Source organism: Allobaculum fili, from assembly GCF_020969955.1.
Taxonomy (GTDB): domain Bacteria; phylum Bacillota_I; class Bacilli_A; order Erysipelotrichales; family Erysipelotrichaceae; genus Allobaculum; species Allobaculum fili.
This window is the reverse complement of the sequence record NZ_JAHDSX010000004.1, coordinates 1-92,704: the sequence shown is the minus strand read 5'-3', so window position 1 is coordinate 92,704 and position 92,704 is coordinate 1. Positions and strand designations below refer to the sequence as shown.

Genomic DNA, 92,704 nt, shown 5'->3' with positions numbered 1-92,704 from the left:
CTTTGGAGAAATCGATACCGAGATCGATTGCAGGGATGATTGATTCCATGAAAAAGCCTCCTTGAATAAAGGAATTATCCCAAGGAGGCGGTCGAGAAAATACCCGTCTTTTATTTGACGCTTACAGATGAGCGAATTTGAATTATGCACCGTAAATCGAATCGAGCAGCGCTTCGAGCTGATCGAGTTCCACTTCGGATTTTTCTCCGGTTTTGCGGATGACGTATTCGGCTTTGCCGTCCTTAACGCCTTTACCGAACGTGATACGGTGCGGAATGCCGATCAGTTCCATATCCTTGAACTTAACGCCGGCACGCTCACTGCGGTCATCGAGGAGAACATCGTAGCCTTTGGAACGAGCATAGTCGTAGAGCTTGAGCGCCTGCGCTTTCTGTTCTTCGTCTTTCATGGAAACGATAACGAGCGCTACCCGGAACGGAGCAAGTTCATCCGGCCAGATCAGGCCGTATTCGTCATTGTGCTGATCCGCAACCGCTGCCATGCAGCGTTCCAGACCGATACCGTACGATCCCATCCATACTGGTCTGAGCTGGTTGTTCTGGTCGGAATAGTACAGATCCATCGCCTTGGAATACTTCTCACCCAGTTTGAACAGGTTGCCGACTTCGATACCGTGCTCAAATGTCAGTTTATGACCGCATTTCGGGCAGAGGTCGCCTTCACGAACCTGTGTCAGATCCGCTACCGCCGTCGGTGTGAACTGGGAAAGGTTGACGTTTTTGAAGTGGTAGTCGTCTTCGTTGGCGCCGACGATGAAGTTTTTGTAATGGGCAACCTGACGATCCATGTAAATCGGCAGGTTCAGGCCGACAGGACCTGCAAAGCCGATGCGTGCCCCGGTAGCTGCCTTAACTTCTTCCGGAGTAGCCAGATTCAGTTCGATCGCGCCAAGAAGCTTGCCGGCTTTGGTCTCATTCAGTTCGCGGTCGCCCGGGAGAACGAAAGCAACCAGATTGCCGTCTGCGTTGTAAATGAGCGTTTTAATGAAGTCTTCCGGTCTCTTGCCCAGGAATGTGCTGACTTCTTCGATCGTACCCGCATTCGGGGTATAGATCTTTTCCATTTCGAGCTCTTCAGCCGGATCGTCTTCCATCGTATCGATGACTTCGGTAATTTCTTCGTTGCTGGAGAAATCGCAGCTTTCGCATCCGACAACAATATCTTCGCCGATGCTGGAAATCGCCTGATATTCTTCCGAAAGCAGACCGCCCATCAGACCGGTATCGGCCTTAACGATTTTGTAGTTCAGATCCAGACGGTCGAAAATTTTGCAGTAGGCGTCGTACATATTGGCATAAGAAACGTCCAGACCTTCGAGATCCTTATCGAACGAATAGGCGTCCTTCATGATAAACTCACGCACACGGATCAGACCGTAGCGCGGTCTGGTTTCATCGCGGTATTTGGTCTGGATCTGGTACAGGTTGTACGGGAAATCTTTCCAGGACTTGCCGTCCATCGCTGCGCACATCGCAAACAGTTCTTCATGCGTAGGACCAAGCACGTATTTTTTGTCATAACGGTCTTTCAGGGCAAACATGTTCGCGCCAAATGCCTCGCGGCGTCCGCTGGAAACATAAACGTCCTCCGGGATCAGCGCCGGCATGAGCAGTTCCTGCGCGCCATGGCTGTCCATCTCTTCACGGACTACATTTTCAATTTTGGCAAGAACGCGTTTTCCCATCGGCAGAATAATATAGATACCATTGGAAAGTTTCTTGATCATCCCTGCGCGGGCGAGAAGATTGGACGATACGGAATCTTCATCTTTCACGTTTTCACGCAGAGTAAAGAAATAGCTGTTGGATAATTTCATATTTGTTCAGGATCTTTTCAGGCAGACTTTCCTTTCTTCTAATGCGATCCTGAAATCGTCTGCCTGTTCAGTCTATCGAAATTTGCTCGTCCTGTGCGGGTGCGGGCTGCATTTTTTCATAAACCGGTTTAAAATCGAATCTTTCTTAGCCTCTGACTCTTCAAAAAAGAAAAGAGAAAGAGCCAAAAAACCGAAAGCGGCCTGATCTTTTCCTTTATGAAAAGACGAACAAAGGATTTATCAAATTATAAAAAGAATCGAGCACATTACCCCCGCAGGGGATTTGGCTTGGCGCAGCTGCCGTCTTTGGCTTCCGTTTCCGGTTTGTCCGGCATCGATAAGCGCTGCTTGCGAATCATGCTTCCCGGTCTGGCGGGCTGATTCCAGCGAATTCGTACGATTTCCATCGGGTGGGAACATACGGACTTGGGCAGACCGTCGAGCGTCTGGATTTCGTCAATCGTCTGCGGATACGGAGCGATTCCCGGTCCAAACAGTTCGACCGGCGTTCCGGCTTCGAAATGGTTTTTGACCTGAATTTTCATCCAGCCATCTCTTGGCTCTTCCAGAACGTAGCCAATGTATTCCTGGGTGACCGATTCATCGTGTCTTCGATACAGCTGTACGTTCTGATCGGGCAGTCCATTATAAAAGCCTGGACCCGCCGGACGATTTTCCGCCCGGGCCAGTTCCGCGGAAATCTCGGCTAAAAATTCCTGCGTAATCGTCTGTCCGCTTTCGATGGCATCGATCAGGCGGCGATACGCCCCGACCACCACGGCTAGGTAGTAATCCGACTTCATGCGTCCTTCGATTTTGAGCGAAGCGACGCCCGCATGAATCAGGCGTTCAATATATTTTGCTGCCTGCAAATCCCGGCTCGACATCGAATACGGGGTTTCGTCGCGGCTGATTTTTTCATTCTGTTCGTCAAAGAGTTCGTATTTCCACCGACAGCTCTGCGCGCAGCCGCCGCGGTTGGCATCGCGGTCCGTCATATGATTGGATAGCACGCAGCGCCCGGAATAGGAAATGCACATGCCGCCGTGAATGAAAACTTCAATCGGCATAATGTCCTGCGCACAAATCGCCTCGATACTGTCCAGATTCGTTTCGCGTCCTAAGACAACACGTTCAACGCCCTGTCTTTTCCAGAAGCGAACGGCAGCCGAATTGAGAATGGAGCGCTGCGTGGAAATGTGCACTTCAAACTGGCGGCCGTCCATGTGGAGCGCGTGCGTAATGATCGTAGGCGAAGCGCTGATGATCGCGTCAATTCCCGCGTCGTTTAACGCACGCAAATAGTCGTCCAGTCCCTGCAGATCGTCCGGATGCGGAATGATATTGACCGTGACATGCACTTTCGAATGGTGATCGTGGGCAAACGTACAGAGCTCGGCGATCTGGTCCAGAGAAAAGTTCGAAGCCCTGGAGCGCAGAGAAAACGACTGGCCGCCGATATAGACCGCGTTGGCTCCATAAAGGATTGCGGTTTTTGCTTTCGAAAGATTGCCGGCCGGAGCAAGCAGTTCAACGTGTTCCATGGCTTTTCTCCTTTCGAATTAATGACGAGCTTTTCCAAATCGTACTGGAAATCGCCTCTTTCTGCTTGGGACTCAGAGCATCCGTTCCTTCAGTCAGCAGCGTTCGATACGCCTTAAGCATGTCGAGTCCCCAGGTGTTGCCCATGAGCAGACAGTCAATGCGATAGCGCTGCAGTCCGGCTTCCCGCAAAGGAAGCAGATATTCGCCCGCCTGGAACACTTCATCGGAAAGAACATGAGTTCCCAGATGATCCTGCCAAACCGGCATGCGTCCGTGACGGTTCATTTCCCGAAGGGTATACAGACGGCCCTCCTGAAAGTCTTCAGGCTTTTCGATCTGATGGAGATAATTGGAGAGCAGTCCTCTTCGGCTTTCCATCCAGGAATAATGGCCGGCACAAAGCAGTTCGCAGCTTGGACACGTTTTTACGCAGGCAATCAGTTCCGCTTCACTTAGTTCATGCGAAAGCGACTGCGCTTGTGTTCCCTGTCTGGCAAAGAAACTGGCGTCTTCCCCGCTGCAAAGCAGCGTTTCCGGCTGAACAATCAGAAGAGAAAGCGTTTCTGGATTGTACGCGTACGCAATTTCCAGCCAGCCGTCATCCGCGACATACAGGCCGTCGACACCCATCTTCGCCAGCTGTCCAAACGCCTCTGTGCAGGCTTGCAGTCTGGGCTGCTCGATCATGGCTAAGAGGTTGATATACACCTGAATTCCCGCTTCATGCATGCGCCTGACCAGCGCGGGGAGCTGATTCCAATCCGTTACGGCTCGCGTACGGGCGCAAAAGGGTTCTATGCCAAGAACGATCGCATCGGGTCTGGCTTCGATTATGGTCTCCAGATCTTCCAGACTGTCCAGAGCAAGAATGAACATACGGACTCCTCCATTTCCTTTCCATTATAATTACTGACTTCAGCCTGTCCAATTTCACAGACCGGCCGCTTTTCCATCCCTGTACCCCGACCCGTCCGAGTCTGGTCGTACTGGCACATTCCAATATTTATTCATCTGGGATTGTCTTGTCTTTGCCTCAGTCGCCTGACGGATCGGGCAGCGACAGTCTGACTGCGAACCCGTTTTTCGAAAGCCTTTTCAACCTTTTGTACTTTTCCTGAACAGATCTGGCTACAATGATAGACGGATAGAAAAAGGAAGGAGCTGCATGCTCATGATTAAACTGCTTGAAAAACGTCCGGACGGAATCTGTCTGTACGAAATGGAAAACGATCAGCTGCGCGTTCTCGTTACCAGCTATGGCGTAACGCTGATTGAGATCGACATGAAAGACGAAAACCAGAAGAAGACGAATGTCATTCTGGGTTACGAAACGATCGATGACTATATGGCAAAATCCGGCACCTATTTTGGTGCGCTGGTCGGCCGTGTCTGCAATCGTCTGGCCAACGGCGAATACACGCTCAACGGCAAGCACTACCATGCTGCCGTTAATAACGGTCCCAACTCCCTGCATGGCGGTCTGGAAGGATTTTCCTACAAAAACTTCGATTCAAAAATCGAAGGCGACAAGCTGATCTTCACCTACGTTTCCAAAGACGGCGAAGAAGGCTATCCCGGAACGCTCACGCTCCACTGCACGCTCGAACTTGTCGACAATACTCTGCGTATTTCCTACGATGCCAAGTCCGATGCCGATACGCTGCTCAACCTCACCCAGCACACCTACTTCAACCTCAACGGCATGGAGGAAGATGCGGGCGATCATTTGATGAAAATTTCGGCCATTCGTCATGGTCTCGTCGATCCGGATGGCCTTTGCATGGGCAAGTTCCGGGAAGTGGAAGGCACACCGCTCGATTTCCGCGACTTTGCACCCGTGAAACAGGGCTTTGATCAGAGCGACTGGAACGTGAAAAACGCCAACGGCATCGACCACCATTTTGTTCTCGAAACCGGATCCCCGGCTCTGATCCTCACCGATCCGAAATCCGGACGAACCGTAGAAGTCGAAACGACTCTGCCGGGCGTTCAGGTCTACTCCGCCAACTACGTGGAAAATCACCCGGGCCGCGACGGCAAAACTTATAACCAGCACTGGGGCGTAGCGGTCGAACCGCAGATGCTCCCCGACTCCATTCACAATCAGGAACATCCCGATGTCATCCTCAAAAAGGATGAACCGTTCCACGAAGAAATTTTGTATCGTTTCTATACGAAATAATGATTTCCTGCCAAAAAGACAGCCGGCTTCCCGCAAGGGAAACCGGCTGTCTTCATTTGGGGCTGAATCGTCGCTTAATTCTTGTTTCTAAGCAGGATTTTAATCGGCTCCGGCTTACTTTTTCTTTCGGCGGGCCTTGAACAGACGACGGCGCTTTGCCTTCTCCTTGGCAATCGAAGGCTCATGTTTCACCGGTCCTTCTTCTGCTTTTGTTTCCGGCTGGGAAGGCTCTTTCACCGAATCGACATCTTTTGCGGAATCGGCTTTCTCATCTGCTGCGGCAGGAACCGCATCTTCTTCGGACTCGACTTTACCAGAAGTCTCATCTGCTGAAGCTTCGTCGGACTTCTCTTCTTTCGCATCCATTTTCTCTGTCGATTGAGCGGACGTGTCTTCGTCCGTTTTCGATTCGTTCGGATTGGATGCAGGCGTTGCTGCCGTCTCTTCAGCATTCTGTTCCTCGCTGGGTTCTTCGAGGATTTTCTGGGCGATCTGCAGCACGTCAAACGTCAGTTCCTCTTGCGGATCGGCTTCGAGCGGGGAGGGCTGATCTTCATCATTCGTCTTTTCCAGAGTCAGATCGACCAGAACGGATTCGGTTTCCGTCTTTTTGGAACTGCTTGTATCCATCTCAGCCGTTTCGACCTTTGTCTCATCGGTTTCTTTCACTTCTTCTTTGCTCAAGATCTGCGTACTGATCTGCTCTTCAGGCGTCGTCGTATCGTCCAGTGTTCCTTCTTCTTCGATTTCAGACGAATCCGAAGACGCACTCGGTGTTTCTTCTTCGATTTTCTGAAGATCGCTTTGACGATCCGGGAGGTCGCCAAACGTAATCATGAAGTTGACCATACGATACTTCGAGGCGCTCAGGCGATCGCGCGGATCGGTCGGCGTCATCCAGGAATCGATGCCGCCCACGCCCATATGTTCGGAAGCAATCCGGACATACGTACCGGTGGAGAATCCAAGTTCTTCCTGGTGATCGGCTTCTTCGAGCTGTTCAAACGAATACGGCAATACCGAAACTTCCAGCGGCTGTGCGATCCGGCTGAAGCGGATCTTTTCGTCGTGGTCGAACAGAGTCAGATCCCGCACGCCGGTACGGTTTCCAGTTTCCTGCGGACGAAGATAGGGCTGTACGTTGTTGGACGCCGTATCTTCAAAAACATCCAGACGGGCACCGACCGAACGGTCACAGTAGTTTTCCATCGACCCGTAGCCGTAATACTGGAAATGATCCGCAGCTTTCGGCAGTTTGAATTCCATGCCAAAGACCGGCAGATCCGGCAAATAGCGGCTTGGCGACATTTCCAGTTTCACGCCAAGAATGCCTGGCGCGCTGACCAGATACGTCAGGGTGCACTTGTTATTGTTGAGCGGATACGGCAGGCCGATTTCATACGTGATCTGCGCATAGCCCAGTTCTTCGTCAATCTGGATTTCCCGGCTGATGGCTCTCGAAAAGAGCGATGCACTGTACCAGATCGCCGATCCCTGATCGAAGTCGCTGCCGCGGTCATTATCGGTCCAGGCGTGAGCGAATACGGGTCGAGGCATGGCCTGCAGCCATTCCTGATCGCCGCTTTTCATGGATACAAGTCCCTTCTGGCTGAACAGGAAGCGGACGTTTTCGAATTCCGCACCGAAGTATTCTTTGCCCTGCACAAACTTCATGCCTTTGCCAAGCAGCGTGGAATGGCGGAGTCCAGACAGAACGTGCTGTCCAAACGAGACTTCATGACCGGCTTTGGCCCAGGGCTGATCGTTCTTCAAAATGGCGGAAACGGTCAGTACGCTTTCTCCCTGATACTGTTCCCAGTTCAGCGGGATATGGCGATGTCGGCCCGGTTCGATCCGGACTTCAAATTCGGTCTGTCCGACAATCTGATCGCGGACTTTCTGGGTCGCGATAAAGCGGTAGCCGTTTGTGTTTTCAAAGAGATTGTTATTGAGAATATCGACGCCGGTTTCGTTAGGAACAATGCGAATCGGGGCGTACAGCGCTTTGACTTCCTGCATTTTGGCAGAAGGGGTATGGTCCGCAAACAAAATGCCGTTGCCGCTGAAGCTGCCGTTGTTGGGAAAATCGCCAAAGTCGCCGCCATACCCAATCATCGAAACCCCGTTCTTTTCGGTCGGCATAGCCTGATCGGCAAAGTCCCAGATAAAACCGCCCTGATACTGGCGGTACGTCTCGAGCTGGGCATAGCGGAACATGCCGCCCAGAGAGTTGCCCATCGCGTGCACGTATTCGCAAAGAATGACCGGTTTCTCCGGCTTGGAAAGCAGGATCGATTCAATTTCTGCCGGTGACGCGTACATGCGGCTGATGATATCGGTGCAACCGCTGTAATCCTCATTGCGGAAGCAGCTCTCATAATGAACCGGACGATCCGGATCGGCCAGACGCAGCCAGGCGGCTTCTTCAAGCAGATTGTCGCCGTACCAGCTTTCGTTGCCTAAAGACCAGATCAGGATGGACGGATGGTTTTTGTCCCGCTCGTACATCGCCTGCGCGCGTTCGAGAACCGGCTTGCGCCATTCGGGCGAATCGCCGGGCAGCGGATTGGTCGGCTCTTCCGTAAAGCCAGCCTGCCACGTCCCGTGCGTTTCCAGATTGGCTTCATCCATCACGTACAGACCGTACTGATCCGCCAGATCGTACAGAGCGTCCTGATTCGGATAGTGCGAAGTCCGGATGGCATTGATGTTGTTCTGCTTCATCAAAATCAGATCCGCTTCGATTTCTTCGGGAGTCTGAACGCGGCCTTTGCCATAGGAAAACTCATGCCGGTTTACGCCATGAAGCATCAGACGCTTTCCGTTTAAAAGCATGATGCCGTCCTTAATTTCGATGGAGCGGATGCCGACGTTCTGATGAATCGTTTCGGCGATCTGACCATCGGCATCGAGTACATCGATTTCAAGGGTATACAGATCCGGCCGTTCTGCGGACCAGGGATGGAAATCATCGAGCGTCAGCTTAATGGAACGCGATTCAACGGTCTGCGAAAACATGAGCGATCCAGCGGGATCGAAAAGACGCAGAGCGAAGCTTTGCGCGTCGTGATCCGCAATCTGTACAAGAATGGAGGCCGTGCTGTCGGTATCGGAAATGCGGGTGCGTACGGAAAGATCTTCCACATACGCCGACCCATGTCCCTGAAGTTCTACATTGCGGAAAATGCCTCCAAAGCGGAAAAAGTCCTGATCTTCCAGCCACGATCCGCTCGAAAACTGGAAGACGAGAACCGCCAGACGGTTCCCCTTCTCTTTTAAAAGCGAGGTAACGTCAAAAGCGGACGGTGTAAACGAATCCGTCGAATAGCCGACAAATTCCCCGTTCAGCCACACGTAAAAGGCGCTTTCCACGCCATGAAAAACGAGATCCACCTGCTCTCTGGCCAGCGTTTCATCCAGATCAAAGTCCAGAACATAGCGCATGTGCGGATTGCGGGACCAGACTTTTCCATACGGTACCTCTTCCTGTCCATCCCATGGGTAGGCAGTATTGGTGTACTGATTTTTTCCATAGCCCTGCGTCTGAAAATGGGCCGGCACGAGGACATCGTCAAAATCCGAAACATCCGTCGAATTCAAAACGAAACTTTCCGAAAGCGTGGGCGAAACATCCTGTTCTTCACTGTAGGCGCCTTTCCAGACACCGTTTAAAGACTGAATGGCCGTATGTTCAGGAATGGAACGCTTGAGCGAAGCGTGCGGCGGTTTTCGGTTGACCTGGGTCACATTTGGGGTTTCCAGCCATTTTATGGAAACGTTCATAACTAAGCTTTTCTCCTTATCCAAAGCGGCTCTGCCCTTGCATTGTGCATCGGAAGACGAAGTATTTCATAAATCCGGAACGATAATGAATTCAAGGAATCCTTTTAAGTCCAGTCTTTCCGCATAAAACCGATCCAGACAGAGCAGTTTATATCACATGTAAGCTTCGGGCATCGTTCGACCGTTCTGATTTTTCTCGTTGGGTCCGTTCGAAACGATCGTAAGAACTCCAAGAACAGAAGCAGCTGTCAGGCTGATCGCGATTTGCACAAAGCTTTCATGATTTTTGCCTGTGTATGTTTATTTTATTACATACAGAGACAATGTCGATGTCCAGCCCTGTGGGGCAGCCGGCTTTTCCCGTTTCCCTGATTCCGGATGTACGGTCTTTGTCGTTCCATTCAAAAAAGCGGCAGTCCCGTCTGGGGCTGCCGCCATTTATAAAGCCTGAATTGGATTTTCGAAGCGCTTCGATGAAATCCGGTTAGTTCAGTTAGGCAAGTTTTTCTGCACTTGGTTTGATGCGGGCATTGAGCAGAGCCTGGTTGAGCTTGAGAGCAATGCTGTTGACTACAGCCTGGCTTCTCGGGCTTTCAATCATTTCTTCGGCCTCGGCAATGGCATCCTCCAGTGCAGTCCATGCTGCGTTCTGGACGTAATCTTCGGCATTGAGAGCCTTAGCGGTATCGACAGCCAGTTTCAGCTGTGTGGTATCCACATCGTCCGCCTTGAAGGCTTCTGCTGCATAGAAGTTGATTTCTGCCATGGATGCATAGGAATCGAGCTGGTCACCGCCGGACTTGAGGACTTTCACTTCAACATAGCGTGCATTTATGCTCGAGAAGGTCATTGTCTTCCATCCGCGGTCGGTCAGCTGTTTTGCACCGTGTTCAAATGTCCAGGTACCGACCGAAGTCAGGTTGTCTTTGTCATTTCCAGCAAGGAGTTCCACTTCGAACATGTCGCCGTTGTAGCGTCCTACGCGCGGCAGGAACGATACGTCCGTCAGATCATAGGACTTGCCCAGATCGTAGAGTACGTACTGCGGCATGCCGCTTGCGGTCGACCAGTTGGAATGCCAGTAGGTCGACTCATCCTTATCGAGGGAAGCGTCGAATGTACCTAAGCCGTCACCTTCCATTTCATCGTTGCACTGGGAAGAACCGCTGTCTACGACTACGCCTTCATCGCCGGTGTAGTTGATCAGATGGGACTTCATCGGTGCACGATACTGCAGAGAACTCAGAACGTTAAGCAGTTCAACGGTCGCATAGTCGACTGTATCCTGCGAATTGGAAGCGAGAGCGTCTTTTGCTTTTTTAATAGCCGCTTCCAGATCCGGTTTGGAAGAATCCAGAACGATGCCGTCTGCCAGTGTCTTTTCGGCACGGGCGATGGCTGCGTTCAGCTCAGTAAGATCAATGAAGTTTCCAACTTCTACTTCGTACGACGCTGTCTTAGCTGGGTCGGTTGCGGAAGCCACAGTAATGGTCGCTTTACCCGCTTTCTTACCGATAACATACCAGGTAACGTCGCCGCCATCCTGTACGCAGTCAACTGCAGCTACATCTTCGTCAGAAGAGGAAACGGTGAATACGCCGGAAGCCTGCGACGGAGTAACCGTTGCGTTCACTTCACTGATGGAACCGAGGTTCAGCTGTTTTTTGTTCGTGGAATCGGCTGTAATCGATTCAACCGCGATTGCACCCGGCTGGGTGATGTAGAACTCGCAGAGCGTAAGGGTTCCGTTGGTCGGATCCGCATCACTCGCCGTTGCACTGCCGCTTTCTTCAACGGTGAAATCGATGTTTGTAACGTTTACGTTTTTCTTAGCATCCGGGATAGTGAAGGTGTATTCCGTCGATGGCTGATCGTAATTGCCGCCGGAATAGGTTTCCTTCGATCCGTCCGCAAAGGTGATTTTTGCACTGACTTTACGTACTTTACCATTTGAGGTAAGCGCGCCAGCCGTCACGCGGAAGCTCTTGAGCGGAGCCGGTTCTTTTAAGCCCATATGGATGGTCACTGGAACTTTATGGGTATTTACATCCCATGCAGATCCATCCGTTTTCCATGTGAACTCAAAGTCGCGGCCGTCCGAGCCGTTAAAGAGTCCGTCGAAGTTTTCCTGCTGGATAAGAGTCTGTACGTTTGTACCGTCATCCGTTGGCAGGGCTTCGTTGGTGATCGTCATGTTCAGATCCGAACGTGCGAGCACTTTATCCTGCGGAGCAGGAACGGAATCTGGATCAAATCCATGCTCGTAGGTGCGATCGATGCAGGAACCGGTCGGGCCGATCACCATTGTGTTCTGCGCCAGGTTGATATCCGCACTGGTGCCGGCTTTCTTCGCCTTCAGCTGGAAGGCAGCCACTACACGGGTACCGGAATAGAGGGCTTTATCTCCTCGGTTAGCGAAGGCCACGTTGACTGTACCGTGCTTGTCAGTATACGTTCTTACACGGCTGAGGTCTTCCATATCGCCAAGGAACGGTGAACCGGTTACACCGGATGTTCCGCCTGGAACGAGGGCTTCAAACGTGTCCGTGCTGTAATTGAAGAGAGCACCCAGAGCATTGGCATTCTGGATATTGTTGCCGTAAAGCGAAACGGTAACGATATCTCCTGCATTGAAGGTCGTCTTGTCGGCCATGAAGAACAGGTTGCCGGACGGTTCGCCTGCCTTGGTCGTTCCGCCATCGAGTGCCTTCATGGTGAAAGAGTAATCGTATACGTCGTAAATGTTGTTGTTGTTCAGGTCCGCATGATGCGCTGCGATCTGACTGTCGAATGTCGAAGTGTCTGGTTCGGATTTCTGGAGACCCAGATAGTTCTTCATGTTCGAGTAGTCTGCATCGCTGACTTCTGCACGCTGCAGGTTGCTTCCTAATGCCCAGCCGTTGGTTCCGTCTTTCTTATTGATGCGGATTTCGCTGGCAGAGAAGAAATTGCCTACCGAAGCTCTTGGAATCAGACGGACATAACGTGCTGCGGAATTGCTGGCCGTTTTCAGGTCAACAACTTTTGTCTCGGCACTGCGTTCCCAGTTCTGGCGCTCCAGATCGGTCCAGTGTACGCCATCCAGAGAGAGGGCGATATCCATGGACGTTACGGTACCGTTGCCGCGGTCGTCACGCGGATAGTATTCGATCGAATCGAGATCATAGATCAGACCAAGATCTACGGTCATGCTTTCGCCGATGGCTTTTCCGCCGGAGTGGAAGCCGCCGTCGCCGGACTGATAAATGTGGTCAAAGGCAAGTTCTGGATCGTGGTTGCCGTAAATATCGCCAGTCCAGGTAATGCTTTCTGGTGTCGGGGTATTTCTCCACGGGTCATCCAGAGTAGAAACGGTGAGTTCACTGGACCAGTTGGAATAGCCGTCTGCCGTTCTGGTTCTGGCCTTGAACGTAAACGCGGTATTGAATGGCTGATCGCTGAGTTTCAGTTTTGGTTTTTCTGTGTGGTAGATCTGGCTGCCGACCATTACGTCATAACCAGTTGCGCCGTCTACTGCCGGCCAGGAAAGTTCGATCGAAGAAGAAGTAATTTTATCTTCTGCCGGAGCACTCAGAACTGGAGCCGGGATCGACTCAACGAGAACATCCTTGCCGGATGCCTGCGTATTTTCGAAACCGTTGATGGTTGCGGTCTGCGCGTTTTTGTTTACATCCGTTTTCGCAAACTTCACGTAAACTTTCGGTGCATTGATGATATGCATATTCGCAAAGTCTTCATCACCAGCGTATTTGTTCATTTCTGGCTCTGCATCGTAGAACCAGCCGGATTCGTTTTCGCCAAGCTTTTCAAACGCATCAAGCGAAGCGACTTCATTTCCTGCCGCACCGTTGATCTGAACGGATGTCGGCTTCTTGGATACGTTCACAACAAACTTGGTCTGGCGGTTGGAATCGTAGCCTTCGTATGTACCCTTGCTGGCTTCAGCGGTTAATACTGCCTTATCGCCGTTTACAGCGGAAGTAAAGTGCGTTTCGACATGATCGCCGTAGTTGATGGAGTTGATCGTGCCGTAGTCATCATCTTCTGTAATGGTCGAGTTGGCGGTCATGCCGTCATCTTCGTACAAGGTGTAGTCTGTTGTTCCCTGCGGATAGAATTCAACAATACGTTTTGTCTTGTCGAGACCATCCGGGTTGTCTTCGGAAATGGCTACCGGGTTGTTGTTTTCTTCGTACATTGGAATAATGCTTCCGCCGCGAACGAAGAGCGGGAGTTTCCAGAGCGGTGCGTCAAAGTTGGAAATGATCTGGCCGCCTTTGTACTGTTCGCCGGTGAAGTAGTCGATCCAGGTATCGTTTTCGTCGCCTGGCAGGAAGATGTCGTTACGAACGTCATTTCCGGTTTCTTCATCCATCTCGGTATCCTGATAAACTGGAGCAACGAGGAACGCGTCGCCAAACAGATACTGATACTGTGTTGCTTTGGAAGCGGCATAGTCGGAATCATCCGCGAGCATCATGGCACGGATCATTGGCAGACCCTGGTCATTGTTGCCGGTGCCGTCCTTGCCAAATTCAATGTTGGCAGCCGAAGCGGCAGATGTATAAATGTATGGCATCAGCTGAGCTTTCAGCTTGAGGTACATTCTGGAGATGCCGGTATACGGATCGCCATGGGTGTATGGAGATTTAACATAGGAGCCCCAGCCGTCCATGTCCAGCATAGTCGTGGTGAACGTCTTCCACTGGTAGTCACGAGTAGCGATAATTGGTGCACCGCCGAAAATACCGTCCATATCGGATCCAATGTTCGGGTTTCCGGAGAGGGACTGACCAATATATGTCGGAATGTGGAAACGGATGTATTCCCAGTTTCCGCCGTACTGGTCGCCGGTCCAGATTGCACCGTAACGCTGTGTTCCGGCCCAGCCGTCTAGGGTAACAATGTTTGGACGAGTGGAAACGTCGCCCGTTACGATATCGTAAGCGGTTTTGATGCCGTTCAGACCGAAGGTATAGCCCGAACCTACCCAGGCTACGTCGGTTTTAAGCGTAGTAATACCGCCTGTGTTTACCTCGCCCCTGAAGTCACGAACGAGCTGCTGTTTTTCGGAAGCGATTGGAGACAGGTTGGACTGTGTCCAGAGACCGGTCGATACGCCATGTGCATTGGCATATTCGGTGAAATCGTGCAGGTTCTGCAGGTTGGCATCCAGAGAAGCCTGTCGTTCGGCTTCTGTTCCGCCTGACTGATCGTAACCATTCTGGCCATAGCCGCATCCATAACCATCGTTTGGCAGGAACCAGCCAAATGGCATATCGTTAGCTTGATAACGGTCGATAACCGCACGAGCTGAATACTCACGCGGCGCATCCGCTGCTTTGAATTTGTCTGCATTGACGGTCGGTTTTACGCCGTTCAGAGATTCCGCATGAGTTCCTTCTGGCAAAATGTATCCGGATGCCATACCGTTTTCATAAAGCGTAGTTCCCGCAGAAGTTGAAGGTTCGCTGCCTTTGATTGTCCATCCTTTACTGCCGGTTGTATCCCAGGAGTCACGGTTGTAACAGTTCAGATGGCCCAGATAGAACGCATATTCTGGAAGCAGAACCGGATTGCCGGTAACTTTGAAGTAATCCTGCAGCAGGTCTTTGGACACCTGTGCCTTTTCATCGGCGCCAGATACGAAATAGTAGGCGTCGAATTCCCGCTCTTCATGCTGAGCGGAAACGGTGCCGTCGGTAGTTTTACCAAAATCATACGTACCTGGTTTGAAGGTGTTGCGCAGCACACCGTAACCGTTTGTGGACCAGTAGAACGGGTTTGGCGAAGCGACGCCCCCATCGGTCCAGTTGTTCGTATTGGAAATGGAGATCGATTCGCCGGTATGAACGAAACGTCCGTTCTGGGTACCGCCGCCATAGAAATCTTCGCCTTCATTGGAGACGAGTTTCTGCGCGGTTCCGCTTGGCGAAAGGATAAGCGGTTCCTTTTCCTGCATAACCGTCTTATCGCCGGATTTGACGGTCATTTTGCCGTCGGTTTTTGAAAATTCAATTTTCGTAGTGCCGCAGGAAATGGTGAATTTAGCATCATCTTCTGCAATCGAAGCGGCTGGATGCGTATACGTACCCGATTCATCCGGCTGTGCCTGGATTTTGGCAGTGCCGCTATCCGTTGCATACTTCGAGAACTGCTTGGTTGGGTCGATGTTGTAACGGAAGATGCTTTCTTCGAGAAATGTAATCCGCCCTTGATTGCCATCCGCGAAGGTAACGTTAATCACGTTGTCTTTCGAACCCTTTTCAACTTTGGAAATTGCGTTGGAATTCACTTCTTCAGCCTGAATCGTCACCGGCATAGCGGTAACAACCGTTCCTAAAGAAGTCGCAGCAGAAAGTGCAGCCAGCGCAAATCTTTTATGGAATTTCACAGAATCCTTCCTTTCTTAGGTTTGTTTTCCGTCATAATTTGCCCGAATCCGGAAAACTGAAAGCGGTCTGAGACCTACGACTATTTTAAACAATAGTTAAAACGGAAAAAAGCGCTTTCACAAAAAGTGTAAAATGTATTGAATCGGTAAGGATTTTTATTAATTTTTACAAATAGTGCAAATGTTCGTGTCTATTTATCCTGCACATACGTTCAGCGACTGGTATACAAATTCATCTTTTTACAGTCTTTTCCATTTTTTATCACGCGTATGCAGTTTTATTTCACAGTTTTTCAAAATTGCACTGGACTTGTCGCTGTCGATTTTGATTAGAACGGCTTACCAGTTCCCGCCTTCTTGCGCTCAAATAAAAAGAACGGCTAGTTCAGCCGTTCCAGATCGTATTTTTCTACAAACTGTCTGAGTCCGTCGAGAGAATAATTATCTGCGGTATGGTCGAGAAGATTGACCTTATCCTGAGACTCAATGTAATAGAGCGCAGGTGTTCGACCGACGCCGGCGGTCAGATACTCGAGCATCGTTTCCCGATCTTCCGGAATGTACATTTCTTCTGCCTGGGTCAGAGATACTTCATAAACCGTCAGCGGGTGGTCTTTCAGAAATTCATTGAGGACGGTATCGAACTCGGCACAGTACGAACAGTCGTCCTTGACATAGAGCAGAACAAACTGCTCATCCTTATTTTTCTTTGTCAGAGCCTGATCGAGTGTAAGGCGAACCCGTTTGCCGGTCTTCCCTTTCTCTGTACCCGAATCCTCGCTCGAGCCCAATTTTGGAGTTTGGGTCTGTGCGCTGGAGACACTGCTCGAAGAACTGGCCGTGTTCGTACTGGACGATGCATTCGAACAGCCGCTCATAAGAATGAGCGCACCGCACAGACACAGCGAAAGTGCCCTCAGCCGCTGTGTCGACGATGTTCTGTATTTCTTTTTATCTCGTTTTAAAACGTCTCTGTTTCGTTTCATATCTCAGATTCCTCTTTGTATCGGATATGGATTTCAAATCTATCCGCATACGGAATTTATACCACAGACTTACACATCAGCCTACCCGCTTTTCCGATCCGCGAATGGACTGATTTTTCAGAAAACGACAAAAGGACCGTTTCTTACGAAAAGAATCGGTCCAGTTGTTTATTCAGTAGGATTCAGCGAAACGTTCGACTTAGAGTCCTTCTTTTTCGATGGCTTTCAGACGATCTCTGCGACGTTTTGCATCAGCAGCAGCTTTTGCGAACATTGCATCGGATTCTTCTTTGCCTTTCAGTTTAGCCAGCTGTGCATAGCGAGCTTCCTTGAGCATGAAGGCTTCCATCTTGGAGTAGTCAGGTTCTTTCTTGGAGTCAATTGTGAGCGGGTGTTCCTTGTTTTCCGGGTTGTAACGGTACAGGTCAACATATCCGCATTCAACAGCTTCTCTCTGAACCTGCTGATGGTTGCCGAGGCCGCCCTTGATACCGTGCTCAGCGCAAGGTGCGTAAGCGATGATCAGGGATGGTCCATCGTAAGCTTCAGCTTCCTGGAAGGCTTTCAGAGTCTGGTTCTTGTCAGCACCCATGCAGACGGAAGCAACATATACGTGTCCGTAAGTCATGGCAATCTGGCCAAGGTCTTTCTTCGCAGTGGTCTTACCGCCAGCAGCGAATTTAGCAACAGAGGATCTCGGAGTAGACTTGGAAGCCTGTCCGCCTGTGTTGGAGTAAACTTCGGTATCCAGAACGAGGACGTTTACGTTTACGTTGTTCGCCAGAACGTGGTCAAGTCCGCCGTATCCGATATCGTAAGCCCATCCGTCGCCGCCGACGATCCAGTTGGACTTGTCAACCAGGTCATATCCAGCGAGGGACTTAACGTCTTCATCGTAGTCAGCTTCTGCGACGAGTTTCTTGATTTCTGGTTCAAGAGCTCTCTGTTTGTCGCGATCGTTGCCTGCAGCGATGTACGCTTCCATTTTTTCCTTCAGTTCCGGAGCAACCTTATCCAGGTTGTCTTCCATGATCTTCAGGATCTTCGCCTTGTTCAGGTTGTTGGCAAGAGCCATACCGTAACCGAATTCAGCGTTGTCTTCGAACAGGGAGTTTGCCCATGCAGTTCCGTTGCCGTCTTTGTCTTTTACGAACGGAGTAGACGGGTTGGCACCGCAGTAGATGGACGAGCATCCTGTAGCGTTGGCAATCTGCATGTCTTTACCGAAGAGCTGGGAAGCCAGACGGTAGTAAGGCGTTTCACCGCATCCTGGGCAGGATCCAGGTACTTCGAAGTAAGGCATCTGGAACTGGGAACCCTTGATTGTGGATTTCGGGAACAGATCGGATTTGTATTCGGTGTGCTTGAAGAGGTAGTCAGCCAGCGGATCGTACTCGAGCTGGGAGTTGACATCAACCATCTTGAGGGCTTTGTTGCCTTTTTTGCCCGGGCACTCAGAAACGCACAGACCGCAGCCTACGCAGTTGCTTGGAGATACCTGAACGCGGAAACGCAGGTCGGTATCTTTCTTGCCCATCAGAGGCAGCGTAGCGAATTCCATCGGAGCGTCTTTTACTTCTTCCGGTGTCAGCGCGAAGATACGGATTGTAGCATGCGGGCAGACGAAGGAGCAGAATCCGCACTGAATGCAGTTTTCAGGATCCCATTCCGGAACTTTAACGGCGATGGCACGTTTTTCGTTGAATGCAGCGTTGTTCTGCATGGTTCCGTCAAGAACACCGTGTTTGGTGAAGGAGGAAACAGGCATGTTGTAGCCTTCGAGGCCGTTGATGCGAGCTGCATATTCATCCCAGTAAGCGTTGCCGGTCGGCTGACGGAGTTCGCTTACAGGCAGGTCAGACCAGGCTTTGTCTACTGCAACTTCAACAAGTCCGTCTTTACCCATGTCGATGGCTTTGTAGTTGAGCTGAACGATATCGTCGCCCTTCTTGCCATAGGATTTCTTCGCTGCTTTCTTCATCAGATCAACAGCTGTGTCGTATGGCAGAATCTGAGGGTTCAGCGCGAAGAATGCAGACTGCAGAATGGTGTTGGTACGACGACCCATTCCGATTTCGCCGGCAATCTTGTTGGCATCGATGATGTAGAACTTAGCATCCTTGTCAGCGAGTTCCTTTTTCAGACGGTTAGGCATGTGCTTAACGATTTCGTCCTTGTCAAAGGAAGTGTTGAGCAGGAAGGTTCCGCCTTTCTTCAGGTTGTTGGCCAGATCGTATTTGAACATGTAGGAGTCCAGAGATACGGAAATGAAGTCGGCGTTGTTGATGTAGTACGTTTTATGGATTGGTTCGCTTCCGAAACGCAGGTGGGAACGCGTTACGCCGCCGGCCTTCTTGGAGTCGTAAGCGTAGTAGCCCTGAGCGTACATGTCGGTGTTGTCACCGATGATTTTGATGGAAGACTTGTTGGCGGATACAGTACCGTCAGATCCAAGACCCCAGAAGAGGCACTCGGTTGTCTTGCCGTCATCAATTACGAAGGAATCATCGAACGGGAGGGATGTGTTGGTAACATCGTCCACGATACCGAGGGTGAATCCGTTTTTGAGTTCGTCGCCTTTGAGGTGATCGAATACAGCCTTGATGTGTTTTGGAGCTGTATCGTGGCTTCCAAGACCATAGCGTCCGCCGATGATCTGGATGTCTTTGTCCTTGAGAGCAGCTACAACATCGAGGTACAGAGGTTCGCCGAGGGCGCCGCCTTCTTTGGAACGGTCAAGAACAGCAATTTTCTTAACGGTGGAAGGAAGAACGTCAACCAGGTATTCTGTGGAGAACGGACGGAACAGATGAACTTTGATCATGCCGACTTTTTCACCGGCTTTGTTCAGTTCATCGATGGTTTCCTTAGCGGTCTCGGTTACAGAACCCATAGCGATGATGATGTTTTCTGCTTCTGGATCACCATAGTAAGTGAAAGGAGCATATTCACGGCCTGTGATCTCGCTGATTTTCTTCATGTAGTCAGCTACGATTGCAGGTACGTTTGCATAGTGTGCGTTGCGAGCTTCTACGCCCTGGAAGAAGATGTCATCGTTTTCGTTGGCACCGCGTGTAACAGGGTTCGTATGCGGCTGCATAGCGTTTTTCTTGAATTCAGCAAGAGCTTCGTAGTCGATCAGATCTTTGTATTTGTCTGTATCGAAAACTTCGATCTTGTCTACTTCGTGAGAAGTTCTGAAACCGTCGAAGAAGTGAAGGAACGGTGTATGGGCCTTGATGGCGGCAAGGTGAGCAACACCGGCAAGGTCCATGACTTCCTGTACGGAATGGCTGGCCAGCATTGGGATACCGGTCTGACGAACAGCATATACGTCAGAGTGGTCACCGAAAATGTTCAGAGAACGGCTTGCAAGGGAACGAGCCGCAACGTGAAGTACAACTGGAAGGTTTTCACCAACCCATTTGTAAATATTCGGGATCATCAGAAGAAGACCCTGAGATGCGGTAAATGTTGTTGGGAGAACACCGGCCTGTGCAGCACCGTGAACGGCACCGGATGCACCGGCTTCAGACTGCAGTTCCGCAATTTTAACGACTTCACCGAAAGTGTTCTTGCGGCCCTGGCTAGCCCAGGCATCCATGGATTCAGCCATCGGGGAAGATGGTGTGATCGGGTAAATGCAGCTCATGTCCGTCAGCGCATAGGCGTTATGGGCAGCAGCTGTGTTACCATCCATGGACTGGAAAATTTTTTCTACTTTTTCTGCCATGTAGAGTATTTCCTCCTTTTGAATGTATCTACATACGTGTTTATTATGACGCAACGCAATTCTTTTTGAAAGTGAATTCAATTGGCCGGCCCGTTCACGCGGTTAGTCCAACTTAACACAGGGTGTCTTTATGCGCTTTCTTCGGACTGCACAAAAGTGTAAATATCTGTAAGCCTTTACATACAGTTGTTTTTACATTTACTGTAATCTTTTCGAACAATGGTAAATCTTTATACGTTCCGGCCATTCTTCTTTACAGGATTCGAAATTCTCACGCCAGACATTGAAAAAATTGAAAGCCCATGCCCTTTTTGCCCCTTCCTCAGCCGGGCTATCCATTGTACGAATCGGATGATTTACGTGCTCGATTCGGCTTAGAACCTGTCCGCAAAAATCGTCTTCCAGACCATAAAAAATAAAACTCAGAAAGAAGAACGCATGCCCACTTCTGCGGAAGCAGTTTGATAAGCTCCCCGGCGAACAGACACGTGAATTATACAAACGTGTTCTTCTAGAAAGGGAGCTTTTCTTATGGGACGAAAATCCAAATTTTCTCCTGAAACCAAGCTGGAATGTGTTCAACAATATATCTCCGGTGTGGGGTCTGGTGAACTCTGCAAACAGTACGGCATTCTTGATCCGCACACGATCACCAAATGGGTTGGGATCTATATGCGTGATGCTGCCACGGGATTGATCACACCTAGCGTAAATAAAGAATATTCTTCTGAGCTGAAACAGAAAGTGATTGCGGAATATCGTTCAGGGCAAGCATCTTTGAGTCAACTCTGTCTGAAATATCATATTTCTGCTGTCTCAGTAATCCGAGACTGGATGAAAGCCGATACTATTTCTCCAAATAAAGGAGGAACTAAAGTGGCAAATCGTAAGAAGAAGCAATCCGCAAAATCATTCACCAAAGAGCAGAAAATCGAAGCGGTAAAGTGGTGTCTTGAAAATGATAAGGATTATCAGAAAACCGCTCATCATTTTGGCTGCACGTATACACAGATTTATAACTGGGTCCGGAAGGCTGCCAGCCAGGGCAACGAAGCGCTGGAAGACCATCGAGGAAAGCGAAAGCAGGAAGCGGATCTGACAAATGAGGAAATGGCTTCACGACGAATCAAACAGCTGGAGTCAGAAAATGAACTTCTGCGAAGGGAGAATCTTCTGTTAAAAAAACTCGAACAAGCAGAAAGGAAGTGGTATGAGAAGTGGTATGAAGGGTACCCCAAGTCAAGGACAATTTAAAAGAGAGTAAAACTATCTGTATCTTTACCTCTGGTCAATGACTGGTCTTTTGGTTAAGCGAACTGCACTGGGTCTTCCGGGAGGGGCACCGCCGATTTTTCCCCTCAGAACTCCTTAGGAATCCAGGTGTTCTGAGGGAACGGTAACTCCGGAAATCGGATATACACCTGTTACCTGGTACTGGTAAAACTCGTTGGGAGCCAGCCTGGCCAGCTGCCACTGATAACGTCTGTTGTTGTAGTAATCGAGCCATTCTGTGATTGCGGCCTTTACCTCATCGAATGAAGACATCGCCTTGATTCTGATTTTAAGGTCATCCTTCATGTGGCCGTGAAAACTCTCGATTGGTGCGTTATCCCAGCAGTTTCCACGGCGGCTCATCGATTGGCGCAGCTTGTGGCTCCTTACCAGATCAATAAAGCTGTAGCTGGTATAGTGGCAGCCTTGATCGGAGTGAATGATGGAGTCTGTATTAAGTTCAGATCCGTGGTTCTTCATCAGATCTTTGACCGTTTCCATGACGAAATCCACTTCCAGTGAAGGGCTGAGACGCCATGCCAGAATCTGCTTGGTATACGCATCCAGAATTGTTGAGAGATAGCAGGCGGATCCGGAATACTGGATATAAGTAATGTCTGTCAGAAGGATTGAGTGGGGACCATGCAGCTCAAATTCCCGCTTTACCAGGTCAGGTGCGACATTACTGGTTTTCAGTGCTTTGGCCATACGGCGGTACGGATTTGCCTTACGTATCGGGCAGACAAGATGGAATTTCTTCATAAGACGTCTGATTTTCTTGAGGTTCATCGTAATCCCCTGGTGCTGCAAACCCATGTAAATGCCCTGTGCTCCTCTTGGATATCGGTTTGAGGTAAACACTCCAAGAATTAGCTCAAAGTCTTTGCGATCCTGCTCTTCACGGGCTCTCCGGGCTTCTTCCTGTTTCAGCCAGTTGTAATAACCAGAGCGGCTGACATTGTTCAGGGCGCAGAGCTCAGAGACAGACATATGGTTATCCGGATCACTGCAGATTGACTGAATCAGCCGAAATCTACTGCTGGGTACATTCATGACAAGTGCCTCTACTTCCTGGAATTGGCCAGTAAGATAATTTTTTTTAGAGCATTCAGCTCTGCTTTTAGACTTCTGATCTCAGCAGAAAGGCTTTCAACATCCTTTGACTGGTCTGGAGAAACGGTCTGCTTAGCTTTCTTACGGGCTAACCTGTCTGCAGCGTTATAGATTCTGGAATCTCCAAGAATTTTGGGATCATACCCCTTATTCCTGAAGAAGGCTTTAGGGCTGGATCCATTTTGAAGAGCCTGCCAGAGTTCGTCTTTGAATTCCTGGGTGAAACGGATCATGGAATCGGAAACGAACTGAGTATTGGGATTGGCTTCGAGGAGTCTGATCTCCTCATCAGTAAAACGGCGACTTGTCATGTTGATTACCTCCTGCAGCGGATAGTTGATACAGGTAGTGTCTCATTTACACGGATCAGACACGAGAGCGTTTTAGAAAAAGAAGAACTGTACTGTAATCGGGAACACTCTGTTTTGTCTGTCCATAGGACAGGGTTACTCTCTATTTTGTGTCCAGATTACGAGGTACAGTTTAATTGGAATTGTGCCCGAGGATAATGACGTTTTTCTGCTCAATCCAGTAATCGGGATTGAGTTTAGCCGTGACATGGCATTTCCGGGCCGGTTCGGTGACTTTCATGTACTTCTCATCCGAAGCCGAATAGAAGAAATAATGACGGCCGCCGGAGTCCATCGAACTGAGCGGAATCGCGCAGGGATGGGACGGCAGATATTCGCTGATATAGGCTGGATCATCAAACACCGTTCGCTCCTCGACCTGAAACGTAGTTCCCTGGTTGGAGAACAGTTCGGTATAGACCTTATTGAGTTCAGGCATCAGGCAGAACTGGGAGAGAATGCGGCCGAGCACTTCGTGGACGCGAATCGGTACGATATTGCATTTGCCCCGCACCTGTTTGTAATGAATGATTTTTTCTACGAGCTTTTCCGTCCAGGGATCGGAAATTTCGACAATAATTTTCTGATCGTCATCCGATTCCTGACTGGATGTGATGTCCGCTACCTGCATAAGCGTCTTGATGATCTGCGGATTGCCTTTCTGCTTTTCCTGTTCCAGATCTCTCTGTTCAAACTTGCATACGCGCCCTGCTGTGTCATTGACGAGAATGACGACCGCACGGGAGTGCTTTAAGGCAATATCGTTGAGCTGCTTGGAAGAAAAGACATCGCCCTGCCGAACGATCACCGTCAGATTGTCATAAATCCGGTTGCGCCGGTAATACATATTCCCTTCCAGCCATCCCATTTTCTGGCATTTTCTGTGCAGCCTGGTATTTTCCCGGTGAATCGTATCCTGTATGCGTTCGCTGATTTCCTTTTTGATCTCTTCCACCTGACCGTCGGTCAGAACGACAACTTTTTGCGGAGTCGGGCAGAACAGCAGGTCGTTGATAATTTCCGAAGCCCGGTTATTCCAGTTCAGAATGACGAGATGACCGGAAATGTTCAGTGCATGATTTCCCGTACACGAGTTGTCCACAAAGTCGGAAATGTAGTTGGTAATGTAACCGATCACGGCGCCGGTAAAAATCACCATGCCGATGATGACAATCACAATGCATACGACCGCCAGAACTTTCTTGGATCCGGTCGCCATATCCACAACGGTATCCGCGTTGCCCGCATCGAGTACCATCATGACGGAATAGTAGAGCGACTCCCAGAAGCCAAGCGTTTCCGTTCCCGGCAGCGCCAGGTTGTCGATGATCAGAGCGGCGACCAGAAAGAAAATCACGTTGAACAGCAAAATGATCGCCAGTACGACCTGCGACGGATTTTTCGCCACTTTAATCGACAGCCATTCGGCAAGCGGCATTTTCCTTTTCTTCATCCTTTCTTCTCCTTTTCCTCTCTGTATTCCCGGACTGTCATTCGTGATCCTGCAGTTCACAAAAAGGGCATATTCTTCGAAGTCCTCGAAGACGCCTGTTCTGCCTTACCCAAAGGAAAAATCTGCACATTTTCCGGATTGTCAAATCCATAGCCGGGCAATACGTATCCAACATATACCCGGTAAAGGAGGAAAATGGGCAGATTGTTTATTTTTTCATGTCACGTTGTATTTTATGTCAAACGTATTCCATACTTTTGACGTTTTCCATTCGCTGAACCCGCGCTTAGGCCGGCTTTTTGAAAGCAGCCCTGCCGGATTTCCATTTTGCGCTTTTCTGCGTCCGGATCGAACGCATCCTTCCTGGATCCGGCTGTCTTTTTAAGAAAGCGCAAAAAAAATGAGCGAACTGAAGACAGTCTGCTCATCTCTGGGGAATCAAAACGGGTTTTCGAAATGGAAACGCGCTTGCCTGAACTCTCGACTATTCTTTGCCGAGCAGTTTGAACATGTTCTTCTTGTAGACTTCAACGCCTGGCTGGTTGAACGGGTTGGATCCGTTGAGCAGCGTAGTCATAGCGATGGCCTTGAAGAAGAAGGCGCACATGTTGCCGAAATCGTAAGCGGTCATGCCTGGCATAGTCATGAGAATGTTTGGAACATTTCCGGTCACTTCATGGGCCTGCAGGGTGCCTTTGGCAGCCATCTTGTTGACCCAGTCAATGCTCTTGCCGGCGAGATAGTTCATGTTGTCCAGGTTTTCGTCATCGTGCGGGAAGGTGATGTCGAGGGCTGGCTGATCGACGTACAGGTTCGTTTCAAACAGAACTTTCTTGCCGTCCTGAACGAACTGGCCAAGGGAGTGCAGATCGGTCGAGAAGACAGCGGAATCCGGGAGAATACCCAGACCGTCCTTGCCTTCGGATTCGCCGAAGAGCTGTTTCCACCATTCAGCGACTTTCTGCATCTGCGGTTCGTATTCTACGAAAAGTTCTACATCGTAGCCCATGTTCTGCAGAATGCGGCGGGCAACGGCATACTGGTAAGCCGGGTTCTTGTCGACATCGGCGTCGCCGTATTCTTTCATGCCGTCAGCGAGACCTTTCATCAGATCATCGATGCTGATGCCAGCAACGGCGATTGGAAGCAGACCGACTGGAGTAATTACAGAGAAGCGTCCGCCGATATTATCTGGGATGACAAAGGTTTCGTAGCCTTTTTTGTCGGCAAGCGTTTTGAGGGTGCCGCGGGCACGGTCGGTCGTTGCGACAATGCGGTTTTTCGCTTCATCTCCGTATTTTTCGTGCATGAACTGTTCAAGAATACGGAACGCGATGGATGTTTCGGTCGTAGTTCCGGACTTGGAAATAACGTTTACCGTTACGCGTTTGTCCTTGATGTAGTTCATCACCTGAGCAATGTAGGTAGAAGAGAAAGTGTTTCCGGTGTAGATGACTTCTACTTTCTGGTCTTCGGGGTAAAGACCGTTGATCATTTCAATTGCAGCACGCGGGCCGAGATAGCTTCCGCCGATGCCGCAGACAACGAGAACGTCGCTGTTTTTCTGAATGCGCTTTGCGCAGTCTTTGATGCGGGCGAATTCATCGCGGTCATAGTCTTCGAACCAGGTCATCCAGCCGATGAAGTCGTTGCCTTTGCAGGTGCCTTCGACGAGCTGTTTGTCGTACATGGCAACCTGGTCTTTCCAGGCTGAGCAGGCCTCGTTCAGTTTTGCGTGAGACAGATCAAGTTTAATCAAAATTTTTTCCTCCTGACTGACACGGGTAGTATACCATTTTCAAAACAAAGGAAAGCGCCCTCAGCCTGTCGAAGAGCACCTGCGCAAAAAACGTCCGCATTTTTTCAGAGCGGGTACAATAAAAGCGGTTCATGATGAGCCGTGAGGAGAAATTATGCTTCCTTCATCTCTTTTCCCGCTGCTGACCGCGCTGTTTTCCGCCTTTCTCGCGCAGATTCTCAAAATTCCGGTACATTATTTCCGTACTGGTCAATGGGACTGGAGTCAGGCGATTGCGTCCGGCGGATTTCCCTCCTCGCATTCTTCAACCGTGACCGCTCTGTCGATTGCGATTGGCATGCAGGAAGGCTTCAACTCCGCGCTCTTTGCGGTTACCGCAGTATTTTCCCTGATCGTCATGTACGACGCGTGCCATGTTCGCTATTACACGGGCAAGAATATTGAACTGACTCAGGAGCTGATCAAGGATCTTCGCTCTTCAGGCACGCTCTCTTTAAACAGCCCGCTCTATACGCAGAAACTCAAGACGGTTCTTGGTCACAAAATTGTCGAAGTCGTCGGCGGCTTTATTCTCGGTCTGCTCATTCCCTTTCTTATGGCCCCAGTCTTTCTCTGGTCCATGTAGACCCGGCAATTCAGTCACACCGCCCCTTTCGCCCAAATCCATTCAAAGAGTTTTTTGAACCGGAATCCAGTTTGGGATTAAAATCTTTTTTATGATCCAATGATTCAGTCTTTTAAGGAAAGGAAGGAACTGTCATGTCCGAAACAAAAGATCTTCAATCCGATGAAAAAGAAGTAAAAACGGAAGCTGCTCCCAAAGCAGCCGAATCCGTTGAAGAAAATACAGAAAACGCGAAGGCAGAAGCCAGTGAAAACGCCAGCGCAGAAGACGCTGCCGCATCGGCTGAGCATAAAGTCGTCAGCGAAGACGACGGCACCTATACAATTCATCCGCTTGCGGAAGGCGAAAAGCTGACCCGCAAACAGCGCAACGTCTGGGAAGAACGCGCCGAAGGCATTGTCGAAAAGATTCGTCCGTACATTCAGATGGACGGCGGCGACGTGCAGCTGCTGGGCATTGACGAAGACGGCATCGCCTACGTCACCTTCCTGGGTGCGTGCGCCGGATGCATGATGGCCGGTGAAGATTTCTCGACGGGAATCCGTCTGCTTCTGCTGGATGAATTCCCGGAACTTAAGGAAGTCGTACTCGTCGGCGCTTAATCGATAAACCCTTTTTCCTTGTGTTCTGCTCGATTTCCCAGTCCCTTTAAAAGTCTGGCCGGTCCATGTGACCGGCTTTTCTTTATCCTTTCCTGCTTCCCGGTTTCAAATTCAAGCGTCCTCCTCGCCAGGATCTGCTCATCGAAACTTGGCAAAACAAAAACCAGACGGTCAGTCTTCCGTCTGGTCTTGTAGTTTCGTATCCCATTGGGCAATGGTTTCGAGCAGGACGTTTGAAGCCAGCGAAGCATCCAGCAGGGCCAGCTGTTCCATCCTCTGCAGAGCACTCGATTCAGGAAAGAAGGCAGCGCGTTTATCGAGCATCTGCCCGGCCAGAACGGAATCCAGAACGATCCATTTCGAAGAAGCGGAAGGATATTCTTCCCCTTCATTTTCGGGATCCTTTCCCGTTTGGATTTCTTCGACTTTTTGCGCGGCATCGATCCAGCCTCTGGGCAGGCGATTTCCGGGATAGCCCTTGACGATCCGCTCAATTTTCGCTGCACTCATATTCGAATGCAGATTCTCGTTCATCCACTTTCCAGAAAGTCCGCCGTGGACCAGCGAAATGATTTCCTGCCTTGCAGAAGGCTTCAGCGATTTGGAAAGGAAGATCTGTGCGATTTCCGGGTTACGAATTTCTTCAACCCATTTTCGTTTTGGATACGGCAGGAGCACACGATCGGCCAGACGAAGCAGACTTCCTTGCTGCTGCAGCGTATCCTGCATTTCCAAAAAGGAAACGCCCGCAAGCAGAAGTCTGGCGGTCAGTCGAAGTTCATCGAGTTCAAGCGGCAGATCGAGCAGCCGCTTTTTCTCTTTCCGACTCAGGCGATCAAAGGTTTCCGGATCCAGAAACGACACAGCAGGCCCTTCGGTCTGCATGCCTTTATCCGATAAGAACAGAAGGTTTTGCGGATCAGCTGTCCCGGCGGCGCGATCGCTGTCGTTTCCATCTTTGGTAATTGTCTGGATCTGACGAAGCTGTTTTTCCTGTTCATCCGTCAGGACCGAAAGCGGAAGGTAGGCATTTTCCAGAAGAAGATGACGGCGAATGCCTTTTAATACGGAAGGACAGGCGTAAATCCGACAGAGCGGACGTATTTTACTGATCTTTGAAATCCAGTCGCCAAGCTGATCGTATTCCATATGGATCGAACGCTCGTTTTCGATCTCTCTGAAAACATCTGGATCGCCCAGACGCATAGAAAAATTCAATGCGTCATAAAGCCAGTACCCGTACAGACCGTTTTCTTCTTCAATCAGAAGCAGACTTTTCCGCGGCGGGTTTGAAAGCGAAGCCGCGCTCCATTCGGTTAGGACCGTTCGGACACGGGTTTTCAGATCGTTTTGAAACGCGTCCTGTTCAAAATAGGAAGCCAGACATTCAGCCCGTTTGGGAAGAGCACCATCGAGAATCGTTTTCTCCAGTTTTTGAATACCTGTCAGTACCCGGCTTTCGGTTTTTTTCAGAGCCTGTTCATCCAGAGACTGATTTTTCCGGTCCTGCTCTTCCATCAGCTTTCCGTACTGGGCTTCGATTTTGGCGGGATTCAGCGTCGACAGACTTTCATAGGGCATCTGCTTGCCGGCAAGTTCAACGAGCGCTTCAAGTGTTCCAGGCTGCAGGCCCTTTTTCATCCAGCGCTCGAGAAGTGACCCTTTTTTCCATTGCGGCTGCAACGCAAAAAGCACCGCGAATTGAGCCCGAAGCGTTTTTTCGTCAGCGGAATCGCTCGAAAGCGTACCTGCAGCAAGGGATTCTCCCGATCTGTCGCTTTCCTTTTTGGGAGTCGCTTTCTTTTTCCCCGCCTTTTTGACGGGGCGGGCTTTGGATGACTTATCCTGTGCCATATGGGAGCCGTTATTTTGTGCGAGCAGCTTCGCATACACATCTTCAACATCCAGAAGATGCCAGGACGGATCGATCTGTACGTGCAGGCGAAGCTTTTCGTTTTGCGCCTGCAAGGACTTCAGGCTCTCCTCACTCCAGCGCGAAGCAGGCTCATTCGATTCAAGTAAAGCGTCTGGATCCTCTTTCTGGACATTCGGTCTGGTTTCGAGAAAAAGGACAGAGCCGAGCAGCGCAGCCGTTTTGAGCGCTCTCGAATTTTCCTCATCCATCGAGACGGCCTGGCCATCGAGCTGGTATTTGCGCATCCACGACTGAACGTGGCTAGAGCGAATCTGCTTTTCGTCGCTGAACACTTCAAACTGCGCCTGCGGCCAGTGCGTTTTCAGTGCCTGCGCGGCTTCTTTTAACGCCTCATCCATGGCCAGCGCACCTTTTCGTCCGCACTTCGCTGCGAAGACAAACAGGGAGGGAAGGTTTCGAACCGCCTGCACATATTCCATTAAATACGGAATAGAGGCATCGTCTGCTTCCTGCAAGGAAAGCGAGTCCAGACGCTGACCGCGCACTTTTTTCGCCGCAGCAGTCTGCAGACGGGCATACAGATCCTTTTTTCTTCCTGCCGGCCAGGCCATCAGACAGATCGTCTGCATCTGCTCGTCTTTAACGGCGGACATCCAGACCAGAATCTTCTCTTTTGTCAGTGCCATTTTGCTCTCCCCTTTCGGCAGTCGAAAAATATACGGACTGCACGTTTTTCATTGTAAGATTTTCCTGCGCGTACAAACAAGGCCAATTGTCCGGTCGACAGTCTGATCTGTATGCATTTTTCATCCTCTATCGGGCATCGTCTTTGGCAAATCTTCCGAAATTCGCCTTTAAAAAAGGGCTATACTTATGTTGTCCGGGTAACTGGACTACCTCCTTTCTTTTTAATATTTATCCGCTCCTTTTATCATATCTGGCGGAGGAAAATCATCAGATTTTCCAAGTAAAAAGGCACTGAGACGTCCAGTGCCTTTTTTTCGTATCGATGTTCAGACAAGCTGCGGCAGATATTCGAGAATCTGCTTTTCCCAGCTTGGCCAGTCGTGCGGCGTATCCGTACCCCAGAAATAGCAGGACGTGCAGATGCCTTTCTGATACAGAACATCTGCCAGACGGCGCAGATCGTTGGCGGTCTGGCTTTCCCAGTCGCCCTGTCCCACGACCAGGAAGCCTTTGTTCTGGTTGTACAGATCAATATACGGATGCGAAGCTTCCATATTGGGCATATAGGCTAACGGGCTGTTCTGATAAAAGTTGCCGTCAAAGTTATTATCGTGAATATAGCAGGAAAGATCGTAGACACCGCTCATGGCGAGAAGCTTATTGAACTTCTGCGGGAAGCGGAAGAAGAGGTTGGCTGCATGCGTTCCGCCCAGCGAGCAGCCCATGACCATCATCGGCTCATCCGGATCCTTGCCGGCTTTTTCATGAACGGAAGGCAGCAGTTCGTTCACGATGTAGTTGATCCAGCTTTCCTGCATATACATGCGGTGATCGCTGGGACCGTAGTCCGACCAGGTTTCTTTATCGATCGTATCGATCGTCACAAACTGGACTCTTCCCTCGTCCATGAACGGTTTCATCAGCTCAAACATCTTGCGGTCTTCCCATTCATAGAAGCGGCCGTCCTGACACGGAATGATCAGGCAGAGAATGCCCGAATCTCCGTACATCTTAAATTCCATATCCCGATCGAGATAACGGGAGTAATCCTTAAAGTATCTTATCTCCATAAAACACCATCCTGTTTCCAGAAGCCGTCCTTCTTCCCTTTCTATCGACATTTCTCTTTTCTGTCGATATCTCTTTTTTATCGACCTGCCTGTCATTTTTTTATTGGCGTATCCGACTTTTCCATCGACTGGTAAATCGCCCGAACCGAGCGAAAAAAGACGAAGAGGCAAAATAAGCGTTATACAGACGGCTAAAATGTTATTGAACTTTTTCATTATCTCATTTTTGGCTAAGACTGCACCCTTCCCTTTTAAAAAAGTGGATCCCCTTACAAAATGGAGTGAAAAAGGCTTCCGGGAGTGCGAATTGAAATCCTCTATGGCCCGGACTATAATTCTTTTGATTTTTACGGCCAATCTGACTGATCGCCGCATGAAATCATACGTTTATCCTGAAAATGGAAAGAGGACCGAATGTCAGATCAAGAAAAAATTATTAATATTGCGGTCATTGCCCACGTCGACGCCGGCAAGAGCACCCTGGTGGATGCCTTCCTTCGTCAGAGCGATGTCTTCCGCGATAATGAAGAAGTTGTAGATTGTGTCATGGATTCCAACGCTCTGGAACGGGAGCGCGGAATCACCATTTATTCAAAAAACTGTTCCGTTATTCACAACGGCGTCAAAATCAATATTGTCGATACACCGGGTCACGCGGATTTCTCCAGTGAAGTGGAGCGCATCATGGGAACGGTCGATACCGTTATTCTGCTGGTTGACGCTTCGGAAGGCCCGATGCCACAGACACGGTTTGTCCTTTCCAAAGCGCTTGAAGTCGGCCTGAAGCCGATTCTTCTGATCAATAAAATTGATAAGAAAGACCAGCGCGCCGAAGAAGTTGTGGATGAAGTGTACGACCTGTTTATCGATCTCAACGCGACTGACGAACAGCTTGACTTCCCGATTCTTTACGGCGTCGCCCGTGAAGGACGCGTTTCCCGCTCTTTAACGGAGCCTTCGGAAAATATCGAACCGCTGTTTGAAACCATTCTCGAACATACGCCGGTTTATCCGGACCGCGACGAGGAACCGGCTCAGATGCAGATTTCCGCTCTGGCCTATGATGACTATATCGGCCGTCTGGGCATCGGACGCATTACCCGCGGTACCCTCAAAAAAGGCGGCAGCTATATTCGCACCAACCAGAACGGTCTGGAAGAAAAGGAAACGATTTCCAATCTCTTTGTTTACAAGGGACTTTCCCGTACTCCGGTCAACGAAGCCCATTCCGGCGATATCGTCGTTGTTTCCGGCATGCCGGACGTTTCCATCGGCGATACGCTCTGCGATCCCGAATGCATCGAAGCTCTCCCCCACATTCCAATCGAAGAACCGACGCTTTCGATGAACTTCCACGTTAACAAGTCCCCGTTTGCGGGCCGTTCCGGAAAATACGTAACCAGCCGTAACATTAAGGAACGTCTGGAAAAGGAACTCGAAGTCAACGTCGGTCTGGAAGTAGAACCGACCGAAAGTGCCGACTGCTTCAAAGTCAGCGGACGAGGCGAACTTCACATTTCCATCCTGATTGAAAACATGCGCCGTGAAGGCTATGAACTTGCGGTTTCCAAGCCGGAAGTCATTCTCCACCGCGATGAAAACGGCCAGAAGGTGGAACCGGTCGAAGAAGTTGTCTGCATCGCGCCGTCGGAATATTCCGGCACCATCATCTCCAAGCTCAACCTGCGCAAGGGCACGATGGTAAACATGGACGAAGAAAACGGCTATGTGCGCCTGACGTACAATGCGCCGACCCGCGGTCTGCTTGGTTTCCGCACCGAGTTCATCAACGATACGCATGGCGAAGGTACCCTGCTTCGCCGCATTTCGGGCTATATCCCGTATGCGGGCGAAATTCCGCAGCGCATGCTTGGCGCCATGATTTCTACCGATACCGGTACAGCCATGACGTATGCCCTCTGGAACCTGCAGGAACGCGGTTCCCTGTTCATCTCCCCGCAGACCGAAGTATACGAAGGCATGATCATCGGTGAATCGTCCAGAAACATCGATATGGACGTCAACCCGCTCAAAAACAAGAAGCTGACCGCCATCCGTTCTTCCGGACGCGATGAAGCCATGCTTCTGACTCCGCCCAGAGTGTTCTCCCTTGAAGAAGCGCTCGAGTGGATCAACGATGACGAGCTCGTCGAAGTGACTCCAGATGCGATCCGTCTGCGCAAAAAAGGACTGACCGCACAGGATCGCCGGAACCTGTATCGCGAAAAGATGTCCGCACAGGCCAAAGAAAACGACTGATCGCAAACCGTTTTTCAATTTTGAATGATTCGCACAATCTTCACGCAGAATCCAGATTCGTCTGAATTCTGCGTTTTTCTTTGGGCGAAAGTTCCGGTATTCGATTTGGATCGAGCAGACAGGCCAAAAAGAAAACGCACAGTTTCGAGACTGTGCGCTTTATTCTTTCGTATTGGGCTTACGTATTGGACTGTGCTTATTCGGGGCTGGCTTATTCAGGAACTTTGCATTCCGCAGTCATCTTGGAAAAATCCGCCGTCTTTGGGTCTGCAGGTTCGGTCAGTTCAGCTTTGGAATCTTCTTCTTCTCTGGTAAGAAGATAGTCTCTGGCATTGATCGTCTCCGGTCCCCAGATCACGTAAAAATCTGGGGAGTGCTGCTGAATGGATTCCAGAACGAGACTGATTTCCTTCCAGGCCGGATGATCGACGGGCCAGTTGAAGACTTCTGTAATCATTGTCTCTTCCATCTCAAACAGCGTGCGCTTGATCGAGGCGATCGTTTCGTCTTTCAAATGATAAAACTGCTGAAAAAACTGAACGGCGTTCAGGCCGGGTTCGATTTTGGCGGCATCAAGAACAAAAGATTTCATATCGATATTTTAACATTGCCTGGGCCGACAAAGGCGGACGATGATATTTCCTTTTGAGAGCCTGACGTTCAAATGGATCCAGCTGGATGTTCGATTGGTGAAGATCTGTCGATTTTCTCTTTCCCAGTCCGCAGAAAAAACCTCCCCTTTGCAGCATGAAGCAAGCGAAGAGGAGGTTTGCGTTCGTTAAACCGAACATCCAATTCACGTATGTCTCGATTTCCCCTTTTTACTCAGGAAAACAGATCGAGAGAGCGTTCTGGTTTGTCGGATCAGGAAATTTTTACGAAGTCCGATTTGGCCGCGCCGCAGTACGGGCAGGACCAGTCTTCTGGAATATCTTCAAAGGCTGTGCCAGGGGCAATCCCGCTTTCCGGATCGCCGACGGTCGGATCGTAAACGTATCCGCAAAGGGTGCACTGGTAAACGTCGAGCTTCTTTTCCGGCTTTTCTTCTTCGCCCAGCTCTTTTTCGAGCAGCGGAAGAATGACGTTCATATCGCCTACGATGCCGTAATCCGCGTTTTTGAAAATCGGCGCGTTTGGATCGGTGTTGATCGCGACAACCATACCGGCTTTTTCGATGCCTTTCAAATGCTGCTTGGCACCGGAGATGCCCGCTGCGATATACAGTTTTGCCTGATTGGCCTTCTGACCGGACAGTCCAACAAAGCGATCCATGCTGGTGAAGTGATGGACTTCAGCTGCCGGGCGGCTGGAGGCAATCGCCAGGCCGAGATTTCTGGCCACATCGATGGCCGCATCCGCGTGTTCTTTCGTTTTCGCGCCCTGACCGATGGCGAGAATTTTCTGTGCATGATCGATCGGCGTATTGAGATCTTCCCGGTTTTTGAAATCGAAGGAAGATTTCAGAATGGTCGCCAGTTTGCGGGCGTTGGCGGCATCGCTCAGTTCATCGATGATGACGCCTTTACGGCCTTCCGGCTGTTTTGGCGCATCCGCTTTCGGTTTTCCAGCGTCTTTTTTCTTCAGACGGCCGAGAATGCCGGAGGCAATAACAACACGCTGAATTTCGTTGGTACCTTCGTAAATCTGAGTGATCTTGGCGTCGCGATAGCGGCGTTCGACACCCATGCCTTTCATGTAGCCGCTGCCGCCGAAAATCTGCAGCGCATCATCGCACACTTTAACCGCCATATCCGAGGCGAAAAGTTTCGCCATGGCAGCTGCTGTGGAATACGGTTCGTGTTTCTGTTTCAGTTCAGCGGCCCTATAGACGAGCAGGCGGGCGGCTTCGATCTGGGTCGCCATATCCGCAAGTTTGAAGGAAATGCCCTGGTTTACCGCGATTGGCGCGCCAAACTGTTCGCGCTCTTTGGCATACGTGAGCGCGTCTTCATAGGCGCCCTGCGCAATGCCGAGAGCCTGCGCGGCGATGCCGATGCGGCCGCCATCGAGGGTAGCCATCGCAATTTTGAAGCCCTGGCCTTCAAGACCAAGCAGGTTTTCTTCCGGCACTTTGACATCCCTGAAGTTCAGTTCCGCAGTGCAGGAAGAGCGGATGCCCATCTTGTTATAGTGCGGGGAGCAGGTGAAGCCTTCCATTCCCTTTTCGACGATAAAGGCGCTGATGCCGCGCGTTCCTTTGGACGGATCGGTCGAGGCGAATACGACGTACGTATCGGCTTCCGGAGCGTTCGTGATGAAAATCTTATGTCCGTTTAACAAATAATATCCGTCTTTTTTGACAGCGGTCGTTTCGGTTCCGCCGGCATCCGATCCGGCGTTTTCTTCGGTCAGACCAAACGCGCCGAGCTTCTCGCCCGAAGCCAGCGGCTTGAGGTATTTTTCTTTCTGTTCAGGCGTACCGAATTCCGCGATCGGCCAGGTGCCCAGAGACGTATGAGCGGACAGAATAACGCCGATTCCGCCATCGAGGCGGGAGAGTTCTTCCACCGCGATCGCATAGGACAGCGCGTCCAGTCCGGCGCCGCCCATTTCCTTTTCGTATGGAATGCCCATCAGGCCGGCGTCTTTCATCTGGCCGACAAAGGCTTTTGGAAATTCATTATTTTCGTCGAGCTGCATGGCGATCGACGGAATGGATTTTTCGCCAAGCGCACGAACTTTCTGGCGCATCGCTTCATGTTCTGCATCAAGCGTGTACATAGCAGTTTCCTCCTTATAGATGTGGGGACTTTCCCCAATTCGAAAGTCCCATTAAAAATGCTGAATACGCTTTCAGTATAAATTGAAAACGGCGCAGAGGAACACCCACTTTTTTGGACAGGACAAGAATATATACGATTTGCGCACTTTATCATCTTCTTCAATAGATTCAGCGAAAAAAAGATCTTCCCGTTCGGCCGCACCTGGGCTGGGGAAGATCTTTGATTTTTTTGATTTTATTTTGCGGTGCTGAAAATGAGAACCGGCAGACTACGCCGCTTTTTTGGCCTGCAGATCAGCAAGTGTTTTGCGGGCCTGTTCGAGGGAGGAGCGGTTCTTTTCGAGTTTTTCCTTTTCCTGGTCAATCTTGGCCTGCGGTGCCTTGTTGACAAATCCTGGATTGGAAAGCATCTTTTCGCCGCGCGCTACTTCTTTTTCAAGACGGGCGACTTCTTTTTCCGCTTTGGCCATTTCGGCTTCGACATCGATCAGACCGGCCATCGGCGTACGGAGCAGAGCGCCGTCCACTTCGCGGACGAGCGTATCGTCGCCGGCTTCTACCGGGGTGAGGGTGACTTTCGCCATGCCTTCGAGCAGAGCCGTTCCTTCGTTGCTGAGCGGATAGCGGTCTCCATCGCTCGTTACGACATCGATAGCAATGACTTCGCGCGGTTTCATTCCGTACTGCGTCTTGATTTCACGAACGGCTTCAATCGACGACAGGATCAGATTCATGTCGCGAACCGTTTTCTCATCGGAGTAGAATTCGACTTTTTTGGGCCAGGATTCTTCGTTGATGCTGTCCTTGCCAAGTTCGAGTGCCTGATAAATGTGATCGGTCACAAACGGCATCATCGGAGAAAGCAGAATCAGAATGGCGCGCAGAACGTAAACGAGAATGGCGACGGTGTTTTCACGCGTCTGCGGATTTTCGGAGTTGAGCGCTGCCTTGGAGAGTTCGATGTACCAGGAGCAGAAATCGTTCCAGACAAAGTTATAGAGCGCATTGCCGGCCAGACCCATTTCGTAGCGGTCGAGATTGCGTTCGACATTGTCGATCGTTTCGTTCAGGCGGGCCAGAATCCACTGATCGGCTTCGGAAAGCTTTTTGAAATCCGGATCGGCTGCCGGTTTTCCGTCCATCTGCATCTGTACGTAGCGGGACGCGTTCCAGATTTTGTTAATGAAGTTCCAGGCCTTGTCGATCTTGGCTTCATCGAAACGGGTATCGAGACCGGGAGCGGAGTTGGTGGACAAAAAGAAGCGAAGGGCGTCGGCGCCTTTGGCGTCGATGACATCGATCGGGTCGATGCCGTTGCCTAAGGACTTGGACATCTTGCGGCCCTGCGCATCGCGGATCAGACCGTGAATGAGAACGTCCTTGAACGGACGGTTGTTCGTCATATGACGCGCCTGGAAGGCCATGCGTGCGACCCAGAAGAAGATGATGTCATAGCCGGTAACGAGCAGATCGGTCGGATAGTAGCGCTTGAAATCTTCGGTAATATCCGGCCAGCCCAGCGTGGAGAACGGCCAGAGGGCGGAAGAGAACCAGGTATCGAGAACGTCTTCGTCCTGCGTCCAGTTTTCCGGATCCGCCGGCGCTTCTTCGCCGACATAAATTTCACCGGTTTCCTTATTAAACCAGGCCGGGATGCGGTGACCCCACCAGAGCTGACGGGAAATGCACCAGTCTTCAATGTTTTCAAGCCACTGCGTAAAGGTGTGTTCAAAACGCGATGGGATGAAGCTGATTTTTTCATCCGTTTTCTGTGCGTCAAGAACCGCCTGCGCCAGCGGCTTCATCTTTACGAACCACTGTTTTGACAGATACGGTTCGGCGATGACGCCAGTACGTTCGGAATGGCCGACCTGATGCGGATGGTCTTCGATATGATCGACAACACCGGCGGCTTCGAAATCCCTGAGCAGCGCTTCGCGGCATTCGAAACGGTCCATGCCTTCGTATTTATGCGCCAGTTCGTTCATCGTGCCGTCCGGATTCATGCAGATCGGCATTTTCAGACCGTATTTCTTCGCAAGAGCAAAGTCGTTGGGGTCGTGAGCCGGCGTACATTTCATGACGGCTGTACCGAAATCCATATCGATATAGTCGTCGGCCATGATCGGCAGCGCTTCGCCGTTGGCCGGGTTGATCGCGTGCAGACCTACGAGATCGGAATAGCGCTTGTCATCCGGGTGAACGAAAATCGCCTGGTCGGCAAACATCGTTTCCGGACGGGTCGTCGCGATAATGAGTTCTTTTCCGGTTTCCTGCACGGTGTACTTGAAGTAGTACATCTTGCCTGGAATTTCCTTATGGATAACTTCAATATTGGAGAGCGCGGTCATCGCCTGCGGGTCCCAGTTGATGATGCGTTCGCCCTGATAAATCAGGCCTTCGTTGTACAGCTGTACAAACACTTTGTTTACGGCTTTGTTCAGACCTTCATCGAGGGTAAAGCGTTCGCGGCTGTAGTCGAGGGAAAGACCCATCTGCGCCCACTGCTGACGAATAAAGGAAGCGTATTCTTCTTTCCACTCCCATGCGCGCTCTAAAAAGCCTTCCCGACCGAGATCATAGCGGCTGATGCCTTCGCTCTGCAGGCGGGCGTCGATTTTCGCCTGCGTGGCGATACCGGCATGGTCCATACCCGGCAGATACAGTACATCGTAGCCTTTCAGACGTTTATAGCGCGCCGCGGTATCCTGCAGCGTGTTGTCCCACGCGTGACCGAGATGCAGCTTGCCGGTTACGTTTGGGGGCGGAATCACAATCGTATACGGGATTTTGGATGCGTCACCCGCTGTGAAATACCCTTTTTCGATCCATTTCGAATAGGTTTCGGGCGTTTCTACCAGCTTGTGATCGTATTTCTTGGAAAGTTCTTTCATCGCTCAAGCTCCTTTTCTATTCCTTGCTGAATTTTTTATTTTACGGATCTCTCCAGGCGGATCACACGATCCGGCCGCGGGTTTGCGGCACTGTCTCCTGCACCGCAAATGAATCCGGAGTAAAACCGAATGCAAAAACAAAAAAACGCGGGGCTTTCTTCCTGTTCAGGACGAGAAAACCCCGCGGTACCACCTTCATTGTCTTTTCGTATCGAAAGACCGCTCAGCCTAACGCGGCGAAAACGTCAGCTCCTACTGTACAGTTCAGAGCCGCTGCTCCCAGACTACCTTCCCTGCTGCTTCTGGCTTTCTTTCACCAACCGAAAGCTCTCTGCATGTCCCGCGAGCAGGTACTCCTTCTGTTCTTTGCATTTAATAAGTAGTGTAAACATTTCAATCGGAAACACAAGCCGAAATCCCCAGAGCTATACAAATCTTCTTTCAATTTTCGTCGGGTTTCGAATGCTTTCGATCCGCAGTCATTTAAAACGGACAGCCATCCAGAAAGGAGAGGCTGTCCGTTTAAGAACAAATATACTGCAGATCGTACCCGTACAAGATGGAAAAATGAACCCAGGCGAAGCCTTAAATATCGTAAAGGTGAATCAGATCTTCGAGGGTCAGGCGCGCCTTTTCTTCTCCGGAAAAGTCATGCTTAATTTTGCCGTCCTGGAAAATCAGCAGACGGTTTCCGTTTTCAAGCGCGTCGCGCAGGTTATGGGTGATCATCAGCGCGGTAATGTGATCGCGTTCGATAATGTCGTTGGTAATCTTGAGAATCTTTTTGGCGCTGACGGGGTCCAGCGCGGCGGTGTGTTCGTCGAGCAGAAGCAGCTTTGGCGGATGGGCAACGGCCATCATCAGAGAAACCGCCTGGCGCTGACCGCCGGAAAGCAGGCCGATCGGTGTTTTCAGACGATCTTCAAGACCCATGTCGAGCTGGCCGAGAAGAGACTTGAACTCGGCTTCCTGCTTTTTGCCGACCGCGATCGCAAACGGATTACGGCCTGAGGAAATGGCCAGACCCATGTTTTCTTCCACCGTCAGATGCGGTGCCGTTCCCTGCTTCGGATCCTGAAAGAGACGGCCGATGCTGCGGGAGCGAACGTATTCCGGTTCGTTCGTCAGATCTTTTCCGTCGAGCAGAATTTTTCCGGTTTTCGCCGGCGCATTGCCGCTGATCACATTGAAGAATGTCGACTTTCCGGCCCCGTTGCTGCCCAGAATCGTGACGAATTCGCCGGGATGAATGGTGACGCTCACGTGATCGAGCGCTTTCTTTTCCAGTGTAGTTCCTTCGTTAAACAGAACCGAAACGTCCTGAAGTTCAAGCATTTTTCTTCCGTCCTTTCATGTATTTCTGGATCGCTGGAATCGAGATCGTCAGAGCAACCAGAATCGAGGAAACGAGGTTCATGTCGCTGGCCGCAAAGCCAAGACGCAGCGCAATCGTGTAAAGAATTCGGTACAGAATGGCGCCGATCGCCGAAGCGATCAGACCCATAGTGACGTTTTTCGGACGGAAAATGGCTTCGCCGATGATGATGCCGGCCAGACCGAGAACGAGCATGCCGGTACCGCCGGAAATGTCTGCGAAGTTCTGGAACTGCGCGAGCACGGCGCCGGAAAGACCGACGAGTGCGTTGGACAGCCCGAGACCGAGAAATTTCATACGGGAGGTGTTGATCGAGGACGAGCGGACCATCTGTTCGTTGTCGCCGCTGGCGCGAAGCATAAGACCCAGGTTGGTTTTAAAGAAAAAAGCCAGAAGGACGATGATCAGAACGACAACCGCAAGCAGAACATAAAGTCTTGTCGACGGGTTGGAAAAGAGCGTCTGCGCCGGTTTGCCGCCGGAAAACAGGTTGACGGTCGGCGAGCCGTTCATAATGCGCAGGTTGATCGAATACAGCCCGGTCATTGTCAGAATGCCGGCCAGAAGGGGCTGGATTTTCATTTTGGTCATCAGAAATGCGGTGACGCATCCGCAGAGGGCGCCGGCGATCAGGGCGCCAAATAGACCGAGGACTGGATGGCCCGCGAGCGTCATCATGGCGCAGACGGCAGCTCCGGTTACAAACGAACCGTCTACCGTAAGGTCCGGGTTGTCCATGATGTTGACGGTGATGTATTCACCAAGCGAGAGAATGGCGAAGATCAGACCGAGCTGGACGGCATTGAGAATAAGATCTGCAGTCATAGGTTCCTTTCTTTACAGACTGAACCGCCCGGATTCGGGCGGTCAGCAGATTTCCTGAATTTCTATGTATTTCTATTTCTGTGTACTTCTATTAGACGTGCCTTTTGAGACAAATGATTTTCCTGTTCGAGACAGCTTACGAGCGTGTCGTCTGGAATGTTAAGACGCTTTGCCGCGAGTATGACTTCTTTTTTATTCGAAGGAAGTGACCATTTTCAGATTTTCCTTGCCGGAAAGATCTTCGGGGAGGGCTACTTTGGTTTTTCCGTTTTCGGAAAGCTTATTGAGGAGTTCTTCGTTAACGTAAATGTTCAGATTGTCCTTGAACACTTTGACCGGCATGTCGGCTGGAGATTTTCCGTTGAGAACATCGATCGTCATACGCGCGGTTTCTCTTCCAAGTTCTTCATAGTCGATCCCGACCGTCGCAAAGCCGCCGGTCTGTACCATGGAATCCGCGCCGACATAGTAAGGAATGCCGGCATCGGCAGCAACCTGTCCAAGAGACGCCATTCCGGTTGCAACCGTGTTGTCGTTGGGCGAGAACATGGCGTCGACAGAAGAAGCGAGTTCGACGGCTGCCTGCTGCATCGTCGTATTGTCGGTTCCAGTACGTTCAACCACTTCGAGTCCTTTTTCCCTGGCGTAATCCTTGAAGCGCTTCACATTGGATACGGAGTTGGCTTCGCCGGTATTGTAGAGAACGCCGACTTTATGAATCTCCGGGGAAAGCTCAAGTATCAGATCGACGATCTGTTCAACCTGTACTTCGTCGCTTGTACCAGTAATGTTTCCGCCTGGTTTTTCGAGGGATTCGACAAGGCCTGCGCCGACGGGATCGGAGACCGCGGAGAAGACGACTGGAATTTCGGTGGAGTAGTTCTGGGCACTCATGGCCGTCGGTGTAGCGATGGCTACGATGACTTCGGAACCGTCGGCTTTGTAGCTCGACATGATGGAATCCAGACTGGATGTCTTTCCGGCCGCGTTCTGGTAGTTGATGGAGACATTTTCGCCATCGGTGTAGCCTTCGTCTTCAAGCTCATCGAGGAAGGCCTCCCGAATCGTATTGAGAGAGGGGTGATCGACCAGCTGCGCCAGTCCGATCTGATAGCTTTCGTTTGAAGCAGCGGCTGTACTGGAGCCTTTGGCACTGCTGGACGCGCTGTTTGGGGAAGAGGAGCAGCCTGCAAAAAGCAGGGACGCCGCGAGGGCAGCACTCGCAAATTTCGCTGTTGTTGTTCGTTTCATCTGTATTTCCTCCTGATTGACTGGATTCGACAATCGGACTTCCCGTATTAAACAAAAAGTCCTGTTCCAAAAGAGTTTTCCTCTTTCGAACCAGGACAGAATAATTTTCTGCGGTACCACCTGTATTGGCTGACGCCCTCTCATCGAATGCGAACACATTCTACTTTCTGTAACGGGAAAGGCCCGGCTTTGCTACTGAATTCACATCGCCCTTGGAAGTCCATTTGCAGAACGGTAATTCTCCGGCTTGCACCCTCCCGGATTCGCTTTAATCCCTTTTTCTGTTTGATCTCTTCCGCATCGGTTTGCTGGTTTCTTTATGGTTTGCATGGTACTCCGCCATCTTTCGCTTGTAAAGAAGATTGAGCACTTTTTATGGGAATCGCTCATTTTCGGATGCTTCGTTACATTTTTGTTACAGGATTTACATTCGTTTACATAGACCATCTTGCCTGGATTTGAAATTCCCTTTTCCTTCGCTTTTTCTTCGGCTGTTCATTGCGGTTTCATTTTTGAACATGCATGAATCCGGCGAGTATTTACTTTATATAAAGCCGATGATTATCACTGGCGCGATTCAGCGCTGTTCAGATTCCGGCTTGTAAAAAGCCAGACGCCTTCCCTTTCGGCTGACGTCTGGCTTTCGATGGTCTTTAAAACGTTTTCGCAGATTCAAAACGAAATGCAGAAACTTCTCTGTCTTCGGTTTTGACCGCGTCTGTTCTTATTCCGGAAGTTTTGGCAGGGACTGGATTTTCGGATCGGTTTCGAGACCTTCGCGATACGATTTCGCGGTTTCAATGCGGTCCATGCGTCTTGCGCCTTCGTCGGCGAGTTCACGGAAGGCATCGATCTGCGTTTTGAGCTGCGGGAGTGCCTTTTCACGATAGCTTTCCACCGCATCGAGCGCTTCGTACGTATTGCGGAACGCTTCCTTGAGCGTTTCTACGGATACGTTGGCTTCCATCGCCTGCTGCTGGATATCAGCGCCCTGCTGCTTGAGCATGACAGAAGTCGAGCGGATCAGATCGTTGGTGGTCTGGTTGATCAGTTTGACTTTATCGAGAACAATTTTCTGGTTGTACAGAGCGGAAGCTACGGTTACGGCGGTACGCAGCGCGGATACCGTTACGTGCTTGGCGCGGTCGACTGCACGGATGAGTTCCTTGTTGTTGCGGCGAACGATTTCCATGGCGAAATAACCCTGCTGGTTTACCGCCTGCATCTGCTGCAGATCCATGACTTTCTGGCGCAGCGGGAACAGCACTTCGTCCTGAATGTATTTGATTTTTTCCGGATCTTCGTTGTTGACCTGGGCCTGTTCAAGTTCGCGGGTAATCGCTTCATCCATCTGCATGCCCAGTTCGATCTGCTTGCCGAGTTTGACGGTCAGATCGCGCAGGGAAACCTGCTCGATTTCCAGAGTCGTATTATCGGCGACGAGCGCTTTGCGGCCTTCATCGAGCGACTTCAGGATTTCTTCGATCTGCGCGTCCGCTTTTTCATAGCGCTGGAAATAGTTGCGGACCGGGTTGAACATGCGGCCGAAAATGCCGTTGTTATTGAAATTGATGCCGGACGGATCGAGTTCCTTCATTTCCCGGTTGAGCATGGCCAGCGATTCCATGACCTTGCTGCCTTCGCTGCCGGTTTTGGCCAGATCGCCGAGCGTCGTTTCCAGAATCTTGTTTTTCTGGGCGGATTTTTCGACGACGTCTTCGCCAAACGATTCGATCGTCTGCGCGATGCTGCGGCGTTCGTCCAGAGAATCGAGGTTAATCTGCATTACTTCGCTCGCATTGGCCGCAGCCATGCTGCCAAGTGCGGTTTTCTGCTCGGGAGTCGGATCCAGCTGTTCGGTGACTTTTTCCTTATCCAGCTCATCTACATTCATGCTGAAAGCCATTCTTCATATCTCCTTTGTCCCATACGGGTGTGTCTCATCAATTATTGTGACATAAATCCAAACGGATCGGTATTGCCTGCCGATCCATACCGCCTGCGGATGCCGATTTTGACAACCGCCTGACCTGTGCATACAGCCGCTCAGTTCTGCTGGCGGTAAAGCGGCGTCTGCGCAATCAGATCGCTGAGCTCTTCCATTTCCGGAAGGGTCTTTAAGGAAGCGTCGCTGCCGGAGAGCTTATTGAGCTCGGCGAGGAGCCGGTCGATGCGCGAAAGGATTTCTTCGTTTTCGGCAATTTCCTTACGAACGGCGTCCATCTGTTCGGCATACGGTTTAATGGCGTCCGTATACTGCTCATGATTGCGATGCAGCTGTTCATAGCCGTCTTCATCAAAAATTTCCACGCGATGGATGATGTCGTTTACGTTTTGTGCATAAAGCGTATAGACGCCGTTGATGATTGAGGCAAAACGGGCTTTGGTCGTTACGGAAGAGCCAAACTGTTCGTTGAGCGTTTTGTCGAGAAGCTCCGCTTTCTGCAGCATGCGCTCGCACTGCGTCGTCAAGTCGCGCATTTCCTTTTTCATCGATTTTGGAGACGTCTTACGAACTTTTTTCGCCGCTTCTTCGATGACTTTTCGATCGACCAGCTTCGTCTCTTCCGGCTTGCCGCCTCTGGATGCGCTTTTTAACAGGAAGGAAGCCAGCAGGCCGCTGGCTACCAGACCGGCGCCGGCAACGATCAGACCGGTCGATAAAGAGAGGGTCAGCCAGAGAACGATTCCGGCGATGACCGATGCGATGCATCCGCCGATCAGGACATTCCGGGCTGCTTTTTCTTTTTTGTTCATACAGTTAACTCCTGCGCAGAATTCTGCGCATTTTTCATTTTATGGACAGGGTCACGTCCCATCGGTTCAAAAACCGCTGGCGAACTGTCCCTGCTTACCAGTATACGAAAAGGCCCGTCCGGACGAATCTTACAAAATCGCCGAACGGGCTTAAAACATTCCATTTGGGTTCAGTACAATCGGCGCATTGAAGCACGCGGACCGTACAGCTTATTTGGAAACTTCTTTTTTCACGTAGTCGAGAACTTCGTTGGCGGTATCGAGATTCAGGCAGTTCTGCGCCATCGTCTGCATTTCCTTATAGGAAAGGCCGTTGACGATTTTGCGGGCTTTCAGAATCTGGGTAGCCGACATGGAGAATTCATCGAGTCCGAGACCGAGCAGGATTGGAACGGCGTTGGGTTCGCCGGCCATGGCACCGCACATGCCGACCCATTTGCCGTTTTTGTGCGCACCCTGAATTGTCATGTTGACCAGACGAAGGATGGCGGGGTTGAACGGCTGATACAGGTAGGAAACCTTTTCGGACATACGGTCTGCAGCCATGGAGTACTGGATCAGGTCGTTGGTACCGATCGAGAAGAAGTCTGCGTATTTGGAGAATTCATCCGCGAGTACAGCAGCTGCCGGGATTTCGACCATCATGCCGACCTGGATGTCATCCGATACGGCTACGCCTTCCGCGAGCAGTTCGGCTTTGCATTCTTCAAAGATGGCTTTGGCATCGCGGAATTCACCGATCGTAGCGATCATCGGGAACATGATGCAGAGCTTGCCGTAAACGGAAGCACGGCAGAGCGCACGCAGCTGGGTTTTGAAGATGTCGGTGCGATCGAGGCACAGACGGATGGCACGGTAGCCCAGGAACGGGTTCATTTCTTCCGGGAATTCGAAGTAGGACAGACGCTTGTCGCCGCCGATATCGAGCGTGCGGACTACGACTTTCTTGCCCTTCATCGTTTCGAGTACCTGTTTGTATACCTGGAACTGCTCTTCTTCCGTTGGGAAGTGATCGTTGTCCATGTACAGGAACTCGGTACGGAACAGACCTACGCCTTCGCCGCCGTTGGTAATAACCTGTTCAGCGTCCTTTGCGTTTCCGATGTTTCCAGCCAGTTCAACTTCATGACCGTCGGTCGTGATCGATTTGGCGTTGATCAGAATCTGGAGTTCTTTTTTCTCTTCGAGATATTCGGTTTCTTTTTTCTTCAGTGCAGCGGTCGTTTCTTCATCCGGATTGACGAAGACTTCTCCATCGATGGCGTCGAGGCCAATGATGTCGCCGTTGTTAATCGCATCGAGAGCACCGGCAGTTCCGACAACAGCTGGGATTTCAAGCGAGTTGGCCATGATGGCGGAGTGGCTGGTTTTGCCGCCGATTTCGGTAACAAAGCCTTTTACGTATTCATTGAGCTGTGCAGTGTCCGACGGGGTCAGATCGTGTGCAACGATGATCGTCGGTTCGCTGATGCTGCTCAGATCCGGGATTTCCAGGCCGAGCAGGTTGCAGAGCATACGGAACGTAACGTCCTTAATGTCTGCCGCTCTTTCACGGAAGTAATCGTTATCCATGCTTTCGAACATGGCGATCATATTTTTGGAAACGACATCCGCCGCGTATTCCGCATTGACTTTGTCGTTCTGGATCATCGTTTTCATCTGTCCGGAGAGTTCCGGGTCGTTTGCCATCATCAGATGGGCATCAAATACGGCCAGTTCCTCATCGGAAAGGCGTTTGGCTGCCCTTGCCTTTACGCCTTCAATATCGGATACGGTTTTGCGAAGAGCCGCATCCAGCTTTTCAATTTCAGCTGCCGGATCAGCGTCTGTGCGTTTTTCAATGACCACAACAGGCTGAACGAGTTTGTACGCTTTTGCGCAAGATACGCCTGCTGAGGCGGCGATTCCTTTTAACATGCAGAAAATCCTCCTCTGTCTACATATTTCTCATCAGAGAAATTTTATCACAAAACAAATGCAGAATTCTGACTCCTTTTGCATTATCAACAACTGCAGGCGATTCGAAGAATGCGTTTTCGTCCGTCGGCTTACGCAAAGAGACTTTTTGAGCAAGGAAGCTTGCAGGCAGATTCGCCAGAAAAAGGATCTTTTTCTTTCGGAACGGCCGCCTATTCTGTTTTCTGGCTTTCCCGGTCCGCTAATCGGTGTGCGTAAATCGACAGTCCCATGGTTACGAGCAGACTTCCGCCGATCAGAAGGGCGAACATGAGAACTTCATTGTAAGTGAACGCCGCAAAAATCGTCAGCACGCCAAGCAGCGTCAGAGCATATCCGGCTGCACGGTTCGTTTTCTGCCATACGGATTTGGAAGAAAGCGTACTTTGCGTTCGAAAGCCAAAATAGCTGTTCTGTCTGGCTTTTGGCATCAGGTTTCCCAAAATCACGAGAAGAAGGCCGATCAGACCGCTGATCCAGGTTGTGATCCGAAAGGCGTCTGTGTTCATAAAGAGCAGGATGCCGATATATACGATCAGTTCAATAAACGGAATGGTCAGCAGAAGCAGGTTTTCGATGGACGGAGACTGGGCGCTGCCTTTTTTGGAGAAGAACGTAGTTCCAAGACAGAAGGCGTCCGCTGCGACAAACATCCAGGGAAATCCGAAAAAGAAAAGCGAGGAAGAAATCCAGTTATCCGGCGTTCCCTGAAAGTTAAAGTGGATGGGGATCTGAGCGGGCATGGAAGAGAGACAGAAGATGCCAGCAAGCTGAGGAAGAAGACAGAGGCCGATGGAAAAGGCGATCTTGCCTCGGGTAAGCGAAGCCGGTGCATGGGGTTCAGTGGAATTTGCATTTTTCATAAAAGAAGCTCCTTTTGTTTCGTTTTGGGAATTTTGGCCTTTTCCATTTTCTCTTTCCGATTCAGATTTTCGCAGCGGAACTTTCGGAGGGAACCGAATTCGAATCCATCTGTTCTGCCGGTGCGGTATTCAGCAGCGACTGGATCCAGATCGCCGCTTCTTCCAGTACGGAGGCGTTCAGTTCATACACCAGGAACTTGCCGCTGCGCTCACAGCGGACAAGACCAGCCGTCTTTAAAGCGCTCAGATGCTGGGAAACGGCTGCTGCGGAAATGGAAAAATGACGGGCAATTTCTCCGGCGTTCATGGACTGCTCACGAAGCAGATCCAGAATCTGTCGATTAATCGGATCGGAACACGTTTTAAGCACGTTCTGTAAAGCCATAGCACTGTCTCCTTTCTGTGTTTCTTTTCTTTCTCTTCCCTTTTATGAAGCAAATCACACAGGCCCTGACTGGGGATCATCTGCCTCTGGAATTTGAATCCACTAAGAAAAGAAAGATGGATTAAACGCTTTATCTTTCTGTTATTTCATCATTTAAGCAAATGCTTATATGTTTAAAATCATCTTAAAATCCCGGTCTGGTTTCGTCAATGAAAATCAATTCACTCCCTTTCTGACCTGGCTGCCGGGAAGGAAGCGAAAAAAAGACGCCCTGTTTCAGGCGTCTTGAATGGGTAAATTGAATGGGTATATACGAGTGTAAATACTGGATTTGGCAAAGAGATCAGTAACAATCCAGAATCGTTTTTTCTTTCCCTGTGTTCAGGAAATCTTTTTCCGCTTTGGACAGAACGCTGCGAAAGGTCCAGCTTTCGCTTTTTTACGGATTTCGTTTCTGATGAACTCTTTGCTCTATTTAAATTTCAGCCGGTTTTCTATTGGTCTTTTCAGGCGTGCGAAGAAGCCGGCGAAGACATTCTCGAAGGAGAAATCGCCTTAGCCAGAGCCATGGAAACAATTCCGGCAGTGGCCATTTCCATCAGAGAATTGCTGACGATGACCATGCCCAGATACGCCAGCAGCGCCGAAGGCGCGATGCCGATCGCAGCGGAATACTGATTGCCCCAGAGCAGAGCGATCAGACCGAGAACCATCAGAGTATGACAGAAGGTGGCGATGACCGCCGCAAGAAGCGCGGACAGCGGACGGTTGATCTTCTTTGCGAAGAGTTCATACAGCCAGCCGGAGATGGCGCCAAGCAGGATACGCGGAACCAGAGCGATGATCAGGGATGTCCAGTTTCCGCTGATGCCGCCTACCGTAACAAACGGCGAGAAGACAAAGGAAGTAATCGAGGGCTGCATGGTCGCGTTCCAGATGGATGTCAGACCAAAGACAAGACCGAGCGCTGCGCCCCAGCCGGGACCCATGAGAATTCCGCAGACCACAACGGGGATATGCAGCAGGGTGATGGCCAGTCCGGGAATGCGGATATAGCCAAGCGGTGTGAGCGTCAGAATGAGCTCAATGGCCAGAAACATGGCGAAGAAAGCCATATTCCGGGTTTTCTGTTTGTTTTTCATGTAACAAATTTCCTCAACTTTCGTTTCAATGCTGAATACGATGTAAATTTGCGGCAGAATTTCTGCCTGAACCGGCTGTCGGCAAAGTGGACTCGCTGGCCGTCCGGATGATCGGCTGCGCATTTGCCTGTTCAACAATAGTCAATCCATTTTTAAATTGCAATATGCCGGGAAACACAGATTTCTTCAGAAAAGACATTTTTTCGAAAAGGCTTTCATTCATTTTTGAACGCATGATATTTGACCGCTTTTTTCAGTCTAATGCCCCCTGTCTGCAATAGAGCTTTCCGAGTTTTCCAGTGATCCAAACCGGCTTTCTCATAGAAAACACTGTGAGATTTTCCGATTTCTCTGACGAACGCTGATTCTGAACTGCCTTCTCTACCATCTGGTGCATTTTCTGATCCTTATACTGTTTTCTATACTGTTTTCTGTTTTCTTAAATCCTTTTCGAGCGTGACTTCAGGGGCTTTTTTGCCCAGTCTGAAGAAGCCCCTGCCATACTATACAGATATATGAAAGTTCGTCTGGACCGTCTGAAAGGCCGAAAACCGGCTCCCCTTTCAGATCAGATTCTCGCAGCCGGTCTGAATCTCGAATTCGATCACAGCCAGGAAGCCAACTGGAATTTTATTTCGCTTCTTCAAAGAGCCGTGGATGAACAGACGCTGCTGTATGTGCCGATTCTTACCTCGCAGACCAGCGAGCTCGATGAAGTGGATCCGCTGGATCTGGAAATGTATCTTTTGCCGGAAAAGGAACTGTTTCGAAAAGTCGATCTGGAACATGGCGGACAGGCGTACTGCGCCTTTCTGACGGTTCCAGAAGATCAGGAAGGGCCCGCCGCGGAATATCGACCCGTCAAGGCGGAAGAAATTTTCCGTGCCGCTCTGGAAGATCCGGATTGCGAAGGGCTGATCCTTAACCCATGGGATCTTTCCGCCATGCTGACGCATGAACTGCTGGCGCTCGTACTCAATGAGGATGGCCGTTCTGCTTCGTGTTCGTTGTACATCAACTATGGCGAAGTGTGCGATCAGGACTGCGATGTCATCGCCAATATTGCTGAGCATCCGTTTGAAGAAACGGAGCACGATCCAAAACTCATTTTTGACCGCGGGGGCGAAGCGCTGCGCAGCGTCTGTGCCAAACTGACGCCGCCCAAACCCGGTCAGATCGTGGTCACCTCTTCCGGAATCGGCCGCTCGGCATCCATTTTTCACGCCGCTCTGCCGGAGGTGATCCGGGAAGAATCGCTTCACCAGCTCATTGATGCCATTCTCGAGCGGGCGCTTCATATGGGCTATACGTCGGTTTCCCTACCCTCGATCGGCAATGAAATTGCGCCTTACCTGCCCGAAGGCCCCTTTGCGGTTCTGGCGGTCAGCGGATGGTTTTGCCGGCATCCCGACAGCGGGATGAGCGTGACGATTTCCACGCGCTCCAAAAAAACGTACGACCTGTTCTGCGCCTATCTGTTCGATGATCTCGAAGACAGTGAAGATCTCGACGAAGAAAAATTTGGAAGCGATCTGGAGGAAATCGATCTGCCCATCGAAAGCGGCAAGACCAAAGACACGCCGGCTCTGCCAAAAGAAACCGGAACCGCCCCGTCTTCCGATAAATAACCGCCGTCTCTCCCCCGTCTTTAAAGCCTGTACGAAACGAGCCTGATCGGCCTGCGAAGCCGAAACGATCGGCATGCTTTCGGATACTCAGGAAATCGGTTTGCCGCTTTGTTTAGAAAAGGAATTGGATCATGAAGAAAATCCTGTATTATCTCGCGCAGATCCTGCTGGTGATCAGTACGCTGTTTGTCGGCTTTGTCACCAGCACAGAAATGATGATTTTGTGCGTATCGTGTCTGATTACCGGCTGTCTGCTCATGCTGGTGTATGCGCTCTCTTCGGAAAAGAATTTCTGCGCGTTTTTCCTGTATGGAATGGCCGCCAGCGCCCACTTCTTCTATCTCTTCGCGCTGCAGTCCTTTGCACCCATCCTGCTCTGCGTTCTCGCGCTGATGATGCTTTGTACCGCAGCCTGTCTGATCTGGAAGGCGACGACATCCGGGCTGCCGCCCATTTCCACGCTCATCGATGTTCTCTTTACCAAGACGGCTCTGCTTCCGGAAATCGTGCTGAATATTTTAATGAAACGGGCGACGAGCGACTTTATGTTTGAAGCCTTTTCCTGGATTTTGTTAGGCATCACTTCCGCCTATGTCTTCGTGCTTCTTGTTCAGCTCGTCAAGGCGAAAAAGCTCGACCGTTCCAAAGCCATTGCCGCCGGCGTCGTTCAGCTCTGCTTTTTCACAGACATTCTTTCCACGGTGTGGCTGCTGATTTATCTTAAGCGTCAGAAAAACCAGGAAAAGAAAGCCGAAAAGGAGCAGGAAGCCCTTCTCGAAAAGAAGAAGGAATCGTCCATGCTCAAGCGCTCCTCTATGAAAGCTTCCGGACACGGTACCCGCCGATCGGCCCAGTCCCCTTTTGCTCCCAAAAAGAAAGAACAGTAAGACGCATTCGCTGTGCAACCGATCCTGTATTTGCAGGAGAGGCGCACAGCCTTTTTTCTCCGTTTTCCAAAGGACCCTGGCATGATTTTCGAGCATTCAAAAACGCCGCATCCCTGTTCTGCGAGGATACGGCGTTTCGTCGTTTCAAAATGATTTTGCGCTTAATGCGTTTCGTGCTGGCCGAACTGGCGGAAGACGTAAGACGCATACAGACCGTTTTGCGCGATCAGTTCTTCATGGGTTCCGCTTTCGCTGATGCCCTCGCCATCTACGACAAGAATGCGATCCGCGTTTTCGATCGTAGAAAGACGATGCGCGATCGTCAGCGACGTCCGGTTTTCGGTCAGCTTTTCAAGAGCCTGCTGGATGTAGTATTCGCTTTCGTTATCGAGTGCGGAAGTCGCCTCATCGAGAATGACGATTTTCGGATCTTTCAGGAAAATGCGCGCGATCGAAATACGCTGCTTCTGTCCGCCGGAAAGACGGGTTCCCTTTTCGCCGACACGCGTCTGCAGTCCATCGGGCAGCGATTCAATAAATTCCGCCAGGCTGGCTTTACGTGCCGCTTCCAGGACTTCTTCCTCGGTCGCGTCCCATTTTCCGTAACGAATATTGTCCGCAATGGTCCCGTCAAACAGGTAGACATCCTGCGTCACCACACCGATCTGCTGGCGCAGAGACTCGAGCGTCAGATCCCGGACATCCACACCGTCAATGCGAACGGCTCCGCCGGTCACATCGTAAAAGCGAAGGATAAGCGAACAGATCGTCGATTTTCCCGATCCGCTCGGACCAGCCAGCGCGTAGCGGCCGCCGGCAGGAATTTCGAAGCTGACCTGATCGAGCACCGGCGTGTCGTCATCGTAGCGGAAGGAAACGTGATCAAAGGCGATGTCGCCTTTCACATTTTCAAGCGATCTGGCATCGGGCTTTTCGGTAATCTGCGGTTTCGTTTCCATGACTTCTTCAAAGCGGCGAAAGCCCGTGAAGCCTTTCATCAGGCTGTCCGCAAATTCAAGAAGAATGTCGATCGGACCAATGAACACGTTGACGTAAAGAGCGAAGGCTGCCAGTTCTGCCGCCTGCATTTTTCCAGTCGCAATCAGATAGCCGCCGGCACCGATGACGGCCGTATAGAGCAGTCCCTGAAAAAAGTAGTTCGAGCTGTAGTAAATTCCCATGACGCGGTTGTTCTGAAATTTGGAATCAAGAAATTCGCGATTGGCTTTTCTGAACTTCTTCTGTTCCTGCTTTTCGCTGCCAAAGGCTTTTACAACGCGAATGCCTTCGAGCGAATCGAGCAGCGACGCGTTGATTCCGGCGATTTTCACGCGGTTAAGCTTGAACGTTTCTTTCATGCGCCGGTTCTGCTTCCAGGCGGTAATGGCCATCAGAATCGTGATCACCAGCAAAATCGAAGACAGGGTCAGGTTCATCGAAAACATGATCACAAACGAACCGATCAGCTTCACCGAGGCGATGAGCAGGTTTTCCGGGCAGTGGTGCGCCATTTCGGAAATATCCATCAAATCCGAAACCATGCGGGAACTGAGCGTCGCCGTATTGACCTGATCGTAATAGGCGTGCGAGAACTTCATGTACTGATCAAACAGATCTCTGCGCATGTCGCTTTCCATCTGGGCACCGGTATTGTGGCCCTGACACGCGACATAAAAGCGGCAGGCCGTTCGAATGCCGTACAGCACGAGCAGTCCAAGAATGACCCACGGCATCCAGTTCAGCAGCGCGGGACCGGAGATGCCCGCAGCTTTCGCGGTAAACGCGCTCAGAATGGCCGGAAAGGCAATATCGACCAGAGACAGAATCGATGCGCAGACCAGATCCAGAATCATCGCGCCTTTGTACGGTTTATAAAAGGAAAGAAAATACTTCAGTGTCTTCATGACCGATTTCTCCTCTCTTTCTGTTTCTTTCGCTCTGTCCCAGACTCGATCGCAAACGGCTGTTTCGGGGGAAAAGCAGAAGCCGTCCGAATGTCGGGACATATGAGGATCAGTATAGCGCAGAGAAAGAGGAATTTGGAAAATCCGTCCTGTCCCGGCATTTTGCGGGATTCGTTCCTAACCATTCAGAAAAATGGCCGAGAGTCAAAATGGAAACCGCTCGCTGCGCAGACAGGCGGATCCGCCTGTCTGCATCACGAATGGAAAACGGCTTTTGCGGAAGATTCTTCTGGCTTCTTACCGTCTGCAGCGCTGGCCTCCGGTTTTCCTTTCGGTTTTTCATCGTGAGAAAGCAGGCGGAAATACGTCTGATCCATACCGATGGCGCCTAGCGGTGCTGTAATCAGAATGGCAAGAACGGCTACCGAAAGCACAATCGGACCGCATGACAGACCCAGATCGAGGGCGGTCGATCCAATTGCCGCCTGCACCGTCGCTTTTGGCAGGTAGGCAATCATGCAGAACAGACGCTCCTTCTTATTGAGATGCGTGTGAAGCAGACAGAGAGAAACGCCCACGCACCGAAAGATCAGGGCTATGCCGATCATCAGTACAGCCCGTGCACCAGCCAGGGCCGCGTACTGCACATCTACCGCCGCACCGACCAACACAAACAGGAAAATTTCTGCTCCGGTCCAGAGGCTTCCAAACTGCTTCTGAAGCGTAAGCGTAATTTCTTTCTGGCTGTCTCTGGCTACCATCATGGACAGGCTCAAAACCGCAAGCAGACCGGAGAGCGACACGTATAGTTTGATCAGCGCTTCCACCGCAAGCATCAGAAAGGACAGACCAAGAACGAGAATGGCTTTGCGTTCGGCAGGAACGGCACTTCCCTTCTGGCTTTGCCACGTAAAGTATTTGGAAAGCATCCAGCCGCACGCGGCGCCTAAAAGAAGACCAAGAACAATTGAGACGGGAATGCTTAAAAAGATGGACAGCTGCGCACTGCCGCCCTGGGCCATATCGCAAAACGTACTGAAGAGCACGATGACAAATACGTCATCCAGAGACGCGCCGGCCAGGATCATCTGGGGAATGCTTTTGGATGTGCCATAGCGCTTTTCCATCAGCGTCACCATGCGCGGAACGACTACAGCAGGCGATACGGCGGCGACCACCGATCCCATTAGCGCGGCTTCGACCAGCGAGATATGAAGGAGTGCTGGGGCAAAGAGCACGAAGCCGAGAATTTCAAAGGATGCCGGCAGAAAGGACATCAGAAGAGCCGGGCGTCCGACCTGTTTAAGATCGTTCAGATTCAAGGACAAGCCGGCTTTAATCAAAATGATGACCAGCGCGATGCGGCGCAAATCCGCTGAAATGGAAAGAATGGACGGATCAAGCCAGTTCAGAAAGCTGGGTCCGATACAGATTCCGGCGAGCAGATAGCCGATAATGCGCGGCAGCCGCAGCCGTTCGCAGAGTTTCGCGAAAGCGAGTCCGATCAGGATGATCAGAGCCAGAGACGTTAACATAAAATACCTCCATAAACGCAGAAAGGCTGATGCTTTCTGCGATTCAAAAAAAAATCACAGAAGTCATCAGCCTGCATTTGTGCATGAGCGGTTCCGGTTTCCCGAGGGAGAACTTCATTCCCGTAAAGAGTATAGACACGTTTTCTTACGAATCGGTCAAAAAAGCTTCTGGAAAATCCAGAAAATTCAAAACCGTTCAAAAATCCGCGGGTCCGCCGCCTCTTCCGGCGAGGACTTCCCTCAGATCCGAATGAGAGTATGCCAAAAACCGAGCAGCTGGAATTTTCGGCTGCTCGGCATGCTGTTTCGGTTAAGTTTTGGAAAGATTTGGATCAGGCCTGAAGCGGATTTAGTCCCTGGCTGCTTCAGCAATAATGCGGGAAGCGATGTTTTCCGGAACCGGATCGTAGCGGTCCATGGAAACGGTGTAGCTTCCAAGGCCCTGTGTCATGGAGCGCAGATCGATGGCGTACTTGGACAGTTCCATCATCGGAACCTGTGCGGAGATCACCTGTTCATCGCCTTCTGGATCCATGCCCAGGATGGCGCCGCGGCGCTTATTGAGATCGCCGATGATTGTGCCGGTGTATTCATCCGGAACGCGAACGCTCAGGTTCATGATCGGTTCAAGCAGAATCGGACGGCACTTGGTCATTGCGTCTTTATACGCAAGACGGGCAGCCAGTTTGAAGGCCATTTCGGAAGAATCGACGTCGTGGTATTTGCCATCGAGCAGCGTCGTCTTCAGGTTGACCATCTTGTAGCCGGCTAGCGGGCCGACCATGGCGTTTTCACGCAGACCGGTTTCAACGGCTGGGAAGTACTGTTTCGGTACGGCGCCGCCGAATACTTTTTCGTCAAAGACGAGTTCTTCTTCATCCGGGTTTGGCGCGAATTCAACGAAGACGTGACCGAACTGGCCATGACCGCCGGACTGCTTTTTATGACGGCCTTCGCCGACGGCCGTCTTGGTGATCGTTTCGCGATACGTAACTTTCGGATCGCTCAGCAGAACTTCCGCTTTGAATTTGGATTTCAGCTTGTTGACGATGACATCCAGATGCTGGTCGCCCAGACCATAGATGACGGTTTCACGCGTTTCCGGGTTGTTTTCAACGCGGAAGGTCGGATCTTCTTCGGAAATACGGTTTAGACCGGTGGAGAGCTTGTCTTCATCGTTCTTTGTCTTAGGCGTAACCGCCTGGCCGTACAGAGCTTCGGAGAAGACGATCGGCTTATTGATCAGACGGGTACCCTTTGCGCAGAGTGTATCGTTAGTTTTCGTATTCTGCAGTTTGGAGATGGCGCCGATGTCGCCGGTAAAGAGTTTTCCGGCAGCGGTCTGATAGCGGCCTTTAATGGTGAACAGCGCACCGATTTTTTCCGGTTTGCCGGTGTTGCCGTTGACAACCTGAGAATCGGAAGCGAGCGTTCCGGAAAGAACCTTGACGTAGGAAATACGGCCTACGAACGGGTCCATGATCGTCTTGAAAACCTGTGCGGTCATGGTTTCTTCTTCCGTCGTCAGCAGTTCAACGGGTTCGCCTTCCGGCGTTTCCAGGGTGATGATTCCCTTTTCGGAATAGGACGGGAAGTACGTGATGATCAGATCCATCAGACGGCCAATGCCGCGGCTTTCGACGGCGGAGCCGGAGAATACAGGAATGATTTCACCGCTGCGTACGCCAATACGAACGCCCTTGGTCAGTTCCGTGTCGGTAAATTCTTCGCCAGAGAAGAATTTTTCCATCAGATCGTCGTCGCCCATGGCAACTGCTTCAGCGATCTGGTCTTTGTACATGGCGATTTCATCGGCCATTTCTTCCGGAACAGGCTGAGCGACGGAGTCGGAAGCTTTTGGTCCATGATGATACCAGGCTTTGTTTTTCAGAATGTTGACGGTACCTACGTATTCGCCGTTTTCAATAATTGGCACTTCAAACGGGATAACGGATTTTCCGAAAGCTTCGTGCAGAGCTGCATAAGCAGAGTCGAAGGAAGTGTTTTCTTCATCGAGATGGTTGATGAAGAAGATGGTCGGTTTATGGGAAGCAACAGCTTCTTTATAGGCGAGACGGGTTCCAGCCTGGAGCGGATCTTTCGCATTGACCACGATCAGAACGTTATCGCCTGCGGCCATTCCGGCTTCTTTTTCGCCAGTGAAGTCAAGGTAGCCCGGAGTATCGATGAAGTTGATTTTGCATTCATCCCATTCGATCGGAACGATCGAAGTGTAAATGGAGATGCCTCGCTTGATTTCTTCTGCATCGAAATCGATCAGCGAAGAACCTTCGCTGGTTTTTCCAAAGCGTTCCGTTGCATCCGTGTAGTAAAGCATCGCTTCCAGAACGGATGTTTTTCCTGCGCCGGAGTGGCCGACGACACTGACGTTGCGGACTTCGCTGCTTTTATAGTCTCTCATAATTATTTTTTCCTTTCAGACGTCTACATTTCCAGCATGGGTTCGAGCTGGGCTCTGCAGTGTTCACGTACATAATCAATCGCTTTGTTGCCCTGTTTATCGGCCATATCCTTGTCTGCGCCGTAAACGATCAGTTTTTCTACGAGCGAAGGATATCCGCCGTATGCCGCACGCATCAGAGCGGTGCAGCCGTTATTATCGAAAAGGTTCACATCGGCGTTGCGCTCGAGCAGCATGTTAATGGTGTCGCGCTTGAAGGCGATACAGGCTTCCATGAGTGCGCTGCGGCCGACTTCGTCCTGGGCGTTGATTTCTGCGCCGGCATCGAGCAGAACCTGAATGCAGCGATCCTGTCCGAGAAGAGCGGCACGCATGAGTGCGGTTCTGCCGTTGTCATCTTTTGCGTTCACGTCAGCACCGGCTTCGATCAGCGCCTTGCAGATTGTGCGGTTGCCTTTTTTGGCTGCGCCCATCAGAGCGGTTTTTCCGTATTTGTCAGCTGCATTTACATCTGCACCGTTATCGATCAGTAACTGAACGATATCCTTGCGGTCACGTTTGGCAGCGCGCATCAGTGCGGTTCTGCCGTCTCCGTTGGCGTAGTTTACATCAGCTCCGGTGCGGATCTGGCCGACTGCCATTGCGAAGTCGCCATTTGCGCATGCATCCCAGAACACCTTATTGAATTTCTGATCCATTTTGTAAATCCTCCTATAATTCTGGTATCAAAAAGCCGGGCCAGATGGCTTCAGGTCAAAAGACCCTACTGCACACTGTCCCAGCTTAATCCGGAAGAAAGCCCGGTTTTATTCCCATTAACAAGCACCGAAACAACAACATTGCTTTTCATAAAACCACTTCCTTCCTGTGAGTGACTTCATTGTAAGGGTTTCCATTTCGCCTTTCAAATTGTTTCCAAACTGGACACTTAGTCGACCGAACAGGCCGCTTTTTCGTCCGGATCAGGGTGCAGGCCGTACTTTCTGTCCGTTTAAGCCCCAAATGGCGTCCAGCAGATATCCGATCCCTTCAAAGAAACAGCACGAAAACGTAAAAAAACCTGGATTCTTCCTTTTCACGAAGAAATCCAGATTCTTTTTGGCACAACCGTTCAAACAGAAAAGCGGATTTTCCTGTTCCCTGCCCATTTTTTAGGACTGGAGTATTTCGAGCGGGCAGCATTCATCTTTCGTCCGCACATTCATAAAGCGATCAGCACGTGCTGACGACAATTTCCAGATTTTCAAAAGGCTGCGGATGAGCACTCGTCCAGTCCGTAAACTGCATGGACCAGCTGTCGAGATAGTTCAGATAGCCGCTCAGCTCAAACGTGGGGACAGCCGGCACATGGAGCGCGAAATAGTCCATGGCTTCGATGTAAAACTCGTGGGTAATGTCCACCTTCTCGCCGATCAGGACGTGTTCTTCAAGCAGCCGGCATAGTTCAATGCTTGTCGCATAGTTGTACAGGCGTCTTTTATTGTCGGGAAGATCGTAGCTGCCTTCTACATGAAGCATATCCCCGGCTTTGAGCGCTGCTTCATAGACGATGTACCAGGAAAGATCTTCGCCAAGCTGTTCAGCGATCCAATCAAAGTGTTCGAGAATCCGTTTTGTCTCACTTGCCATGCTGGTCCTCTTTCTTTGCGGCTGCCTTCATGGCTTTTTCTTCATCACGTTTTCGTCCGGCACGGGATATGAGTGCCTTGGCCAGCGCCTGCGGATCCGCAAAGGCGCCTTCTTCGCCGTTTTTAAACCGTTCCAGAACGTCGACGGCATCCAGTTCCCCTTCCAGAAGATCGGGACCTGTTTCTTCTTTTGGGCTTGCAGCCGGTGTCTCGCTGTCGGATGCGGGAAGCAACGGAAGTTCCGTTTTCTGATTTGGATTGTTCTCCGTTTCCGTGCCCTTCTCTGCTCTCGACAGATCCGAAGCCTCGGATGTTTCTGGATCTGTATTTACAGAAACAGAGGCTGGTTCGGCAGGTATTTCTTCCGAATTCGAAGCAGATGGATCAGGATTTTCCGCAGCGGACTCGTTTTTGGCTTCGTCCTCTGCTTTTTCACTCTCTGCATCTTCCGGTTCTTCTCCGCTCAGATCCGAGGCTTCGATCGTTTCGAGCTGTTCGTTGCTTAAGGTGTCGAGTTTGACCAGACGGTTGGCCTGGCGTACGACGGCTTTTTCAAAGAGATTACGCACGGTACGGCCGTTGGCAAAATCGGCATCCCGGTTTTCGTACAGATCCCTGAACATCGACTTCGCGGTTTCCTGGGCTTTTTCGGAGAGTTTGTAGCCGTTCTTTTTACAAATGCCTAAGAGAATTTCATACAGTTCTTCCGGGGTATAGTCCGGGAAATCGATGAACTTGTTAAATCGCGATTTCAGACCCGGATTGGACTGCAGGAATTCTTCCATCGGTTCGGGATAGCCGGCGACAATAACCGCCAGATCGTCACGATGGTTTTCCATCTCGACCAGAAGCGTATCGATCGCTTCCCGGCCAAAGTCGGCTTTGTCCTTGCCGGCGGCCAGGGAATAGGCTTCGTCGATAAAGAGCACGCCGCCCAGAGCGGAGTTGACGACTTCCTGCGTCTTGATTGCGGTCTGGCCGACATAGCCGCCGACCAGTTCCGAACGGTCTACTTCCACAAGCTGACCTTTGCTTAAGGCGCCGAGCGCATGATAAATGCCGGCGAGCAGCCGGGCGACGGTCGTTTTGCCCGTTCCTGGATTGCCGGTGAACACCAGATGCATCGATACGGGCATTTCCTTCATCGAACGCTCTCGACGGATCCGGCGAATCTTCAGCAGGTTGATCAGGCTGTTGACGTCTTCCTTAACGCCTTTCAGCCCGGTCAGCGAATTGAGCTCTTCCATCAGCTCATCCAGTGTTTTTTCCGGCTGTTCCGGTTTCGCTTCGGCCGTTTCACTGGTTTTGGGGGCCTGTTTATTTTGCGTTTTGGGATCGCTCGATCCGCCCATGGTCGAAGTCTGTTCCGGAAAGAGCGACGGACCGAGTTCCCGCTCCAGACGGCCGAGCGAATCGAGGGTATCGATCAGTTCCTTGGGGGTATCGGGTGCCGGCTGGTTTTTGTGAATCCAGTTGTCGAGAAACAAAATGTAAATCTGCTGGTCAAGTTCTTCAAGGGGATCCTTGCCCGCACACTCCCAGGCGTTTTTGGAAATTTCGCTGAGAACGGAAAGAATCTGTCTTTGATACGTACTGCCTGTGCCGCTTAGCTGATCGCCATGGGCAGCGACTTTGAGTACGACAGGAATGAGCGAGCTGAAATCCGACTTGTGCAGCGAAAGCCGCTTCATCAGCGCGTTGTATTCACTCGGGGTGTAGTGAAAGGACAGCACTTCGTTGATCAGAGCAGCCCGTTTGGCCTGGACACCGCCAGCCGCTTCGGCCAGATAGAGCAGCAGCGAAAGGACTTCGATGCGATACTGTTCAGTCAGCGTATTTTCAAGGGGTTTAAGAAAAGCAGGGTCCATCTGTTCGAGTGTCTGACAAAGACGATAGCCCTGCTGCCAGGCCTGGCTGGCTTTGGAAAGGTTCGAATCCATACTTTTTTCTCCAGAATGTTCGAATATCGATTTCATCGAAGCGTTCTTCCTTCCCTGCCCGATTTAGGCAGAGAACGGGAAACGTTCGATGTTGATTGACTCATGAAAATTTATTCTCATTTTACCAAAAAACCGGAGAACGAACGGCGAAGTGAAGAAAACGAAAAAGGCATGAACGCCCAGAGTAAGGATTTGGGAATTCATGCCTGTCTTTTATGAAGTTTATTTTGAATAGAAGCCAATGCCTTCATCGACCCAGCCCATCGTTACAAGACCGTCGCGTTCTGTTGCGTTAAACGTGAAATGGTGCGATCCGGCAACCGCGTTCGGGTTGTACAGACGGTATACCGGCCGATCGTTTTCACTTGCGGACGTATAGCAGGTGATGCCTTCGGCTGTCCAGCCCATTTCCACGAGTGCGGCACGCTCAGCGGTATCGAGCGTGTAGTGATGGTCGCCCGCGTTCGGGTTGTAGAGACGATACAGCGGTACGCCGTTCTTTTCGGAATGCCAGGCGACGCCTTCGTCTTTCCAGCCGTAGTTTACGCAGTTGACGAGCTCGTTGTATTCCGTCGTGTACAGATGTTCACCCGAGTTCGGGTTGTACAGGCGGTACACCGGCTCATCGATGGCCGCATACGAGGCCACATACGCGTAAATGTAGGAGTCGATGGCAACGCCGCCATTGAGCTGTTCGCTCGCCTTGGCAAATGTATGAATCGCTTCAACCTGATTGTTTTCGTTGAGCAGCGGAGCACCGGACTGACCGCTCGACGAGTCAATGGTATGCAGAACGGTACGGCGTCCGGTCATCGAATGCAGGCGGCCTTTGGCTCCATACATGCCCTGCGATTCCAGGGAAATGTTTTCATTGTACGGATAGCCGGCCAGTTCATACGTCTTGTCCAGGTTGGACTGATCCAGCGTAGCCAGCTTCAGCGGTTCCACCCCTTCAATCGGCTTTCTCAGGCGAATGAGACCAAGATCGTAGTCGGTATTGCTTGCGCCCGTTTTCGTCCAGTCAGGCGGTGCCATGAGCAGTTTGGACGAATACTGGTTGTCCGGATTGGATGGATCCTTGCCGCCCGGAACCGCCACGATCGATCTCGCCCAGCCCATGTTGTTGTCATGGTCAAAGACGCAGTGGCCGGCGGTCAGAATCGTATCCGGCGCAATCAGAAATCCAGTGCCGGAGTATACCCCGCCATTGGAAAAGGTGATGGTGAGATTGCAGATGGCGTTGTACGGCGCCACATCGGTACGGGCAATCAGATAGCGATCGTCTTCACCGATTACTTTTCGAGGAACCTTAACGGCGCTCTCGGGAATATTATCAATTTCGTCAATCGAAGCCTGCGGTTTTACGGAGTAATCTTCCGGCTCATCCGTAACATGAACGGCGGTTTCGAGACCGTTCTGTCCTTCGATGGTCTGTGAATGGGATGCCTGCAGATCCGGGCTTTCCTGGGCCTGCACGGCTGAAATGGCAGGAATGTACATCGACATGGCCAGCGCGAGCGCCGCCAGTCCGGTTTTCATTTTCTTCATTTCAATCCTTCCTCCTTTCGACTTCCGTTTTTTGTAATTGGTATTCGGACTTTGCAAGGCAAGTACAGAGAAAAAGCGATCGTGCAGAAGCTCTGCATCGTTTCGTTTTTCCTGAGTACAGGGTAACAGAATTTTTTATCGGCAGGCACGGATACCCTTTTCTGCTTTACACAGAAACCTGGGAATTTTTCAGCGCTTTTTGTTACGAGACAAAGCGAATCCACCGTAGAAAGCGATTGCTTCGCCGCTTCAGATCGCCGGCAAAAAATTTCCTGTGGTTTTTTATTATCGCAGTACGATGGTCCATTTGCAAAAATCGACAGGGAAAATGGTAAAAATCACATAAGATAACATATTGCGCAGAGCACGCAGATTTCGTGACGATTTGGGAAAGAAACTTCACCGAAACCGACAATCGGAAAACGCCATGAGCTTCCTCTTCCTTTGCCTGTCCCTTTCTATTCCTTGTCTGTACTTGTCTGTCTTTCTCGGTCCTTGTCAGTTTTTCCACTAAGACGCAAAATGCAGCGCCATCCGAAGATCGCTTCGGAAGCGCTGCATTTTTCATTTCTGTTGTGCACAGAAGATCCGCTTATTTTACAGGTTCTGCAATCGGCAGTTCTGTGCTTTCCTGAGGCTCGGTCGCGGGCCGTTCACAATCGGCTGCCGGTTCAACGGCTGGCAGATCGCTGCCTTCGGATTCTACCGCCGGCAGATCGTCATCCTGCGCTTCGACGGCAGGCAGATCTTCGGCTTTTTCAGAATCCGCCTTGGCAGGCGGTTCTTTTGCCGGAGTTTCCGCCTGAACTTCCGTTTCTGTAATCGTCACGTTTACATCGCGTTCTTCCGACACGATTTCCGCCTGCAGAATTTCTTCTTCCGGCTGTTCTTCCGGTTTCGGTTCAGCGGTTTCGATCACAGGCGTACTTGGACGCATCGCAGAACGGCTTGGAAGCGTTTCGAGATAGTCGAACGTAATCTGGCGCTTGGCCGTCTGTACATCGCGGACTTTAATACGTACCGGCATACCGAGGGTAAAGGTCTTTCCGGTATTTTCGCCGGTAAGCATCATCGTATCGGCATCGTAGTTGTAAAAGTCATCGATCATGTTGCGCAGCGGAACCATGCCTTCGACGGTGTTGTCGAGTTCGACAAAGAAGCCGAAGCTGGTGACGCCGACGATCAGGCCATCATATACTTCGCCGACTTTATTTTCCATGTATTTCGCAAATTCGAGATCGTTGACCGCCCGTTCGATCGTAACGGCATCCTTTTCCTTTTCGGACAGATGCATGGACGATTTTTCCATGCGCTTTTCATCCTTGAGCAGGCTCTTCTCGTCGTTTTTCTTATGAATGACATGACGGCGGAGCATGCGGTGAATCAGCAGGTCCGGATAACGGCGGATTGGCGATGTGAAGTGGCAGTATTCATCGAGCGCCAGACCATAGTGGCCGACGTTCTTTTCGCTGTAGCGGGCTTTCTGCATGGAGCGAACGGTGATCGTGGAAAGAATTTCCTTCTCTTCTTCGCCTTCGATCGAAGCCAGGAAGCGGGCGACATCTTTTGGCTGGCAGTTTTCGACATCCAGGTCGCAGGGCACGTGCAAAATACTGGCCATGTTGACCAGCGTCTGCAGTTTTTCGGGATCCGGATCTTCATGGATTCGGAACATGCCCGGCAGAGATTTGGAGTGAAGCTCATGAGCGACCGCAACGTTTGCCGCAATCATGGCCTCTTCAATCATCATTTCACTCCAGCCGCGATCGCGGATGAGGATATCGACAGGAACGCCTCTTTCGTCGAGTACGAATTTGGGTTCCTTCGTTTCAAAATCGATATGGCCCCGCGCTTTTCGGTCTGTTCTCGCATCTTTTTCGCCAGATCGGAGAAGGCGGTGAGCAGATTGCCGACCGGTGCATATTCCGGAACGGACTGCGGATTTTCCAAATAGGCGTTTACTTTGGAATATGTGCAGCGTGCATCCGAATGAATGACGCTCTCGTAAATTTCGTAGTCGGTCATGACGCCGTTCGGGTTGAATTCCATGGCGCACGTCAGTGTCAGACGATCCACGCCCGGGTTCAGCGAGCAGATGCCGTTAGACAGCGCGAACGGCAGCATCGGCACAACGCGGTCGGCGACATAAATCGAAGTGCCGCGCTTGTAGGCTTCGTTATCGATGTCGCTGTCTTCCTTGACGTAATGGCTGACGTCTGCGATATGGACATACAGTTTCCAGCCGCCATTGGCCAGCGCTTCAACAGAAATTGCGTCGTCAAAGTCCTTGGTGGAGTCGCCGTCAATGGTGACGGTCATCAGATCGCGCAGATCGTGGCGATCCTTCATTTCCTTTTTGTGGACGCGTTCTGGAATTTCATCGGATTCCGCGCGGACTTTCTTGCCGAAGTTCTGACGGACTTCGTTTTCCGCAAGAATGGCGCTGATGTCCACGCCCGGTTCGTCTTCCTGACCGAGCACCGCAATGATTTTTACGCGAAGCGGCGCGGAATAGTCTACGACTTTAACGACCGCCTTGGTGCCGGCCGAAAGTTTGTAAGCCTTCTGGTTGGTCACGATAAAAGAGGTGTGAAGATCCACATCGCTGCGGAATTTCAGGCCGTTGCGGGTACGGACGAAGGTTCCAGGAATGCACGTAATGCCGCGTTCATAAATGTGGACAACTTCCGGCATCAGTCCATAGTTGTGAACGAGCACTTCGTCCTTGTCCATCATCATGCGGCAGTTTTTCTTGGGGACATACAGCTTGTTCTCCTTGCAGAGAACCGCATATTCCGTTGCAGAAACGTCCTTAATCTTGCCGATCACCCATTCCTGGCCGTCAATGAAGACGTACTTTTCGTGGTCGTTATAAATGATGCGCTCATCTTCGAGCTCATTGAGCGCGATCTGAAGTTCTTTTTTTTCACGTTCCGTGCGGATGTGCATGGCTTTGCCCAGTCCGTATGGAGTCAGTTTTTTCTTTTTCTGAAGCAGTTCAACAATTTCTTCCTTCATTCAAATCCCTCCCTTTCGAGACAGTCCAGAAGTCTTTAATACCCTCTTCATACAATATCCTGTCTGTAAAATACAAAAACTTGCCTGCAAAATAAAAAAGGCCGGATGGCCTTAGACAATCTGTAAAGCGATTACAAGGGCGAAGAAAATGATGCCGCAGATGAGCGTGGCATACGAGAGAACCTTTTCGAAGCCGCGTTCTTTCTGAACCGCAAAAAGGTTAAGATCTCCGCTTCCCGTGAATGCTGCGGAAAGTCCGTCGGATTTACCGCTCTGCAGCAGGACGAGAATAATCATGATACCTGAGTCGACCATTAACAAAATATTTAAGAAGTTTTCCATACAAATCACTCTTTCTTTCTTTTTCCCGTGATCATTATAACAAACTATTTTCTAAGCCATGGCGGACAGACGCAGAAAGTCTGCCTCATCCAGGCTTGCCACGGTTTCATCGGGAATAATCCCGAGCCGTTCGATATCCGACTCCTTATGCACGCCGCTCTGGACGAAAAGAGTCTGAACTTGATTATTATAACCGAGCGCGATATCGGTTTCCAGATTATCTCCAATAATTACGGCTTCTTCTTTCGAAATATGGAGCTTATTCAAAGCCGTTTCGAGAATCGGAGCACTTGGCTTGGCGATATCGGGGCTTTTCTGTCCCGTGGCGTATTCAAACAGCGTAACGACCGAGCCGTTGCCGACTTCAAAACCACCAGGCTTGGCCAGAATGCGGTCCATATTTGTTCCGATCAGCTTTGCGCCGTTGAGCAGAAATCCCAGTGCTCTGGAATATTTCGCATAGTCTGCGGATTTATCCAGACCGATGAATACAAAAGCCGGATGGTCTTCCGTAATCGCAAAGCCTTCCAGTTCGAGCGCTTCTTTCATGCCGGCCTGTCCAATCATCCAGGCCGTTCGCGGCGTTCCGGTCTTCGCACAGTATTTTGACGCCCAGGCAGCTGCGGCCATCGCCGAATTGACGAAGTCCTCAGCGCGAATGTTCGGGTAGCCCATTTTCAGCATGTGTTCCGCGTTTTCCTGCGGCGTGCGCATGGAATTGTTGGTCAGAAAAAGATAGGGAATGTCATGCGCCTGACAGAACTCAATCGCGCGGATTCCCGCTTCGATCGGAGCCGTTCCGCGATACAGCGTACCGTCCAGATCAAAAATCATTGTTTTCTTCTTCATGTCTCTTCCTCTTTTTTCTCTTTCGTTTTCCCTGCCGGCTTCGGTTCAGCTGCCGGCAGGCCGATCGGATCGACTGGGTGTCCGCTCAAGCAGCCTTTTAAAAACAGACTTTCTGGTTTTCGTAATCCCAGACGATTTTGGGGAATGATATACCAGAAAGATATTCCGGAGCTATTGTATCGGTTTGGCGCACTCTCATCCACTGAAATCCAGATCGTTCCAGTTTGAAGGGGACGTCAAAGCTTTCAAACCGCTTTCCTTTTCAAGCCGTCTTCTTCTGGCAGACAGAGAAAAAGCAGCCTGCAATTTGATTGCGTGCAGGCTGCTTTGCTTGTTCATAATTTTCAGTTGGACTGCCTTGCTTTGCCGTTTAAAAGCTCAGGCATGCGTTTAGCGGACTTGGATTAGAATACGCGGATGCCGCCGTAAGGACGGATCTGAAGAACGTGGCATGCGCCTTCTCCAAAGGTGCTGTCCATAGTCTTCACGTACTGATCAACGAGTTCGTTTGGAACGAAGGCCTGAATTGTGCCTGCAAATCCGCCGCCGTGGACGCGGTGAGCGCCTTTTCCGTCAAGTACCAGTTCGCTTAAAGCCAGAGCCAGAGAAACCGCCTGGTTTTTGTAGTCGGATGGAGAATAGATATTCTGGAGATATTTGAAGGAAGACGTTCCGGAAGCGAGGATCTGCTTTTCAAAGCCGGCGAGATCGCCTTCGGAGAGAGCCTTAACGGCTTTCTGTACGCGTTTGTTTTCCTCAAATACGTGAATGGCACGCAGCAGTGCACGGTCGTTTTTCACGGCTTCACGCAGTTCCGGAAGACGGGAATAAAATTCCGCTTCATCCACTTCGCGCAGAACCGGCTTTCCGAAGAACTCGTCCACTTCCTTGAGTTCGAACGGAATGTCCGCATAATCCTGCGTCAGGTCGGCATGGGATGCGTGAACGTCGGTAATGCACAGGGAGGTGTTGAAGTCGGAGAAATCGATGTCGACTTTTTCGACGATCGGGTTGTGCTTATCGGCGAAGTCGATGTGAATCAGACCGCCGACGGAGCATGCGGACTGGTCCATCAGACCGCATGGTTTGCCGAAGAATACGTTTTCGGCGTACTGGCCGATTTTGGCGAGTTCAACGGGATCCAGACTCTGATTATTGTAGAGATCGGAGAAGATGTTTCCGATCATGACTTCGAACGCAGCAGAGGAAGACAGACCGCTTCCCTGCAGCACGTCGCTGGTCATATAGCCGTCGAAGCCGCCGATGTTGCCGCCGTCTTCCTTAATCTTTGCGGCGACGCCACGGATGAGGGCCTGACTGCTTTCTTTTTCATCTTCGTGCACGTTGAGGTCCGACAGATCGATTGGAGGAATATCATAATCGTCGGAAAGTACTTTTACGACACCGTCTTCTCTTGGGCTGACGATGGCGATGATATCGAGGTTGATCGAAGTGGCGAGGACCTCACCCTGCTGATGATCGGTGTGGTTTCCGATAACCTCACTGCGTCCAGGAACGGAGATGGCCTGTACATCCTTGTCTCCATACAGTTCCATGAACTTGTCGATGGCTTTGGCGTACCGAGGTTTCTGCGACTCTGCGAGGCTGCCGTAGATCTCAGTGAGACGCGCATCCTGCGCCCCGTTTACAATTTCTTCTCTTAACTGACTAGCAAGCATTCTTTTTCTCCTTTGTTAACCGCTATCAATACACCCATTCTAACAAAAACGCACTGGTTCTTTCAATGTTTACTAAAAGTCTTGAACTAAAACTTTGTTTTTACTAAAAATTAATAGAGGAGTATCATTTTTCCTCTTTTCGTCATAAGCGATACCGTTTACTATCAGAATGGACTAAATATAAGAGGTGATTTTATGGCCACATTAAAAGACGTTGCCAACCTCGCTGGCGTATCGAGTGCCAGTGTTTCGCGTATTCTCAATAATGATCTGACCCTGAGCGTGCCGCAGTCGACTCGAGACCGCGTTCTCGAAGCCGCTGAAACGCTCGGGTACGTGAAAAAGAAGAAAAAAGCTGACGTTTCGACCATGACGGTCGGCATTGTTCAGTGGGTATCCGCGGAAAATGAGGCGAGCGACCCGTATTACCTGAACATCCGCCAGGGTGTTGAAAATTATTGCTCCAACCACATGATTACCATCATCCGCTCTTTTGCTTCGGAAATGTCGATTCCGCGCCGCATGGAAAAAGTGGACGGTCTGGTGTGCATCGGTAAGTTCTCTCCGGAAGATCGCCAGAAAATGATCGCGATCTGTCCCAACATCATTTTTCTCGATATGAAACTCGATACCATTACCAACGCGTTCATCGTTCCCGACTTCAAGGGTGCGATGCGGATCGTCATGGACCACTTCATTGCCGAAGGCCACAAGAAAGTCGGCTTTTTAGGCGGGATTGAAAGCGTCAGCGGCGAAGTATACCGCGATGACCGTCTGAAATATTTCCGCCGGTTTGCGACCAAAGCCGGCCTCGAATTTGAACCGTACGTCGTAATGAAGGAATTCACCCGGGAATCCGGATACGAAATGATGAAATCGCTGATCGATGCCAAAACGGTGCCGACCGCCATTTTTGCGGCCAGCGACCCGATCGCGATCGGCGCGATGCGCGCCTGCTACGAAGCCGGCCTGCGTATTCCGGATGATCTTTCGATTATCGGCTTCGACAACATCGATGAAACCAACTACACCTATCCCCCAATGACCACCATTTTCGTTCCGACCTACGAGATCGGTTCAACGGGCATGCGCATGCTGCATGACGCCTGGAAGCGAAACGAAAACATCCAGCCTATGAAAGTGGAACTTCCCTGCTACATGATCAGCCGCCAGTCCACACGAACCGCGCCGGATGCGATTGAACTCGATATGAACAAATAGCTAAAACGTCAGGCCCATTTTGCCTGGCGTTTTTTCGTCGAAAATTCAGACAGCCGATCGACGCAGCGATCAGCCGAAGAAAAGGCAGGCTTTCCTTCCTGGGAAAACCTGCCTTGAATTATGCAGAGCTTGCTGCGCATGCTTTAGCCGTCCTGATCCCTGGGCAGCGAATGCTTTTGCCTTGAGATTTCAGGGTATGCGATCAGTCAGCGCTTGGTTCAATTTTCTGCAGATCGCCGTATTCGAAATCGGAGTTCTGCTCATTGCCGAACATCTGGTAGCTGGCATGGATTTTACGGTTTGCGGTATCGATGGATTCAACCGTAACAACGGTGCCTTTGATCGGGCCGTTGATGACTTCGGCCTTATCGCCGGGAACCACATCGAGAGTGACGTTTTCAACCGGACGATGAAGTCTTCTGAGTACGGCGTCCACTTCTTCCTGGGCTACAGGGAACGGTTTTGCTCCCTTTCCGCTCGATCCGATGAATCCGGTTACGCCCGGGGTGTTGCGGACAACGTACCAGGCTTCGTCGGTCATGCGCATGCGCACGAGAATATAGCCGGAGAAGAGATTGTGCGTCTTTGTAATTTCCTTGCCGTTTTTGTATTCCACTTCGGTTTCTTCCGCTACAACGACATCAAACAGGGAATCTTCCAGACCCATGGTGCTGATTCGTTTTAAAAGGTTTTCCTTAACACGATTTTCCTGACCGGCATACGTATTGACGACGTACCAGGCGACATCGTTGTCGTTAACTTTACTTGTCATATTGGTTCCTCTCCTTTTGAAAAGATCTGTATAATTTATATCACTGATCGAATGGTGCCCCTGATTTTAAGGACCGTAAATCCAGCGAAGTGCCGCCAAAATGGACGGATAATCAAAAAGGCAGCGCGAGTCTGCCTTTTTTGGTTAAGCCATGTAATCCAGTTTAAAGCGAAACAATCCAGCTGACGAGACCGGAGGCCGCAATTTCACAGATGAAGAAATAGAGGCCAAAGAGTGCGGTAAACAGAATTACGAGTCCGCTGGATTTCATCAGCTCTTTGAACGAAGGCCACTGTACCTTTTTCAGTTCCGCCCAGATCGCTTTGGGCGAATAGGTCGGGTCCTTGATTTCGTTTTCAGCCATTATCAAATTCCTTTACTAGTCAGTCTTATTTTGACTCTTTATGCAAAGTGTGCTTGTTGCATTTCGGACAGTACTTTCGAACTTCAAGACGGCCTGTCTGCGTCTTTTTATTTTTCTCGGTCGTATAGTTCCGGGAAAAGCATTCGGTACAAACCAAAGTAATCTTATCAGCCATAGTATGGCCTCCTTTGCAAGTTAAAAATATAGCATTCAACCCATTTTCTGTCAACAAAGCCCCGGCCTCCGGCCTCCATGCCGGTCCTTTATCGTCGGAACCTGAAATCCAAATCCAAATGCCGAAAAGAAATCGCTCAGCTCTTAAAACATCGGTTCCTTTGAAAACACTTCATGCCGTTTCCAGGCAGAGCGCGCTCTTCGCAGCGCCGTTCCGACGCGGGAGAGCGTAATGGACAGAATGGCGGATGTCTGCTTCTGGGTATAGCCCGTTCTGAGCATAGTCAGGATCTGCATGTCGAGCGCATCGAGCTCTTTGGAGAGTTCAGCGAGCACCTCATCGCAGGCGGAAGCCGCTAAATGATTTTCTTCGAGTACCATGTCGCTCTGAAAGCAGTTCTGAATATTCGGTCCGCCAAATTCACGGCGCTCAAAGCAGGCTTCCAGGGAAAGTGTATTGCGCCTTTGCAGGGAAGAAAACTGATTGGCACTGCGAATCAGGTCGGTCGCCTTGTTGCGAAGACAGGCGTAGTAGACCGTTCCGATCGAACACTTCTCATTGTCCCGATAGCGATAGATCAGCCGGTCAAACACATCGTAGGCAGCCGCGATCCAGTCTTCGTAAAGAAGAAGGGACCGAAGCATATTGTTGTAGACAAAATCGGTATAGCCGCGAAGGCTCGCAAACAGCAGCGCGTACGCTTCCTCATCGTTCATGTGAATGAGATAGAGAAGCTCGTACAGATTCCAGTCGCGCGTGCTGTTTTTGGCAGGACGGTATAAGGCATTCATCATTTTTCCCTCTTCATACCGACTGCTGCGTTGGGAATTTTATTTTTTGCTTTGAATCTCGTACATCAGGATTCCTGCAGCCACCGACGCGTTCAGCGACTGCACGGCTCCATGCATGGGAATGTGCAGTTTGAAATCGCACTGTCCCTTGACGCTTTTGGACATGCCCTTACCTTCGTTTCCAATGACGAGAACGAGCGGACGATCATACAGACCTTTGCGATAGTCGAGACTGGTCTTGTCAAAGTCGCTGCCCGCTACCCAGAAGCCGTTTTCCTTGAGCTTGATCAGCGCGTTGGAAAGGCTCGAGACACCGGCTACCGGCATCGAATACGCTGCGCCCGCAGACGTCTTTACAGCGGCCGGGGTGAGCCCGGCGCCGCCATGCTTGCACAGGATAACGCCTTTGGCACCAGCCGCATCCGCAGAACGCAGAATAGCACCGACATTGTGCGGATCCTGCACTTCGTCTAAAGCCACAAGCAGCGGCAGACGATCGAGCGCGCTGTCGCTTTCCGGGTTTGGACGGGCCCGGTCGATGAGCTCATCGAGCGTGAGCAGCGGCAGGTCCCTGACTTTAGCGGCAATCCCCTGATGGACGCCATGATCCGTCATGCGGTCCAGTTCCTTTTTCGAAACCGTGCGCAGACGAACGGATCTGGGAAGCGTGTCGAGAATGCGGCGCGTTCTGGCATCGTTCTGGCCGTTCATCAAATAAATTTCCGCGATAGTCTCCGGCTCGTTTTTCAGCGTTTCAAAGACATTTTTTCCATAGACGATCATAGAGATTCACCAAGTTTCATACAGATCGAAAGCAGTTCGTTCATGCGCTCTTCATGATGGTAAAGATACAGATAGCCAAAGAGCGCCTCCAGACCGGTGGCCTTGAGATACGTTTTCAGATCCGCACTTTTCGATGGCGATTTGACGTGCGCGTTGCGTCCGCGGCGGACGATTTCCCGTTCGTCTTCGTTAAGCAGATCTTCTTCCAGAAGCCGATCGAGAACCGTGGCCTGCCCCGTGGCCGAATTGTATTTGGCCGACTGTTTCTGCAGAACATCGGCTTTGCGCAGTCCCTTGTTCAAAAGCGTTTTTCGTACTTCCAGCGAATAGATGGCATCGCCCATCCAGGCCAGAGTTACGGGATTTTCGGATACGATTTCCATTAAACCAGTCCCTGTTCCATCAGCTTCGCCCGGCACGCATCAGCGGCGGCGAAGTCTTTTTCCTTTACAGCTGCTTTCCAGGCGCGATACAGATCCTTCTGTTCATCCGTTGCGTGATGCAGATCCAGATCGAGTCCCAGTACATAAAGCATACCGGCAATGGAGGCGTAAAGCGCATTCAGACGCTTGTAATCCAGTTCCCGCTTGCGCAGCGCACCGTTGAGTTCCTTGATGGCTGCCTGAAGCGCGGAAATAGCGTTCGGGGTGTTCAGATCATCGGCCATGGCGTCCATGAAGGCGTTCCAGCTGGCTTCATCTTTTTCAGCATTCGGATCAAAAGCGTCTGCCAGATCGAGCTGAAAAAGAGCCTGCGCTGCAGGTTTCCGGATTTTTGCGATTTCTCTGGCGGAAGACTCCAGTGCTTCCTTCGAAATCGTCAGCGGTGCGCGGTAATGCGTGCTGATGAGCATCAGACGGCAGACCGGACCGGAATACTGATCGATCAGATCCTTGGCCAGCAGGACGTTGCCTAAAGACTTGGACATCTTGTTGATCTCATGGTTTTCATCGGCGATGTTGATCATGCCGTTATGAACCCACGTATTGGCCAGAGACGTATCCCAGCTCATGCGGGCCTGCGCCACTTCGTTTTCGTGATGCGGGAACTTCAGGTCGTTTCCGCCGCCGTGAATGTCGATCAGCGGACGGCCAAAGACATCGTTGATCATTACAACGCATTCGGTATGCCAGCCGGGACGGCCTTTTCCCCAGGGAGAATCCCACTGAATGCCTTTATCGGTCTTTTTCCAGAGCGTAAAGTCGAGCGGGTTTTCTTTTTTTGTATTTTCGTCAATGCGGGCGCCGACCATCAGATCTTCTAGGCGCTGATGGGAAATTTCTCCATAGTGCGTATCGGAGCCGACACGGAAGTAGACATCGCCGTCCACCGCGTATGCTGCCCCGTTTTCGACGAGCATTTCGATAAAGGCGATAATTTTATCCATCGTCTCGGTTACGCGCGGAGTATAATCCGGCGTCTGGGCGCCAAGATCATGGCGAACGTGTTCAAATTCCTCAATATAGCGATCGGTAATCACTTTTTCCGTAGTGTTTTCTTCAATCGCCTTGGCAATGATCTTGTCATCGACATCGGTGTAGTTGCTTGCCATGGTGACGTCATAGCCAAGTGCCTTGAAGATTTTGTAAAGCGTATCAAAAACGACGACAGGTCTGGCATTTCCGATATGCGGATCGTTATAGACCGTCGGACCGCAGACATACATCGAAACCTTGCCGTCTTCCATCGGCTTGAATTCTTCGATTTTCTGCGAATAGGTGTTATAGAGCTTCATCCTTATTCCTGCTGCTTTCCATAAAGGACAGACGCCTTCCCGAGTTCGAACAGATATCCGATTCAGATCTCCGGTTCATTTGGGAAACAGGGCGCGTCTGTGCAGCTTTTCCTTTCGTCTGTTTTCAGCATTTTGCCCCATGAGGAGCCGGTTTCAATCAAAAAAGACGCAAACGGATTGAATTGCTGAACAGCCAGTCCTGTTCTGCACTTTGCGTTTTTTCCATTGAAAAAAGGAAGCTTTCACTTCCTTCGATATTCTATCAGATTTTCAACCGCCTGTTTTTCAGGCAGCGGAGCGGCCAAGGAGTTTCAGAATTTCTTCTTCGTTTGGTGTTCCTTTTAAATTCTCCAGGGCCAGTTTTGCCCACTTCTCCGTATTGGGCTTGTCCTTGTTATAGGAGTACTGCAGAGCGATCAGATACTGGAACGTACCTGCGTTCACTTTCAGGTTTTCCGGAATGTTTCCGGAAGAATCTTCGAGCTTTTTCAGTCTCTCCTTCAGTTCATCAATATATTTCGCTTCTTTCTTGAGAAGAATCGAATACTGAATTTCCAGCGGGTGGAGCTGCTGGGGCGTACCGTACGTTTTCACCAGGTCCATCATGCGGGCAGCTTTTTTGATTTTTCCCTGCGCCAGATAAATATAGAAGCCCTGTTCGCCTAACTGGGCTTTCTGACGACGGTTCAGACGCATGTTTTCCATGAACTGAATCTGATCGTCAATTTTCGCCTTATCCTGTCGGGCTTCAATCATCGTCAGACGGATGGCTTCGCGTTCAAAGGCGGAAAAGGAAACCTTAGCCAGCAGCGAATCCAGATGCGTCTGGAATTTCGCGTAGTTCTGGGTATCGATATCGTTCATCAGCTTCTGGTAATAGTAACGCTTTACCAGAGGCGGGATCAGAACAACCAGCGCGATAAAAACCGCAAAATAAAGAAGATAAATCCATCCCTGCATAGCTAGTTATTCCCTCCGGTCTTCCCCTCAAACTGGGTGAGATATTCCTTTTCTGAAGAACGGTCCTCGCTGGGATTCTGCGCGAGGCGTTCTGCCTTTTCCCGTTTGGCGTTTTCAATAAACATGTTGATGAACATTTCATCCACACCGTCTTTTCTCATGCTTTCGACATAGGCCGCCGTCAGATCGTCGACCTCTTCTGCCAGCCGGCTGTACTCGCTGTCAACCAGGCGTTCTCGAATTGCCATATTACAAATCCTTTCTCTTAAACAATTACTTTCAATTTACCTGCTTCTGAGTGCTTACACAACAGAAACCGGATGTAGAGCGTGCTTCGAAGGCAGAAACTTCAAACGCTTTCCCGCAAATTCCCAGCTGGATCGACTGGATCTTTGATTTCTCTCTCCGTCATTTTTACGACAGAAAAGTTTCTGCAAATATTCCTGAAGAAAAATTTGAAAATTCATCCCTTTCTGGCGATTTCCTGTACTCGATTCTTTTTCTTTTCTCCTTTTTTTCCCGGGCGCTTTCCAATTCTCCAGATCGGAAGTCGGCTGAATCCGCCCGTTCGGCGCCGTCCCCTTCTCTGCGTATACCGGTACAGTTTGCCCGACACGGTTAAACATCGCCACAATCTGCAGAAGAAGATCGCACCAGAAGAAAAGGGCTTCTGCCTTCCCGTTTGAAAACGAGAGCAGAAGCCCTTTGGTCGGTTTAACGAGATCCAAAGAAACCTGTCATCCTTTTAGAGAACTTTGGCTTTCTGGATTTTTGAGAGTCTTATTTGAGATCCGCCAGTTTATCTGTCGATACGCTGTAGCGAGCAACAAGCCATGCGGCGTGCAGTTCTTCAGTCATCGTATCGATGGCTTCCTGAGATTCTGCGTTGTTTACGAGCGCTTTCGCAGCAGCAAGTTTCGTATTCAGTGCAGCAGCGCCTTTGACGTCAGCAAGTTTTGCTGGAGTGATGTCATCGATCACGGTCTGCAGCAGGGTGTAGTCGTAGACAACGGTCGAGCCAGCCAGTGCGCAGATGGCCTGACTCAGTTCGCCCTTCATCGCTTCCACTTCTTTCGGTGTTGCGGTATCGGGCAGAGCTTTGGCTTTGGCCAGTACAGTCTGCATGGCGTTCCAGGAAGATTCTGGATAGCTGGCTGCCGTGAGAGCATCCGCCTGAGCGATGATTTCGTTCAGACCTTCTGTATCTGCTCCGGTAACGACTTTGTGGAAGTTGATTTCCGCGCAGGAGAAGTTATTGTTGCGGGCCGTCTTAGCCACCATGCGAATGTGCTTCGCAGTTACGGCTTCAGGGAGATTAATCGTCTTTACAGTTCCAGAGTTCGTCATTTCACCAGAGTAAACGGTCGTGTATGTCTTGCCGTCATCGCTGGTCTGGATGTCGTAAGTCAGCGGGTGACCGTTTCCGCCGCCGGTTCTTGGCGTATACAGAATCTGATCGACCGTCTGCGGAGTCGCAAATTCAATGTCGAGCCAGTGCGGCATGGTGGTATTCTCCCAGTCGGTATGGAACATCGTGGACGTATCGCCGTCGATCGCCTTGGCTGGTTCTTCCCCGCTCTGGTTGCTGGAAGCCGTAGCTTTCATGATATCCTGCGAAACGAGTTCAAACTTGCTGAGATCCTGCAGTTCCATTCCGAGAAGGATCGAAGCCAGGTTGGAGGCCATCATATCGACGTCAGCCTGCGAAGCTTTCGGCAGATCGCGAACGATATTGTCTTTCGCGCGGTTGAAGGCATCCATGGAAGAGGCTTTGTATACGCTTGGATCTTCTGGTTCAAGAGCGAGCAGAGCGTCAATGCGGCTGTAGTCTGCACGTTCGTATTCCGCTTTGGAAATTGCATCTTCAACTTTCTTCGTCACATCTGCAACTTCTGCAGCCGTCGGTGCATATTTGCCGGATACGCCGAGCGCTTCCTTGATCAGGTCTGTATTGCCAGCAAGAGCAACCTGTCCGAGCAGATCGATCTTGCGATCGAGAGCGATCGTATTGACAAATTCAGTTTCCGGGGTAGTTCCGACACGGATATCGTCGACATAGCCCTGGAATGGATGCTCTGCACTGCCGACGGTATGGAGCGGGAACATCATGGTCGCTTTCAGCGATCCGCGCCCGTCACGTCCAACGGTTTCTACGAATTCTCCGTCTACATACAGAGAGAACTTTTCGAATTCGTTGCGGAATTCAAGTTCGGTCCATACGCCGACCGGCAGTTCGTAGTCGAAGGAGTAATCGTGGTTTTCACGCGAGAAGCCGACTTTTCCGGTTTCTTTCTGAACCGCTTTGATCGTTCCGTATGGCGATTCAAACAGAATCTGCTCATCTTTGGACGCGCTCGTACGTTTTACTTTCACGCGCAGCGTGTTGGAAAGACCAGCTGTTTTCAGCGTATCAAATGTGGCTGTTTTTCCAGAAGAAAGGTCAAGAACCTTGCGGCCTGCCGCTTCTTTGAGAACGTCATTTCCAGCAGTCAGGCTGTTGGTTGGTCCGGTGGTATCCGTTGTGGATTCCATATCTACAGAAGTGATCGCTCCGTTTTCGGATTTGTTCACATTGTAGTTGAAGTTGGTTCCCGGAACTTCCGGATACTGATCGATAATCGCAGAAGCCTCTGTCTGGGTGATGGATCCCTTGCCCCAGAGGTTGGTTCCCATCATGCCGGCTGCACGAATCGTACGTTTGTAAATATCATATTCGGACATGCCGTTTTCGGCGTTGTCGATCATGTCGTTCCAGATGGCGAAGGCACCGCCGACCATCTGCTCGTCACCGACAGGCACTTTGGTGCTGCCCATGCGAGTGATATCCGTGTTAAACAGATGCGAATCGCCGAGGTAATCGTAGTAGTAGCCTGCGTTTGGAACGATATAGAAGGTTCCGTCAGAGCAGTTGATCAAGTCGAAGCCCAGATCGTACATAGCTTTTGGATTGGACCATCCAAAGTTCCAGAGGTTGATCTGGCGACGGGATTTAACGGTTCCATCTTCGTTATAGGTCGCGCCATGTACCGTATCCCCCTGGCTCAGCTGAGTCAGAGAACCCCACACACGCGGGGTATAGCCTTTGTCTTCGGCGTACTTGAACATGTCGTTTACATACTTACGGTAGGCAGCAGAACCGGCTTCGTATTCGTCGGCACCAATGTGAATGACCGGCGTATCGAAGACTTTGTCATCGCCAGTTGTGTATTCGTCCCAGATGGATTTAACAAACTGCATGACATCGTCGTACTGATGGTTCAGGTCGAGATGGTCAGCCGGGGAACGGTTGCCGTTCGTGGTTACATGCGGCATATCCGAATCCGGCGTTTTAAGATCCGGACGGACTTTCGTCATGGCCAGCGCGTGAGCCGGCATGTCGAATTCAGGAACAATGGTGATACCCATCTTCTTGCATTCTTCGATGTAGTCCGCGAATTCTTCTTTCGTATAGAAGACGTCTTTTGCGGTCAGATCCGCCTGGTTCTTACCGTCATTTCCGCCTTTTTTGATATCCGATTCCAGACGGAACGCCGAATACGGATCGATCAGACGACGGTCTTCGCCGTTGACGTTCTTATACTGTTCGAGCTGGATATAGTTATCGTTCAGATGAACCTGGAAGTCGTTCAGTTTATACCAGGACAGCACTTTGGCCAGCTGTTTCAGATAGTCGAGCGTAAAGGTCTTACGTCCAACGTCCTGAATCAGACCGCGCACCTTCATCGTTGGATAGTCACGCATTTCACCGGCAGCCAGAGTATTGTCTTCGCTGTTGTTGAGTCCCTGCAGAATGGTACGGGTTGCCCAATACGCTGCGGTAGAATGGTTGGCTCCAATCTGAATGGATTTTGGACCGATCGTCATGCGGTAGTCTTCTTCACCAAGTTCCGGAGTACCCGCACCGAACGTAATGGTATCGTTCACAGCTGCTGATGGAATAGCAGCTACTTTTTCTACAGCCAGCGTTTTGCCGGTCATTTCCTTATAGTCATCGGCAAGCGCCTTGGCTGCATATGCAAATTTATCATCTGCGTACTGAACTTTCGTATTCTCAGTAATCGCAAAGCTTCCGCTTTCTTCACCCTTCCATTCCTGGATTGGAGGCAGGATTTCCGGAACTGCATTATCGTTTTCATCAACCTGATGTTCACCAGGAATCGTGACTGTAATTTCCTTGAAGTCGTAAGCGCTGGTCGTTTTGTCCGTAATCTTATAGGAAACTTTGACCTGCTTATCCACCAATGGTTTCAGAATATTCTGATTGGCATCAACAACCTGTTCGAGGTCGGTACCGTTGTATTCTACGGCGAACAGATCGGCATCAAATTCTGGAAGCTTAGCTGTAACTTTCGTGGATTCTGCGGTAACTGGGTTCAGTTCGAGAGCATCCTTGATATCGGCAACGGAATTGCATTTCTGCGCCTGTGGAATACCGCCGTATACTTCCATTTCATAAATGGAAATGGTATTCCAGGTCACGCCTCCATCCGGATCTTCCGGGGTAAAGGTGTTGATTTTCAGGCGGACATAGCGTGCCTTAACTGGAGCATCCAGACTGATGGTTTCTTTCAGATCGGCTGGATGGCTAGTATTGGAATACTGCTGAGTCCAGACATCTTCTCCAGCCAGTTCTTCGGCTGTATGTTCGTCCGTTGCGGTTGAAATGGTATAGTTACTGGCTTTGCGTGTTTCCCAGTAGAGGCGTACGGTCTGTACGTCCATTTCTTTGCCAAGATCGACGTAAATCCAGTGCGGTCCGTCTGCTTCAGCGGAACTCCAGCGTGAACTTCTGGACGATGTATCTCCGTCCAGTGCCTTTGCTGCGGTGAAGTCTGCCGTTTCGGTCGAACTGGCCGTTCCGGTTTTATTCAGCGCTACGTTTTCCTGCGGATCCTGATAGTTCGCATCGATTTCGCCATACACTTCCAGCTCATAAATGGAAACCGAGTTCCATTCTGGGATCGAAGTGAGGATTGGATCATCTGGTGTATGCGATCCAATATACAGACGGATATAACGAGCATTTACCGGCGTATCAAACGCAATAACTTCTGTGATTTCCGCAGGACGGTTATTAAAGACTTTTACGTCTGTCCAGGAGGCTTCTGCTCCGGGGTTTTCTGTCGCGTACTGGATTTTATACGATGTAGCCTTGTGCGATTCCCAGAACACACGAACGGCGTTCACAACAGATGGTTTGGCCAGATCAACATAGATCCAGTCCGGACCATTGCCTACATTGGAACCCCAGCGGGAAGTGCTAGCTGAGGTATTTCCATCCACCGCATTGGAAGCTCTGACAGAATCCGCTTCTTGAGAACTTGCTGTCGCGGTTTTATTGAGTGCAAGATTGGTGCCATACTGCGTCATGTCTGTCGTTGCCGTCGGAGTTGTTTCTTCGGCATGTACAGCCATGGACGCAGCAGGAAGAACGGTTGAAACTGCAGCTGTTCCAGAAAGTGCAACAGACAGCAAGGAAGCTGTGAGTTTTCTAAATTTCATGCTGTTTCCTTTCTTATGCATCTCAGATCTGTTAACCGGAAAAAAGGCCTGCCCTGGCGTTTCATCCGATCTGACCGTGAAATCGTTCTCGGTCACGCCCGAAGATCTGATAGCCCTGTTCAAAGATTGCCCTTCTTTCAACAGGAATTGATCAGCTTTTATTATCGGTTCATAAATCAGTCAAAGAAATACCAGTTCAGGCAATGCGTTTATACTAATTAGTTAATTCTTAGCGCTTTCAGATGATTAATTTGAACAGAATTACCGATTTATTTGTTGTTTCAATCTCGTTTCCTCTACGTAGCACGCTGGCCTTTTTATGTTTCGCAGGCAATCAGTGATTCTTTCAGACGATATTTCGTCTTTCTCAAATATCATTTGGTGCTCACTCCATTTTTTAATTTGCTGAAGGCAGCTTTTTCAAATATCGGGCTTCCTGCTTAAGCGGCAATAAAAAAGAAGGCCCGAAGGCCTTCAGTTTTGTTGAGTGTGAATTAAGCGTTTTCCTTATCCATCTCAGCGAAGTACTTAATTGTACGAACCATCTGAGAAGTGTAGGAGTTTTCGTTGTCGTACCAGGAAACAACCTGAACGAGGGTGTTGCCATCGCCTGTAGGAGTAGCCATTGTCTGGGTAGCATCGAACAGGGAACCGTAAGTCATACCGATGATGTCGGAAGATACGATTTCTTCAGTGTTGTAGCCGAAGCTTTCGTTAGCAGCAGCTGCCATAGCGGCGTTGATCTGATCAACAGTAACTTCGCCTTCAACTTCTGCAACGAGGATCGTTGTGGAACCTGTAGGAACAGGAACACGCTGAGCAGAACCGATCAGTTTGCCGTTCAGTTCAGGGATAACCAGACCGATTGCTTTAGCAGCACCAGTGGAGTTAGGAACGATGTTAACGGCAGCAGCGCGGGAACGACGTTTGTCGCCTTTTCTCTGCGGGCCATCCAGAGTCATCTGGTCGCCAGTGTAAGCATGAACGGTAGTCATGATTCCGGATTTGATTGGAGCCAGGTCGTTCAGTGTCTTAGCCATTGGAGCGAGGCAGTTGGTTGTGCAGGATGCAGCGGAAATGATTTTGTCTTCAGGAGTAAGAACTTCCTGGTTAACGTTGTAAACAATTGTCGGCAGGTCTTTTCCAGCAGGAGCGGAAATAACGACTTTCTTAGCACCAGCATCAACGTGAGCCTGTGCTTTAGCCTTGGATGTGTAGAAGCCTGTGCACTCGAGTACTACATCAACATCGAGATCGCCCCAAGGGAGTTTGGAAGCGTCAGCTTCTTTGTAGATTTTGATTTCTTTACCGTCAACGATGATGGAATCTTCTGTGGATTCTACTTTGTCGGCGAATTTGTAGGTTCCCTGAGTCGAATCGTACTTCAGCAGGTGAGCCAGCATAGCGGGGTTGGTAAGGTCGTTGATCGCAACTACTTCGTAGTTGGGGTCATCAAACATCTGACGGAATGCCAGACGACCGATACGACCAAAACCGTTCAGTGCAACTTTTACTGTCATGATCAGTAAATCCTCCTTTAATACCGATCTAATTATAGGGGCTGCCCGAAATCCTGTCAACGAATAGGAGGTCAGGCGGATCTAGTCAAAAACTATTGAATAATAATCTCGATATTAATTACTTATCTAGTCTTATTCACATTAGATATCGCCTATACAAATTGCTTATTTCGTCTTAATGCAGACCGTTTGTCTATACGTTGTCCGCAGGCATTTCCAGGATTTTCCCATCACCTGAGGGGCTTATGATTCCTGTCTCGCTCTGCATGTTTTTTGCTGCATCGGCGCCTGATTTTCTGAAGAGAGACGGATTGATGGAAAGTCTTACAGAATGAAAGCGGTTAACTCAACAGGCCAGATTTTTGGAGGCATAGGATTTGCCTTCTGCATGTTTGCGGATTATCGCCTGCCGTCCGGCATGAGCTGGTTTTGGCTTTCCATATTTTATGGAAGGCATTCTTTACTAGATCCTGTTCGAGCCACAAAGAATCGGTCTGAGCCGTCCGTCTATGCATCCTTTCCATTTCCTGGCTGGATTTCAAATCCGAATGATATGGGTGAATTGGTCTGGAAATCCGGTGGGTTCGTTGCTCCGCTTTTTTTCTTTGGGAAGTCTTCTGTTTTCCGCCTCTGCCATAAGAAAGGAATCAGAAATCACAGAAACTCTGCGCAGAAATATCACTGGATCCAGATCGGATCTGCCGGAAACTCATTCATCAAACACTGCCCATTAAATAACTGCCCATTAAATATTGGAAACGACCTGGCTTTATTCTGGATCGGCTCCGTTTACGAAAAGATGGGCGATGAAACGGCCTATGGCCCTGCCCGATGGAAACGGTCTGCGGATTTGCGAGCGGTTTTATTCTTATTTTGATTCTTTTCTTCCCTGTGTTCCGGGCTTTGCACGAATCGAAAATCAAATGCGCTTATAATAGGAACATTATTACCTGCGCGCATGAGCGCCGGAAAGGAGTTTTCCATGGATTTTCGTTCAATTTTGGAACTGCTCGAAAAAGACGCCCGTCTGAATGCCCGCGATCTGGCAGACATTCTTCATGAAGACGAGAAAGATGTCTACGATGCCGTTCGAAGCCTGGAAGAGGAAAAAATCATCTGCGGCTACCATACCGTCATTAACTACAACAAAGTTCAGAAAGATCAGAAAATTCTTGCTTTCATCGAAGTCGGCGTACGCCCGATGAAAGATAAAGGATACGACTATACCGCGAATCTCATCGCCGGCTATCCGGAAGTCAATTCGATGTACCTGATTACCGGCGACAAGGACTTCATTCTTCTCGTTGAGGGGAAAACGATGTTTGAAGTCTGCTCGTTTGTTTCCGACAAAATTGCCTGCATTGAAGACGTACAGTCCACAAAGACTCTGTTTGTTCTGAAGCAGTACAAGCAGTCCGGCATTCTGACCGGTGCCGGCAGGCCGGACAAAAAAGAAGACCGACTGGTGGTGAGCTACTGATGAAACCGATCAATCAAGTTATCAAAACCATGAAGCCAAGCGGTATCCGAAAGTATTTCGATCTGGCCAACTCCATGGAAGGCGTCATTTCCCTGGGTATCGGCGAACCAGATTTCAATACGCCCTGGCACATTTCCAACGCGGCTATTGAATCGATGCAGAGCGGCTATACCCACTACACCGCAAACCGCGGTCTGATTGAACTGCGCGAAGCGATCTGCGAATACTACCATAACCGCTTCGGCGTGGACTACGATCCGAAAAAGGAAGCACTGGTTACCGTCGGCGGATCTGAAGCTGTGGATCTGTGCTTCCGCACCCTGATCAATCCTGGCGATGAAGTCATTGTTCTCGACCCGAACTACGTGGCGTATGAACCGGCGATCATCATGGCTGGAGGCGTTCCGGTCTATATCGAACTGACGCAGGATAACGACTTCAAACTGACCCCGGAAGATCTGAAAGCCGCTTTAACGGAAAAGACCAAATGCATCATGCTCAACTTCCCTTCCAATCCGACGGGAGGAACGATGGGCCGTGAAGACTACGAAAAACTCGTACCGATTTTTGAAGAATCCGGAATTTATATTGTTTCCGACGAAATTTATGCAGAACTTACGTTTGAAGGCGAATTCTGCTCGCCGGCTTCCTTTGATTCCATCAAGGATCAGGTTCTCGTCATCAACGGCTTTTCTAAAGCCTTTGCGATGACCGGATGGCGCCTCGGCTATCTGCTCTGCAACGCGGAAATCAACAGCCAGCTGACCAAGGTTCATCAGTTCATCATCATGTCCGCGCCGACGGCCGCCCAGTATGCGGCGATTGAAGCACTCGGATCCGGTCTGGAAGATACGGAAGAGATGAAAAAGGAATACGAACGGCGCCGCAATCTGCTCTGCGCCCGGCTGAACCGCATGGGACTGCGCACGAACGTTCCGCGCGGCACGTTCTACGCGTTCCCGGATATCACCTCGACCGGTCTGACTTCGGATCAGTTCTGCGTCCGTCTGCTCGAAGAGCAGAAAGTCGCTGTCGTTCCCGGCACCGCTTTTGGCGAACATGGCGAAGGCTTCGTCCGTATTTCGTATGCGACGTCCTACGAAAACCTCAAGGAAGCCTGCGATCGCATTGAAGCGTTCGTAGCCAGTCTGAAGCAGCCAGAAGAAGTTCTCATCGAAGAAGAAATCGTTATCGAATAAACCCGATTGAAATTAAGCATCTGTCGTTAAGTCAGGTGCTTTTTTGTCGAATCGTGCTGTTTATCTGCTCGTATAATGGGATCGAATTTTCAGGAATTTGAAACCGTATGTCCAGATAGCGTAAAATGGAAAGGCCGGTTCTGGAATCGAAGTCCTTATTGAGTACTCTGTTCTCCTCGCTGCCATGCAATGACAGCCCTTTCTCTTTGAGGATTTACAATTCTGACCGGTTATCTTATGATTTGAGCGATTAAGAAGGAGTATAGAAATGACAATTTCCCCGTTACAGAAAGCTCGCTACGCTTACCAGCCAAAGCTTCCGGGAATGCTTCGTCACGGCATTTCCAGCATTGCGGTTAAGGAAGGCGAACCTACCCAGTCCGTTGCGGACCAGGAAGCAATCCAGAAACTCTTCCCGAATACTTACGGAAAGAAAGAAATCACTTTCGTTAAAGGCGAAAGCACAGCACCAGAAGGCAAACAGGTTGTCGGTGTTATCCTTTCCGGCGGACAGGCGCCAGGCGGCCACAATGTAATCAGCGGTCTCTACGATGCTCTGAAAGCCGCTAACCCGGACAACGTTCTGATCGGTTTCAAAAACGGTCCAAGCGGTCTGATCGAAGATGACTTCATTGTATTCGATGACGACTATATCAACGCTTACCGCAACACAGGCGGATTCGATATCATCGGTTCCGGCCGTACAAAACTTGAAACAGAAGAACAGTTCACGGTTGCTGCAGAAGTAGCGAAAAAGCACGGCATCAACGCCATCGTAATCATCGGCGGCGATGACTCCAACACCAACGCAGCCGTTCTTGCCGAATACTTTGCTGCACACAACACTGGCGTACAGGTAATCGGCGCTCCAAAAACGATCGACGGCGACCTGAAAAACGACGACATTGAAATCTCCTTTGGTTTCGATACCGCTACAAAGACATACAGTGAACTGATCGGAAACATCGAACGCGATGCCAACTCCGCTAAGAAATACTGGCACTTCATCAAGGTTATGGGCCGTTCTGCTTCTCACGTAGCACTGGAAGCTGCTCTTGAGACACAGCCAAACATCTGCCTCATTTCCGAAGAAGTCGCTGCGAAGAAAATGTCTCTCTCCGAAATCGCCAACTACATCGCCGATTCCGTAGAAAAACGTGCTGCCAACGGCAACAACTTCGGTGTTGTTATCATTCCGGAAGGCGTAGTTGAATTCGTTCCTGAATTCTCCGCTCTGATCGCTGAAATCAACGAACTTCTTGCCGGAAGCAAAGCCGACGCGTTCAACGCTCTTCCAACATGGAAAGAAAAATATGAGTTCATCAAGAACGGTCTGAGCGAAGACGCATTCAAAGTCTTCGCAATTCTGCCGGAAAACATCCAGCAGCAGCTGTTCCTCGAAAGAGACCCGCACGGAAACGTACAGGTATCTCTGATCGAATCGGAAAAACTGTTCTCCGCTCTCGTTGCCAATGAACTCAAGGCACGCGCTGCCAAAGGTACCTACACCGGCAAGTTCAACCCGCTGCACCACTTCTTCGGTTACGAAGGACGCTGCGCATTCCCTTCGAACTTTGACTCCGACTACTGCTACTCCCTTGGCTACAACGCATTCCTGCTGATCCAGAACGGATTCACTGGATACCTCTCCAAGATTTCCAACCTGTCCAAACCAGCATCCGAATGGGTAGCCGGCGGCATGCCGATCACCAAGATGATGAACATCGAACGTCGTCATGGCGAAGACAAACCGGTTATCAAGAAAGCGCTCGTCGAACTCGACGGCAAGCCGTTCAAATTCTTCGAAGCCAACCGCGACCAGTGGGCTGTAGAAACCTGCTACACCTTCCCAGGTGCAATCCAGTACTACGGACCAGAAGAAGTCTGCGATCTCACCACAAAAACACTTAAACTCGAACAGGAATAATTTATAAACTTGAACAGGATTACTGCTTTCCTTGTTCCTTTTCCTAAATTCACAGACAAAAAAGAAGGGACTTCCCTCTGCATGATGCAGAACGGAAGTCCCGTTTTTTGTTGGATTCATTTTTAACAGATCTAGTCGGCCGGGTTCTATTTGACAATGCCAAGACGATCGAGTTCTTCGATAAAGGCATGCTGGCGACGGTGGTCTTCTCTTGTCTTATGAACAGCTTCCTTTACCTGATCCTTTAATGTTTCGCTTTGAGACGCTTTCTCAAAAGCGATGGCACTTCGGCGATACGCTTTTCTCGAATGCGCGCTTGCCGCACTCTCTTTTGCATAGTTCAGCCAAAGAGCGGCGGTTCGATCCGGGTCAACACCCGACAGACGGTCTGCAAAACGCGAGAGGTGGTAATAGTTTTTCGATTTTTCCATCAGATCGAGAAGCTTTTCGTCTTCCTTCAGGAAATCGTACAGTTCAATCAGTACGTCTTCATCCACGCTCTTTTCAATCTTTTCCAGATCGTCTTTCCACTGATCGTTCGAATCCAGTTCATGAAGAAGCTGGAGATCTTCGAGCCGTCCGTTTTGTAAAACAAAGATCAGTTCGTAAAGCTCCTGGACGGCCTTTTCCGGATGGGAAAGTTTAAGCTGCGCCTGAATCATCAGCCGCATGACTTTTTCTTCCTCAGAAGCGCTCATTCCCTTGCGCCGGCTCTGATTCAGAAGCTGGACGGCTTCTTTCGGATCGTTTTCATTCAGCGCATCGACCGCCTTGAGAATGAGAACTTCCGGAAGCATTCCGTACGTTTTTTCAAAAGCGGATGTGGCGCGTTCATATTCCGGATTTTCTTTTTCGAGATCCAGAATGGAACGAAGCAGACGATCCCGGTAGGCATGCAGTTTGCCTTCTTTTCGCGACGTTCCGTACAGACGGACGAGAGACTGGTATCGCACTTCCTGCAAATCGGCGATATCAAAACAGTTGCGTTCCGTCAGGGTCACGAGACGGTCCTTGAAATCCGGAAGGTTATTGGCTTCCAGCTGGTATTCGATCCAGGAAAACAGCTCTTTAATTAATGCCGGTTCGGCCCGGAGCGCAATTTTCTCTAAAAGATCCAGAACAAATTCGCCGCAGGACAGAACAAACGACGCGTTCGATACGGTCGCGGTTCGTTCCAGCGTCAGGAGGATGCTTTCCAGCAGTTCTGCAGCCAGAATGGCGGAGCCATTGCGGACCAGGACATCGCACTGCTCTTCCATCCAGTTTTCAAAGCTGCGGATTTCTCGGCTTCCGCAGCGGCTTTCCGGATGATCCTGCAAAATTTCAGCAATCTTCTGCATCGCCCGACGTTCCAGAAGATCCTGTGCCTCTTCAGCATGCGATTTGGCGATGCTTGCGGTCAGGAAGTCCTGCATTTCGGGATGCATCGTTCCGTATTCCTTCACAAGACCGGCAAGATCTTCCAGTGAGAACGAATCGACCAGAGACGAAAGGCTGGAATAGTCAATCGATGCTTCAAACGAAGTCTGGCTTGTCTGGCGTGAGGTCTCCTCCTGTACATTTGGCTGCTCGGTTTCTTTTTCGGGAGCTGGCTCTTTTGCGCCTTCGGATTTGTTTGCGGCGCTGTAAGTCGTGTTTGAAGAATCTTCTGCTTCTTCCTCCGGCTGGACAGGGGCTTTGGGTTCCATCGTCTGGGCGCCGAAGTTTTCCTTTACAGAAACGTCTGAATCCGCTCCAGAGATTGCTTCTTTATCTGGTGCCAAAGAGGTTACTGCCGCACCCCGAGGCATTTGCGTTTTGGGAGGAATTGCCGATTCGACGGGATGATCCTCTCTGTTTCTTCCATATGGATTTGTCGCTTCGGACTCATCCTGCCCAAACAGACCTTGGGGACTAAGCAGCGAATCCAGAAACGGGTTTTTCCACGGAGTTTCTGGGCGTTCGAGGACCGGCTGTTCGTATTCGTCTTCGGACTGCGCAGGAGAGGCGGCTTGTTCCGGCTCAAATTCATTTGGATTGGTGAAATTCGAGTTCGAATTTTCTGTCGTATTTTCCAAATTGTACGGATAGCGTCTTAAACCTGGATTTTGCGCAAAACGACGCCTCCACTGTTCAACGGAATCTTCCGGCTCATCTGGCTCGGCGAAATACGGATCCGTGTCCTCTTGATCGGCTTCGGTATGTTCCTCCGTTTCCAGATCCTGATCTGCACGATTTGAATCGTCCGCTTCCCTGTCCATCTCTTCGAAGTCTTTTTCCTCTTCTTCTTCTGGATGGTTCCGATTTTCTGCAGCTGCAGGAGCTGACTGTCTTTGATTTTCTAATGTATTTTCCAGCGCAAAGAGAAAGGCCGCTTGGTGCGCGCAGAGTCTTCCTTCCCTGGAAGGAAGGCAGGTGCACTGCAGATCCGAGATGGTATCGTCCACCAGACGGGCACGAACTTTTTCTCTTCCATCGACGATCGCAAAGCAGTAATCGCCCTGTCGATAAATCGGGCTGACTCTTCCCTGCCGAAACAGTAAATAGCCGTTAAAAAGCGTCTCCCGATCAAAATTATTTTTCCAATCCATACATTTCTTCCCTCATTTCCAGTAGTAAAGGACATCTTTTGGGGTAAAACCTGTCAGCTTCATTATAGAAGCCGCTCTTCATCCTCTCCGCTTTACCGCCCGCAAGAGATGAAAGCAGGAATCCGAATTCTGTCCCCCAGAGAGCAGGCTGGAATGCGATTTTGCTGGAGTGTCAAAAAACATGCTTCTGATTTGCGGGATCTGTGTACAGTAAAAGAAGAGTCTTACTTCAGACAGGAGAAATGTATGAAAACGAAACCTGAGCATTCGAATCCGCATGGCAAAGCCAAAGTGTACTTTACCGCTCATCCAGATGATTTTCCGATTTGGTTCGAGAGAATCACGAACGATATTCTTCGCTATTGTCCAAGCACAGTTTATTTTGATCCGGATCCGGATCACCCGGAAGATCTCGACAATTACGTGTTCGATCTGTCCTTGATGAACCTGATTGTCATTCCGATCACAGAAAATTTTCTGAAGGGGGACTGTCTCGCTTTTTCAACGGTTTTCCGGATGATTCAGGTAAAGAACATTCCCTTTCTCCCTGTACTGACGGACCTTTCTTTAACCGAAGAATTTAACGAGAAGTGCGGAACCGTCCAGGCAATCTGTCCGATTTCTTCCGATGTGACCGAAATCCCCTACGAAACGAAACTCAGGAAATTTCTGGAGTCTGCTTTTCTTGACGACAAACTGCAGAAAGAGGTCAGCGCCCTCTTCGAGCACCGGATTTTTCTGAGCTATCGCAAGAAAGATCGCCAGAAAGCGCAGGAGCTCATGCGTGTCATTCATGAAGACGAACAGCTGTATACCATCGCCATCTGGTATGACGAATTCCTGAAGCCCGGTGAAAACTTCGACCTTTCCATCCAGAACAGTCTTCAGGAAAGCGATCTGTTCGCTCTGGCGGTAACGAACAATATGGTCTACGAGCCAAACTATGTCCGGCAGATCGAGTACCCGCTGGCCGTAAAGCTGCAGAAAAAGGTTCTGCCGGTACTGATGGAAAATGAAACCGTCAATCGTAAGGCGTTAGAAGCTGTTTTTCCAGGCGTCCATACGGTTTATCCGATACATTCGAACGATCTTCGTAATCAGCTTTTCGAACTGAAGAAAAACTATACGCCGTTCACACCAAAGAACTGCTATCTGATCGGTCTCGCGTATGTGTACGGGCTGGATGTCGAAATCGACTATGAAAAAGGCATCCGTCTGATCCGTAAAGCAGCCGATCAGAACTATTTCCCTGCTGTTCAGGAACTCGTAAAGATCTATCGCGATGGAATTGGTGTTCGTATGGATTTTGATCAGGCAGCTTTATGGGCAAAAGCCGCGGCACAGCTGCAGCCTGGCATCGAAACCTGTGAAACGGCAGGCGATATTCTTGCCCAGAACAATCAGATGGAAGAAGCGATTTTCTTCTATACGCAGGGAAAAGAAATCGCAGACCAGAATCTTCTTGAGCGCATCCCTTCGCTCAACGAGGATACGAATTTGCAAGACACCTTGTATTGCATACGTGCGAAAAGCGTCTTTTACCAGAAAATTGGCGAACAGTACATCTATCTCAATCAGCTGGAACAGGCCAGAGACAGCCTGGAAGATGGAATTCGACTGAACCGCCAGATGATTCAGGCGGAAAACCATCCGGTCTACCAAGTCGATCTGGGCTTCTTTCTGATCAACCTGGGAAGACTGGAACGAAGAGAGCAGCACCTGATCCAGGCCGAATCCTTTTATCGACAGGCACGGGATATTTTCGAAAGTCTTGTTTTGCAGGATGAATCTTCTCTGCATATTCGTACTCTGGTAACCTGCGAGCTCACTTTGTCCGACCTTCTCTGCGAAAGAAACCGGTCGGAACAAGCTCGCCCGATCGTCAAAAAGGCCTTAGATCAGGCGATAAAGCTTTCGGCGCAGGATCCGACTCTGCTTCATACATATTTGTGCGGATGCGCCTGGCAGTCTGTTCTCTATCTCCAAAACTCCTCATGGAATGTGGATGAGGCAGTAGAGACAGCGCGCAAACTGATCGAATACATACAGGAAAATCTGGAGGATCTGCATACTGCCGCTACGGAACATCTGTGTGCGCTCTGTTACAAAACCGGGGGAAAAACATTTTACCTTCAAAAAGATTTTTCCAGTGCAGAGTCCTGTTATCGAAAGGCCATTGCCCTTTATGAAAAAGCCTGCTCCCTTCATCCTTCCCCTTCAGAACAAAACTCTCTGGCGGTTACCCTGCTTGATCTCTCCGATCTGTGCTATGACGAGAACCGCTATCAAGAAGGCATGGAACTTTGCCTGCGTGCAGCATACCTGCTGGAAAACTATCCTTCCTCAAAACCTCTGCCGGATATTCTGATGTCCCTTGGCTCGGCTTATTCAAGGCTCGATATTTTCTATTCCGTTCTCGGAAATTCTTCTCAGGCAGACCAATATCGTGAAAAGTGCAGACAGATCTATACGGATCTTTCGGATCGCCATGAACTGCCTGGCGTAAGTGTCAAACAATCGACGGGTATACGCGAGACTGAATATTAGATACGCTAAACGGGATCCCTTTCGAGATCCCGCTTGGCGTATTTTTTATTCTTCATCGTTTTCTTCATACTTCGGATCCGGT

General features: G+C 50.3%; 63 protein-coding genes, 1 riboswitch and 1 other annotated feature. Of the genes, 13 read left to right on the top strand and 50 right to left on the bottom strand.

Going from position 1 to position 92,704, the window contains the following annotated elements; all coding sequences use genetic code 11:
* Positions 1-142 precede the first annotated feature (142 nt).
* From Afil_RS02050 to Afil_RS02040, 3 genes are all read right to left on the bottom strand, one after another.
* Positions 143-1,837, bottom strand: coding sequence for a proline--tRNA ligase (locus tag Afil_RS02050; protein ID WP_230266862.1), 1,695 nt, complete (start codon positions 1,835-1,837; stop codon positions 143-145).
* Positions 1,838-2,103: 266 nt separating this feature from the next.
* A complete protein-coding gene (locus Afil_RS02045) occupies positions 2,104-3,381 on the bottom strand; it encodes a peptidase U32 family protein (protein ID WP_230266861.1) in 1,278 nt (425 codons plus the stop codon).
* Positions 3,368-4,258 (bottom strand): U32 family peptidase, encoded by an 891-nt coding sequence (locus Afil_RS02040; protein ID WP_230266860.1) that lies wholly within the window; start codon positions 4,256-4,258, stop codon positions 3,368-3,370. The genes Afil_RS02045 and Afil_RS02040 overlap by 14 nt, the downstream gene beginning before the upstream one ends.
* 295 nt (positions 4,259-4,553) lie before the next feature.
* On the opposite strand from Afil_RS02040, the gene Afil_RS02035 reads away from it, so the two are divergent.
* Positions 4,554-5,564, top strand: coding sequence for an aldose epimerase family protein (locus tag Afil_RS02035; RefSeq protein ID WP_230266859.1), 1,011 nt, complete (start codon positions 4,554-4,556; stop codon positions 5,562-5,564).
* Between the two features lie 114 nt (positions 5,565-5,678).
* On the opposite strand, the gene lacZ is transcribed toward Afil_RS02035, so the two are convergent.
* The 4 genes from lacZ to nifJ all read right to left on the bottom strand — a co-directional run bounded on the left by lacZ (position 5,679) and on the right by nifJ (position 20,460).
* Positions 5,679-9,347: a beta-galactosidase, LacZ type gene (lacZ, locus tag Afil_RS02030; RefSeq protein WP_230266858.1), complete on the bottom strand. Its 3,669-nt coding sequence runs from the start codon at positions 9,345-9,347 to the stop codon at positions 5,679-5,681.
* A 493-nt stretch (positions 9,348-9,840) separates the two neighbouring features.
* The gene (locus Afil_RS02025) at positions 9,841-15,741 is read right to left on the bottom strand and encodes a discoidin domain-containing protein (RefSeq protein WP_230266857.1); all 5,901 of its coding nucleotides are present in this window, start codon (positions 15,739-15,741) and stop codon (positions 9,841-9,843) included.
* A 380-nt stretch (positions 15,742-16,121) separates the two neighbouring features.
* Positions 16,122-16,727 (bottom strand): conjugal transfer protein TraF, encoded by a 606-nt coding sequence (gene traF / locus Afil_RS02020; protein WP_230266856.1) that lies wholly within the window; start codon positions 16,725-16,727, stop codon positions 16,122-16,124.
* A 199-nt stretch (positions 16,728-16,926) separates the two neighbouring features.
* Complete coding sequence (gene nifJ, locus Afil_RS02015) at positions 16,927-20,460, bottom strand: pyruvate:ferredoxin (flavodoxin) oxidoreductase (protein ID WP_230266855.1); 3,534 nt, start codon at positions 20,458-20,460, stop codon at positions 16,927-16,929.
* 531 nt (positions 20,461-20,991) lie between these two features.
* On the opposite strand from nifJ, the gene Afil_RS02010 reads away from it, so the two are divergent.
* The gene (locus Afil_RS02010; RefSeq protein WP_230266854.1) at positions 20,992-21,714 is read left to right on the top strand and encodes a helix-turn-helix domain-containing protein; all 723 of its coding nucleotides are present in this window, start codon (positions 20,992-20,994) and stop codon (positions 21,712-21,714) included.
* A gap of 114 nt (positions 21,715-21,828) precedes the next feature.
* Here Afil_RS02010 and Afil_RS02005 read toward each other — a convergent pair whose 3' ends face one another.
* From Afil_RS02005 to Afil_RS01990, 4 genes are all read right to left on the bottom strand, one after another.
* A complete protein-coding gene (locus Afil_RS02005; RefSeq protein WP_255658141.1) occupies positions 21,829-22,785 on the bottom strand; it encodes an IS3 family transposase in 957 nt (318 codons plus the stop codon).
* An 11-nt stretch (positions 22,786-22,796) separates the two neighbouring features.
* Positions 22,797-23,156, bottom strand: coding sequence for an HTH domain-containing protein (locus Afil_RS02000; protein ID WP_230266852.1), 360 nt, complete (start codon positions 23,154-23,156; stop codon positions 22,797-22,799).
* 172 nt (positions 23,157-23,328) lie between these two features.
* Positions 23,329-24,648: a hypothetical protein gene (locus Afil_RS01995; protein WP_230266851.1), complete on the bottom strand. Its 1,320-nt coding sequence runs from the start codon at positions 24,646-24,648 to the stop codon at positions 23,329-23,331.
* A 484-nt stretch (positions 24,649-25,132) separates the two neighbouring features.
* A complete protein-coding gene (locus Afil_RS01990) occupies positions 25,133-26,407 on the bottom strand; it encodes a glucose-6-phosphate isomerase (protein WP_230266850.1) in 1,275 nt (424 codons plus the stop codon).
* Between the two features lie 154 nt (positions 26,408-26,561).
* Here Afil_RS01990 and Afil_RS01985 point away from each other — a divergent pair, with 154 nt between their 5' ends.
* Together Afil_RS01985 and Afil_RS01980 are read left to right on the top strand one after the other, a co-directional pair.
* A complete protein-coding gene (locus Afil_RS01985) occupies positions 26,562-27,032 on the top strand; it encodes a divergent PAP2 family protein (RefSeq protein WP_230266849.1) in 471 nt (156 codons plus the stop codon).
* A gap of 134 nt (positions 27,033-27,166) precedes the next feature.
* On the top strand, positions 27,167-27,634 hold the full coding sequence (locus tag Afil_RS01980) for a NifU family protein (protein WP_230266848.1): 468 nt from the start codon (positions 27,167-27,169) through the stop codon (positions 27,632-27,634).
* 171 nt (positions 27,635-27,805) lie between these two features.
* Here Afil_RS01980 and Afil_RS01975 read toward each other — a convergent pair whose 3' ends face one another.
* Both Afil_RS01975 and Afil_RS01970 read right to left on the bottom strand, forming a co-directional pair.
* On the bottom strand, positions 27,806-30,196 hold the full coding sequence (locus tag Afil_RS01975; protein ID WP_230266847.1) for a hypothetical protein: 2,391 nt from the start codon (positions 30,194-30,196) through the stop codon (positions 27,806-27,808).
* A gap of 327 nt (positions 30,197-30,523) precedes the next feature.
* Positions 30,524-31,267 carry an esterase family protein gene (locus Afil_RS01970; RefSeq protein ID WP_230266846.1) on the bottom strand — a complete coding sequence of 248 codons (744 nt, stop codon included), beginning with the start codon at positions 31,265-31,267 and terminating at the stop codon, positions 30,524-30,526.
* Positions 31,268-31,681: 414 nt separating this feature from the next.
* Here Afil_RS01970 and typA point away from each other — a divergent pair, with 414 nt between their 5' ends.
* A complete protein-coding gene (gene typA / locus Afil_RS01965; RefSeq protein ID WP_230266845.1) occupies positions 31,682-33,526 on the top strand; it encodes a translational GTPase TypA in 1,845 nt (614 codons plus the stop codon).
* 211 nt (positions 33,527-33,737) lie between these two features.
* Here typA and Afil_RS01960 read toward each other — a convergent pair whose 3' ends face one another.
* The 13 genes from Afil_RS01960 to Afil_RS01890 form a co-directional block, all read right to left on the bottom strand.
* Positions 33,738-34,118, bottom strand: a complete 381-nt coding sequence (locus Afil_RS01960) for a hypothetical protein (RefSeq protein ID WP_230266844.1) — start codon at positions 34,116-34,118, stop codon at positions 33,738-33,740.
* 272 nt (positions 34,119-34,390) lie between these two features.
* Complete coding sequence (locus tag Afil_RS11500; protein WP_439647319.1) at positions 34,391-36,247, bottom strand: acyl-CoA dehydrogenase family protein; 1,857 nt, start codon at positions 36,245-36,247, stop codon at positions 34,391-34,393.
* Positions 36,248-36,517: 270 nt separating this feature from the next.
* Positions 36,518-39,142: a valine--tRNA ligase gene (locus Afil_RS01940; RefSeq protein WP_230266843.1), complete on the bottom strand. Its 2,625-nt coding sequence runs from the start codon at positions 39,140-39,142 to the stop codon at positions 36,518-36,520.
* 163 nt (positions 39,143-39,305) lie between these two features.
* Positions 39,306-39,518: a binding site (T-box leader), on the bottom strand.
* Positions 39,519-39,727: 209 nt separating this feature from the next.
* Positions 39,728-40,477: an ABC transporter ATP-binding protein gene (locus Afil_RS01935; protein ID WP_230266842.1), complete on the bottom strand. Its 750-nt coding sequence runs from the start codon at positions 40,475-40,477 to the stop codon at positions 39,728-39,730.
* Positions 40,470-41,342 carry an ABC transporter permease gene (locus Afil_RS01930; RefSeq protein WP_230266841.1) on the bottom strand — a complete coding sequence of 291 codons (873 nt, stop codon included), beginning with the start codon at positions 41,340-41,342 and terminating at the stop codon, positions 40,470-40,472. The genes Afil_RS01935 and Afil_RS01930 overlap by 8 nt, the downstream gene beginning before the upstream one ends.
* A 192-nt stretch (positions 41,343-41,534) precedes the next feature.
* Entirely contained in the window at positions 41,535-42,593 is a 1,059-nt protein-coding gene (locus tag Afil_RS01925; RefSeq protein WP_230266840.1) for an ABC transporter substrate-binding protein, read from the bottom strand.
* A 724-nt stretch (positions 42,594-43,317) separates the two neighbouring features.
* Positions 43,318-44,499: a toxic anion resistance protein gene (locus Afil_RS01920; protein WP_230266839.1), complete on the bottom strand. Its 1,182-nt coding sequence runs from the start codon at positions 44,497-44,499 to the stop codon at positions 43,318-43,320.
* Between the two features lie 140 nt (positions 44,500-44,639).
* On the bottom strand, positions 44,640-45,350 hold the full coding sequence (locus tag Afil_RS01915) for a hypothetical protein (protein ID WP_230266838.1): 711 nt from the start codon (positions 45,348-45,350) through the stop codon (positions 44,640-44,642).
* A gap of 210 nt (positions 45,351-45,560) precedes the next feature.
* Complete coding sequence (ptsP, locus tag Afil_RS01910) at positions 45,561-47,267, bottom strand: phosphoenolpyruvate--protein phosphotransferase (RefSeq protein ID WP_230266837.1); 1,707 nt, start codon at positions 47,265-47,267, stop codon at positions 45,561-45,563.
* A gap of 212 nt (positions 47,268-47,479) precedes the next feature.
* Positions 47,480-48,169, bottom strand: coding sequence for an SdpI family protein (locus tag Afil_RS01905; RefSeq protein WP_230266836.1), 690 nt, complete (start codon positions 48,167-48,169; stop codon positions 47,480-47,482).
* A gap of 61 nt (positions 48,170-48,230) precedes the next feature.
* Positions 48,231-48,554 carry an autorepressor SdpR family transcription factor gene (locus tag Afil_RS01900; protein ID WP_230266835.1) on the bottom strand — a complete coding sequence of 108 codons (324 nt, stop codon included), beginning with the start codon at positions 48,552-48,554 and terminating at the stop codon, positions 48,231-48,233.
* 506 nt (positions 48,555-49,060) lie between these two features.
* Complete coding sequence (locus Afil_RS01895; protein ID WP_230266834.1) at positions 49,061-49,696, bottom strand: ECF transporter S component; 636 nt, start codon at positions 49,694-49,696, stop codon at positions 49,061-49,063.
* Positions 49,697-49,721: 25 nt separating this feature from the next.
* Positions 49,722-49,931, bottom strand: a complete 210-nt coding sequence (locus Afil_RS01890) for a hypothetical protein (RefSeq protein ID WP_230266833.1) — start codon at positions 49,929-49,931, stop codon at positions 49,722-49,724.
* Positions 49,932-50,211: 280 nt separating this feature from the next.
* Between Afil_RS01890 and Afil_RS01885 the strand changes: the two genes are divergently transcribed.
* On the top strand, positions 50,212-51,324 hold the full coding sequence (locus tag Afil_RS01885; RefSeq protein WP_230266832.1) for a macro domain-containing protein: 1,113 nt from the start codon (positions 50,212-50,214) through the stop codon (positions 51,322-51,324).
* Positions 51,325-51,455: 131 nt separating this feature from the next.
* Positions 51,456-52,211, top strand: coding sequence for a DUF6652 family protein (locus tag Afil_RS01880; RefSeq protein ID WP_230266831.1), 756 nt, complete (start codon positions 51,456-51,458; stop codon positions 52,209-52,211).
* A 161-nt stretch (positions 52,212-52,372) separates the two neighbouring features.
* Here the strand turns inward: Afil_RS01880 and Afil_RS01875 are convergent, their stop codons facing one another.
* The 12 genes from Afil_RS01875 to Afil_RS01820 form a co-directional block, all read right to left on the bottom strand.
* The gene (locus tag Afil_RS01875; protein WP_230266830.1) at positions 52,373-54,115 is read right to left on the bottom strand and encodes an ABC transporter ATP-binding protein; all 1,743 of its coding nucleotides are present in this window, start codon (positions 54,113-54,115) and stop codon (positions 52,373-52,375) included.
* A gap of 254 nt (positions 54,116-54,369) precedes the next feature.
* The gene (locus Afil_RS01870) at positions 54,370-55,650 is read right to left on the bottom strand and encodes a cation:proton antiporter (RefSeq protein WP_230266829.1); all 1,281 of its coding nucleotides are present in this window, start codon (positions 55,648-55,650) and stop codon (positions 54,370-54,372) included.
* Positions 55,651-55,700: 50 nt separating this feature from the next.
* Positions 55,701-55,781: riboswitch (Fluoride riboswitch) on the bottom strand.
* 218 nt (positions 55,782-55,999) lie between these two features.
* Positions 56,000-58,072: an elongation factor G gene (fusA, locus tag Afil_RS01865; RefSeq protein ID WP_230266828.1), complete on the bottom strand. Its 2,073-nt coding sequence runs from the start codon at positions 58,070-58,072 to the stop codon at positions 56,000-56,002.
* Between the two features lie 23 nt (positions 58,073-58,095).
* Positions 58,096-58,770 (bottom strand): ankyrin repeat domain-containing protein, encoded by a 675-nt coding sequence (locus Afil_RS01860; protein ID WP_230266827.1) that lies wholly within the window; start codon positions 58,768-58,770, stop codon positions 58,096-58,098.
* Between the two features lie 514 nt (positions 58,771-59,284).
* Positions 59,285-59,701 carry a hypothetical protein gene (locus Afil_RS01855; RefSeq protein ID WP_230266826.1) on the bottom strand — a complete coding sequence of 139 codons (417 nt, stop codon included), beginning with the start codon at positions 59,699-59,701 and terminating at the stop codon, positions 59,285-59,287.
* Positions 59,691-61,640, bottom strand: a complete 1,950-nt coding sequence (locus tag Afil_RS01850) for an AAA family ATPase (RefSeq protein WP_230266825.1) — start codon at positions 61,638-61,640, stop codon at positions 59,691-59,693. The genes Afil_RS01855 and Afil_RS01850 overlap by 11 nt, the downstream gene beginning before the upstream one ends.
* Before the next feature lie 222 nt (positions 61,641-61,862).
* On the bottom strand, positions 61,863-63,188 hold the full coding sequence (locus Afil_RS01845; RefSeq protein WP_230266824.1) for a trypsin-like peptidase domain-containing protein: 1,326 nt from the start codon (positions 63,186-63,188) through the stop codon (positions 61,863-61,865).
* A gap of 592 nt (positions 63,189-63,780) precedes the next feature.
* On the bottom strand, positions 63,781-65,028 hold the full coding sequence (locus tag Afil_RS11325) for an RNB domain-containing ribonuclease (protein WP_369413414.1): 1,248 nt from the start codon (positions 65,026-65,028) through the stop codon (positions 63,781-63,783).
* Positions 64,935-66,206 (bottom strand): RNB domain-containing ribonuclease, encoded by a 1,272-nt coding sequence (locus Afil_RS01835; protein ID WP_369413413.1) that lies wholly within the window; start codon positions 66,204-66,206, stop codon positions 64,935-64,937. The genes Afil_RS11325 and Afil_RS01835 overlap by 94 nt, the downstream gene beginning before the upstream one ends.
* 111 nt (positions 66,207-66,317) lie before the next feature.
* Entirely contained in the window at positions 66,318-66,548 is a 231-nt protein-coding gene (gene secG / locus Afil_RS01830; protein ID WP_230266823.1) for a preprotein translocase subunit SecG, read from the bottom strand.
* A 51-nt stretch (positions 66,549-66,599) separates the two neighbouring features.
* On the bottom strand, positions 66,600-67,397 hold the full coding sequence (locus Afil_RS01825) for an HAD-IIA family hydrolase (RefSeq protein ID WP_230266822.1): 798 nt from the start codon (positions 67,395-67,397) through the stop codon (positions 66,600-66,602).
* A gap of 404 nt (positions 67,398-67,801) precedes the next feature.
* Positions 67,802-69,076 (bottom strand): galactokinase, encoded by a 1,275-nt coding sequence (locus Afil_RS01820; RefSeq protein WP_230266821.1) that lies wholly within the window; start codon positions 69,074-69,076, stop codon positions 67,802-67,804.
* A 195-nt stretch (positions 69,077-69,271) separates the two neighbouring features.
* On the opposite strand from Afil_RS01820, the gene Afil_RS01815 reads away from it, so the two are divergent.
* Positions 69,272-70,297 (top strand): LacI family DNA-binding transcriptional regulator, encoded by a 1,026-nt coding sequence (locus Afil_RS01815; protein WP_230266820.1) that lies wholly within the window; start codon positions 69,272-69,274, stop codon positions 70,295-70,297.
* Between the two features lie 202 nt (positions 70,298-70,499).
* Here Afil_RS01815 and nusG read toward each other — a convergent pair whose 3' ends face one another.
* The 11 genes from nusG to gap all read right to left on the bottom strand — a co-directional run bounded on the left by nusG (position 70,500) and on the right by gap (position 82,899).
* Positions 70,500-71,069 carry a transcription termination/antitermination protein NusG gene (gene nusG, locus Afil_RS01810; RefSeq protein WP_230266819.1) on the bottom strand — a complete coding sequence of 190 codons (570 nt, stop codon included), beginning with the start codon at positions 71,067-71,069 and terminating at the stop codon, positions 70,500-70,502.
* A gap of 163 nt (positions 71,070-71,232) precedes the next feature.
* On the bottom strand, positions 71,233-71,433 hold the full coding sequence (gene secE, locus Afil_RS01805) for a preprotein translocase subunit SecE (protein WP_230266818.1): 201 nt from the start codon (positions 71,431-71,433) through the stop codon (positions 71,233-71,235).
* A gap of 25 nt (positions 71,434-71,458) precedes the next feature.
* Positions 71,459-71,608 carry a 50S ribosomal protein L33 gene (gene rpmG / locus Afil_RS01800; RefSeq protein ID WP_230266817.1) on the bottom strand — a complete coding sequence of 50 codons (150 nt, stop codon included), beginning with the start codon at positions 71,606-71,608 and terminating at the stop codon, positions 71,459-71,461.
* 143 nt (positions 71,609-71,751) lie between these two features.
* Entirely contained in the window at positions 71,752-72,402 is a 651-nt protein-coding gene (locus tag Afil_RS01795; RefSeq protein ID WP_230266816.1) for a hypothetical protein, read from the bottom strand.
* Between the two features lie 36 nt (positions 72,403-72,438).
* Positions 72,439-73,182: a 23S rRNA (guanosine(2251)-2'-O)-methyltransferase RlmB gene (rlmB, locus tag Afil_RS01790; RefSeq protein WP_230266815.1), complete on the bottom strand. Its 744-nt coding sequence runs from the start codon at positions 73,180-73,182 to the stop codon at positions 72,439-72,441.
* Positions 73,179-73,565 carry a Mini-ribonuclease 3 gene (locus Afil_RS01785; RefSeq protein ID WP_230266814.1) on the bottom strand — a complete coding sequence of 129 codons (387 nt, stop codon included), beginning with the start codon at positions 73,563-73,565 and terminating at the stop codon, positions 73,179-73,181. The genes rlmB and Afil_RS01785 overlap by 4 nt, the downstream gene beginning before the upstream one ends.
* The gene (gene cysS, locus Afil_RS01780; RefSeq protein ID WP_230266813.1) at positions 73,565-74,917 is read right to left on the bottom strand and encodes a cysteine--tRNA ligase; all 1,353 of its coding nucleotides are present in this window, start codon (positions 74,915-74,917) and stop codon (positions 73,565-73,567) included. The genes Afil_RS01785 and cysS overlap by 1 nt, the downstream gene beginning before the upstream one ends.
* A gap of 285 nt (positions 74,918-75,202) precedes the next feature.
* Entirely contained in the window at positions 75,203-75,877 is a 675-nt protein-coding gene (locus Afil_RS01775; protein ID WP_230266812.1) for a hypothetical protein, read from the bottom strand.
* A 2-nt stretch (positions 75,878-75,879) separates the two neighbouring features.
* Positions 75,880-76,125 carry a hypothetical protein gene (locus tag Afil_RS01770; RefSeq protein ID WP_230266811.1) on the bottom strand — a complete coding sequence of 82 codons (246 nt, stop codon included), beginning with the start codon at positions 76,123-76,125 and terminating at the stop codon, positions 75,880-75,882.
* A 532-nt stretch (positions 76,126-76,657) separates the two neighbouring features.
* Positions 76,658-81,379, bottom strand: a complete 4,722-nt coding sequence (locus Afil_RS01765) for a discoidin domain-containing protein (protein ID WP_230266810.1) — start codon at positions 81,377-81,379, stop codon at positions 76,658-76,660.
* Between the two features lie 494 nt (positions 81,380-81,873).
* Positions 81,874-82,899, bottom strand: a complete 1,026-nt coding sequence (gene gap / locus Afil_RS01760; RefSeq protein WP_230266809.1) for a type I glyceraldehyde-3-phosphate dehydrogenase — start codon at positions 82,897-82,899, stop codon at positions 81,874-81,876.
* Between the two features lie 331 nt (positions 82,900-83,230).
* Here gap and Afil_RS01755 point away from each other — a divergent pair, with 331 nt between their 5' ends.
* From Afil_RS01755 to Afil_RS01740, 4 genes are all read left to right on the top strand, one after another.
* Entirely contained in the window at positions 83,231-83,776 is a 546-nt protein-coding gene (locus tag Afil_RS01755; protein WP_230266808.1) for a hypothetical protein, read from the top strand.
* 105 nt (positions 83,777-83,881) lie between these two features.
* The gene (locus tag Afil_RS01750; RefSeq protein WP_230266807.1) at positions 83,882-84,379 is read left to right on the top strand and encodes an Lrp/AsnC family transcriptional regulator; all 498 of its coding nucleotides are present in this window, start codon (positions 83,882-83,884) and stop codon (positions 84,377-84,379) included.
* A complete protein-coding gene (locus Afil_RS01745; protein WP_288340240.1) occupies positions 84,379-85,578 on the top strand; it encodes a pyridoxal phosphate-dependent aminotransferase in 1,200 nt (399 codons plus the stop codon). The genes Afil_RS01750 and Afil_RS01745 overlap by 1 nt, the downstream gene beginning before the upstream one ends.
* A gap of 268 nt (positions 85,579-85,846) precedes the next feature.
* A complete protein-coding gene (locus tag Afil_RS01740; protein ID WP_230266806.1) occupies positions 85,847-87,505 on the top strand; it encodes a diphosphate--fructose-6-phosphate 1-phosphotransferase in 1,659 nt (552 codons plus the stop codon).
* Between the two features lie 146 nt (positions 87,506-87,651).
* Here Afil_RS01740 and Afil_RS01735 read toward each other — a convergent pair whose 3' ends face one another.
* A complete protein-coding gene (locus Afil_RS01735) occupies positions 87,652-90,075 on the bottom strand; it encodes an SWIM zinc finger family protein (protein ID WP_230266805.1) in 2,424 nt (807 codons plus the stop codon).
* A gap of 246 nt (positions 90,076-90,321) precedes the next feature.
* Between Afil_RS01735 and Afil_RS01730 the strand changes: the two genes are divergently transcribed.
* Positions 90,322-92,622 carry a TIR domain-containing protein gene (locus Afil_RS01730; RefSeq protein ID WP_230266804.1) on the top strand — a complete coding sequence of 767 codons (2,301 nt, stop codon included), beginning with the start codon at positions 90,322-90,324 and terminating at the stop codon, positions 92,620-92,622.
* Positions 92,623-92,704 lie beyond the last annotated feature (82 nt).

Excerpts from the sequence above, each read along its gene's own strand:
- Afil_RS01960 (WP_230266844.1), bottom strand. The coding sequence starts at position 34,118 with ATGAAATCTTTTGTTCTTGATGCCGCCAAAATCGAACCCGGCCTGAAC.
- secG (WP_230266823.1), bottom strand. The coding sequence starts at position 66,548 with ATGGAAAACTTCTTAAATATTTTGTTAATGGTCGACTCAGGTATCATG.
- nifJ (WP_230266855.1), bottom strand. The coding sequence starts at position 20,460 with ATGGCAGAAAAAGTAGAAAAAATTTTCCAGTCCATGGATGGTAACACA.
- Afil_RS01770 (WP_230266811.1), bottom strand. The coding sequence starts at position 76,125 with ATGGCAATTCGAGAACGCCTGGTTGACAGCGAGTACAGCCGGCTGGCA.
- Afil_RS01915 (WP_230266838.1), bottom strand. The coding sequence starts at position 45,350 with ATGAACAAAAAAGAAAAAGCAGCCCGGAATGTCCTGATCGGCGGATGC.
- typA (WP_230266845.1), top strand. The coding sequence starts at position 31,682 with ATGTCAGATCAAGAAAAAATTATTAATATTGCGGTCATTGCCCACGTC.
- Afil_RS01745 (WP_288340240.1), top strand. The coding sequence starts at position 84,379 with ATGAAACCGATCAATCAAGTTATCAAAACCATGAAGCCAAGCGGTATC.
- Afil_RS02000 (WP_230266852.1), bottom strand. The coding sequence starts at position 23,156 with ATGACAAGTCGCCGTTTTACTGATGAGGAGATCAGACTCCTCGAAGCC.
- Afil_RS02050 (WP_230266862.1), bottom strand. The coding sequence starts at position 1,837 with ATGAAATTATCCAACAGCTATTTCTTTACTCTGCGTGAAAACGTGAAA.
- Afil_RS01870 (WP_230266829.1), bottom strand. The coding sequence starts at position 55,650 with ATGTTAACGTCTCTGGCTCTGATCATCCTGATCGGACTCGCTTTCGCG.
- Afil_RS01795 (WP_230266816.1), bottom strand. The coding sequence starts at position 72,402 with ATGATGAATGCCTTATACCGTCCTGCCAAAAACAGCACGCGCGACTGG.
- Afil_RS01740 (WP_230266806.1), top strand. The coding sequence starts at position 85,847 with ATGACAATTTCCCCGTTACAGAAAGCTCGCTACGCTTACCAGCCAAAG.
- Afil_RS01930 (WP_230266841.1), bottom strand. The coding sequence starts at position 41,342 with ATGACTGCAGATCTTATTCTCAATGCCGTCCAGCTCGGTCTGATCTTC.
- Afil_RS01820 (WP_230266821.1), bottom strand. The coding sequence starts at position 69,076 with ATGCTTGCTAGTCAGTTAAGAGAAGAAATTGTAAACGGGGCGCAGGAT.
- traF (WP_230266856.1), bottom strand. The coding sequence starts at position 16,727 with ATGAAACGAAACAGAGACGTTTTAAAACGAGATAAAAAGAAATACAGA.
- Afil_RS11500 (WP_439647319.1), bottom strand. The coding sequence starts at position 36,247 with ATGTACACGCTTGATGCAGAACATGAAGCGATGCGCCAGAAAGTTCGT.
- secE (WP_230266818.1), bottom strand. The coding sequence starts at position 71,433 with ATGGCTGAAAACGAAATCAAGGACCCGACCTATTCGCCCAAAGCGATC.
- Afil_RS01855 (WP_230266826.1), bottom strand. The coding sequence starts at position 59,701 with ATGGCAAGTGAGACAAAACGGATTCTCGAACACTTTGATTGGATCGCT.
- Afil_RS01935 (WP_230266842.1), bottom strand. The coding sequence starts at position 40,477 with ATGCTTGAACTTCAGGACGTTTCGGTTCTGTTTAACGAAGGAACTACA.
- Afil_RS01735 (WP_230266805.1), bottom strand. The coding sequence starts at position 90,075 with ATGGATTGGAAAAATAATTTTGATCGGGAGACGCTTTTTAACGGCTAT.
- Afil_RS01860 (WP_230266827.1), bottom strand. The coding sequence starts at position 58,770 with ATGGATCAGAAATTCAATAAGGTGTTCTGGGATGCATGCGCAAATGGC.
- cysS (WP_230266813.1), bottom strand. The coding sequence starts at position 74,917 with ATGAAGCTCTATAACACCTATTCGCAGAAAATCGAAGAATTCAAGCCG.
- Afil_RS01755 (WP_230266808.1), top strand. The coding sequence starts at position 83,231 with ATGAAAGCGGTTAACTCAACAGGCCAGATTTTTGGAGGCATAGGATTT.
- Afil_RS01980 (WP_230266848.1), top strand. The coding sequence starts at position 27,167 with ATGTCCGAAACAAAAGATCTTCAATCCGATGAAAAAGAAGTAAAAACG.
- ptsP (WP_230266837.1), bottom strand. The coding sequence starts at position 47,267 with ATGTTAAAAGGAATCGCCGCCTCAGCAGGCGTATCTTGCGCAAAAGCG.
- Afil_RS01815 (WP_230266820.1), top strand. The coding sequence starts at position 69,272 with ATGGCCACATTAAAAGACGTTGCCAACCTCGCTGGCGTATCGAGTGCC.
- Afil_RS01775 (WP_230266812.1), bottom strand. The coding sequence starts at position 75,877 with ATGCAGGGATGGATTTATCTTCTTTATTTTGCGGTTTTTATCGCGCTG.
- Afil_RS01905 (WP_230266836.1), bottom strand. The coding sequence starts at position 48,169 with ATGAAAAATGCAAATTCCACTGAACCCCATGCACCGGCTTCGCTTACC.
- Afil_RS01730 (WP_230266804.1), top strand. The coding sequence starts at position 90,322 with ATGAAAACGAAACCTGAGCATTCGAATCCGCATGGCAAAGCCAAAGTG.
- Afil_RS01750 (WP_230266807.1), top strand. The coding sequence starts at position 83,882 with ATGGATTTTCGTTCAATTTTGGAACTGCTCGAAAAAGACGCCCGTCTG.
- Afil_RS02005 (WP_255658141.1), bottom strand. The coding sequence starts at position 22,785 with ATGAATGTACCCAGCAGTAGATTTCGGCTGATTCAGTCAATCTGCAGT.
- Afil_RS02010 (WP_230266854.1), top strand. The coding sequence starts at position 20,992 with ATGGGACGAAAATCCAAATTTTCTCCTGAAACCAAGCTGGAATGTGTT.
- Afil_RS01825 (WP_230266822.1), bottom strand. The coding sequence starts at position 67,397 with ATGAAGAAGAAAACAATGATTTTTGATCTGGACGGTACGCTGTATCGC.
- Afil_RS01970 (WP_230266846.1), bottom strand. The coding sequence starts at position 31,267 with ATGGAGATAAGATACTTTAAGGATTACTCCCGTTATCTCGATCGGGAT.
- Afil_RS01985 (WP_230266849.1), top strand. The coding sequence starts at position 26,562 with ATGCTTCCTTCATCTCTTTTCCCGCTGCTGACCGCGCTGTTTTCCGCC.
- fusA (WP_230266828.1), bottom strand. The coding sequence starts at position 58,072 with ATGAGAGACTATAAAAGCAGCGAAGTCCGCAACGTCAGTGTCGTCGGC.
- Afil_RS01875 (WP_230266830.1), bottom strand. The coding sequence starts at position 54,115 with ATGAAGACACTGAAGTATTTTCTTTCCTTTTATAAACCGTACAAAGGC.
- Afil_RS01845 (WP_230266824.1), bottom strand. The coding sequence starts at position 63,188 with ATGAAGAAAATGAAAACCGGACTGGCGGCGCTCGCGCTGGCCATGTCG.
- Afil_RS01785 (WP_230266814.1), bottom strand. The coding sequence starts at position 73,565 with ATGGAAATCGTATCCGAAAATCCCGTAACTCTGGCCTGGATGGGCGAT.
- Afil_RS02040 (WP_230266860.1), bottom strand. The coding sequence starts at position 4,258 with ATGTTCATTCTTGCTCTGGACAGTCTGGAAGATCTGGAGACCATAATC.
- Afil_RS01765 (WP_230266810.1), bottom strand. The coding sequence starts at position 81,379 with ATGAAATTTAGAAAACTCACAGCTTCCTTGCTGTCTGTTGCACTTTCT.
- Afil_RS01890 (WP_230266833.1), bottom strand. The coding sequence starts at position 49,931 with ATGCGTTCAAAAATGAATGAAAGCCTTTTCGAAAAAATGTCTTTTCTG.
- Afil_RS02045 (WP_230266861.1), bottom strand. The coding sequence starts at position 3,381 with ATGGAACACGTTGAACTGCTTGCTCCGGCCGGCAATCTTTCGAAAGCA.
- Afil_RS01975 (WP_230266847.1), bottom strand. The coding sequence starts at position 30,196 with ATGGCACTGACAAAAGAGAAGATTCTGGTCTGGATGTCCGCCGTTAAA.
- Afil_RS01850 (WP_230266825.1), bottom strand. The coding sequence starts at position 61,640 with ATGGATTCGAACCTTTCCAAAGCCAGCCAGGCCTGGCAGCAGGGCTAT.
- lacZ (WP_230266858.1), bottom strand. The coding sequence starts at position 9,347 with ATGAACGTTTCCATAAAATGGCTGGAAACCCCAAATGTGACCCAGGTC.
- Afil_RS01835 (WP_369413413.1), bottom strand. The coding sequence starts at position 66,206 with ATGAAGGAAGAAATTGTTGAACTGCTTCAGAAAAAGAAAAAACTGACT.
- Afil_RS01895 (WP_230266834.1), bottom strand. The coding sequence starts at position 49,696 with ATGAAAAACAAACAGAAAACCCGGAATATGGCTTTCTTCGCCATGTTT.
- Afil_RS01925 (WP_230266840.1), bottom strand. The coding sequence starts at position 42,593 with ATGAAACGAACAACAACAGCGAAATTTGCGAGTGCTGCCCTCGCGGCG.
- rpmG (WP_230266817.1), bottom strand. The coding sequence starts at position 71,608 with ATGGCTGATAAGATTACTTTGGTTTGTACCGAATGCTTTTCCCGGAAC.
- Afil_RS02035 (WP_230266859.1), top strand. The coding sequence starts at position 4,554 with ATGATTAAACTGCTTGAAAAACGTCCGGACGGAATCTGTCTGTACGAA.
- Afil_RS01995 (WP_230266851.1), bottom strand. The coding sequence starts at position 24,648 with ATGAAGAAAAGGAAAATGCCGCTTGCCGAATGGCTGTCGATTAAAGTG.
- Afil_RS01900 (WP_230266835.1), bottom strand. The coding sequence starts at position 48,554 with ATGGCTTTACAGAACGTGCTTAAAACGTGTTCCGATCCGATTAATCGA.
- nusG (WP_230266819.1), bottom strand. The coding sequence starts at position 71,069 with ATGACAAGTAAAGTTAACGACAACGATGTCGCCTGGTACGTCGTCAAT.
- Afil_RS01885 (WP_230266832.1), top strand. The coding sequence starts at position 50,212 with ATGAAAGTTCGTCTGGACCGTCTGAAAGGCCGAAAACCGGCTCCCCTT.
- Afil_RS01880 (WP_230266831.1), top strand. The coding sequence starts at position 51,456 with ATGAAGAAAATCCTGTATTATCTCGCGCAGATCCTGCTGGTGATCAGT.
- rlmB (WP_230266815.1), bottom strand. The coding sequence starts at position 73,182 with ATGATCGTCTATGGAAAAAATGTCTTTGAAACGCTGAAAAACGAGCCG.
- gap (WP_230266809.1), bottom strand. The coding sequence starts at position 82,899 with ATGACAGTAAAAGTTGCACTGAACGGTTTTGGTCGTATCGGTCGTCTG.
- Afil_RS01940 (WP_230266843.1), bottom strand. The coding sequence starts at position 39,142 with ATGAAAGAACTTTCCAAGAAATACGATCACAAGCTGGTAGAAACGCCC.
- Afil_RS01920 (WP_230266839.1), bottom strand. The coding sequence starts at position 44,499 with ATGGCTTTCAGCATGAATGTAGATGAGCTGGATAAGGAAAAAGTCACC.